The sequence below is a fragment of the Lentzea fradiae genome (assembly GCF_900100955.1).
GTDB classification, from domain to species: Bacteria; Actinomycetota; Actinomycetes; order Mycobacteriales; family Pseudonocardiaceae; genus Lentzea; species Lentzea fradiae.
Map to the genome: position 1 here is coordinate 395,792 of NZ_FNCC01000001.1, position 110,142 is coordinate 505,933.

Annotated in this window: 115 protein-coding genes and 1 pseudogene (2 of these 116 only partly in view); 68 read left to right on the forward strand and 48 right to left on the reverse strand. The window is 72.0% G+C overall.

Annotated features, from left to right (window positions below; all coding sequences use genetic code 11):
* A protein-coding gene (locus tag BLT23_RS01835; RefSeq protein ID WP_090044791.1) for a helix-turn-helix domain-containing protein crosses the window boundary here: on the reverse strand, positions 1-9 show its start. Its footprint begins 576 nt before the window's first position; only the first 9 of its 585 coding nucleotides appear in the window; it begins with the start codon at positions 7-9; the stop codon falls past the left edge of the window.
* A 98-nt stretch (positions 10-107) separates the two neighbouring features.
* Here BLT23_RS01835 and BLT23_RS01840 point away from each other — a divergent pair, with 98 nt between their 5' ends.
* Positions 108-992, forward strand: coding sequence for a helix-turn-helix domain-containing protein (locus BLT23_RS01840; protein WP_090044793.1), 885 nt, complete (start codon positions 108-110; stop codon positions 990-992).
* Here BLT23_RS01840 and BLT23_RS41495 read toward each other — a convergent pair.
* Genes BLT23_RS41495 through BLT23_RS01850 form a run of 3 tightly spaced genes read right to left on the reverse strand, consistent with a single transcriptional unit; the run spans position 964 to position 2,125 of the window.
* The gene (locus BLT23_RS41495; protein WP_245743564.1) at positions 964-1,227 is read right to left on the reverse strand and encodes a MarR family transcriptional regulator; all 264 of its coding nucleotides are present in this window, start codon (positions 1,225-1,227) and stop codon (positions 964-966) included. The genes BLT23_RS01840 and BLT23_RS41495 overlap by 29 nt on opposite strands.
* A complete protein-coding gene (locus BLT23_RS41500) occupies positions 1,146-1,361 on the reverse strand; it encodes a hypothetical protein (RefSeq protein ID WP_245743578.1) in 216 nt (71 codons plus the stop codon). Before BLT23_RS41500 ends, BLT23_RS41495 begins: the two co-directional genes overlap by 82 nt.
* Positions 1,362-1,387: 26 nt before the next feature.
* Positions 1,388-2,125 (reverse strand): zf-HC2 domain-containing protein, encoded by a 738-nt coding sequence (locus tag BLT23_RS01850; protein WP_245743443.1) that lies wholly within the window; start codon positions 2,123-2,125, stop codon positions 1,388-1,390.
* A gap of 64 nt (positions 2,126-2,189) precedes the next feature.
* Between BLT23_RS01850 and sigC the strand changes: the two genes are divergently transcribed.
* On the forward strand, positions 2,190-2,759 hold the full coding sequence (gene sigC / locus BLT23_RS01855) for an RNA polymerase sigma factor SigC (protein WP_245743444.1): 570 nt from the start codon (positions 2,190-2,192) through the stop codon (positions 2,757-2,759).
* A 6-nt stretch (positions 2,760-2,765) separates the two neighbouring features.
* On the opposite strand, the gene BLT23_RS01860 is transcribed toward sigC, so the two are convergent.
* From BLT23_RS01860 to BLT23_RS01875, 5 genes are all read right to left on the reverse strand, one after another.
* Positions 2,766-4,169 carry a PepSY-associated TM helix domain-containing protein gene (locus tag BLT23_RS01860; protein WP_090044799.1) on the reverse strand — a complete coding sequence of 468 codons (1,404 nt, stop codon included), beginning with the start codon at positions 4,167-4,169 and terminating at the stop codon, positions 2,766-2,768.
* Between the two features lie 233 nt (positions 4,170-4,402).
* Entirely contained in the window at positions 4,403-4,750 is a 348-nt protein-coding gene (locus tag BLT23_RS01865) for a hypothetical protein (RefSeq protein ID WP_090044800.1), read from the reverse strand.
* Entirely contained in the window at positions 4,750-5,295 is a 546-nt protein-coding gene (locus BLT23_RS01870; RefSeq protein WP_245743445.1) for a SigE family RNA polymerase sigma factor, read from the reverse strand. The genes BLT23_RS01865 and BLT23_RS01870 overlap by 1 nt, the downstream gene beginning before the upstream one ends.
* Entirely contained in the window at positions 5,259-5,432 is a 174-nt protein-coding gene (locus BLT23_RS40470) for a hypothetical protein (protein WP_176946546.1), read from the reverse strand. The genes BLT23_RS01870 and BLT23_RS40470 overlap by 37 nt, the downstream gene beginning before the upstream one ends.
* Before the next feature lie 135 nt (positions 5,433-5,567).
* Positions 5,568-7,970: a penicillin-binding protein gene (locus BLT23_RS01875; protein ID WP_245743446.1), complete on the reverse strand. Its 2,403-nt coding sequence runs from the start codon at positions 7,968-7,970 to the stop codon at positions 5,568-5,570.
* A gap of 217 nt (positions 7,971-8,187) precedes the next feature.
* Here BLT23_RS01875 and BLT23_RS01880 point away from each other — a divergent pair, with 217 nt between their 5' ends.
* The 7 genes from BLT23_RS01880 to BLT23_RS01910 all read left to right on the forward strand — a co-directional run bounded on the left by BLT23_RS01880 (position 8,188) and on the right by BLT23_RS01910 (position 13,719).
* Positions 8,188-8,991, forward strand: coding sequence for a lysozyme (locus BLT23_RS01880; protein ID WP_090045689.1), 804 nt, complete (start codon positions 8,188-8,190; stop codon positions 8,989-8,991).
* Positions 8,992-8,995: 4 nt separating this feature from the next.
* On the forward strand, positions 8,996-9,385 hold the full coding sequence (locus BLT23_RS01885; RefSeq protein ID WP_090044802.1) for an Ig-like domain-containing protein: 390 nt from the start codon (positions 8,996-8,998) through the stop codon (positions 9,383-9,385).
* A gap of 78 nt (positions 9,386-9,463) precedes the next feature.
* The gene (locus BLT23_RS01890) at positions 9,464-9,994 is read left to right on the forward strand and encodes a hypothetical protein (RefSeq protein WP_090044804.1); all 531 of its coding nucleotides are present in this window, start codon (positions 9,464-9,466) and stop codon (positions 9,992-9,994) included.
* A gap of 201 nt (positions 9,995-10,195) precedes the next feature.
* Positions 10,196-10,852: a hypothetical protein gene (locus BLT23_RS01895; RefSeq protein WP_090044806.1), complete on the forward strand. Its 657-nt coding sequence runs from the start codon at positions 10,196-10,198 to the stop codon at positions 10,850-10,852.
* Positions 10,852-11,547 (forward strand): hypothetical protein, encoded by a 696-nt coding sequence (locus BLT23_RS01900; protein ID WP_090044808.1) that lies wholly within the window; start codon positions 10,852-10,854, stop codon positions 11,545-11,547. Before BLT23_RS01895 ends, BLT23_RS01900 begins: the two co-directional genes overlap by 1 nt.
* Positions 11,548-11,572: 25 nt before the next feature.
* A complete protein-coding gene (locus BLT23_RS01905; protein WP_090044810.1) occupies positions 11,573-12,475 on the forward strand; it encodes a DUF3152 domain-containing protein in 903 nt (300 codons plus the stop codon).
* On the forward strand, positions 12,472-13,719 hold the full coding sequence (locus BLT23_RS01910; RefSeq protein ID WP_090045691.1) for a glycosyltransferase: 1,248 nt from the start codon (positions 12,472-12,474) through the stop codon (positions 13,717-13,719). Before BLT23_RS01905 ends, BLT23_RS01910 begins: the two co-directional genes overlap by 4 nt.
* Positions 13,720-13,828: 109 nt before the next feature.
* On the opposite strand, the gene BLT23_RS01915 is transcribed toward BLT23_RS01910, so the two are convergent.
* Positions 13,829-14,872, reverse strand: a complete 1,044-nt coding sequence (locus BLT23_RS01915) for a glycosyltransferase (protein WP_090044812.1) — start codon at positions 14,870-14,872, stop codon at positions 13,829-13,831.
* A gap of 479 nt (positions 14,873-15,351) precedes the next feature.
* On the opposite strand from BLT23_RS01915, the gene BLT23_RS01920 reads away from it, so the two are divergent.
* The 4 genes from BLT23_RS01920 to BLT23_RS01935 all read left to right on the forward strand — a co-directional run bounded on the left by BLT23_RS01920 (position 15,352) and on the right by BLT23_RS01935 (position 18,301).
* The gene (locus tag BLT23_RS01920) at positions 15,352-15,588 is read left to right on the forward strand and encodes a hypothetical protein (protein WP_090044813.1); all 237 of its coding nucleotides are present in this window, start codon (positions 15,352-15,354) and stop codon (positions 15,586-15,588) included.
* Between the two features lie 123 nt (positions 15,589-15,711).
* Positions 15,712-16,089 carry a hypothetical protein gene (locus BLT23_RS01925; RefSeq protein ID WP_090044815.1) on the forward strand — a complete coding sequence of 126 codons (378 nt, stop codon included), beginning with the start codon at positions 15,712-15,714 and terminating at the stop codon, positions 16,087-16,089.
* 281 nt (positions 16,090-16,370) lie between these two features.
* Positions 16,371-16,760 carry a hypothetical protein gene (locus tag BLT23_RS01930; protein ID WP_090044818.1) on the forward strand — a complete coding sequence of 130 codons (390 nt, stop codon included), beginning with the start codon at positions 16,371-16,373 and terminating at the stop codon, positions 16,758-16,760.
* Positions 16,761-16,801: 41 nt separating this feature from the next.
* Entirely contained in the window at positions 16,802-18,301 is a 1,500-nt protein-coding gene (locus BLT23_RS01935; RefSeq protein WP_090044820.1) for a molybdopterin-dependent oxidoreductase, read from the forward strand.
* 1 nt (position 18,302) lies between these two features.
* On the opposite strand, the gene BLT23_RS01940 is transcribed toward BLT23_RS01935, so the two are convergent.
* A complete protein-coding gene (locus BLT23_RS01940) occupies positions 18,303-19,361 on the reverse strand; it encodes a glycoside hydrolase family 43 protein (RefSeq protein ID WP_090044822.1) in 1,059 nt (352 codons plus the stop codon).
* Positions 19,362-19,617: 256 nt separating this feature from the next.
* On the opposite strand from BLT23_RS01940, the gene BLT23_RS01945 reads away from it, so the two are divergent.
* The 7 genes from BLT23_RS01945 (at position 19,618) to BLT23_RS01975 (ending at position 27,177) form a co-directional block, all read left to right on the forward strand.
* A complete protein-coding gene (locus BLT23_RS01945; protein ID WP_245743447.1) occupies positions 19,618-21,126 on the forward strand; it encodes a sugar ABC transporter ATP-binding protein in 1,509 nt (502 codons plus the stop codon).
* Positions 21,123-22,148, forward strand: a complete 1,026-nt coding sequence (locus BLT23_RS01950; protein ID WP_090044824.1) for an ABC transporter permease — start codon at positions 21,123-21,125, stop codon at positions 22,146-22,148. Before BLT23_RS01945 ends, BLT23_RS01950 begins: the two co-directional genes overlap by 4 nt.
* 43 nt (positions 22,149-22,191) lie before the next feature.
* On the forward strand, positions 22,192-23,226 hold the full coding sequence (locus BLT23_RS01955; RefSeq protein ID WP_090044826.1) for a substrate-binding domain-containing protein: 1,035 nt from the start codon (positions 22,192-22,194) through the stop codon (positions 23,224-23,226).
* Positions 23,227-23,258: 32 nt separating this feature from the next.
* Complete coding sequence (locus BLT23_RS01960) at positions 23,259-24,395, forward strand: Gfo/Idh/MocA family protein (RefSeq protein WP_176946584.1); 1,137 nt, start codon at positions 23,259-23,261, stop codon at positions 24,393-24,395.
* A gap of 14 nt (positions 24,396-24,409) precedes the next feature.
* Positions 24,410-25,417, forward strand: coding sequence for a sugar phosphate isomerase/epimerase family protein (locus tag BLT23_RS01965; protein WP_090044831.1), 1,008 nt, complete (start codon positions 24,410-24,412; stop codon positions 25,415-25,417).
* Between the two features lie 68 nt (positions 25,418-25,485).
* Positions 25,486-26,715 (forward strand): ROK family protein, encoded by a 1,230-nt coding sequence (locus tag BLT23_RS01970; RefSeq protein ID WP_090044833.1) that lies wholly within the window; start codon positions 25,486-25,488, stop codon positions 26,713-26,715.
* Between the two features lie 174 nt (positions 26,716-26,889).
* Positions 26,890-27,177, forward strand: coding sequence for a LuxR C-terminal-related transcriptional regulator (locus tag BLT23_RS01975; RefSeq protein ID WP_090044835.1), 288 nt, complete (start codon positions 26,890-26,892; stop codon positions 27,175-27,177).
* A gap of 69 nt (positions 27,178-27,246) precedes the next feature.
* Here BLT23_RS01975 and BLT23_RS01980 read toward each other — a convergent pair whose 3' ends face one another.
* The 3 genes from BLT23_RS01980 to BLT23_RS01985 form a co-directional block, all read right to left on the reverse strand.
* Positions 27,247-28,338, reverse strand: a complete 1,092-nt coding sequence (locus BLT23_RS01980) for a helix-turn-helix domain-containing protein (RefSeq protein ID WP_245743448.1) — start codon at positions 28,336-28,338, stop codon at positions 27,247-27,249.
* Positions 28,339-28,851: 513 nt separating this feature from the next.
* Positions 28,852-29,013: a hypothetical protein gene (locus BLT23_RS40475; RefSeq protein ID WP_176946547.1), complete on the reverse strand. Its 162-nt coding sequence runs from the start codon at positions 29,011-29,013 to the stop codon at positions 28,852-28,854.
* A gap of 110 nt (positions 29,014-29,123) precedes the next feature.
* Entirely contained in the window at positions 29,124-29,696 is a 573-nt protein-coding gene (locus tag BLT23_RS01985; protein WP_090044839.1) for a TetR/AcrR family transcriptional regulator, read from the reverse strand.
* Between the two features lie 119 nt (positions 29,697-29,815).
* Here BLT23_RS01985 and BLT23_RS01990 point away from each other — a divergent pair, with 119 nt between their 5' ends.
* The 4 genes from BLT23_RS01990 to BLT23_RS02005 all read left to right on the forward strand — a co-directional run bounded on the left by BLT23_RS01990 (position 29,816) and on the right by BLT23_RS02005 (position 33,769).
* On the forward strand, positions 29,816-30,250 hold the full coding sequence (locus BLT23_RS01990) for a DUF6069 family protein (RefSeq protein WP_090044841.1): 435 nt from the start codon (positions 29,816-29,818) through the stop codon (positions 30,248-30,250).
* A gap of 254 nt (positions 30,251-30,504) precedes the next feature.
* Positions 30,505-32,244, forward strand: coding sequence for a serine/threonine-protein kinase (locus BLT23_RS01995; protein ID WP_090044843.1), 1,740 nt, complete (start codon positions 30,505-30,507; stop codon positions 32,242-32,244).
* A 79-nt stretch (positions 32,245-32,323) separates the two neighbouring features.
* Positions 32,324-33,529 carry a hypothetical protein gene (locus BLT23_RS02000; protein WP_090044845.1) on the forward strand — a complete coding sequence of 402 codons (1,206 nt, stop codon included), beginning with the start codon at positions 32,324-32,326 and terminating at the stop codon, positions 33,527-33,529.
* A 39-nt stretch (positions 33,530-33,568) separates the two neighbouring features.
* Positions 33,569-33,769, forward strand: a complete 201-nt coding sequence (locus BLT23_RS02005) for a hypothetical protein (RefSeq protein ID WP_090044847.1) — start codon at positions 33,569-33,571, stop codon at positions 33,767-33,769.
* A 9-nt stretch (positions 33,770-33,778) separates the two neighbouring features.
* Here BLT23_RS02005 and BLT23_RS02010 read toward each other — a convergent pair whose 3' ends face one another.
* Positions 33,779-34,279, reverse strand: coding sequence for a MarR family winged helix-turn-helix transcriptional regulator (locus BLT23_RS02010; RefSeq protein ID WP_090044849.1), 501 nt, complete (start codon positions 34,277-34,279; stop codon positions 33,779-33,781).
* A 119-nt stretch (positions 34,280-34,398) separates the two neighbouring features.
* On the opposite strand from BLT23_RS02010, the gene BLT23_RS02015 reads away from it, so the two are divergent.
* The 6 genes from BLT23_RS02015 (at position 34,399) to BLT23_RS02035 (ending at position 39,440) form a co-directional block, all read left to right on the forward strand.
* Positions 34,399-35,376 (forward strand): NADPH:quinone reductase, encoded by a 978-nt coding sequence (locus tag BLT23_RS02015; protein ID WP_090044852.1) that lies wholly within the window; start codon positions 34,399-34,401, stop codon positions 35,374-35,376.
* 75 nt (positions 35,377-35,451) lie between these two features.
* The gene (locus tag BLT23_RS02020) at positions 35,452-36,999 is read left to right on the forward strand and encodes a PucR family transcriptional regulator (protein ID WP_090044854.1); all 1,548 of its coding nucleotides are present in this window, start codon (positions 35,452-35,454) and stop codon (positions 36,997-36,999) included.
* Positions 37,000-37,084: 85 nt separating this feature from the next.
* The gene (locus tag BLT23_RS02025; protein ID WP_090044856.1) at positions 37,085-38,338 is read left to right on the forward strand and encodes an NAD(P)/FAD-dependent oxidoreductase; all 1,254 of its coding nucleotides are present in this window, start codon (positions 37,085-37,087) and stop codon (positions 38,336-38,338) included.
* Positions 38,339-38,344: 6 nt separating this feature from the next.
* Complete coding sequence (locus BLT23_RS40480) at positions 38,345-38,518, forward strand: hypothetical protein (protein ID WP_176946523.1); 174 nt, start codon at positions 38,345-38,347, stop codon at positions 38,516-38,518.
* Positions 38,519-38,641: 123 nt separating this feature from the next.
* Positions 38,642-39,100 carry a GreA/GreB family elongation factor gene (locus BLT23_RS02030; RefSeq protein WP_090044858.1) on the forward strand — a complete coding sequence of 153 codons (459 nt, stop codon included), beginning with the start codon at positions 38,642-38,644 and terminating at the stop codon, positions 39,098-39,100.
* A 31-nt stretch (positions 39,101-39,131) separates the two neighbouring features.
* Positions 39,132-39,440, forward strand: a complete 309-nt coding sequence (locus tag BLT23_RS02035; protein ID WP_176946548.1) for a DUF3040 domain-containing protein — start codon at positions 39,132-39,134, stop codon at positions 39,438-39,440.
* A gap of 24 nt (positions 39,441-39,464) precedes the next feature.
* Here BLT23_RS02035 and BLT23_RS02040 read toward each other — a convergent pair whose 3' ends face one another.
* From BLT23_RS02040 to BLT23_RS02060, 5 genes are all read right to left on the reverse strand, one after another.
* Positions 39,465-40,067: a DUF3885 domain-containing protein gene (locus BLT23_RS02040; protein ID WP_218133646.1), complete on the reverse strand. Its 603-nt coding sequence runs from the start codon at positions 40,065-40,067 to the stop codon at positions 39,465-39,467.
* Positions 40,064-40,708, reverse strand: a complete 645-nt coding sequence (locus BLT23_RS02045; RefSeq protein WP_090044862.1) for a dihydrofolate reductase family protein — start codon at positions 40,706-40,708, stop codon at positions 40,064-40,066. The genes BLT23_RS02040 and BLT23_RS02045 overlap by 4 nt, the downstream gene beginning before the upstream one ends.
* Before the next feature lie 106 nt (positions 40,709-40,814).
* Complete coding sequence (locus tag BLT23_RS02050) at positions 40,815-41,486, reverse strand: AIM24 family protein (protein WP_090044864.1); 672 nt, start codon at positions 41,484-41,486, stop codon at positions 40,815-40,817.
* 14 nt (positions 41,487-41,500) lie between these two features.
* Complete coding sequence (locus BLT23_RS02055; RefSeq protein WP_176946549.1) at positions 41,501-42,853, reverse strand: DUF2867 domain-containing protein; 1,353 nt, start codon at positions 42,851-42,853, stop codon at positions 41,501-41,503.
* A gap of 11 nt (positions 42,854-42,864) precedes the next feature.
* A complete protein-coding gene (locus tag BLT23_RS02060) occupies positions 42,865-43,482 on the reverse strand; it encodes a hypothetical protein (RefSeq protein WP_143035781.1) in 618 nt (205 codons plus the stop codon).
* 177 nt (positions 43,483-43,659) lie between these two features.
* Here BLT23_RS02060 and BLT23_RS02065 point away from each other — a divergent pair, with 177 nt between their 5' ends.
* Together BLT23_RS02065 and BLT23_RS02070 are read left to right on the forward strand one after the other, a co-directional pair.
* Positions 43,660-44,157 (forward strand): RNA polymerase sigma factor, encoded by a 498-nt coding sequence (locus BLT23_RS02065; protein ID WP_245743449.1) that lies wholly within the window; start codon positions 43,660-43,662, stop codon positions 44,155-44,157.
* 29 nt (positions 44,158-44,186) lie between these two features.
* Positions 44,187-45,233, forward strand: a complete 1,047-nt coding sequence (locus BLT23_RS02070; protein ID WP_245743450.1) for a hypothetical protein — start codon at positions 44,187-44,189, stop codon at positions 45,231-45,233.
* Between the two features lie 42 nt (positions 45,234-45,275).
* Here BLT23_RS02070 and BLT23_RS02075 read toward each other — a convergent pair.
* A pseudogene (locus BLT23_RS02075) lies at positions 45,276-46,040 on the reverse strand (NAD(P)H-dependent oxidoreductase).
* 44 nt (positions 46,041-46,084) lie between these two features.
* Here BLT23_RS02075 and BLT23_RS02080 point away from each other — a divergent pair.
* Complete coding sequence (locus tag BLT23_RS02080; protein ID WP_090044874.1) at positions 46,085-47,095, forward strand: GlxA family transcriptional regulator; 1,011 nt, start codon at positions 46,085-46,087, stop codon at positions 47,093-47,095.
* Positions 47,096-47,098: 3 nt separating this feature from the next.
* Here the strand turns inward: BLT23_RS02080 and BLT23_RS02085 are convergent, their stop codons facing one another.
* On the reverse strand, positions 47,099-47,785 hold the full coding sequence (locus BLT23_RS02085; protein ID WP_245743451.1) for a DJ-1/PfpI family protein: 687 nt from the start codon (positions 47,783-47,785) through the stop codon (positions 47,099-47,101).
* A gap of 65 nt (positions 47,786-47,850) precedes the next feature.
* On the reverse strand, positions 47,851-48,732 hold the full coding sequence (locus BLT23_RS02090; RefSeq protein ID WP_090044876.1) for a helix-turn-helix transcriptional regulator: 882 nt from the start codon (positions 48,730-48,732) through the stop codon (positions 47,851-47,853).
* A 155-nt stretch (positions 48,733-48,887) separates the two neighbouring features.
* On the opposite strand from BLT23_RS02090, the gene BLT23_RS02095 reads away from it, so the two are divergent.
* The 5 genes from BLT23_RS02095 to BLT23_RS02115 all read left to right on the forward strand — a co-directional run bounded on the left by BLT23_RS02095 (position 48,888) and on the right by BLT23_RS02115 (position 54,449).
* Complete coding sequence (locus tag BLT23_RS02095; RefSeq protein WP_090044878.1) at positions 48,888-49,634, forward strand: GntR family transcriptional regulator; 747 nt, start codon at positions 48,888-48,890, stop codon at positions 49,632-49,634.
* A 59-nt stretch (positions 49,635-49,693) separates the two neighbouring features.
* Positions 49,694-51,133 carry an NCS1 family nucleobase:cation symporter-1 gene (locus BLT23_RS02100; RefSeq protein WP_090044880.1) on the forward strand — a complete coding sequence of 480 codons (1,440 nt, stop codon included), beginning with the start codon at positions 49,694-49,696 and terminating at the stop codon, positions 51,131-51,133.
* Complete coding sequence (locus BLT23_RS02105) at positions 51,130-51,849, forward strand: aspartate/glutamate racemase family protein (protein WP_090044882.1); 720 nt, start codon at positions 51,130-51,132, stop codon at positions 51,847-51,849. The genes BLT23_RS02100 and BLT23_RS02105 overlap by 4 nt, the downstream gene beginning before the upstream one ends.
* Before the next feature lie 91 nt (positions 51,850-51,940).
* Complete coding sequence (locus BLT23_RS02110) at positions 51,941-53,269, forward strand: FAD-dependent oxidoreductase (RefSeq protein ID WP_090044884.1); 1,329 nt, start codon at positions 51,941-51,943, stop codon at positions 53,267-53,269.
* Positions 53,259-54,449 carry an MFS transporter gene (locus BLT23_RS02115; RefSeq protein ID WP_090044886.1) on the forward strand — a complete coding sequence of 397 codons (1,191 nt, stop codon included), beginning with the start codon at positions 53,259-53,261 and terminating at the stop codon, positions 54,447-54,449. Before BLT23_RS02110 ends, BLT23_RS02115 begins: the two co-directional genes overlap by 11 nt.
* A 214-nt stretch (positions 54,450-54,663) precedes the next feature.
* Here the strand turns inward: BLT23_RS02115 and BLT23_RS02120 are convergent, their stop codons facing one another.
* Positions 54,664-56,190, reverse strand: coding sequence for a glycoside hydrolase family 76 protein (locus BLT23_RS02120; protein WP_090044888.1), 1,527 nt, complete (start codon positions 56,188-56,190; stop codon positions 54,664-54,666).
* 127 nt (positions 56,191-56,317) lie between these two features.
* Positions 56,318-57,265: an acyltransferase domain-containing protein gene (locus BLT23_RS02125; RefSeq protein ID WP_090044891.1), complete on the reverse strand. Its 948-nt coding sequence runs from the start codon at positions 57,263-57,265 to the stop codon at positions 56,318-56,320.
* 402 nt (positions 57,266-57,667) lie between these two features.
* Here BLT23_RS02125 and BLT23_RS41985 point away from each other — a divergent pair, with 402 nt between their 5' ends.
* Genes BLT23_RS41985 through BLT23_RS02140 form a run of 4 tightly spaced genes read left to right on the forward strand, consistent with a single transcriptional unit; the run spans position 57,668 to position 63,167 of the window.
* Positions 57,668-57,796 (forward strand): hypothetical protein, encoded by a 129-nt coding sequence (locus BLT23_RS41985; protein ID WP_281248812.1) that lies wholly within the window; start codon positions 57,668-57,670, stop codon positions 57,794-57,796.
* Between the two features lie 60 nt (positions 57,797-57,856).
* The gene (locus tag BLT23_RS02130; RefSeq protein WP_090044892.1) at positions 57,857-60,751 is read left to right on the forward strand and encodes a lantibiotic dehydratase; all 2,895 of its coding nucleotides are present in this window, start codon (positions 57,857-57,859) and stop codon (positions 60,749-60,751) included.
* The gene (locus BLT23_RS02135; RefSeq protein ID WP_176946550.1) at positions 60,748-61,977 is read left to right on the forward strand and encodes a lanthionine synthetase C family protein; all 1,230 of its coding nucleotides are present in this window, start codon (positions 60,748-60,750) and stop codon (positions 61,975-61,977) included. The genes BLT23_RS02130 and BLT23_RS02135 overlap by 4 nt, the downstream gene beginning before the upstream one ends.
* On the forward strand, positions 61,974-63,167 hold the full coding sequence (locus tag BLT23_RS02140; RefSeq protein ID WP_176946551.1) for an MFS transporter: 1,194 nt from the start codon (positions 61,974-61,976) through the stop codon (positions 63,165-63,167). The genes BLT23_RS02135 and BLT23_RS02140 overlap by 4 nt, the downstream gene beginning before the upstream one ends.
* On the opposite strand, the gene BLT23_RS02145 is transcribed toward BLT23_RS02140, so the two are convergent.
* A complete protein-coding gene (locus BLT23_RS02145) occupies positions 63,123-64,637 on the reverse strand; it encodes a carboxylesterase/lipase family protein (RefSeq protein ID WP_090045698.1) in 1,515 nt (504 codons plus the stop codon). The genes BLT23_RS02140 and BLT23_RS02145 overlap by 45 nt on opposite strands.
* Before the next feature lie 5 nt (positions 64,638-64,642).
* Complete coding sequence (locus tag BLT23_RS02150) at positions 64,643-65,554, reverse strand: MBL fold metallo-hydrolase (protein ID WP_090044898.1); 912 nt, start codon at positions 65,552-65,554, stop codon at positions 64,643-64,645.
* A gap of 239 nt (positions 65,555-65,793) precedes the next feature.
* Here BLT23_RS02150 and BLT23_RS02155 point away from each other — a divergent pair, with 239 nt between their 5' ends.
* From BLT23_RS02155 to BLT23_RS02165, 3 genes are all read left to right on the forward strand, one after another.
* Entirely contained in the window at positions 65,794-66,078 is a 285-nt protein-coding gene (locus BLT23_RS02155; RefSeq protein WP_090044900.1) for a DUF4342 domain-containing protein, read from the forward strand.
* A gap of 235 nt (positions 66,079-66,313) precedes the next feature.
* On the forward strand, positions 66,314-67,864 hold the full coding sequence (locus BLT23_RS02160) for a substrate-binding and VWA domain-containing protein (protein WP_090044902.1): 1,551 nt from the start codon (positions 66,314-66,316) through the stop codon (positions 67,862-67,864).
* A 39-nt stretch (positions 67,865-67,903) separates the two neighbouring features.
* The gene (locus tag BLT23_RS02165) at positions 67,904-71,995 is read left to right on the forward strand and encodes an alpha-(1->3)-arabinofuranosyltransferase (protein WP_245743453.1); all 4,092 of its coding nucleotides are present in this window, start codon (positions 67,904-67,906) and stop codon (positions 71,993-71,995) included.
* Here BLT23_RS02165 and BLT23_RS02170 read toward each other — a convergent pair.
* Positions 71,985-73,160, reverse strand: a complete 1,176-nt coding sequence (locus BLT23_RS02170; RefSeq protein ID WP_090044904.1) for a lipopolysaccharide biosynthesis protein — start codon at positions 73,158-73,160, stop codon at positions 71,985-71,987. The two genes, BLT23_RS02165 and BLT23_RS02170, sit on opposite strands and share 11 nt — an antisense overlap.
* A gap of 112 nt (positions 73,161-73,272) precedes the next feature.
* Between BLT23_RS02170 and BLT23_RS02175 the strand changes: the two genes are divergently transcribed.
* Genes BLT23_RS02175 through BLT23_RS02180 form a run of 3 tightly spaced genes read left to right on the forward strand, consistent with a single transcriptional unit; the run spans position 73,273 to position 76,074 of the window.
* Positions 73,273-74,877 carry an MmpA family trehalose lipid delivery protein gene (locus tag BLT23_RS02175; protein WP_090044905.1) on the forward strand — a complete coding sequence of 535 codons (1,605 nt, stop codon included), beginning with the start codon at positions 73,273-73,275 and terminating at the stop codon, positions 74,875-74,877.
* 2 nt (positions 74,878-74,879) lie between these two features.
* Positions 74,880-75,047 carry a hypothetical protein gene (locus BLT23_RS40485; protein ID WP_176946552.1) on the forward strand — a complete coding sequence of 56 codons (168 nt, stop codon included), beginning with the start codon at positions 74,880-74,882 and terminating at the stop codon, positions 75,045-75,047.
* Between the two features lie 4 nt (positions 75,048-75,051).
* The gene (locus BLT23_RS02180; protein ID WP_090044907.1) at positions 75,052-76,074 is read left to right on the forward strand and encodes a hypothetical protein; all 1,023 of its coding nucleotides are present in this window, start codon (positions 75,052-75,054) and stop codon (positions 76,072-76,074) included.
* Here the strand turns inward: BLT23_RS02180 and BLT23_RS02185 are convergent.
* Positions 76,049-77,179 carry a glycosyltransferase family 4 protein gene (locus BLT23_RS02185; RefSeq protein ID WP_245743456.1) on the reverse strand — a complete coding sequence of 377 codons (1,131 nt, stop codon included), beginning with the start codon at positions 77,177-77,179 and terminating at the stop codon, positions 76,049-76,051. The two genes, BLT23_RS02180 and BLT23_RS02185, sit on opposite strands and share 26 nt — an antisense overlap.
* Positions 77,180-77,306: 127 nt before the next feature.
* Between BLT23_RS02185 and BLT23_RS02190 the strand changes: the two genes are divergently transcribed.
* A complete protein-coding gene (locus BLT23_RS02190) occupies positions 77,307-78,005 on the forward strand; it encodes a class I SAM-dependent methyltransferase (protein WP_090044909.1) in 699 nt (232 codons plus the stop codon).
* On the opposite strand, the gene pgfA is transcribed toward BLT23_RS02190, so the two are convergent.
* Positions 77,989-78,945 (reverse strand): cell envelope lipid trafficking protein PgfA, encoded by a 957-nt coding sequence (pgfA, locus tag BLT23_RS02195; protein WP_176946553.1) that lies wholly within the window; start codon positions 78,943-78,945, stop codon positions 77,989-77,991. The genes BLT23_RS02190 and pgfA overlap by 17 nt on opposite strands.
* A gap of 421 nt (positions 78,946-79,366) precedes the next feature.
* Between pgfA and BLT23_RS02200 the strand changes: the two genes are divergently transcribed.
* Positions 79,367-80,308, forward strand: a complete 942-nt coding sequence (locus BLT23_RS02200; protein ID WP_143035783.1) for an amidase family protein — start codon at positions 79,367-79,369, stop codon at positions 80,306-80,308.
* A 211-nt stretch (positions 80,309-80,519) separates the two neighbouring features.
* Here BLT23_RS02200 and BLT23_RS02205 read toward each other — a convergent pair whose 3' ends face one another.
* Positions 80,520-80,897: a hypothetical protein gene (locus BLT23_RS02205; RefSeq protein WP_090044916.1), complete on the reverse strand. Its 378-nt coding sequence runs from the start codon at positions 80,895-80,897 to the stop codon at positions 80,520-80,522.
* A 53-nt stretch (positions 80,898-80,950) separates the two neighbouring features.
* On the reverse strand, positions 80,951-82,732 hold the full coding sequence (locus BLT23_RS02210) for an N-acetylglutaminylglutamine amidotransferase (protein ID WP_090045703.1): 1,782 nt from the start codon (positions 82,730-82,732) through the stop codon (positions 80,951-80,953).
* Between the two features lie 161 nt (positions 82,733-82,893).
* Between BLT23_RS02210 and BLT23_RS02215 the strand changes: the two genes are divergently transcribed.
* The gene (locus tag BLT23_RS02215) at positions 82,894-84,318 is read left to right on the forward strand and encodes an amidase family protein (RefSeq protein WP_090045705.1); all 1,425 of its coding nucleotides are present in this window, start codon (positions 82,894-82,896) and stop codon (positions 84,316-84,318) included.
* Here BLT23_RS02215 and BLT23_RS02220 read toward each other — a convergent pair.
* The 3 genes from BLT23_RS02220 to BLT23_RS02230 all read right to left on the reverse strand — a co-directional run bounded on the left by BLT23_RS02220 (position 84,298) and on the right by BLT23_RS02230 (position 85,348).
* Complete coding sequence (locus BLT23_RS02220; protein WP_090044919.1) at positions 84,298-84,570, reverse strand: hypothetical protein; 273 nt, start codon at positions 84,568-84,570, stop codon at positions 84,298-84,300. The two genes, BLT23_RS02215 and BLT23_RS02220, sit on opposite strands and share 21 nt — an antisense overlap.
* A gap of 100 nt (positions 84,571-84,670) precedes the next feature.
* Positions 84,671-85,000, reverse strand: a complete 330-nt coding sequence (locus tag BLT23_RS02225; RefSeq protein ID WP_090044922.1) for a DUF8129 domain-containing protein — start codon at positions 84,998-85,000, stop codon at positions 84,671-84,673.
* 42 nt (positions 85,001-85,042) lie between these two features.
* The gene (locus tag BLT23_RS02230; protein ID WP_176946554.1) at positions 85,043-85,348 is read right to left on the reverse strand and encodes an STAS domain-containing protein; all 306 of its coding nucleotides are present in this window, start codon (positions 85,346-85,348) and stop codon (positions 85,043-85,045) included.
* Between the two features lie 312 nt (positions 85,349-85,660).
* Between BLT23_RS02230 and ligD the strand changes: the two genes are divergently transcribed.
* Complete coding sequence (ligD, locus tag BLT23_RS02235) at positions 85,661-86,611, forward strand: non-homologous end-joining DNA ligase (RefSeq protein ID WP_090045706.1); 951 nt, start codon at positions 85,661-85,663, stop codon at positions 86,609-86,611.
* 42 nt (positions 86,612-86,653) lie between these two features.
* Here the strand turns inward: ligD and BLT23_RS02240 are convergent, their stop codons facing one another.
* On the reverse strand, positions 86,654-87,178 hold the full coding sequence (locus tag BLT23_RS02240) for an AMIN-like domain-containing (lipo)protein (protein ID WP_090044927.1): 525 nt from the start codon (positions 87,176-87,178) through the stop codon (positions 86,654-86,656).
* Between the two features lie 128 nt (positions 87,179-87,306).
* Between BLT23_RS02240 and BLT23_RS02245 the strand changes: the two genes are divergently transcribed.
* Both BLT23_RS02245 and BLT23_RS02250 read left to right on the forward strand, forming a co-directional pair.
* Positions 87,307-88,155, forward strand: coding sequence for a nucleotide exchange factor GrpE (locus tag BLT23_RS02245; RefSeq protein ID WP_090044930.1), 849 nt, complete (start codon positions 87,307-87,309; stop codon positions 88,153-88,155).
* Complete coding sequence (locus BLT23_RS02250; protein WP_090044933.1) at positions 88,152-88,886, forward strand: DUF5984 family protein; 735 nt, start codon at positions 88,152-88,154, stop codon at positions 88,884-88,886. The genes BLT23_RS02245 and BLT23_RS02250 overlap by 4 nt, the downstream gene beginning before the upstream one ends.
* 13 nt (positions 88,887-88,899) lie before the next feature.
* Here the strand turns inward: BLT23_RS02250 and BLT23_RS02255 are convergent, their stop codons facing one another.
* Complete coding sequence (locus BLT23_RS02255; RefSeq protein ID WP_218133603.1) at positions 88,900-89,547, reverse strand: hypothetical protein; 648 nt, start codon at positions 89,545-89,547, stop codon at positions 88,900-88,902.
* A 27-nt stretch (positions 89,548-89,574) separates the two neighbouring features.
* Positions 89,575-90,570 (reverse strand): Acg family FMN-binding oxidoreductase, encoded by a 996-nt coding sequence (locus tag BLT23_RS02260; RefSeq protein WP_090045710.1) that lies wholly within the window; start codon positions 90,568-90,570, stop codon positions 89,575-89,577.
* Between the two features lie 142 nt (positions 90,571-90,712).
* Here BLT23_RS02260 and BLT23_RS02265 point away from each other — a divergent pair, with 142 nt between their 5' ends.
* Positions 90,713-92,386: a sensor histidine kinase gene (locus BLT23_RS02265; RefSeq protein ID WP_090044935.1), complete on the forward strand. Its 1,674-nt coding sequence runs from the start codon at positions 90,713-90,715 to the stop codon at positions 92,384-92,386.
* A gap of 30 nt (positions 92,387-92,416) precedes the next feature.
* On the opposite strand, the gene BLT23_RS02270 is transcribed toward BLT23_RS02265, so the two are convergent.
* Complete coding sequence (locus tag BLT23_RS02270) at positions 92,417-93,073, reverse strand: response regulator (protein WP_090044937.1); 657 nt, start codon at positions 93,071-93,073, stop codon at positions 92,417-92,419.
* A gap of 278 nt (positions 93,074-93,351) precedes the next feature.
* On the opposite strand from BLT23_RS02270, the gene BLT23_RS02275 reads away from it, so the two are divergent.
* The 3 genes from BLT23_RS02275 (at position 93,352) to BLT23_RS02285 (ending at position 96,733) form a co-directional block, all read left to right on the forward strand.
* The gene (locus BLT23_RS02275; RefSeq protein ID WP_090044940.1) at positions 93,352-94,227 is read left to right on the forward strand and encodes a universal stress protein; all 876 of its coding nucleotides are present in this window, start codon (positions 93,352-93,354) and stop codon (positions 94,225-94,227) included.
* A 178-nt stretch (positions 94,228-94,405) separates the two neighbouring features.
* Positions 94,406-94,864, forward strand: a complete 459-nt coding sequence (locus BLT23_RS02280) for a universal stress protein (protein WP_090045712.1) — start codon at positions 94,406-94,408, stop codon at positions 94,862-94,864.
* 270 nt (positions 94,865-95,134) lie between these two features.
* A complete protein-coding gene (locus tag BLT23_RS02285; RefSeq protein WP_090044942.1) occupies positions 95,135-96,733 on the forward strand; it encodes a SulP family inorganic anion transporter in 1,599 nt (532 codons plus the stop codon).
* A 3-nt stretch (positions 96,734-96,736) separates the two neighbouring features.
* Here BLT23_RS02285 and BLT23_RS02290 read toward each other — a convergent pair whose 3' ends face one another.
* The 5 genes from BLT23_RS02290 to BLT23_RS02310 form a co-directional block, all read right to left on the reverse strand.
* On the reverse strand, positions 96,737-97,726 hold the full coding sequence (locus tag BLT23_RS02290) for an inorganic phosphate transporter (RefSeq protein WP_090044944.1): 990 nt from the start codon (positions 97,724-97,726) through the stop codon (positions 96,737-96,739).
* Positions 97,726-98,346: a DUF47 domain-containing protein gene (locus tag BLT23_RS02295; protein WP_090044946.1), complete on the reverse strand. Its 621-nt coding sequence runs from the start codon at positions 98,344-98,346 to the stop codon at positions 97,726-97,728. Before BLT23_RS02295 ends, BLT23_RS02290 begins: the two co-directional genes overlap by 1 nt.
* A 220-nt stretch (positions 98,347-98,566) precedes the next feature.
* Entirely contained in the window at positions 98,567-98,992 is a 426-nt protein-coding gene (locus tag BLT23_RS02300) for an ATP-binding protein (protein ID WP_090044948.1), read from the reverse strand.
* Between the two features lie 93 nt (positions 98,993-99,085).
* Positions 99,086-99,289: a cold-shock protein gene (locus tag BLT23_RS02305; protein ID WP_090044950.1), complete on the reverse strand. Its 204-nt coding sequence runs from the start codon at positions 99,287-99,289 to the stop codon at positions 99,086-99,088.
* Positions 99,286-99,567: a hypothetical protein gene (locus BLT23_RS02310; RefSeq protein WP_090044952.1), complete on the reverse strand. Its 282-nt coding sequence runs from the start codon at positions 99,565-99,567 to the stop codon at positions 99,286-99,288. The genes BLT23_RS02305 and BLT23_RS02310 overlap by 4 nt, the downstream gene beginning before the upstream one ends.
* Before the next feature lie 420 nt (positions 99,568-99,987).
* On the opposite strand from BLT23_RS02310, the gene BLT23_RS02315 reads away from it, so the two are divergent.
* Entirely contained in the window at positions 99,988-100,863 is an 876-nt protein-coding gene (locus tag BLT23_RS02315) for an acyl-CoA desaturase (protein WP_176946588.1), read from the forward strand.
* Between the two features lie 13 nt (positions 100,864-100,876).
* Here the strand turns inward: BLT23_RS02315 and BLT23_RS40490 are convergent, their stop codons facing one another.
* On the reverse strand, positions 100,877-101,026 hold the full coding sequence (locus BLT23_RS40490) for a hypothetical protein (protein ID WP_176946555.1): 150 nt from the start codon (positions 101,024-101,026) through the stop codon (positions 100,877-100,879).
* Positions 101,027-101,121: 95 nt separating this feature from the next.
* The gene (locus BLT23_RS02325; protein WP_090044958.1) at positions 101,122-101,352 is read right to left on the reverse strand and encodes a hypothetical protein; all 231 of its coding nucleotides are present in this window, start codon (positions 101,350-101,352) and stop codon (positions 101,122-101,124) included.
* A gap of 316 nt (positions 101,353-101,668) precedes the next feature.
* Here BLT23_RS02325 and BLT23_RS02330 point away from each other — a divergent pair, with 316 nt between their 5' ends.
* The 4 genes from BLT23_RS02330 (at position 101,669) to BLT23_RS02345 (ending at position 105,693) form a co-directional block, all read left to right on the forward strand.
* Positions 101,669-102,583 (forward strand): ABC transporter ATP-binding protein, encoded by a 915-nt coding sequence (locus tag BLT23_RS02330; protein ID WP_090044960.1) that lies wholly within the window; start codon positions 101,669-101,671, stop codon positions 102,581-102,583.
* Entirely contained in the window at positions 102,580-103,350 is a 771-nt protein-coding gene (locus BLT23_RS02335) for an ABC transporter permease (protein WP_090044962.1), read from the forward strand. The genes BLT23_RS02330 and BLT23_RS02335 overlap by 4 nt, the downstream gene beginning before the upstream one ends.
* 193 nt (positions 103,351-103,543) lie before the next feature.
* A complete protein-coding gene (locus BLT23_RS02340) occupies positions 103,544-104,239 on the forward strand; it encodes a response regulator transcription factor (protein WP_090044964.1) in 696 nt (231 codons plus the stop codon).
* On the forward strand, positions 104,236-105,693 hold the full coding sequence (locus BLT23_RS02345; protein ID WP_090044966.1) for a sensor histidine kinase: 1,458 nt from the start codon (positions 104,236-104,238) through the stop codon (positions 105,691-105,693). The genes BLT23_RS02340 and BLT23_RS02345 overlap by 4 nt, the downstream gene beginning before the upstream one ends.
* A gap of 1 nt (position 105,694) precedes the next feature.
* Here BLT23_RS02345 and BLT23_RS02350 read toward each other — a convergent pair whose 3' ends face one another.
* The gene (locus BLT23_RS02350) at positions 105,695-106,207 is read right to left on the reverse strand and encodes a cupin domain-containing protein (protein ID WP_090044967.1); all 513 of its coding nucleotides are present in this window, start codon (positions 106,205-106,207) and stop codon (positions 105,695-105,697) included.
* Between the two features lie 101 nt (positions 106,208-106,308).
* On the opposite strand from BLT23_RS02350, the gene BLT23_RS02355 reads away from it, so the two are divergent.
* From BLT23_RS02355 to BLT23_RS02365, 3 genes are read left to right on the forward strand one after another with little or no spacing between them, the layout of a single operon-like run.
* The gene (locus BLT23_RS02355) at positions 106,309-106,899 is read left to right on the forward strand and encodes an isochorismatase family protein (protein ID WP_090044970.1); all 591 of its coding nucleotides are present in this window, start codon (positions 106,309-106,311) and stop codon (positions 106,897-106,899) included.
* Complete coding sequence (locus tag BLT23_RS02360) at positions 106,899-107,744, forward strand: alpha/beta fold hydrolase (RefSeq protein ID WP_090044971.1); 846 nt, start codon at positions 106,899-106,901, stop codon at positions 107,742-107,744. Before BLT23_RS02355 ends, BLT23_RS02360 begins: the two co-directional genes overlap by 1 nt.
* Before the next feature lie 22 nt (positions 107,745-107,766).
* Positions 107,767-108,315: a TetR/AcrR family transcriptional regulator gene (locus tag BLT23_RS02365; protein ID WP_090044973.1), complete on the forward strand. Its 549-nt coding sequence runs from the start codon at positions 107,767-107,769 to the stop codon at positions 108,313-108,315.
* A gap of 12 nt (positions 108,316-108,327) precedes the next feature.
* Here the strand turns inward: BLT23_RS02365 and BLT23_RS02370 are convergent, their stop codons facing one another.
* Entirely contained in the window at positions 108,328-108,969 is a 642-nt protein-coding gene (locus BLT23_RS02370; protein ID WP_090044975.1) for an isochorismatase family protein, read from the reverse strand.
* A gap of 72 nt (positions 108,970-109,041) precedes the next feature.
* On the opposite strand from BLT23_RS02370, the gene BLT23_RS02375 reads away from it, so the two are divergent.
* Both BLT23_RS02375 and BLT23_RS02380 read left to right on the forward strand, forming a co-directional pair.
* The gene (locus tag BLT23_RS02375; protein WP_090044977.1) at positions 109,042-109,605 is read left to right on the forward strand and encodes a TetR/AcrR family transcriptional regulator; all 564 of its coding nucleotides are present in this window, start codon (positions 109,042-109,044) and stop codon (positions 109,603-109,605) included.
* Positions 109,606-109,805: 200 nt separating this feature from the next.
* Positions 109,806-110,142 carry the start of a phosphoglycerate dehydrogenase gene (locus BLT23_RS02380; RefSeq protein WP_090044979.1) on the forward strand. The gene runs 635 nt beyond the window's last position, so only the first 337 of its 972 coding nucleotides appear in the window; its start codon is at positions 109,806-109,808; its stop codon lies beyond the right edge, outside the window.

Genomic DNA, 110,142 nt, shown 5'->3' on the forward strand with positions numbered 1-110,142 from the left:
CTGGTCCATCACCCCAGTCTGCCAGCAGGGCAACCGCTCCCCGCCCGGCTCCGGGTATCCCTGTCAGGGACACGCACCGCGCGCGGACCGGGGTCATACTCGGAGACGTGGATGAGATCGCGAGGCTCGGGGAGTTCCTCAGGACCCGGCGCGCGCAGCTGCGTCCTGAGGACGTCGGCGTGCCCACCTACGGCGAGCGGCGGCGCGTGCCGGGGCTGCGCCGCGACGAGCTCGCCCGGCTGGCCGGTGTGAGCAGCTCCTACTACACGAGACTCGAACAGGGGCACTCGACCGGCGCCTCGGCGGAGGTGCTGGACGCGCTCGCCACCGCGTTGCGCCTGGACGACGACGAACGCCGCCACCTGCACACCCTCGCCAGGCCCGTGCGTCCCGCCCGCAGGCGCAGGCCCGCTCCCGAACGCGTGGGCGAGGCGACGGGAGAGCTGCTCGCCGCGCTGGAGGACGTGCCCGCGCTCGCGCTCGGCCGCCGCACCGACGTGCTGGCGTGGAACCGGCTCGGGCACGCGCTGTTCGCCGGTCACCTGGACTTCGGCGCCGTGGACGACCCGGCGCGCCGCCCGAACATGGCCCGCCTGGTGTTCCTCGACCCGCACTCGCGCGACCTGTACCCGGACTGGCCGGTCAAGGCGAGGGCCGCGGTGGGCAACCTGCGCATGATCGCCGCGCAGCACCCCGACGACGCCTCGCTGTACGAGCTGGTCGGCGAGCTCAGCTCCACCAGCGCGGAGTTCGCCTCGATGTGGGCCGACCACCGCGTCCGGCCCTGCGCCACGGCCGTCTACGGGATGCGGCACCCCGTCGTCGGGTCGCTGACCGTCACGCAGCAGACCCTGACCAACGGCACGGGAACGTGCGTCGTGATCGCGACGACGGAACAGGGCTCGCCGTCGCAGGCCGCGTTGTCCCTGCTGGCGCAGGCAGCCGCCGAGTCGTCCGCGCGGGTCAGCCGGACCGGCGGCCGCGTGCGGTGAGCTGCCGCGTCTGCTCGCGCAGCACCTCCGCCGTCCGCGTCACCCAGTCGGCGATCACGGCCTGCTCCTCGGCCGAGTAGCGGGCGGCCAGCTCCGCCATCGCCTTCTCCAGCCCGCCGAACGCGTCCCCGAACGCGCCGGGCACCGCGGTGATCACCAGCCTGCGCCGGTCCTCGGGGTCGGGGGAGCGCCGGGCGAGCCCCGCCCGTTCCAGCCGGTCGACGACGCCGGTGATCGCGCCGGGGGTGAGCCCAGCTCCTTGGCCAGCTGACCGGCGGACACCGACCCGGCGCCGATGAACGCGAGCGCCCGCTGGTCGACCGCGGTCACGCCCAGGCTGGCCCCGACGGCCTCGTGGAACGCGACCACGGCGGTGCTCAGCTCTCGTCTCGAAGTCAGGCGGCGCGGTGGCGGGTGACCGGGCGCAGCCGGACGCGGCGGCGGGTGCGGGGCCGGTCGGCGCGGCCGGACAGGTCACCGGACGTGCTCGTCTCGCCGGACTCGTCGCCCGCGGCCGGGGTGCGCCCGCCGGGGTCGCGTCCGGCGAAGTGCACGAGGGCCAGCAGGGCGAGCCCCGCCAGCAGCAGCGAGTGCGACAGGACGCGGCCGACCGTGGCCGTGCCGCTGAGGAGGTCGCTCGCCGAGTAGGGAACGAGCACCGCGACGAACGCGGCCGTGACGGGCAGCGTGCCCGACGTCGCGGCCGGGCGCAGCGCCGTCCACAGCAGGCCCAGCCCCAGCGCGAGGTTCCAGGCCGTGCTCTCGTTGAACAGGTGGCTGCCGCCGACGCCGGTGGCGTGCCCGCCGTGGCCGCCCGTCCCACCGCCGATGACCTGGGCGAGACCGAGGGTCAGCTGCGCGACCGCGACACCGCCGAGCAGCATGCGCGGCAGCCAGTCCCGCGTCTTGGCCGGTTCGAGCTCCCCGGCCTCCGCCATGATCGCGGCGGTGAGGTCGGGCACCGCGGTGGCGGGACGGACGCGCAGGGAGCGGGTGAGGGTCGCGGCGCTCTCCTCCCACACCCGGCAGGACGCGCACGCCGCCAGGTGCTCGTCGGCCTGCTCGGCGGGCACGCCTTCCGGTTCGCCGTCGAGCCGCGCGGACAGGGCTTCTCGGCAGGTGTCGCACTCCACGCACCTATTGTCGGCCATGAGGCGTAACCGGTTCCCCACACGCGTTGGGTTACTCTCACGAGTCGTGTCGACTTCGAGGAGTGACGACGAGGCGGTCACCGCGTGGGCGCTCGCCGCGGGTGCCGGTGACCGGGTCGCGCTGGAGCGGTTCATCCGCTCGACGCAGCGCGACGTCTGGAGGCTCGTCGCCCACCTCGGCGGGATCGGCGTCGCCGACGACCTCACCCAGGACGTGTACCTGCGCGCGCTGCGCAGCCTGCCCGGCTTCGAGGCGCGCTCGTCCGCGCGCACCTGGCTGCTCTCCATCGCCCGCCGCACGGTCGTCGACCACGTCCGCGCGTCCGTCGCCCGCCCGTCGATCGCCTGGTCGGCCGACTACCAGGTGGCCTCGGACGCCGGCCGGTACGCCGAACACGCGCGGTCGGCGGGCTTCGAGGACGTCGTGGAGCTCACCGTCCTGCTCGCGGGCCTCGCGCCGGAACGACGCGAGGCCCTGCTGCTCACCCAGGTGCTCGGCCTCTCCTACGCCGAAGCCGCCGAGGTCGCCGGATGCCCCGTCGGGACGATCCGGTCCCGCGTCGCGCGCGCCAGGGAGGACCTGGTCGGCGGCCAGGCGCGGGAAGGCGTCGGCTGAGCCGCCTCAGGTGGTGCGCCGAGCCCTGACCGCGCCGACGATCCCGTCGAAGACCAGGAACGCCACCAGACTGATGCCGAGCAACGGCAAGGCCCACCCGATCGCGATGAGCACCAGCGGCGCCGGGATGACGAACCACAACGGCAGTTGTTGCCACGCACCCCGCTTCGGCGCGGACCCGAACGGCGCGCGCCGGTCTTCCCGGGTCGGGCGGCGCTGCCACCACATGCGGTAGCCGAAGAAGATCAGCGCCAGGATCGACCCCGCGACGAGCAGCAGCACGATCTGGTTGGCCAGTCCGAACAACACGCCCATGTGCGCGTGAATGCCCAAAGTGGACAGTTGCGCGAGCACCGGCCGGTCGGCGAAGTCCGCACGAGCGGTGACGGTCGCGGTGGCCGGGTCGACCGCGGCCTTGTCCTGCCGGACCGGCCACGTGTTGTCGATCTGCGTGACGGACCAGGCCGCCCCGGGAGCACCGGGCGCGACCTCCACCGGCCCGTCCAGCCCCGCCGCCGAGGCCGTGGCCAGCACCCGGTCGAACGTGGCCGCGTCCACCGGACCGGCGGCAGCAGTGCCGTTGTGCTCGGAGTGCCGACCGTCACCGGAACCGGCCGGAGCCGAGCCCGGCAACGACGTGTCGAGCACAGGAGCCTTGGCGTTCAACGCGGTCAGGGCAGCGTTGAAGTTCTCCCCGGCGTAGGTCGACCACGTCAGGCCGGTAGCCGACAGGAACAGGGCGCCGGCCAACACCCACGTTCCCAGACTCCCGTGCCAGGACCGCGTCTTCCGCACCCCCTTGGCCCCGCGCTCGGGAACGAGCAACGCCCGCCGCCCCTTGCCCCGGCGGCCGATCCACAACACCAGCCCGACCAGCGCCAGGACCCAGAGCCAGCTGGCCGCCAGCTCCGAGTAGACCGTGCCCGCGGGACCCAGGTTGAGGTCGCGGTGCAGCTGGTCGAGCCACGTGACCGCCGGGGTGGCCCCGGACCAGGTGGTCAGCTCGCCCTGCACCTGCGCGGTGTACGGGTTGACGTAGACGGTCTGCGTGTACTCGTCGGGCAGGTCCGGGACGGTGAAGACGATCCTGGTGGTGGCTTCGGGGTCCTCGAAGACCTGCACCGCAGTCACCGTGCCGTCGGGTCGCGCCGACTGGGCGGCCCGCACCTGCTCCGAGACCGGCTGCGGGGAGCCTGCCGGTTCCACCCACAGCTTGTCGCTGTAGAGGAAGTTGTCCAGCTGCGGGGCGAAGGCGTAGAGCATGCCGGTCGTCGCGGCTATGACGAGGAACGGGCCGATGAAGATCCCGGCGTAGAAGTGCAGTCTGCGCAAGAGGGGGAGGACGGAGATCTGGGGAGTGGTGCGGGGTGGTTCGGTCGCCGGTTTCAGGTCGGCCGGGGGAGCGGACATGGGGGCACCTCGGGGATGTCGGGGGATGAGCGGGTGTTGGTGGACTAGTCGGATGGAGGTGCCGATCGGTTCCCGGAACGACCACGGCGGGAAGCCCGGGCACGCCCAGCCCTGCCTCCGCCGGGTACACCCCAGATCCGGCGATGCGAAGGAGCCGTCCTCCCTCGCGCGGCTGCTGTGCGGTAAAGCCCCGATCGCGATCGCCGCGAAGCGGCGATGAACCTCAGACTCACTCAGCGGGTGCCGGTTGTCGTGGTCGCGGCCGTCTCCCGGTTCGTGGTCCGGGTGGTGGTTGTCTGCGGAGTGGTGAGTGGCACGTCGCTCGTCGTCATGTGCGTTGTCGAATTCGACGGCGCGGCAGGTTCGACGGGGACGGCAGGACCCTTGGGCAGCAACGCGAACGCCAGCGTCGCCACACCGGCCGCGGCGAGCGCACTGCCGATCACGGCGGCGTTGCGGCGGCGCGCTCTCACCGCCCGGCCTCGGGAGATCACTCGGGCCGCCGAGTTGTCGTCGGGTGGTGGCGTCTCGCCGCGTCGCAACACGGTGAAGGTTGTGCGCAGGGTGTCCTCGTGCTCCATCACACCTCCAGCCGTGACTGGCCGAACCCCGGTCCGAGCTTCTCCCGCAGCGTTCGCAGGCCCTTGCTGGTCTGCGACTTGACCGTGCCCGTCGAGCAGTTGAGGGCGGTGGCCACGTCGTCGATGCTCATGTCGTTCCAGTAGCGCAGCACGAGGACGGCGCGTTGGCGTGCGGGCATCTTCGACAGGGCCTCCCACACCACGATGCCGTCCTCGGTGTCCGGTGAGTCGACGAGGCTTTCCGGTGGGGAGTCGGTGAGCTTTTCGCGGCGCCAGCGGACTTTGCGGCGTTCGGCGAGGAAGGTTCGCACGACGATCTGTTGCAGGTAGCCCTCGATGTACGAGTGGCTGGCCAGTTTCGGGCCGGCCAGGTAGAGCTTGAGGAACGCTGCTTGCAGCACGTCCTCCGCCTCGTGCCAGTTGCCGCACATCAGGAACGCCGTGAAGCGCATCTGGTCGTTGCAGCGGTCGTAGAGGCTGGTGAACTCGGTGTCCCAGTCCAGCGCCGTCACCTCTCCACCGAGGACGACGGCGTGCTCCGCCATGTCATGTCGTCGGTCCTGACGACCGTGGGCCGCTGCTCGGGGAGCCGCTCGTCGTCGGCGAGGGTGAGCAGGGGCACGAGGACGATCGCGGTGGCCACCACCAAGGCGGCCACCGCGATCAGCTGTCCTCTGCGCATCGGAAGTCTCCGCAAGGTCGGTGGCACCCGGGAGGTGCCCTCACCCCGATCAATGCGGTTGGAGTCGCGTCAGGTTGCCCTGTGTCGCCGACGTTTCCGTCACGCGTCCTGTGGGGACGTCCGCTGAGGAGCGTCTCAGGTGGTCGGCGGCGAGGAGGATGGTGCGGGGGGTTCCGGAGCGACGGGGCGGGGTGCGGCGGCCGGGGGTGGGCCGTTGCTCACCGAGATCGTCACCGGGGTTCCCTTCACGGCCACGCCCTGAGGCGTCTGGGCGATGACCGAGCCGGCCGGCTTCATCGAGTCGACGCGCACCGTGGTGACCTCGTAGCCCGCGTCGCGCAGCGTCGCCGACGCCTTGGTGTGGTCGGTGCCGATGACGTCAGGCACCTTGAGCTGCCCGTCGCCGTGCCGGAAGCGGTCCTCGACGGGCGGCAGCGGCTTCTCCGGCAGGTCGGCGTGGACCTTCGTCATCGCGTCGAACCAGGTGGCCGCGGGAATCGTGCCGCCGTAGATGTTGCCCTCCTCGCACAGCCTGGGCGGGCCGGCGCCGATGCAGATCCCCTTCGGCGTGGTGCTGTCGTTGAACACCTGCACCGCGGCGGCGTAGTCGGGCGTCGCGCCGAGGTAGGCGGCGGACTTGTACTCCTCCGTCGTCCCGGTCTTGCCCATCATCGGCCGCTTCCACCCGGCCTTCTGCGCCGACTGGGCCGCCGTGCCCTGGCCCTTGCTGTCCTCGCTCAGCCCGGTGGCGAGCGCGTTGGCGAGGGGTTCGGACACAGTCTGCTCGCACGGCGGCTTCTTCAGCTCGACGGGCTTGCCGTCGCGGTCGAGGACCTGCCGCACGGGTGTGGGCTCGCACCACTTGCCGCCGCTGATGATCGTCGCCGCGACATTGGCCAGCTCCAGGGTGCTCGACGGAGCCGGTCCGAGCGTGAACGAGGCGTTGCCGTAAGACTTGTAGTACTCGGCCTGGGAGACGCGGAGCTCCTTCTGCGCCTTCGGGTCCGGCTTCGTGCCCGCGATGTTCGTGGCCATCGTCCTGCGCATGCCGAGCCGCGACGCCATGTCGACCACCGCGTCGAGGCCCACGCGTTCCTCCAGCATCACGAAGGCCGTGTTCGGCGACGTGGCGAGCGCCTGCCGCAGCGGCATCTGCGGCGGGTAGCGGTCGTTGTGGTTCGAGAGGCAGTACCAGTAGGTGTTGGGCTCCCCGGTGGCGGGACAGGACGGGGCGCCGCCCTTGAACACCCTGGAGGTGTAGGTGTTGGGGGAGGGGATCACGGTGTCGATGCCGATGCCCTTCTCCAGGGCGGCGGCCGCGGTGAAGACCTTGTAGACCGACCCGGTGCCGAACTTGTTCTCCACGCCGCTCGGCAGGTCGAACTGCGTCTGGAACTCCTCCTTCTTCAGCCCGTAGTCGCGGTTGGCGACCAGCGCCACGACCTCGTGCCTGTCCTTGCCCGGCCGCACGACCGCCATCGTGTTCGCGACACCGGGGGTGTTCTTCGGCGCCTGCGCCTCGACGGCCTGCTTCGCCTGCTCGGTGATCTTCGGGTCGAGCGTCGTCTCGATCCGGTAGCCGCCGATCTTCAGCTCCTCCAGGTTGAACCCTGCCTCCTCCAGGTACTGCACGAGGAACGAGCAGAAGAACCCGTAGGACGGGCCGGCGCCGACGCATCCGGTCTGCAGTGGACGGACGGGCTCGCTCAGGCCCAGCGGCTCCGCCTTGTAGCGGTCCGCGTCCGCCTGCGTCAGCTTGCCGTCCACGACCATCGCGTCGATCACGAGGTTGCGGCGCTCGATCGCCTTGTCCGGCCGCGCCTCCGGGTCCAGCGCCGTCGGGCTGTTCACCATGCCCGCGAGCGTCGCGGACTGGGTGATGGTCAGCTTGTCCGGTGTCGTCTCGAAGTACGCCTGCGCCGCCGCCGCGACACCGAAGATCGTCGAGCCGAACGGCACGAGGTCGAGGTACCGGCTGAGGATCTCGTCCTTGGTCAGCGCGGTCTCCAGGCCCACGGCGATGCGCGCCTCGCGCAGCTTGCGGGTGATGCTCTGCTCCTGCGCCTCGCGCTGCGCGTTCTTGTCGGTCCTGGCGAGCACGTGCACGAGGTAGTTCTTCACGTACTGCTGGGTGAGGGTGGACGCGCCCTGCTGCACGGTTCCACTGGAGTTGTTGCGCGCCAACGCCCGCATCGTCGCGATCCAGTCGACACCGGAGTGCTCGTGGAAGCGCCGGTCCTCGATCGCGAGCAGCGCGTCCTTCATGTTCTGCGAGATCTTGTCCGGTGGTGTCCGCACCCGGTACTGGTCGTAGAGGTGCGCGATCGGCGCGCCGTCCTTGTCCGTCACCGTCGTCATCAGCGGCGGCTCGGTGTCGAGCATCAGCGCCAGGGTCGACTTCACCTGGTCGCTCAGCTTGTTGGAGAACGCCCCCAGCGTCACGGTGGTGGGCAGGAGGAGCCCGGCGACCAGAAGGCCCGCGAGCAGGCAGAAGCCGGTGAGTTTCGCGGTACTGCGCGAGACCTTCTTGCGATCCACGTTCGGACTCCTCTCATAAAGCGGCGTCCGACGGTTACCCTGCGAAACACACTTCAGCCGCCCGGAACGAATGAACCGGCGGCCGGAATTCGTCACCCGGTGTGCAGGAAGCCGAGTTCGGTCACCCCGTCGTGTCAAGAAATGACTGTCCGGTTTTTCCGATCCTGCTGCGGGTAGCTGGCCACCAGGACCATTCACGCACCGGGGAGGAATTCCAATGCTGTCGCGATCACGTGCTGTCCACCTCGCCATTCGCACCGCTGCGATCGCGTTGGCCGCGAGCATTCTGAGCCCGGTCACCGCCCACGCCCAGGAGGGCTTGGAGGACCACGCGGCGGGCTCGCAGATCGCCAAGCACGAGGGTACCGCCGACATGCCGATGAGCCCACCCGAACTGGCAGCGGGCCGGGTCGACGGCATCGACGTGAGCAGCCACCAGGGCAACGTCGACTGGGGCCACTGGTGGCGGTCGGGCAAGCGGTTCGCCTACGTCAAGGCGACCGAGGGCACGACCTACAAGAACCCGCACTTCACCCAGCAGTACAACGGGTCCGCGTCCGTCGGCATGACGCGGGGCTCGTACCACTTCGCCCTGCCGAACAAGTCCGACGGCGCTACGCAGGCGCGGTTCTTCGTCGCGAACGGCGGCGGCTGGTCGAAGGACGGCCGCACGCTGCCGGGCACGCTCGACATCGAGTACAACCCGTACGGCGAGACCTGCTACAACATGAGTCACAGCGCGATGGTCGGCTGGATCCGCAGCTTCAGCGACACCTACCACGCGCTCACCGGGCGCTGGCCGGTGATCTACACGTCCGCGCAGTGGTGGGACAGGTGCACGGGCCGCACCGGTGACTTCAGCTCCACGAACCCGTTGTGGCTCGCCCGGTACGCGGCCTCGGTCGGCCCGATGCCGTTCAAGTGGCCGTTCCACACGATCTGGCAGTACTCGTCGTCGCCGATCGACCAGAACGCCTTCAACGGCGGCCCCGACCGGCTGGCCGCCCTGGCATCGGGATGACCCCGTGCGCGCCTCGCCCCGCAGGTCGGAGCTCGTCCTGCTCGTCTTCCTCGCCGTGGTGTTCGCGGTGTCCGCGACCGTGGTGATCGGCTCGGTCGTGCACATCCAGCGCGCCGGCCTGACCGTCGAGGGCATCGAGGACGGCGCGGTCGTCACCGCCGAGGCCGTTCCCGGCATCAGCGTGACCGCGGAGGACCCCGGCGTGCTCGACCGCGTCGAGGTGCTCGTCGACGACGCCGTGATCGCCACCCGCCGCGAGTGGGACAGGCTGACCCTCGCGGGCTTCGAGCCGCAAGAGGGCGACCACACGTTGCTCGCCCGCGTCAGGAATGCCACGCCCCTGCTGCTGGACGCGAAAGTCGAACACGCGTTCACCATCACCCGATGTGATTAAAAGCGTCGAGTTCGGTGCGATTCCGGGACAACCGGGTAAGCGGCGGTCGACGACTGTTCCCGGTTCCAGGAGGACGACATGAAAAAGAGGACGACCGCACTGGCCGCGTTGTTCGCGGCGATTCCGCTCGTGCTCGCCCCGACGGCCGCCAATGCGATCGCCTGCCTCGGCAACTTCAGCGACACCGTGGGCACGCTCGCGACGATCACGCGGGACGAGTTCGTCTCCCGCGTCTGCGCCGCGCAGCTGCGACCGGGCACGCAACCCCAGGACGTCCAGGAGCTCAAGGACGTGATCATCCCGGACGCGATCTCCGGGCTCGGTCAGCTGGAACAGGTCTACGAACGTGCCAAGCCCGTGATCGACGCCGCCGTCGAGAAGTGCTACACGCCGGACGACTACTGCAGCCCCGCCGCCGTCGGCCGCACCACCCGGTGCCTGCTGGACGAGCTGCCCGACCTCGCCATGTCCAAGCTGGGACCGGACGTCGTCGCGTCCGGCTGCGAGGCGGTGAAGGCCGCCGCGGCAACGGACCCGGAGGCGTTGCGGGACAGGGCGCGGACCGCCGCGGACACCTACGTCAGCTACTTGCGCAGCCAGCGGGGCTGACGCCTCTTCAGAGCCACTGACACGGGCGCGCCGGACCTGGTCCGGCGCGCCCGTGCGCGTCTGCGCAGGTCCGCGGGTTGATGACGGTCCGTGAGGAATTCACTAGACAGAGTGCATACCTGCCCAAAGGTGACTGACCGCTCGTGTGAGGGGTATTGCCAGTTCGACACCTCCGCCACGGTCAGGAAAGGACACGGGGCAATGGATTTCGACGAACTCCTGGACGAGGGCCCCTCCGCTTTCAGGACCCGCTGGATGGGCTACGACCGCAACCAGGTCGACGAGGAGTACGCGCGGCTCGAACAGCTCCTCGAGTCGGTGACGGCCGACCGGGACGCCGCGATCGCCACGGCGAACGACCTCGCCGCACACCTGGAGCAGGCCCGTTCCGAGCTGGCCGAGTACCGCATGATCCACGCCGGGTACAGCAAGGACAACGCCGTCTCCGGCTGCATCCGCTATCTGATGCACCTCGCGAAGCGCAAGGCGGAGGACATCGAAGCCGAGGCGCGCGCCCGTGCCGAGGAAGCGACCAGCAGGGCCGAGGAGGCGACGGTCAGGGCAGAGGAGGCCGCCGCCCGGCAGGCACGGCTGCTCGACGAGGCGGAGCAGGAGACGCAGCGCCGGCTCGCGGAGGCGAGCCGGCGCGCGCAGGAGATCGTCGGCGAGGCGCTGGAACGGTCCCGCGTCCTGCTCGCCGAGCTGGCCGAACGCCAGCAGCTGCTGGACCAGTGGTACTCCGAGGTCGCCACGACGCGGGACCTGCCCGCGCAACGGCGGGCCGAGATCGCGCCGGCCGCTGACGAGGAACCGGTCTCCGACGGGGAGCCGGTGTCCGGCGCGAAGAGCGTGGCGTGATGACCGCCCTCGCGCCGGAACCCGTCGGCACCGGGGTCACCTTCGTCCTGGTGGACGTGCAGGAGTGCGGCGCCGACGGGGTCCGGTGGGCGGCCGCGTGCGCCGAGGCGCTCGGCACCGGCCTGGTCGTGCTCTCCGCGGAGGAGGACGACGCCGTGCTCACCGCCGCGATGTCCGAGCACCCGGGGCTGTCCGTGCGCGTCGCGCACCGCGGCGACGTGCGGCGCGAGGGTTCGATGGTCGTCGTCTCACGGGCCTCCGCGCTGGCCATGCCGCCGCTCGCGTGCCGCGACCTGAGCGACGTGGTGGTGCTCGGCGGTTCGCGCGCGGCGCTCTCCTGCTGCTTCGGCGTGGTGACCGCGATTCTCGAACCCGTTGGGGGAGAAGGAGTCCTGCGCCGCGCGGTGTCGCTGTGCCGGGCGCGGCAGGCGACCAGGCTGCGGGTGCTCAGCCGGCCGTACTGGGCGTCGTGCGACCTGCCCGACGCCGTCGCCGACGCGCTGCACGCGGCCTGTCCCGGGGTGATCGTCGAGCTGGTGCGGCAGGTGCGGTCCGTGCGGGACGAGGTCCGCCTGTTCCCGAGCGACCTGCTCGTGGTGTCCGGCCGCGAACGCGGCCCCGCGGAGGGCCTGCAGCCGGCGGCGAGAGCGGCGCTGCACCTGGCGGCCTGCCCGGTGCTGTTCAGCTGTTCCTGACGTTTCTCCGACAGGGAGTGAGATCATGACCATCGGCAGAGTCGTCGTGTACGTCCTCGCAGCGATGCTCGCCGGGGTGACGATCGGGCTGCTCAAGAGCTGGCCGGCGCCCGAGCCCGCCGGGCAGGACGTCGCGGGACCGGCCGTGGCGAGCATCTCGGTGAAGCCGCCGGCCACGCCGCAGGCTCCCTCGTCCGGTCCGGCGCCCTCCTCCACGTCCGAGGCCGCCCCGGCGTCCACGCCCGCGTCCGCGGCGCCGTCGTCCGCTCAGCAGGCCGTGCGGCGGCCGGGTCCCGGCCCGGAGCTGCCGCCCGGTGCGCCGGTGCGCGCGTGGGGCGAGGGCTGGTGGCGCACCGTGCCGGGCACGACGGAGCAGGTCGGCACCGGCCGCGTGCACACCTACGCCGTCGAGGTCGAGCAGGGCGCGGTGCTGCCCGCCGCCGACCGCGTCTTCGCGGAGACCGTCGACGCCGCGCTGGCGGACCGGCGCGGGTGGACCGCCGGGGGCGGGGTCGCGTTCCGCCGCGTCGACCTGGAGGAGCCGGACGTCCGCATCCGGCTCACCGCGACCGAGACCGCCCGTGCCGTGTGCGGGTTCGAGCTGCCGTACGACACCTCCTGCTACGTCAAAGGAATCGTCTACGTGAGCACACCGAGGTGGTTCCGCGGTGCCGAGTCGTTCGGCGGCGACCTGGAGGCGTACCGGCGCTACGTCGTGAACCACGAGATCGGCCACCACCTGGGCCACCGCCACGAGTTCTGCCCCGCCGACGGGGCGCAGGCCCCCGTGATGATGCAGCAGACCTTCTCCGTCTCCAACGACCGGCTGGCCGACATCACCGCCGCCACGCCGCAGGGCCCGAAGGTGCCCAGGGACGGCAAGACGTGCAAGGCGAACCCGTGGCCGCACCCGGAGGTGACAAGGTGAAGATCGCGATGATCTCCTTGCAGGACAACCCGTCCACCGCTCTGCACGACCCGGACGCCCGCGGCCGCCGCCGGCACGTCGCGACGCTGTCGCGGGAGCTGCACCGGCTCGGCCACGAGCTGACGATCTACACCCGCCGGACCGACCCCCGCCTGCCGGAGCACGTGCGGGTGGACGACGGCTTCGAGGTGGTGCACCTCCCGGCCGGCCCGGCCCGCCCGGCGCCGCAGGAGGAGGTGGTGCCCCACATCGGCGAGTTCGCGCAGTGCCTGTCGTCCCGGTGGGACACCGCCGCCCCCGACGTCGTCCACGCCCACCACTGGATCTCCGGCCTCGCCGCCGTGCTGAGCGCACGGGGCACCGCGATCCCGATCGTGCAGAGCTTCCACGGCCTGACGGGCGGCGAGTCCGCCGAGATCGAACGCCTGGTCGGCCGCGGCGCGACCGGAGTGGTCGCCACGTCCGGGCAGGAGGCAGCCGAACTGGCGAGGCTCGGCGTGCGCCGGTCGAGGATCTCGACCGTGCCGTGGGGCGTCGACACGCGGCTGTTCGTCCCCACCGGCCCCACCACACCCCGCACCGGACGCCTGCGCGTCGTCGCCACCGGCGACCTCACCCCGCAGGACGGCCTCGACGACCTGATCGTCGCGCTCACCGCCGTCAGCGCCACCGAACTGGTCATCGCCGGTGGCCCCGACCGCCGCCTCCTGGACAGGAACGAGGAGTACCGCCGCCTGCGCGCACTGGCCGCCGCCCACGACGTCGGTGGAGAGGTCAGCTTCCTCGGCCACGTGCCGCACTCCGAGATGCCCGCGCTGCTCCGCTCCGCGGACGTCGTGGCGTGCCCCCAGCGACACGCCTCGTTCGGAGTCGTCGCGCTGGAGGCGATGTCGTGCGGCGTGCCCGTGGTGGCCACGGCCGCGGGCGGCCTCGCCGAGTCGGTCGTGCACCAGGTGACCGGCCTGCTCGTCCCACCGCAGAACCCCACCCTGCTCGCCCGCGCCCTGCGCGCCCTGCTCGGCGACGAGGTGCGGCGCCAGCAGTTCGGCATCGCCGGGCAGGACCGCGTGCGCATCCGGTACGGCTGGGACCGGGTGGCGCTGGAGACCGGCCGCGCCTACCACCGGGCGGCGGGACCCGAGGTGATCACGACGCAGCGCGGAGCGGAGCCGGTGTACGCGCGGATGCGGCGGGCGTTGAGCGGGGACGAGGGGGCACCCGACCCCGGGGTGCCCACCGGCTGACCCCCGGGGTGGGTGCCGGGGGTGAGCCGGGAGCGGGTGTCCGTTGCGCGCCGGATACGGCCCCTGTCCGCCCCGCGGCCCTGTCCGCCCTGCGGTCATCGTCCGGCGGTCATCGTCCGGCGGGCAGTCTCCTGGCCACCCGCTCGTACACCGCCACCGCTTCCCGGGCCAGTCGTCCGCGTGAGTAGCGGCCCAGCACCCGGTCGCGGGCCGCGATGCCGTAGCGCTCGCGCAGCGTCTCGTCGGTGAGCAGCGCCCTCAGCGTCCTGGCCAGGTGTCGTGAGTCGCCGGGTCGCACCAGCACCCCTGTCACGTCCGGCAGGACGATGTCGGCCAGTGCTCCCACCGCCGTGGCCACCACGGGCACGCCGCACGCCATCGCCTCCAGCGCCACGATGCCGTACCGCTCGGAGGTGGGGGCGCACAGCACGACGTCCGCCGACCTCAGCACCTTCGGGCGGTCCTGGCGCGGTACCTCGTGGACCGCCACAAGCTCGATGTTGTCCACAGTGGACAGGAGCGTGTCGGTCGCGGCTGTGGCGTCCTCGGACGGCGGGCCTGCCAGGGCGATCCGGACGCGGCCGTCGTGGAGGTCGACGGGACCCTCCGGGTGGAAGAGCGTGGCGTCCACCCCGCTCGGCACGACGGAGACCCTGCCGCGGGGGACGCCGAGGCGCCAGAGCTCCGCTGCCTCGGCGGTGCTCGTCGCGGTGAGCAAGGCTGCCCTGCGCACGACCAGCGACTCGGCGTCGGGGCACAGTTCCACTGTGGACTCCCGAAGTCCGTGGCACGAGTGGACGACCGGTACTTCCGGGAGGTGCGCGGCGATCACCGACACGAGGCCGGACGTCCAGTGGTGTGCGTGCACGACGTCCGGAGGGCGTTGCCGCCACCGGGTGGCGAGGTGTTCGGCGAAGTCGCCGAGGTGAGGGACGAGCTCGTCCTCGGTGAGGACGCGGGGTGGTCCCGCGCGGACGTGCTCGACGGTGTAGCCCGCTTTGCCCGCAGTGGGCTCCGGGGCGTCGCGCCTGGTGTGCACCACCACCTCGTGACCGGCCGCGCTCAATCCCGCGCACAGTTCGGCGACGTGGGAGCTTTGCCCGGTTCCGTCGGCGAGCGGGCACGCCTGAACCGAGACGATCGCTATTCGCATTGGCGGGCCGCATCCTCGGTCACTGGCGCGATTGCGAGCTGCCGGCTCAACTCGACCATTCCGGGAGTGGTCGGCCGACCGTATTGCCCGCGGAGCGCGCGGACAAGTTCGGGGTGCCGGGAGGAGGCCGCCGCGGCGGGAGTCGCGGGTGCTCCGGGGTGACGTCCTCCACCTGCGGTTTTGTAGTGTAGTCGCAGGTGGTGGGCGGTGTAGGTGCGGCCGTGGGCGTGGTGCTTCACCCCAAAGGAAGATGCCGGGCCGGGGATTCGGTGATCTCTCCTGCTCATGGCCTTGGAAAGGCTCAAACGTCACGAATCAATTACCACTCGAAAGAGTGATCATAGCCCTGGTGGTCACACCATCGCGTGGTAGCGGATTTGGTTTCGATCGGTCATTTGGATACGGTCCCCTCGGACTTGCGGTTGGTGCGAATCGCCGACGTAATCCGTTCTGGAACTATTTCGAACAAGGAGATTTCTGTGCTGAAGAAGGCAGGGGCGGCCGTCGCTATCGCGGGCGCATTCCTCGGTTTTGGTACCTCCGCGCTGGCCGATGCCCCTGAGCTGGACATCTCGGAGCAGGTCGGCGTGCTCGACCTCAACGACTCCGACATCGTCAGCGACGTCAACGCCTGCTTCATCGACGTCAACGTCATCGCGGTGCCGGTGCTGTCGGACAACGACAGCGGCCTCTGCGCCAACTTCGACGAAAGGTGACGTGATGGCGGCGCGCTGCCGCGGCGGCGCGCCGTCATGTCGCTGCGGGAGCGGGGCTTCGGCCTCGCTCCCGATCTCGTCGTTCGTGCAGACCCCAGACTGGTTCGTGAGGAGAACAACGTCATGCTGAAGAAGGCTCTCGCCGCGGTTGCCGTCGGCACCGGTTTCCTGATGGTGGGCTCGCCCGCGTTCGCGACGCAGGGCGGCCCGGTCGACGAACTCGCCGACCTGGCCTCGAAGTACGAGCACAACCACCAGGTCGGTCTGGTGAACATGGAGAACTCCCAGCTGCTCAGCGACATCAACCTCTGCCACCTCGACGTGAACGTCCTCGCGGTTCCGGTCCTCTCCGCCAACGACAGCGGTACGTGCCTGAACCAGGACGTCGAGGTCGACCACCACGAGCACCACCACGCGGACCACGACGGCCACCACGACGGCCACGAGGCCCAGGGCGGCCACGAGGCCCACGAAGGCGACGAGGACCACGAGGACCGCTGAGCCACGTCCCGCACCACGTGCTCCCGCCGGGCGTTCCGGCTCCTACCGGTTCTTCGGGGGCCGGTACGCCGGTAGCGGCCGCACGGTGTGACGAGGTCCGGCCCGGTCGGACGACCGCGTTGCCGACGACGAAGCGCCCCACCCGCCGGTGGGGCGCTTCGTGGTGTCTCGACACTTTCTGTTGTCGTGTAAAGGTTCCGGGTGACACGGGGATCACCTGATTCGGCGGTTTAGGGGCGTTTCGGCTGGAACTGTGATCTCTTCTGGCGACGATGGTTCGCATGATGAGGACGCCGATCTTCGACGAGCTCTACGCCAAGTACGTGGCGGGTACCTCCGCGAGAGACGCCGCGGGAGCGCACGCAGCCGCTCCGGCGCCGAAGGTGACCGTCCCGGCGCCTCAGGAGCCGTGGCAGGAGCAGGCGGCGTCCTGTCAGGCCGCACTGGCCCAGGCCGCTTCCTCCCCCTCCGCCCTGGGCCAGAGCACCTTGGGCCAGACCTCCCTGGCGCACGGTGCCCTCGGCCAGAGCACCCTCACCCAGAGCTCGCCGGCCCAGAGCACCCTCACGCAGAACCCGCTGGCGCAGGCCGCACTGGCCCAGGGCGCGTCCCAGACCGCCCTGACCTACACGGGCAGGCATCAGACACCGGAGTGGCCGTCCGGAGACTGAACGGGCCAATCCGCCGCGGGAGGGGCTCCGAACCACCCGGTGTGAAGGCGACTCGTTCCGTCCTGGCCGGTCTGGTGCCGGTGGCCGCTGCCGTGGCCACCGGCCACCTCGTCGCGGGGCTGGTGGACCCGCAGGCGTCCCCGTTCCTCGCCGTCGGCAACACCGCGATCGACCTGACTCCCCACCCGGTCAAGGACTTCGCGATCCGCGCGTTCGGCGAGAACGACAAGCTCGTCCTGCTCGGCGGCATGGCGGTCGTGCTGGCGGCGCTCGGCGTGGTGGCGGGGCTGCTGTCCCGGCGCGGTCCCGGACCCGGTGTCGTGGTGGCGGCGGTGCTCGGCCTGCTCGGCCTCGCCGCGGTGCTGACGAGGCCGGTGACGACGGGGTGGTCGGTGCTGCCGCCGCTCACGAGCCTCGTGGTGGGGGTCGTGGTGTTCCGGTGGCTGTGGTCCCGGGCGCGTCCGGCGGAGGTGCCGGGACGGCGGAGGTTCCTCGTGTCGGCGGGACTCGTCGCGGCGGGTGCCGCGGTGGCCGGGGCGGGCGGGCAGCTGCTCGCCGGGCGGGTCGACGTGGAGGCGTCCCGGCGGCGCATCACGCTGCGGCCGCGCGACCCGGCACCGGAGATCCCGTTCGGCGCGGACTTCGCGCGGGAGGGCACCCCGTCGTTCCTGACGCCGAACCCGGAGTTCTACCGGGTCGACACCGCGCTGAGCGTGCCGCGCGTGCGGGCGGAGGACTGGCGGCTGCGGGTGCACGGCCTGGTGGACCGGGAGCTCGTGCTGACCTACGACGACCTGCTGCGGCGCCCGCTGGTGGAGAAGACGATCACGCTGGTGTGCGTGTCCAACGAGGTCGGCGGCCGGTACGCGTCCACCGCGAACTTCGTGGGCGTCTCGCTGCCGGAGCTGCTGCGGGAGGCGGGGGTGCGGCCCGGCGCCGACCAGCTCGCCACCCGCAGCACGGACGGGTGGACGTGCGGGACACCGGTCGACGCGATCATGGCGCCGGGGTCGAACGCGCTGCTGGCGCTCGGCATGAACGGCGAGCCGCTGCCGCTCGAACGTGGTTTCCCGGCTCGTCTGGTGGTGCCGGGCCTCTACGGCTACGTCTCGGCGACCAAGTGGCTGGTGGACGCGGAGCTGACCACGTTCACCGCGTTCGACCCGTACTGGGCGCGGCGCGGCTGGGCGAAGCGGGCGCCGGTCAAGGTGATGTCCAGGGTGGACCGGCCGCGGTCGTTCGAACGGCTGCCGGCGGGCAGGGTCGTCGCGGCGGGCACCGCCTGGGCCCCGCACACCGGGATCGACCGGGTGGAGGTCCGCGTCGATGGCGGACCGTGGCAGCGGGCGACGCTCGCCACGCAGGTCAACGCCGACACCTGGCGGATGTGGCGGATCGAGCTGGACCTGCCGCCGGGCAGCCACACCGTCGAGTGCCGGGCCACCGACCGCGCCGGAACCACCCAGACCGGTGACCGCGCCGCCCCGGTGCCGGACGGCGCGACCGGCTGGCACTCGATGGTCTTCACGGCCGAGGGGTGACTCACTCGAAGAACTTCAGGCCCCAGCCCGTGTCGGAGGGGGCGCCGGGGGAGTTGGCCCGGCTGTAGGTGGTGTCGCCCCACCACGCGAACGTGCCCGTGTACCAGTACCGCTCGGCCCACGAGTACTGCGTGCCCTTGGCCACGGCGTGGTAGAGGAAGGGGAACCGCGGCCCGGCGGGCGGGCTCGTCGCGATGTCGCCGTCGAGCAGGGCGAAGGTGTGGTGCCCCGGGCCGTTCACGTGCAGCGTGGGGTGCCAGCCGGACATCATCGTCCCGGCGTTCGAACCGAACAGGCAGCCGTTGGACTTGTACCAGTCCCACACGTGCGTCGGGTCGCCACCGGGGCGCAGGCGGAGGTCGGCGAGGCAGTACTGCTCGCTCCAGCTGCCGTTGGCGGAGTAGACGACGTGCAGCTGCCCGTTGGGGTCCTTGATCGCCTCGGGCGACTCGTTGACGAACGGGTTGCCGACGACCCGCTCCCAGGGCTCGCGCGGCTGGGAGATGACGTACCGGGCGCCGGTCGGCGTGGTCGGGCTGCTCATCCGCGCGATGTAGAGGTTCTGCTCGTGGCCGGTGTCGTCCGCCCAGCCCGACCAGACGAACCAGCGTTGTCCTCCGAACGTGAACAGGGTGCCGTCGATGGCCCACCTGTCGTCGGGCAGGTCGAGCTTCCTCGCGGCGCTGTAGCCGCTCGCGGGCTGCGCGGAGCTGATGACGTACATCCGCCGCGCTTTGCCGCTGCCGGCCGCGAAGTAGACGTGGAACCGGCCGCCGTCGCGGACGATCTCCGGCGCCCACACGTCGGTCACGGTGCCGGTGGCACGCCAGATCTCCTGCTCGGCCGCGGCGGCCACGTCGTCGGGGGTGGAGGCTTGGCGGGCGACGATGCGGTCTCCGGCCGACTGCACGGCCACGTAGGTGGAGCCGACGCGCAGCACGCTCGGGTCCGCGGCTCTCAGGCCGGTCCGGCCGGCGTGCGCGGCGGGGCCGGTGACGACGGTGGTGGCGGCACAAAGCACGAGTGCCGAGGCACAGCGGAAGAACCGCGACAGCAGCATTGTGGCATCGTCGGGGACACCGCCGTGCCGCGCGAGCGGGGTCACCCGGTCGTGGCGTGACGTGCGGTGCTCCGGGTCGAGTCAAGGGAGAAGTTGGCCGATATGTGCCACCCCGGCACTGTTGACCGGTCCGCGCGGCGCTCCTAGTTTCGGTGGTGTCAAGCGCAACTTCCTTCCGGCACAACGGTTGCCGGGATCCGGAGGACTCAATGGTGAGCTCGCGCGCGCTCGTTCGGCCGTGGACGGGAGAGGCCGCGTGACGGCCCCGGCACTGCTGTCGGTGCGAGGGGTGGTGAAGCGCTTTCCCGGTGTGACGGCGCTGGGCGGCGTGGACTTCGACGTCCGCGCGGGAGAGGTGCACTGCCTGCTCGGCCAGAACGGTGCGGGCAAGTCGACGCTGATCAAGGTGCTGTCCGGCGCGCACCGCCCGGACGAGGGCGAGATCCGCTGGCGGGGCGAGGTCGTGTCGTTCAGCGGCCCGACCGCCGCGATGCGCAGCGGGGTCGCCGCGATCTACCAGGAGCTGGACCTCGTGGCGGGGTTGTCCGTGGCGGACAACGTGTTCCTCGGCCACGAGCTGTCCACCGCGGGCTTCACGCACCGGTCGGAGGCGCGGCGCCGCACGCGTGCGCTCCTCGACCGGCTGGGGCACCCGGACATCTCGCCGGACCGCGACGTCGGCCGGTTGTCGGTGGCGCACCAGCAGATCGTCAGCATGGCGCGGGCGCTGTCGCTGGACGGGCAGCTGCTGATCATGGACGAGCCCTCGGCCGTGCTGGACCCGGACGAGGTGCGCGTGCTGTTCGGGATCATCAGGGAGCTGACCGCCCAGGGGGTGGCGGTCGTCTACATCTCGCACCGGCTGGCGGAGATCAGGGAGATCGGCGACCGGGTCACGGTCCTCAAGGACGGCCGCACCGTCGCGACGGGACTCGACGCCCGCGAGGTCCGCACGCCCGAGCTGATCGGGATGATGACCGGCCGGGTGCTGGAGAACGTGTTCCCGCAACGGAAACCGGTCGACCCGGCCGCGCCGGAGGTGCTGTGCGTGCGCGGCCTGACCGACGGCGACCGCTTCGCCGAGGTCGACCTGACCGTCCACGCGGGAGAGGTCGTCGGGCTGGCGGGGCTCGTCGGGTCCGGCCGGTCGGAGATCCTGGAGACGATCTACGGCGCGCGGAAGTCGGCGGGCGGGACCGTCGAGGTGGACGGCAGGAGGCTGCGCAGGGGCAGTGTCGGCGCGGCGGTCCGCGCGGGCATGGGGTTGTGCCCCGAGGAGCGCAAGAGCCAGGGCCTGCTGCTCGACCAGGCCGTGTACCGCAACATCACCGTCTCCTCGCTGTCCGCGTTCGCCAGCTTCGGCTTCCTGGACGACCGCGCCGAACGCGACAGGGCCAGAGGGCTCACCGAGGCGCTGGACGTCCGTCCGGCTGGTGTCGAACGGGTGGTGCGCGGGCTGTCAGGAGGCAACCAGCAGAAGGTCGTGCTCGCGCGGTGGCTGCTGCGCGAGTGCCGGGTGCTGCTGCTGGACGAACCGACGCGCGGTGTGGACGTGGGCGCGCGCAGCGAGATCTACGAGCTGGTCCGCGAGCTGGCGGACTCCGGCGTGGCCGTGGTGATCGTGTCGAGCGAGGTCGAGGAGGTGCTCGGTCTCGCCGACCGGGTGCTGGTGGTGCGCGAGGGCAGGGTCGTCCACGAGGGCCCCGCCGACGAGATCGACGAGTCCCGGGTCCTCGACCTGGTCATGGAAGGACACGCCGCATGAGCGAGGACACCGCCGCCGCGGTGGCGAAGGAGAAGGCACCGGCCGTCAAGGAGTCCGGGCTCTCGGCGCTGCTCGGCTCCGCCGCCGGGCGCAACACGGGCCTGGTCGTCGCGCTCGTCCTGCTGTGCCTGGGCGGGGTCGTCACGGCGGGGGACAGGTTCGCCGACGTCGACAACCTGCTCACCATCCTGCGGCTCGCGGCCGTGATCGGCGTGGTGAGCGTCGGCATGACGTTCGTGATCACCGGCGGCGGCATCGACCTGTCCGTCGGCGCGATCGTCGCGCTGTCCTCGGTGTGGGCGACAACGCTTGCCACGCAAGGACTCGCCAACGACATCCACTGGATCGTCATCGTCCTCACGGCGTTGCTCGTGGGTGGCGCGTGCGGGCTCGTGAACGGCGTGCTCATCGCGTACGGGAAAGTCGTGGCGTTCATCGCGACGCTCGCGAGCCTGGCCGCGGCCCGCGGGCTTGCCGAGATCATCTCCAACCGCAAGACGCAGATCGTGAACGTGCCGGGCTTCACCGCGTTCTTCGACGCATCGGTGCTGGGGGTACCGGTGCTCGTGGTGATCTTCGCGGTGGTGGCGGCGGGAGGCTGGGTGCTGCTCAACCGCACCACGTTCGGCCGCCGCACGTTCGCGGTCGGGGGCAACCCCGAGGCCGCCCGGCTGGCCGGCATCGACGTGCGCCGCCACACCGTGATGCTCTACTCGCTGCTCGGCCTGTGCTGCGGCCTCGCCGCCGTCATGCTCATCGCCCGCACCACCACCGGCAGTGCGACGCACGGCGGTCTGTACGAGCTCGACGCCATCGCCGCGGTCGTCATCGGCGGCACGCTGCTCACCGGCGGCCGCGGCACCATCGCGGGCACCGTCTTCGGCGTCCTGATCTTCACCACGCTGTCGAACGTCTTCACCCTCAACAACCTCTCCATCTCCGCCCAGGCCGTCGCGAAGGGCGCGATCATCGTGGTCGCCGTGCTCCTCCAGCAGCGCCTGGCCAGACGCAGCGGCGCTTGACGCCGCCCCTCCCCACCGCTGCCACCCGAGGAGACCAGAACCCATGCAGCACAAGAGACTCACGCTTCTCGCCACCGCGCTGACCCTCGGCGTCGCGCTCACCGCGTGCACCGGCAACACCCCGCAGGACACCGGCGGCGGCAACCAGGGCGGCGGTGTGCGGGTCGCCAACGACGAGCCGGGCGAGAAGGTCGTCATCGGCTTCTCCGCCCCGGCCGCCGACCACGGCTGGATGGCCGCGATCACCAACGCCGCCAAGGCGGAGGCCGGCAAGTACTCCGACGTGGAGCTGCGCGTCGTCGAGGGCACCAACGACGTCAACCTCCAGATCAGCCAGGTCGAGACGTTCATCAACGACAAGGTGGACGCGATCGTCCTGCTGCCGTTCGACGGCGCGGCGCTCACCCCGGTGGCGCTCAAGGCCATGAAGGCCGGCATCACCGTGATCAACGTCGACCGCGAGTTCGACAGCCCGTTCGCGGCGCGGTCCACGGTGCTGGGCGACAACTACGGCATGGGCGTCTCCGCGGGCACGTACGTCTGCGAGAAGCTCAACGGCAAGTCGGACGCGGTGGTCGCGGAGATCGCGGGCATCGACTCGCTGCCGCTCACGCAGGACCGCAGCAAGGGCTTCGCGGACGCACTGTCGGGCTGCGGGCTGAAGGTCTCCAACCGCGTCGCCGCCGAGTTCACGGTGGAGAGCGGGGAGCGGGCGGCCGCGAACCTGCTCCAGGCAGCGCCGAAGATCGACGCGATCTGGAACCACGACGACGACCAGGGCGTCGGCGTCGCGGCGGCGGTCAAGAACTCCGGCCGCGGCGAGTTCTTCATGGTCGGCGGTGCCGGTTCGGCCAACGTGATGCGGGAGATCCAGGCCGACAACGGACCGCACAAGGCGACCGTCATCTACCCGTCCACCCAGGGTGCCGACGGCATCCGGCTCGCCCGGCTCGCCGTGCAGAACAAGAGCCTCGGCGACCTCGTCGAGGTGGAGGTCCCGCGGCAGGTCCAGCTGTACGCCCCGGTCGTCACCAAGGACAACGTCGACCGCTACCTGCCCACCGCCTTCGAGTCCTAGGAGAACGGCTCGTGACTGAACTCGGCATCGCGATGATCGGCCACGCCTTCATGGGAGCGGCGCACTCCCAGGCGTGGCGGGTCGCGCCGCGCTTCTTCGACCTGCCGCTGCGGCCGGTGATGTCCGTGCTGGCCGGCCGGGACGCCGGCCGGGCAGCGGCCGCCGCCGACCGGCTGGGCTGGGCGGAGGCCGTGACGGACTGGAGGTCCGTGCTGGAACGCGACGACGTGCACGTCGTGGACATCTGCACGCCGGGCGACACGCACGCGGAGATCGCGATCGCCGCCCTCGACGCGGGCAAGCACGTGCTGTGCGAGAAGCCGATGGCCAACACGGTCGCCGAGGCGGTCGCGATGGCCGAGGCCGCAGAACGGGCCGCGGCGCGCGGGGTGCGCGCGATGGTCGGGTTCAGCTACCGGCGGGTCCCCGCCCTCGGCCTGGCCCGCGACCTCGTCGCGCGGGGCAGGCTCGGGCGGATCCACCACGTGCGGGCCCAGTACCTGCAGGACTGGATCGTGGACCCGGCCGCGCCGCTGTCGTGGCGCCTCGACAAGGCCAAGGCCGGTTCCGGCGCGCTCGGTGACATCGGCGCGCACATCGTGGACGCCACCCAGTTCATCCTCGGCGACACGATCCGCGAGGTCGTCGGCACGATGGAGACGTTCGTGACCGAGCGTCCCCTGGCGACCGAGCACTCCGGCCTGTCCGGCACCGCCTCCGACGAGACGGGACCGGTCACGGTCGACGACGCCGCGCTGTTCCTGGCGCGGTTCGCGGGCGGCGCGCTCGGCTCGTTCGAGGCCACCCGGTTCGCCAACGGCCGCAAGAACGCGCTGCGCATCGAGGTGAACGGCTCGGCGGGCAGCCTGGCGTTCGACTTCGAGGACATGAACGTGCTCCAGTTCTTCGACGGCACCGAGGACTCGGCGGTCGCCGGGTTCCGCCGGATCGTCGTCACGGAGCCGGAGCACCCGTACGTCGGCTCCTGGTGGCCCGCCGGGCACGGGCTCGGCTACGAGCACGCGTTCACCCACCAGGTGGTCGACTTCGTGCGGGCCGTCGCCGAGGGCACCGACCCGGCACCGACGTTCGCCGACGGGCTGCGGGTGCAGCGCGTCCTCGCCGCCGTCGAGGACAGCGCCGCCTCCGGCACGTGGCACCAGGTTTGAGGAGGAGAGCGAGAATGGCACGCCCGATCACGTTGTTCACCGGCCAGTGGGCCGACCTGCCGTTCGAGGAGGTCTGCCGGCTCGCCTCCGGCTGGGGCTACGACGGCCTCGAGATCGCCTGCTGGGGCGACCACCTCGACCCGTGGCGGGCCGCGGAGGACGACGACTACGTCGCGGACCGGCTCGCGATCCTCGCCAAGCACGACCTGAAGGTGTGGACGATCTCCAACCACCTCACCGGCCAGGCCGTGTGCGACGACCCGATCGACGAGCGGCACCAGGGCATCCTGTCCGCCCGCAACTGGGGCGACGGCGACCCGGAGGGCGTCCGCCAGCGGGCGGCCGAGGAGATGAAGATGACCGCGCGGGCCGCCGCCCGGCTCGGCGTCAAGACCGTCGTCGGCTTCACCGGCTCGTCGATCTGGAAGACCGTCGCGATGTTCCCGCCCGCGCCGCAGTCGATGATCGACGCGGGCTACCAGGACTTCGCCGACCGCTGGAACCCGATCCTGGACGTGTTCGACGAGGTCGGCGTCCGGTTCGCGCACGAGGTCCACCCGTCCGAGATCGCCTACGACTACTGGACGACCGTGCGCGCGCTGGAGGCCATCGGTCACCGGCCCGCGTTCGGCCTGAACTGGGACCCGTCGCACTTCGTCTGGCAGGACCTCGACCCGGTCGGGTTCCTGTGGGACTTCCGCGACCGGATCTACCACGTCGACTGCAAGGACGCCCGCCGCCAGGTCGGCAACGGCCGCAACGGCCGGATGGGCTCGCACCTGCCGTGGGCGGACCCGCGGCGCGGCTGGGACTTCGTCTCCACCGGGCGCGGCGACGTGCCGTGGGAGCAGTCGTTCCGGATGCTCAACACCATCGGCTACACCGGGCCGATCAGCGTCGAGTGGGAGGACGCGGGCATGGACCGGCTGGTGGGCGCACCGGAGGCGCTCGAGTTCATCCGCCGCAACGCCTTCGACCCGCCGTCGGCGGCGTTCGACGCGGCGTTCAGCTCCGGCGGGTGACCCGGCGTCCGGCGGCCGGCCACCGCCGACCGCCGCGGCACCGGCGCACCCGATGGGACAATTGATCGATGGAGAGCACCTTGGGTGTCGAGACGGGCTCGCCGGCCGCCGTGCTGCGCCTGCTGATGGACGGCGCCCCGCGCACCAGGGCCGAGATCGTGGCGGCGACCGGTCTCGCCCGGTCGACGGTGCGCGCCCGGCTCGACCTGCTCGTGGCCGCCGGGCTGGTGACCGGCAGCGGCACGGGGGAGTCGACGGGCGGGCGCCCGGCGGGACGGTTCGCGTTCCACCCCGGCGCGCACCTCGTGCTGGCGGCCGAGGTGGGCGCCACCCACGCGACCGTCGCCGTCTCCGACCTCGCGTGCACGCTGCTCGCCGTCGAACAGGTGGACCTCGACGTGGCCGACGGCCCGCGGGTGATCCTGCCGCTGCTCGTCGCGACGTGGCGCGAGCTGCTGCGGACCGTGCCCCCCGCCGAGGTGGTCGGCGTGGGCATCGGCCTGCCGGGACCGGTCGAGCACTCCACCGGCAGGCCGAACAACCCGCCGATCATGCCGGGCTGGGACGGCTTCGACGTGCCGGCCGCGATCGGCGCGGAGTTCGGCGTGCCGGTGCTCGTCGACAACGAGGTCAACCTGATGGCCCTGGGCGAGCACACCGCCTCGCACCCGGACGTGTCGCACATGATCGTCGTGAAGGCCGCCACCGGCATCGGCGCGGGCCTGATCAGCAACGGCGTCCTGCACCGCGGCGCCGCGGGCGCGGCGGGCGACCTCGGGCACATTCGGGTGCCGCAGGGCGGCGAGGTGCTGTGCCGGTGCGGCAACACCGAGTGCCTGGAGGCGGTCGCCGCCGGTCCCGCCTTGGCCGCGAGGCTGCGCGAACTCGGCCACCCCGCGCACTCGACGGCCGACGTCGTGAACCTGGTCCGCGCGGGCAACCTGGAGGCGGGCCGCGTCGTGCGGCAGGCGGGCCGCGACATCGGCGAGGTGCTCGCCGGGTGCGTGAGCATGTTCAACCCGTCGCTCGTGGTCATCGGCGGCCTGCTCGCGGAGGCGGGCGAGATGTTGCTGGCGGGCGTCCGCGAGTCGATCTACCGCCGCTCGCTGCCGCTCGCCACCGAGAACCTGCGGATCGTCGCGTCGAGCGCGGGCGAGACAGCCGGTGCGCTGGGCGCGGCGGCGATGGTGGTGCGGCACGTGCTGTCGCCGGAGGTCCTCGACGCCCGGCTGGGCGAGGTGGCCGCCTCCGCCGAGGTGACCGCTGCCGAGGTGCGGCTGCCCTCGCACGCCACCTGAGCCGTTCTTCTCCTGAGTGCTTCTCCTCCTGGGGCCTTCGCTGGTGCGGAGGCCCTTTTGGTGTGCCCGGATGGGCGAGTAATGACGGCCGTCGTACCTAAGGCACGTGGAATCTGGCAACCAAGTGCGGACTTTTGATTGACACCTGCCATAAGTACCGCCTACGGTCACCCCATGACTGTGACCCGCGTAACAGCAGGGGCGACCGCACGCCCCGTTGTGCGGATGGGCGCGCAGGAGCCGACGCCGGCCACCCGGCAGCTGCTGCGGCTCATGTGCACCGGTGCCACCGACCGGGCGATCGCCCGCGAGCTCGACGTCAGCCTGCGCACCCTCAACCGGCGCATCGCGCGCCTGCAGTCGTTGCTGGGCGTGCAGTCGAGGTTCCAGCTGGGAGTGCTCGCCGCGGAGCTCCAGTGGCTCGCCATCAGGGGTGAAGGGGCCGGCGAGCAGCGCATCTGAGAACGCCGGGGGGTCGGTGGGTCGTGGCGCGCCACGACCCACCGGCGTTTCGGGCGCTCTGTCTGATGGCTACATCAGGTTCTCCACCGCCGTGAGGCGACGGCCTGTGCGCGCCGAGGGCATGCGAGCCGCGTACTGCCTGGCGCGGTCGAGCGCTGCCTTGGCGGCGTCCAAGGCTCCCGTGCGTGCGTAGGACTCGGCCAGCCACGACAGGTAGAGCGAGACCTCTCGGGCGTGGTCCTCGGGGTAACCCGCAATCGCTTTGGACAGCAACGGTTCCGCCTTCTCCGGCGCGCCGAGCTCGATCATGCAGCGGCCTGCCATGACGTCGATCTCGGCTCTGTTGAGCCAGTAGACCCATTCCGGCTCTTCGGTTCCGGAGGAGCGCTGTTCGTAGGCGTCGTCCACCGCGTCCAGCGCACGGGCGGTGACATCTCGGTCCTTCGTCTTGGCGCCGGCCCAGGCCACCCGTTCCAGGAGCAGTGCTCGAACGACAGGTGTGGCGCCGCGGGAACCTCGGACCGCCGAGCGTGCCAGGAGCAGTGCGTCATGGGGGTCGGCCACGTTCGCCACCTGGTAGCTCAGCGATGAGAACAGCTGAGCGGCAAGGGCGTCATCAGCCGCTTCCCTGGCCGCGTCCACGCCACTCAGGTACAGCCGTTGCGCGTCCGCGTACTTGCCCGCGTCCGACGCGACCCATCCGGCGAGCTGGGCGAGCTCGCCGGTCGCGGTGAGCAGTCTTCTGCCGACTGGCTCTGTGAAAGAACCGTCACGGACCAATGCCATCGCCTCGGCGAGCTCCCGCCGGACAGCGGGGAGCAGGTCAGTGCTGCCCACCACGTCGTCAAGGTGCCTCAGTTCGACCACGCGAGCGTCAAGTGCGTCGGCCAGGGACTCTCCGACTCTGCGACCGGAACGACGTTGCGCGACCGCAGGGGAATCCGAGACGAGCCACTCGTGGGCACGGCGTACCGGGTTGCTGCCGATCGGCACGCCCAGGGCTTGCTCGTAGGCCGTCACGACCTCGGGGAGCGGGCGGCGCTTTCCGTTCTCGATCAGGCTCAGATACGGCTTGCTGTAGTGGGTGAGCTGGGACATCCGGGACAGGCTGAGTTCGGCGGCCTCACGTGCTGCCCGGAGGGCGTCGCTCAGCTCCGACACGCCTATTCCCCGATCGTGTTGTCAACGTTTGTAAACCCGTTGAACAGCATAAAGGCGACGGCAAGGCGCTACAAATAAGGAGCAGTTCTCGTCCGTGTGAACCAGGCGGGACCTGTGTCTTGCAATTCGCTTGGGAGGTGGTCATGTTCAAGTGGGTCGAGCTGGTACTCGAACCTCGGCGTGATTACCCGTGTCCCCGCCCAGAGCAGTGCACGTGTGTGTGGACCCAACTCACGTGGGGTTGGAAGAAAGGGGCGGATCGCACAGGATGCCCTGTACATCGCAAGGAGGCCGCTGTTGGTGAGCTGGATCGCCGTAGCGGGACCGGCAGGCCGGTGATCACGAAAGGGAGAGCAGGGGTCGGAACGGCCTCAGGCCATGGGGAAGAGCGGAGCGGAGAAGAGTCCGACTGACAAGAAGCCAGGGCCGCTGAACCCACCTCCGAATCCCGACCTGCCCTGGAAGAGCTGAACGTGGAGCGGTCAGGAGCCAATGGCGTTCAGGGGTAGCTCATCAACCGGCTTGCGGGGCTTTCGCGACTGTCAGGATCTCTTGGACGTCCTTCCGCAGTTCGGGGACTTCGTCAGCTAGGCGCTCCAGCATCGCGTCTCGCTCGCCGGACAGTTCGGCAAGTCGGGTCTGCAATCCTTGAACTCGGTTCTCCAGTGTCGTCATGTCGGAATCTTGCGGAGTCACGGCTCGATATGGACACTGGGATGCAACGTCGTCGGCGGTGTCGGACGGAGAATTCGTTCTTCGGATTCGCGAAAAAGACCCGGGATGATTCATGGCGCCTGCTGCGGGCGGTGCCCGTTCAGGAACCGCCGCACGACGGCCTCCGGGTCGGCCGGTGTCTGCGTGGTCAGCCGGTCGACCCGTCGTGCGAAGGCGCGCATCATCAGCGGTCCCACCAGGGCGAAGAACGTGTGCCGTGGCGGTTCGACGACGAGGGCGCCGCGGCGCTGGTGGTGCAGGATGACCTCGTCGACCCGGCCCAGCAGCGACTCGGGTTCGGTGAGGACCGCGGCGACCTCCGGGCTGAACTTCGCCTCTCGCATCAGGGTCAGCACCACGCCGCCGCGGGTGTCGTACAGGCGTGCGTAGTAGTTCACGATCGTGAGCAGATCGGCCGCCACGTCGTCGCCCGGTGTGTCCAGGTCCAGGGCGAAGCCGAGGAAGTTGCTGCGCACGGCCTGGCGGAGCAGGTTCTCCTTCGAGGTGAACCGGCGGAACAGGGTGGCCTCGTTGATCCCGGCTGCCTCGGCTATCGAGCGGGTGGTGGACCGCTCGTAGCCCTGTTCGGCGATCACCTGCAGGACCGCGTCGAACACCACCTGGTCGGGCACTCGGCTCGCCACTCACGCACCTCGCTGTCGGTTCGCTGTAGATGCAAGTAAGCACTTGCATCGCACTGCAATGTCTGGCTACCTTAATTCGCAAGTGACCGCTTGCATTCAGCTATCTTAAGGACAGGGCCATGGCCGACACCGGTGTCCCCGCTCGTTCGTCCGTCCTCGCGCCCAGCGCCGCGGAGATCGTCGTCGGCCTCCTGGGGGCCGTGGTGATCTCGGTCGTGGCCAACTCGCTGATCGCCCTGATCGCGATCAGGTTCATCCCCGAGGGCACCGACCGCGTGGGGCTGGCCGTGGTCGAGTACGGGCCCGCCTCGGTGATCGGCGTGGTGGTCGGCGCGATCGGCTGGTACCTGATCCGGCGGCACACCGCCGACCCGAAGCGCGTGCTGCGCGTCGTGGTGCCGGTGTCCGTCCTGGTGTCGTTCATCCCCGACCTGGGGATTCTCGCGGGCGGCGCCACCTTCGTGAACTCGTTCGCACTGATGCACATGCACGCCGTCGTGGCCGCCGCCACGGTCCTCGTCCTCGTGCGGGTGCTGCCGCTGTCCAAGAAGTGAGGCCAGGCCCCGTGCGGGGCGAGTGACCGTCAGGCGGATCCGGCCGTTGAACTCCAACGGCCGGATCCGCCTGTCCGTCGTTTCCTGATCGCCGTCGTGGCACGCCCTTCGCCCGCTCAGTCGTCCGGCACAACGCCCGAACGGCTGAGAAGGACGCATCCCGCTTTGTAGGCTGCTCTGGCGCGGCTGACGGAACCCGCGGAGGTCGGCGCGCGTCGACTCGGACGGACAAGGCGCTTCGGGACACGAGGACGATGACGGAAGAGACGTTCGGGCCGTACCGGATCGAGCACCTGCTCGGTCGCGGCGGGATGGGTGAGGTCCACCGGGCCTACGACACGGTGCACGACAGGGTCGTGGCGCTGAAGCGGTTGTCGCCCGGCTATCACGACGACGAGGAGTTCCGCGCCCGGTTCCGCCGTGAGGCGCAGATCGTCGCACGGCTGCGCGAGCCGCACGTCATCCCCATCCACGCCTATGGCGAGATCGACGACCGGCTCTACCTCGACATGCGGCTGGTGGAGGGTTCCGACCTGTCGGACCTGATCGCCGCGGGACCTCTCGAACCGGCGCGGGCCGTGCGGATCGTGGAACAGGTCGCGAGCGCGTTGGACGCCGCGCATGCCGACGGTCTTGTGCACCGCGACGTGAAACCGTCCAACGTCCTCGTGACGTCCGGCGACTTCGTGTACCTGGTGGACTTCGGCATCGCCCGCAGCGCCTCACCGGCCGCGACGAGCCTGACGGCGTCCGGTTCGGTCGTGGGCACGCTCGACTACATGGCGCCGGAACGCTTTGAGAGCGGACCGGTCGACGGACGTGCCGATGTGTACGCCTTGGCGTGCGTCCTGTTCGCGTGCGTGTCCGGACGACGTCCGTTCACCGCGGACGGCACGGCGGCGCAGATCTGGGCGCACCTGAACGAGGTCCCGCCCAAGGCGTCCCCGCTGAACTCCGCGGTGCCGTCCGCTCTGGACGACGTCATCGCCAAGGGCATGGCCAAGCGGCCCGCCGACCGCTACGCCACCGCCGGGGACCTCGCCCGCGCGGCCGCCCGGGCGCTGACCGGTCCTGCGCGACCGGTCCCGCCCGTCGCCCCGCCACTCGTCACCCCGCCCCCGAACATTCCGCCCAACACCCCGCCGTCCGGGCAGTCGCCGGTCTCGACCCCTCCCGCCAGCTGGCCCCCGCCGCACGTGCCCCAGCAGAACGTGCCCCAGCAGTACCCGCGCCAGGGGACGCCGCCGCACGGAACACCGGCACCGCACCAGTTCCCACCCGTCACGACCGGCCCGCGGCTCGCGCTGCGCCCGTCCGGGGAGATGACCCCGGCCAAGCGGGCCCTTCTCATCGGCACCGCCGTCGTGGTCGTCGCCGGAGTCGTCGCGGCGCTGCTGTACTTCCCGGACGGCGCGAAGATCAGCGGCTCCGGCACGTCCAGCTCCACACCGTCCAGCACGACGACCACGAGCAGCACGACTACCACCACCACGACCACCACCACTACGACCACGCGGTCGCAGCAGGAGAACGCGTTGCTGTCCGCATTGCCCGCCGTCTACCAGGGCAACGGTTCGTGCGTGGCCTTCACGCCCGACAAGGGTCCGGTCGCCGCGGTCCGGTGCAGCGACGCGGACGGGTCGCGGTCCAGCTTCCCGCCGCCGGAAGAGGCCGAGTTCCGGCTCTTCGCCGACCGCGCCGCCCAGGACGCCCACTTCCAGGAGCTGGTGACCGCCAGGGGCATCCCGCGCAGGGACGACAGGGGAGGCTGCCGGCCGAAGTCCGACCCGGTGCACTACGCGCTCTACTACCGCACGACGGACGGTCCGCTGCCGGGCGAGTTCACGACGTGCTTCCTCGCAGAAGGTGTCGCGGAGGTGTGGTGGGTCGACTCGCAGACGCTCACCACCGGCGTGGTGAAGAGGCGCGGCGACGTCGACACCCTCGACAAGCTCGACCTGTGGTGGAACAACTCGATCCTGACCGCGATGTGACCGGGCGCCGTACGGGCGTCACGTTTTCCGCTCTTCCGACGATCCAGGAGGAGAGTCGCGGAGAGGGAGGTCCTGCTCTATGAGCCTGACGGGTGTGGACGCGCACGACATCGACGAGGGGGCCCCGCCGGTCGTCGGTGAGGTCGAGGAGATCGCGGCACACGCCGACCCGGTCGTCCGGAACCTGCGGATCACCCAGTGCTACCACCGGTTGTCCCGCGTGCTGGCCGCCCGCACGGGCGGTGCCGCGAACTGGTGCACGTTCGCCGTGTGGGCGTCCAAGCAGGTCGGGCGGACGATCCGGCAGGAGGACCTGGCGGACACGGCCGGACGCCTGCTGAAGTCCTCACCGGAGCTGGCCGCCGGGGTGGACCTGGTGGTGCACGGCCTGAAACGCGCCGTGCGGCGGGAAGTTCTCGGCCACGCGCACGAGACGGTGCGCAAGGCCGTGGTGGCGACCGCACGACTCGACGACGTCAGTGCGGCAGCGGCGCGCGGCAACCTCAAGGTCTTCGAGGAGATCGCCCGCGAGTTCGCCCGCTTCCTCGCGGAGTTCGGCCCGGACCAGGTGCACGACGAGGAGAAGATCCGGGAGTTCTGCGCGGCGCTGCGGCCGGGCGAGCCGCCGGAGGGGCAGCGGTACCTCCGCAAGGCGTTCACCCGCTACCACCGCGCGATGACCACTGACGACCCGAAGCAGCGCGCGGAGTTGTTGCTGCTGGCCAACATCGAGGTGGGGCTGCACGAGCAGACGCGCCTGCAACCGGAGATCGCGGCCGCGCTGCAAGCGCCCGTCGTCGACCCCCGCGAGCTGGAACGGCGGCTGTTCGAGCTGGTGCTGCCCGGCAACCGGGTGATGAGGTGGCTGCGGCTGGTGCTGCTGACCGTGCTCGGCAGGCGCACCGCCGTGCGCGCCGCCACCGAGCAGCTCGCGGAGCAGGCGCGGGCCGTGGTCCGCCGCGCGGTCACGAAGCACCTGATGACGTTGTCGCTGCCCGGCGGCGAGACGCTCGACCTGAGCGTGGACCTGCCGGCGACGTTCCCGCCGCTGCTCGCGGAGCTGGCCGAGCCGGAGCTGCTGGCGCTGCTGGAGCTCGTCGACCCGTCGCCGGACAGCCTGGCCGGGACGGCGGCGCGGGACTGGGCCGACCTGCCCGACCGGTTGCACTACATCGCCGACATGTTCCGCTGCCACGCGCTGCGCGAGGACCTGCTCACGCCGCCGTTCACCGCGGAGCAGGTGGAGGCCATGACGGCGGGGCGCAGACCCACCGGCCGCTTGTAGTCCACAGTGGACTGACTTGGGGGCGCTAGGGTGGCCGGTATGAGCCGGAAACTGGCGGTAGGACTCGCGGTCGTGCTGATCCTGGTCGGCGGGATCTGGACGGCGCAGGGGCTGGGCTACCTCAAGGGCAGCTTCATGACCGGCCAGCAGCTGTGGACGACCATCGGCCTGCTGTGCGTCGGGGCCGGTGTCCTGCTGCTCATCCCGTGGCCGGGCAGGAGGACGCCGCCGGAGCGGTGACCGCGCGGCTCAGTTGTCGAACCAGTCCGGCCGTGTCGCCGACGACGGGTCGAGCCGCTCCAGGATGCGTTCGTGGGCGACGCGCAGGTGGTCCAGCTGCGCGTCGTCGAGCGCGTCCACGACCAGGTCGCGGACCGTGGTGACGTGACCGGGCGCGGCCTGCTCGACGGCGGCCAGGCCCAGGCCGGTGAGGACCGCGCGGCTCGCGCGGCGGTCGTCCGGGTCCGGCTCGCGGCGCAGAAGGCCCTGTGCCTCCAAGCGTTTCACGACGTTCGACAGGCGCGACAGCGACGAGCTGGTGAGCTGGGCGAGCCTGCTCAGCCGCAGGGTGTGGTCGGACGTCTCGGACAGCATCGACAGCACGTGGTACTCGAAGAACGACAACCCGGCGTCGCGTTCGAGCTGGGCGTCGAGCGTCGCGGGCAGCCTGGTCAGCACGCGGACCATGTGGAGCCAGGCGACGCGTTGCTCCGCCGTCAGCCAGCGCGGGTCGTTCGAGGCCGAGGTCATCCGGCCAATTTACTTGACGCTTGAACCAAATGCACTTACTCTCCGGTCGCGAGGTTCAAACTTGAACAATTTGTCCCGGGGGATTTCGCCCGGGGACGGCCGCTCAGGGGAGGAGCGCGATGTTCGCGTCCTGGTACGACCGGCAGGGTGCCGCCGGAGACGTCCTGCGGGTGGGGGAGCTGCCCGACCCGGAGCCCGGACCCGGCGAGGTGCGCGTCGCGGTGCGACTGTCCGGCGTGAGCCCCGGCGACACGAAGAAGCGGCGCGGCTGGCTCGGGTCCGGGATGCCGTTCCCGCGGGTGATCCCGCACAGCGACGCCGCCGGGGTGGTGGACGCGGTCGGCGAGGGCGTCGGCCGTGACCGGGTCGGGCAGCGCGTGTGGGTCTACAACGCGCAGTCCTACCGGCCGTCCGGCACGGCCGCGCAGTACACGGTCGTGCCGCAGCACCTGGCCGTGCCGCTGCCGGACCACGTCGGCGACGAGTTGGCGGCGAGCCTCGGCATCCCCGGGATCACCGCCCACCGCACGGTCTTCGCCGATGGCCCCGTGGACGGGCGGATCGTCCTCGTGCACGGCGTTCTCGGTGGCGTCGGCTCGTTCGCCGCCCAGCTCGCCCGATGGGGTGGCGCGACGGTGCTCGGCACGGTCACGAAGGCGCGGGACCTCGAGCTCGTGGACCCCTCGGTCGTCTCGCACGCCGTCGCCCTCGACGACCCCGGCGCACCACGGCAGCTCCGGGCCGCGGCACCGGGCGGCGTGCACCGGATCATCGAGGTTTCCTTGTCCGACAACGCTGATCTGGACGTCGCCGTGATCGCCGACGACGGTGTCATCGCCGCCTACGGCACGCGAGCCGACCGCACGGAGCTGCCGTTCTGGCCGTTGCTCTTCGCGAACGTCACGGTGCGGCTGTTCGGCAGCGACGACTTCCCGGCAGCCGCGAAACGGGCGGCGGCACGCGACCTCACCGCGGCCGCAGCTGTGGGTGCGTTGAGCGTGCGGGTCGGCGCCCGGTTCGGCCTCGCCGAGATCGCCGCCGCCCACGACCGGGTCGACGCCGGGGCGGGCGGCCGCGTGTTCGTCTCCCTCGGCTGAGGGACGCCCGCCGCATGCCCGGCCGCGCCGTGAGGCACCCTACGAGGGCGTCGAACGGTGGGGCAGGAGCTCGTCATGGTGAGGCTGGACCGTCTGGTCAACGTGCTGGGCGGGTACGGGGTGCGGCTGTGCTGCTGTCCCGTGCCGCGCTCGGCCGAGCTGCGCGGCGTCGTGCTGCGCGACGCGACGGACGACCGGCCCGAGGCCGGTGACGTCTACCTCGCCGTCGGTCTGGGGTCCGTGGTCGACGCGGTGCGGGCGGCGGTGGCGGCACGGGCGTTCGCCGTGGTCGTCCGCGGCGGTGAGGAGCTGCTGCCGGACGCCGTCGCGGTGGGCGAGGCCGAGGGGGTCGCGGTGCTGCTGGCTGATCCCGCGTTGTCGTGGAGCCAGCTCGCCGGCGTCGTCTACGGCCTCGTGCTGGAGGGCAGGGAGACCGAGTCCGGGCGCGGGCCGACCGACCTGTTCGCGCTGGCCGACAGTCTCGCCGCCGCGACCGGGGGCGCCGTGACCATCGAGGACCACCTGTCGCGCGTGCTCGCCTACTCCGGTCCGCAGCAGGAGGTGGACGCGGCCAGGCTGGAGACCATCATGGGCCGCCAGGTGCCCGCCTGGGTGCGGGAGCTGTTCGACGCGGCGGGCGTGCGGCGGCACCTGGCCGCGTCCGACGAGCCGTTCTTCGTCGGCGGCGTGCCCGACCGCGGGCTGACCGGGCGGGAGGTCGTCGCGGTCAGGGTCGGCAAGGAGCTGCTCGGCACGATCTGGGTCGCCTGCTCCGCCCCGCTGCGGGGCGCCCGCCGCACCGCGCTGACCGACGGCGCCCGGACCGTGGCGCTGCACCTGCTGCGGCTGCGGGCGAGCGCCGACCTGGAGCGCCAGGTCGAGTCGGAGTGGGTGATCCGGCTGCTGGAGGGCACCGCGGACGCCGCGACCGTGATCAGCCAGCTCGGGCTGCCACCCGGTCCCGCGCGGGTCGTGGCGGTGCGCGCGCACGTCGGCGCCGAACGGCACGCCGCGGTGCTGCTCGCGTTCGAACAGGCGACCACCGGGTTCGGCTGGTCGCGGCCGGGCCGCAGCGCGTTGTCCGGCAACAGCATCTACACGATCCTGCCGGGGGAGCGGGTGGCCGCGGCACGCGACTGGCTCGCGGTGCTGGAGGCGGCGCTGCCCGACACCCTCGTGCTGTCCGCGGGCATCAGCGCCGTCGCCGAGCCCGCCGACCTGCCCGCGGCCCGGCAGGAGGCGGACGAGTGCCTGGCGCTGCACGAGATGAGGACCGAGGACACGGCACCGCCCGCGTACGACGAGTCGTGGGACGCGATCCTGCTGCAACGGCTGCGCACGGCGGCACGGGTCGGCCGGGCCTCCGCCCGCGGCCCGGTGGCGGACCTGCGCCGGTACGACGCCGAGCACGGCACCGAGTACGTGGCGACCCTGCGGGCGTGGCTGGAGGCGCAGGGCGACCTGACGACGGCGGGCGAGCGGCTCGGGGTGCACGGCAACACCGTCCGCAACCGGCTGCGGAAGATGACCGACGTGACGAGCATCGACCTGGACGACCCCACCAAACGGGTCGCGATGATGATCGACCTCGCGGCCACGGTGTCGGAAACCGACAACCACTGACCCGTCGATTGTAGGAATCGGACATCCGGTTCGAGTGACGTCCGCCCCATCCTGGAGTCATCACGAGCGATGACAGGAGGCAGGGATGAGCGGCGTCGAGCGCCTCGACGGCGGTCCGCGCTCAGCGGTCGTTGTCGGTGCGGGGGTCGTGGGGCTGTCCACGGCGTGGTTCCTCCAGGAACGCGGTGTCGACGTGACGGTCGTGGACCGCACGGGTGTCGCGGCCGGCGCGTCCTGGGGCAACGCCGGGTGGATCGCGCCGGGACTGGCGATCCCGTTGAACGAGCCCGCGGTGCTGCGCTACGGGCTGCGGTCGCTGTTCGACCCGGCCGCGCCGCTGCACATCCCGCTGACCGCCGATCCCGGCCTCTGGTCGTTCCTCACCCGGTTCGCCGCCCAGTGCCGGTGGTCGTCGTGGACGCGGGCCGCGAAAGCGAACCTCCCGCTGAACGAGGAAAGCATCGAGGCGTACGACGTGCTCACCGCCAACGGTGTCGGTGCGCCCACGTTCGACGCCCCGATCACCGCGGCCTTCACGACCGCGGAGCAGGCCCGGGGTCTCCTGCGCGAGCTGGAACGGCTCGCGCGGGCCGGGCAGCCGGTCGAGCACGCCGAGCTCTCCGCCGTCGAGCTCGGCGTGCCGCTCGCGTCGTCCGCGCTGACGGCGGGCGTGCGCATCGACGGACAGCGGTTCGTCGACCCCGGCGGGTTCGTGCAGGCGCTGGGCCGCTCGGTGGTCGTCCGCGGCGCCACGATCAGGTCGTTCGAGGTGGCGGACGTCGTCGCCGAACGCGGTGGCGTCTCGGTGCGGACCGCTGAGGGCAGTGCGATCAAGGCGGACGTCGCGGTGCTGGCCACCGGCGCCTGGCTGCCGCGCCTCGCGGGCCGCACGGGCGTCCGCACGCCGGTCCGCGCCGGTCGCGGCTACTCGTTCACGGTGCCCGTAGACCGGCCCGTCCCCGGCCCGGTCTACCTGCCGGAGGTGCGCGTCGCGTGCACGCCGTACCAGGGCAAGCTGCGCGTCGCGGGCACGATGGAGTTCCGCGACCCGGACGCGCCGCTGGACGAGGCGCGGGTGGACGCGATCATCAAGTCCGTCCGGCCGTTGTTCGACGGCGTGGCGTGGGACGAGCGCACCGACGTCTGGGTGGGCCCGCGCCCGGTCACCCCGGACGGCCGCGCGCTGATCGGCGCGACCAGGACGCCCGGCGTCTACGTCGCGGGCGGGCACGGCATGTGGGGCCTCGCCCAGGGGCCGGTGACCGGACGGCTGCTGGCCGAGCAGATCACCACCGGCAAGCAGCCCGGTGCCCTGCGCGAGTTCGACCCGCTGAGGTGAGCGCCCGTGGAAGCCGAACCGCTGGACGACGCGCTGACCGGTGACGAACGGTCCGAACTGGCCTGGCTGCGCAAGGAGAACGAGTTCCTCCGCGCGCAGCGCGACATCCTGCTGAGCGTGGCCTCCGGCTACGCCCACGACTTCGAGGCGATGCTCCGCCGCGGGCAGCGCCACACCTGACCACATTTCCGGTCCGTACGGGTCGCGCGCACACTCCGGCCCGCATGGACACCCCGCCGTCAGGGCGGTTCCCTCCCCCCCCAGACCGTCCTGACGGCAACTACTCCTGCCCTGGGAGGCAACATGACCAGCACGACCCCGCGCGTGTGGCTGTCACCGCAGGCGCACCACCGGCTCCGCAACGAACTGGCGGCCCTGCTGGCCCAGTCGCGCGGCCGCCCGGAGGACTCCGACGACGCGGGCGCCGTGCCGCCCGGCGAGCGCGAGGCCCGCATCCGCCAGATCAACGACCTCCTCACCAACGCGGTCGTCGGCGAGGACCCGCCGGACGACGGCGTCGCCGAGCCCGGCATGGTCCTCACCGTCCGCTTCGACGACACCGGTGAGACCGAGACGTTCCTGCTCGGCGCCCGCGGCGCGGAGCACGGCACGATCGAGGTCTACTCGCCGACGTCCCCGCTGGGCGCGGCCCTGATCGGTGCCCGCCGCGGCGAGCAGCGCTCCTACCGCACCCCCAGCCGCGCCACGGTCCGCGTGACCCTGCTCGACGCGGTGCCCTACGGCCTCGCAGGAGGTGCGTGATGAGCCGGGGACCGGGGAAGGGAGGGTGATCGTGCTCAGCGACCGTGAACGCGAGAAGCTGTGCGAGATCGAACGGGGACTGGCCGAGGACGACCCGCGCCTAGTCGAGAAGCTGCAGACCGCGGACTGGCCCGCGCCGAAGGTCGCCGACCACTGGTTCACGGCCCTGCTGGCCGTGTCCGGTGTGCTGGCCGTCGCCTCTCTGGCGCTGGGCCACACCACCGGAGGGCTGGCCTGTGCGCTGGTCGCCGGGTGGGCGTGGGGAACGCTGCACCGCCGGAAGGCCGCGGCACGCGGAGCGCTGCCCAAGAGCGGTGAGCGGACCTGGCCGCAGGACTGACCTCCGCGTCCACAAAGGACTGGTTCACAGCCCTCCCGGAGAGGAGGAGAGCCACTCGGGGTGGCGGTTCTTCAGGACGTCGCGGTCCGCGCTGGTGGGCAGGAGGACGTCGGCGCCTCCGTCGTAGGGGTGGTGGATCCGGTCGAAGGACAGGCTGGTGATCATCACCTCGGAGGCGCGGTCGTCGGCCACGGCGCGCAGCAGGTCGTCCACGAGACCGGTCCGCCAGGGCGCGGTGCTCACGTGTAGGTGGGCGTACGTGATGAACTCCGGGTCCGTTTCGTTCTCGTCGGTGCGCATGGACATCCAATGACGCGCACCGGGATGCCAGTGCGCGTGCTGTGCCTTCAGCGGTGGAGGCTGCGACTCACCCGACCAGCTCGTCGTCACGATCCGGACTTCCTCCCCGCGGAACAGTTCGTCCAGGACGGTGTTGTAGCGGCCGAGCACGATGTCGTACTCGGCCTCGTCGGTGGGGTAGCGCTTGGAGCCCGGCAGGCTGTGGAACCGCACCCAGCGCTCGGCGTAGACGTGCTTCAGCAGGTGCGGGACCGGGAAACAGCGCTCCCAGTGCCGCTCCCACAGCGACAGGAGGTCGTCCGGCACAGGGGGTTCCGCGATCGTCACCTCCGCCAGAACAGGTGGTGCACCACTCCGCTGGAGCTCGGCACGACGTCGAGGTGGAAGCGGTCCAGCAGCTCGTCCGGCGACTTCCACAGCGCCACCCCGTGACCGAGGGACACCGGCGCGACCGCGACGTGCAGCGTGTCGACGAGGTCGGCGTCGAGGAACGCCCTGATGGTCGTGGCGCCGCCGCCGATGCGGACGTCCTTGCCCCCGGCGGCCTCCTTCGCGAGCCGCAGCACGTCCGCCGGGTCGCCGCCGACGAAGTGGAACGTCGTGTCGGACAGCGTGAACGACGGCCGCTCGTGGTGGGTCAGCACGAAGACCGGGGTGTGGAACGGCGGCTCGTCGCCCCACCAGCCCTGCCAGTCGTGGTCGCGCCACGGGCCGCGGTGCGGGCTGAACTTGTGGGCGCCCATGATCTCCGCGCCGATGTTGTTGGCGAAGTCGCGGGTGAGGTAGTCGTCGAGGCCGCGGCTGCCGCCGGGCTCGGTGCGGTTGGGCCAGCTCGCCGTCGCTCCCGCCCACGCGAACAGGGTGCCGGGGTCGGCGTGGCCGAACGGCCGGTCGAGGGTCTGGTCCTCACCGGCGCCGAACCCGTCCTGGGACACGACGAAGTTCTGGACCTTCACCAGCTGGGTCATGGGTTTCCTCCCGTGTCTCGGCCGGCCTGCCGGTCCGGCTGACAGGCAGACCACCGCCGGCGCGTGAACTCATCGGTCCCCGTTCCGACGAGCTCACGCGCGCACGTCACGCCGTGGTCGGGACGGGGTGGCCCTCCGACGCCTGCACGACCACGATGCCCTGTCCGGTCAGCGCGAGCTGGAACGCCTCGCCGGAGCCGCGGCCGATGACCGCGCCGAGCTTGGCCGTCTTGCGGATCGAGGACTGCAGCGAGGTGGACCACAGGACGGCCGACTGCATGTCGACGAACGTCGGCACGTCCACGTTCAGCACGACCGGCGTGCCGTAGGCGGTGACCGCCAGGGCGCCGGTACCGGTGAAGGTGGTGTTGAACAGGCCGCCGCTGATCATCGACGCGCCCTCGGTGCGGTTGATGTCCCACTTGAGCGAGCTCTCGAACGCGAGCACGCTCTTGCCGTTGACCGTGACGCTCTCGTTCTCCAGGTGGACGACGAAGACCTCGTCCGCGTCCTGGGCGAGGAAGACGTCGCCGCTGCCGGAGACCTTCATGAGGGACATGCCCTCGCCGGTGAACGCCTTCTTGAACAGCTTGCCGATGCCGCCCGCGCCCTCGTAGGCGAAGTCGACCTCGCCCTGGTAGGCGACCATCGAGCCCTGCTTGGCGAAGAAGAACCCACCGCTGCCGGTGAGGTCCACTTTGAGCATCCGCTCGTTCTGCAGCTGGAAGCTGCCCGGCTCGACGGAGCGTTCCTGGTGGTTGAACAGTGAGCTGCGCATGCGCAGATCATGCCTCAGCGCTTGGACGCGCTCCGCACGATCCCATGTGCCATGGTCGCGAACACGATGTCGTGCAATGGTTTCTGAACTGCCCAATACAACTGGCCGAGCAGACCGTCCGCGGTGAACGTGACCTTCTGCCGATAACGGGTGCGGTCACCCTCGCGGTCCACTCGCATGTCGAGCACCGTGCGGCCGGGCATCTTCATGTCCGCCCGCAGGACCAGTCGCCGCCCCTCGTCGTCGCGGTCCACAACGGTCCAGAAGTCGACGACGTCGCCCGCCCCGACCTCCGGCGCCCGGCCCCGGTACAGCCCGATGCCGCCCAGCAGGTGGTCGACGGCGCCCCGGACCGTCCACACGAGAGGGATGGTGTGCCACCCCTCGTCGCCGCCCAGTGAGCTCACCGTGCGCCACACGTCGTCGGGCGACGCGTCGGTCAGCACGGTCTGCTCCTCGGTGAACACCTCGCCGCCGGTCTCCTCGTCCGGCGGGTCGATGGCGGCGCGGATGGCGTTGTCGACGCTCGTCAGCCCACCGGGCGGGGCGGGCAGCACCTCGGTGACGGGGGTTCCGCCGGAGCCGAGGTCGTGGTCCAGCGACACCAGCAGCGGTTCCGCGACCGTCGCGGACACCGGCGTGAGCAGCCCGGCGACCTGCGCGGCGAGCTTGTGCGACCACAACGGCGACGGCACCGGCACGCGGACGGGCAGCCGCAGCACCCGCGCGCACCGCTGCACCAGGTCCAGGTAGGACAGCCGTTCCGGCCCGAGCACGTCGAACGCGCCGTCGACCGGTTCCGGCAGGTGCGCGGAGGCCACCAGGAAGTGCACGACGTCGGCGACCCCGACCGGCCTGCTGGTGTGGTGCATCCACGACGGCACCGGCACCCACGGCGACAGCCGCGCGGACGAGCGCAGCAGCTCGAAGCTCGCCGACCCGGCGCCGATCACCATCGGGGTGCGCAGCACGAGCGCGGGCACCCGGCCCGCCGCCACGACGTCACCGACCTCGGCGCGGGAGCGCAGGTGCGGGGACAGGCCGGGGCCGTCGGGGCGCGGCCCGCCGACGTAGACGACCTGCCGCACCTCCGCCCGTTGCGCCGCCTCCGCCAGCACGGTGGCGGCCGCGCGGTCGACGTCGGCGAAGTCCGGCCGGTCCAGCGAGTGCACGAGGAAGTACACGACCTCGGTGCCCGCCAGGGCTTTCCCGACCGCGCGCCGGTCCGTGGCGTCACCGCTGTGCACCAGCACCGAGGTGGGGAACCGGGTCGCCTGGGCGCGGTCGCGCACCAGCACCGCCACCTCGTGGCCGTGCGCGAGCAGCTCCGGCACGAGGTGCGACCCCAGGTGCCCGGTCGCGCCCATGACGAGGCACCTCATCGCAGGCCGGTCCGGTTCTGCAGCGCCCCGATCTTCGTCCCGTACAGGAAGAACACGGCCATGAACACCTCGATCCGCTGCTGCGACGAGAGTCCGTCGAGGTCCACCGCGATCTCGGTGTCCCGCACGTCCGCGTTCTCCGCGAGCCGCCGGTTGAACACCGCCCTCGCGATGTCCTGGCAGCGTTCGTCGACGTCGGCGTGGAACAGGCGGCGCAGGTCGCAGTCGGGCGGCAGCGGGTGGCGGACGAGCTCGGCGGGGTAGCGGGCGTTCATGACCCGCGCGGCCGTGTTGAGCACGTGCGCGACGAGCTCGGGGCCCCTGTCGAAGTGCTCCACCATCGCGACCAGCTCGTCGAGGGTCGCGACGTCCTCCTCGATGCTCACGGGCGTGCTGATGTCGAGGTCCAGGCGTTCCATCGCCATCGCGACGTTCTCGAGCACCTGGCCGGGGTCGACCACGAACCGGTCGCCGAGGCGTGCGCTCGCGCGGTGGTGGTGCGGGTCGAGCAGCTCCTGCGTCTCGCGGTCCAGACGCAAGGGGAGCAAGTCGTCGTGGTCGGTCGTCACGCGGATGACGTGCCCATTTTGGAGCCCCCGCAACCGTCCAGTCACGAACGGACGATGCCCCGGCCGGACGCCGACCCCTCTGACCTGCGGCGCAGGGCAACCTGAACGGTTCGGGCCCGCGTTGGCAAGAGAGGGGTGGAAGGCGGAGCGAACCCGAGGAGCTTCATGTCGTCAGACGCGGAACTGATCGGCAGATCACTGCGCGGAGACACAAACGCCTTCGTGGAAGTGATCAGCCGCCACGAGACCGCGATCGGGAACTACCTCGCGCGCCGGATCGGGCGCCAGGCGGCCGAGGACGTCCTCGGTGAGGTGTGGGTGGCGGCGTACGAGTCGCGGGCCACCTACGACCGGTCGTACCCGGAGGCCAGGCCCTGGTTGTACGGCGTCGCGCTGAACAGGCTGCGGCGGCACTGGCGGTCGGAACCGGCCGAGGACCCGGCGGCGGACCTGAGCGGGACGGCGACGGGCTGGGACCCGTGGCCCGCCGTGGACGCCCGTGTCGACGCGCAGGCACTGCTGCGCACGGCGCTGGCACGGCTGAGACCGGAGGAACGCGAGGTGCTCGGCCTGGTCGCCTGGGAGGACCTGACCGTCGCGGAGGCGGGCCGGGTGCTCGACCTGCCGGCCGGCACGGCACGCCGTCTGCTGCACCAGGCGCGCAAAGCGTTGCGAGAGGCCCCCGAGGTGGCCGTGCTGCTGCAGGTCCCGACAACGTGAGAAGACGACCCGTGGATGAGATGGATCTGATGAAGAAGCTGCGTGACGTGCATTCCCCGAGCTCCGAAGCCTATGACCGTGCGCGCGGCGCGCTGCACTCGGCGATGGGAGAACAGATGACCACCGTCCCGCCGCCACGGCGCCGGAGGTCGTGGCCCAGGCTGAGCGTCGCGGCGCTCGGCGCGGCGGCGGTCGTGACCGCGGTGGTGATCGGGACGACCGGCGGTGGAGCCCCCGCCACCACCCCGGCGGACTCCGCCGCACCGGAGGCCGGTGCGGCTCCCCAGGTCGTCGAGTCGCCGCTCGTGGAGCTGGCCTCGGCGGTGCAGGCGGCCGGTCAGCTGCCGGGCGACTCCTCGCTGGTCGTCAAGCGATGGGCCGCGCCGGACGGGTCGCCGTCGGTCCACTACACCGTCTACACCGACCAGGGCCAGATGTTCTACGGCGACTCGCCGCAGTCCCTCGCAGAGGGGGCCCGCAGGAACGACGACCAGGCGCAGGAGCACCACCGGAAGGCGATGGACGCCGCCCGCCTGGCCGCGACCGGCGACGTGGAGAAGGCCAGGGACGACATGCTCGCCTCCACCGGGGCCCCGTTCGGCTTCGGGACGACCCCGGAGGAGGCGGACAAGGCGTGGCAGGAGTCGTACGAGCGGCGGGCGGCGGAGTTCCGCAGGCTCGGCAAGGAGGTGCCCCCCTTCAAGCCGCGCCCGACGGGCAAGGAGTTCGAGGACCTGCTCAACAACCAGCTGTGGGCCAGCACGACCTCCGCGCTGTTCTCCGGGGCCTCCAACGCCGACGTCCGGGCCGGTGTGCTGAAGCTGCTCGCGACGATCGGGGACGTGAAGGTCGAGAAGGCCGAGGCCGGCGGACGGCAGGTCCTCACCCTCACCGGGTCCCCCGCCATCCACGGCGGTGACGGGCACGCGGTCCTGACGGTCAGCGCGGAGACCGGCCTGCCGATCAGCAGCGAGATCGTCCCGAACCCGCTGTCGCCGGAGCCCTCGAAGGCCGCGATCGTCCGGTACGAGTCGTCGCGCGTGACGCTCGACGACGTGAAGGCGGGCCGGATCTGACCTGACCGGCGCGGGGGAGCACGGCTCTCCCGCGCCGGTCGGTCATGCCACGTGCACGGCCAGACCGGTGACCCCCGGCGCGACCCCGGGCCGCAGCACGAGGTTCTCGTCGTAGTCACCGCCGCGTCCCGGCCGGTACGCGATCGGCTCGGTGGCCGGGATCGCGAGCAGCCGTTCCCGCAGGTGCGCGGCCGCCCGGTCGCCTTCCTCCGGTGTGTGGCGGTCGGCTCCGGTGACCAGCACCGGCGGCAGCACCTCCGCGCCGCCGTAGAACAGGATCCCGTGCTGCAACGGGAAGAGCAGGGCGTCGGCGGAGCCGTGGATGCCGCGCTCCCCGTACGTCCACGCCGGTCCGCCCGCCGTCACGACCGCCAGCGCGCGTGTGCCGGAGAGGAACCCGTCGCCGTAGCCGAGCCACTCGCCATCGGGGCCCCGGTGGCCGTAGGCGTACCCCTGGTGCCACACCCGGTCGAACCAGCCCTTGAGGATCGCGGGCATCCCGAACCATCACAGCGGGAACTGGACGACGAGCACGTCCGCCCGGTCGATCTTCTCCTGCTCCGCCCGGATGTCCGGCGCCACCTCGCCGTTCGCGTGCGCCCGTCGCGCGGCGGTGGCGACCTGGAAGCGCCCGGCCGGGTCGTGCGCGTAGTCCCCGGTGCCGACGACGGGGTTCCAGCCCATCTCGTAGAGGTCCGACACCACGACCTCGTGGCCCTCCTCGCGCAGCGCCCGCTGTCCCTCGGCGGCGAGGAAACCGTTGAGGGAACGGGGTTCGGGGTGGGCTTGGATCCACAGAACGTTCATGGCACCGATCGTGGCCGCGCCCGTCCGCCGCCACGACTGGCCCGATGGACAACATGTGCGAGGATCGGGCCATGACCGTTTTCGCGCGGGACGGCCGCCACCGCGTGGCCGTGCTGGTCCGCGACGGCGTGCTGCCGTTCGAGCTGAGCCTCGTGCACCGGCTCTTCGGCCAGGCCCGATCGGCCGCGGGCGCGCCCCTCTACGAGGTCGTGACCTGCACCACCGCACCGGGTGAGGTCCGCACGGACGCCGACTTCGCGGTCACCGTCGCGCACGGCCCGGAAGCGCTCGCCGAGGCGGACACGGTGGTGGTGCCGGGAGCCGACACCGACCACGCGCCCGGCGGCGTGCGCGTCGACCCGGCGCTGACCGCCGCGCTGACGCGGATCCGGCCGGGCACGCGGATCGCGTCGATCTGCACGGGCGTGTTCGTGCTGGCCGCCGCGGGACTGCTGGCGGGCAGGCGGGTGGCGACGCACTGGCGTTCACCGGAGGAGGTCCGCGCGCGGTTCCCGGACGTCACCTTCGACCTCGACGTGCTCTACACCGACGACGACGGCGTGCTCACCTCGGCGGGCGCCGCCGCGGGCATCGACCTGTGCCTGCACATGATCCGCACCGACCACGGCGCCGCCGTCGCCAACGAGGTCGCCCGCGGCACGGTCGTCCCGCCGCACCGCGACGGCGGGCAGGCGCAGTACGTCACCCGGCCCGTGCCGGAGCCCGCGATCTCCTCGACCGGCAGAGCCCGCGAGTGGGCGCTCGCGAACCTGCACCGGCCCGTGACGCTGCGGGAGCTCGCGGCCCAGGAGGCCACGAGCACCCGGACGTTCACACGCCGCTTCCGCGACGAGATCGGCACCTCGCCCGGCCGGTGGCTCACCCGGCAGCGGGTGGAACGGGCCTGCGCCCTGCTGGAGCGCACCGACCTCAGCGTCGACGAGGTCGCCGCCGCTGCCGGGTTCGGCACCGCCGGGTCGATGCGCCTGCACCTGCAGGCCGAGCTGGGTGTCTCGCCGACCGCCTACCGTGCGACGTTCCGCGGCCGTGCCTGAGACCTACGGGCGCCAGACGGTTCCGCGTCGTTCGTACTCCATCTGCGTCTCCACCTGGTGCGCCGTCCGCGCGCCGAGGAACCGTTCGACGAGCCACAGCGCGACGTCCAGGCCGGAGGTGATGCCACCGCCGGTGATCAGGTCGCCGTCGTCCACCACCCGCGCGTCGACCACGTTCGCCCCGCGCGCGGCGAGGTCGGCCTTCGCGCGGTGGTGCGTGGTGGCGTTGCGCCCGCGGGTGATCCCGGCCGCGGCCAGCACCATCGTGCCGGTGCAGATGCCCACCGGCAGCGCCTCGACCGCCGCCAGCCGGTCCAGGAACGCCTTGTCGGCCATCAGCCGGCGCACGCCCGTCCCGTTCGGGTCGGAGTAGCGGCCGCCGCCGGGCACCACCAGCACGTCCGCGTCCCGCGGCGACCAGCCCTGCCCGACGACCACCTTCGTCCCGTGCACGCACGTGACCGTCCCGGGCCTGCCCGTGGTGACCTGGGTAGTGCGGATCGCGCCCCCGGTCAGTGCCCCGGCGATGCTCAGCACCTCCACCGGTGCCCCGAAGTCCAGCTCCTCCACACCCTCGAACATCAGCACCTGGATGCGCAGCGGGTTCGCCGCCGACGCCACCGCGGTGCCCGCCGCACCCGAGATGCCCAGGGACAGTGCCGATGCCCGGAGAAAAGTCCTGCGTTCCACCACGTCCTCCTCGACTGGTCGCCGAGGTGCAGGTCGGACGGGAGGACCCGGCGGTTCCCGGCTCGTCAGGACTCGGGTGCGGTCCGAGGCGTGCGGGCGCCCGAGTCCGACGCCGTCCAGCTGGCCAGGAGGTCCATCGCCTGGCGTGAGGGCGAGCCGGGAGGCGTCGTGTAGACGTACAGCATCATGTCCGGGTCACCGGGCAGCGCGAGCGACTCGTACTCGACGGTCAGCTCGCCGACCAGCGGGTGCCGCAGCCGCTTCGACCCGTGCGTCCGCTGGTGCACCCGGTGCTGCTCCCACCACTGGTCGAAGTCGCTGCTGCGTTCCCGCAGCTCGGCCACGAGCGTGCCGGTGGCCGCGTCGGCCGGGTCCTTGCCGACCTCGAACCGCAGGCTCTCCACCGCGGCACGGGCCTGGTCGCGCCAGTCGATGAACAACGCGCGGGCGCTCTCGTCGAGGAAGATCCACCGCGCGTAGTTGCGCTCCTTCGGCGGCATCGCGTCGAAGTCCGCGAACAACGCCTTCGCCATCCGGTTCGCCGCGAGCACGTCGGTCCGGCGCCCCAGCACCAGCGCCGGCTCCCCGTCGAGCGCGTCGATGAGCTGGTGGAGCCCCGGCCGCACCCGCTGCACGGCCCGCGACCGGCGCGGCGCCGGGTTGGCGGGCAGCCCGATCAGGTCCCGCAGGTGGGTGCGTCCGGCGTCGTCCAGCTCCAGCGCACGCCCGATGGCCTCGACCACCGCCTCCGACGGGTTGATCCGCCTGCCCTGTTCGAGCCGCGCGTAGTAGTCGGCCGACACCCCGGCCAGCAGCGCGACCTCCTCGCGGCGCAACCCCTTGACCCGCCGGACCCGCCCGTCGGAGGGCAGCCCGGCACGGGACGGGTCGACCTGGGCACGGGCGCGGCGCAGGAAGTCGGCGAGTTCGCGGTTGAGTCCGGCCATGCGCCCCATTGTCGGGCAGCCGCGGGCGTCGTGCCTGGACCTCCGAGTCCTCGGTTCGCGAGTTCCTCCCCGCGTCCACACCGGACCGGCGCCCGAGGTGCTGACACGTCCCGCATCGGCCGCTACCGTGACCCGATGCCCACCCCGGTCCCGCGATGAGCCGCTCCCCGAGGCGCCGGTCGGTCGTCGTGGCGAAGCTGGAGGCGGGCCGCGGCGGTACCGCGCAGGCGGCGATCCTGGCCGAGCTGCGGCGGTGCCTGCTGGACGGGGTGCCGCCGGGCAGCGCCATCCCGCTCGACGAGGTGGCGGCGGTGTTCGGGGTCAGCCGGATCCCGGTGCGGGAGGCGCTCAAGACGCTGATCGGCGAGGGCCTGGTCGAGCACCGGCCGAACTTCGGCTACACGGTGGCGAAGCTGACGCCGGAGGAGCTGCACGAGCTGTACGTGGTGCGAGGTGTGCTGGAGGCGGCGGCGTTGGGGGCGGCGGTGTCGCGGGCCACTGCGGCGGATGACGAACTGGCCGCCGACGCGCACGGTGCGCTGGCCGACGCGCTGGCGGCCGGGGACGTGCGGGCCTACCACCGGGAGAGCAGGCGGTTCCACCTCGCGCTGGTGCGGCCGAGTGGCATGAGACGGCTGCTGGACATGTTCGAGTCGGCCTGGAACCTCACCGAACCGTTGCAGCCCATGGCACACGTGCCGGCGGAGGAACGGCGCACGCTGCACGCCGACCACGGCGGCATGCTCGCGGCGTTCACCGGGCGGGACGCGGCGGGGCTGGTGGAGGCGGCCAGGGTGCACCACGAGCGGCTGCGGTCGTCGCTCGCGGCGGTGCCGAGGGACACCGGGCTCTTCGCTGCGGGGCCTTCCGCGGCCTCCCGGGAAGATATACGTCTCCCGTAGCAGCCGGGAAACAACTCCTTCCTACGGTGGCGCCACCCCCACCAGGCAGGAGTGCGGCGATGACAGCGACAGCAACCACCGCGGAACGCGGGCTCGCCTACGACCCGAGACTGACGAACGCCGACCTGGCCCCGTTGGAGAAGCAGACCTGGGGCTCCTACAACATCTTCGCGTTCTGGATGTCGGACGTGCACAGCGTCGGCGGGTACGTCACCGCCGGCAGCCTGTTCCTGCTCGGCCTGAGCGGCTGGCAGGTGCTGGTCGCGCTGCTCGCCGGGATCGGCATCGTGTACTTCTTCTGCAACCTGGTCGCGAAGCCCAGCCAGCAGACCGGTGTGCCGTACCCGGTGATCTGCCGCAGCGTGTTCGGCGTGCTCGGGGCCAACGTGCCGGCGGTGATCCGCGGACTGATCGCGGTCGCCTGGTACGGCATCCAGACCTACCTGGCGTCGGCGGCACTGGACGTGGTGCTGCTCAAGCTCTTCCCGTCGCTGCTGCCCTACGCGAGCGTGCAGCAGTACGGGTTCCTGGGGCTGTCGGCTCTCGGCTGGGCGTCGTTCACGGCGCTGTGGCTGTTGCAGGCGGCGGTGTTCTGGACCGGCATGGAGACGATCCGGCGGTTCATCGACTTCTGCGGCCCCGCCGTGTACGTGGTGATGTTCCTGCTCGCGGGCTACCTCATCGCCCGCGCGGGCTGGGGCGCGATCGACTTCACCCTGGGCGAGGTCGAGCACACCGGCTGGGCGTCGCTGCCGGTGATGTTCGGCGCCATCGCGCTCGTCGTCTCCTACTTCTCCGGGCCCATGCTGAACTTCGGCGACTTCTCCCGCTACGGCCGGTCGTTCGCCGCGGTCAAGCGGGGCAACCTGCTCGGGCTGCCGGTGAACTTCCTCGTGTTCGCCGTCCTCGTCGTCGTGACGGCGTCGTTGACGGTGCCGGTGTTCGGCGAGCTGCTCACCGACCCGGTCGCGACGGTCGCGCGGATCGACAGCACGTTCGCGATCGTGCTGGGGGCGTTGACGTTCAGCATCGCGACGATCGGCATCAACATCGTCGCGAACTTCATCTCGCCCGCGTTCGACTTCTCCAACGTGAGCCCGCGCCGCATCAGCTGGCGCGCGGGCGGCATGATCGCCGCGGTCGGCTCGGTGCTGATCACGCCGTGGAACCTCTACCACAACCCGGAGGTCATCCACTACACGCTGGAGACGCTGGGCGCGTTCATCGGCCCGCTGTTCGGCGTCCTGATCGCCGGGCACTACGTGGTGGCGCGCCAGCAGGTCGACGTGGACGACCTGTTCACCATGTCGCCGGCCGGGAAGTACTGGTACCACAAGGGCTACAACCCGCGCGCGATCATCGCGACCACGCTCGCGTCGCTGGTGGCGATGGTGCCCGTGCTGGTGCCCGCGCTGGCGGACGCGGCGCCGTACAGCTGGTTCATCGGCATGGCGCTCGGCTTCGTCCTGTTCACCCTGCTGTCGCGGGGTCGCCGGTGAAGATCAAGGTCGTCAACCCCAACACCAGCAGGGCCATGACCGCGGCGATCGGCCGCGCGGCCTGCGCGGTCGCCGGGCCGGGCGTCGAGGTGCTGGCCACCTGCCCGGCGATGGGGCCCGCGTCGATCGAGAGCCACTACGACGAGGCGCTCAGCGTGCCGGGGCTGCTCGCCGAGATCGCGGCGGACCGGGCGGACGGCTACGTGATCGCCTGCTTCGGCGACCCCGGCCTGGACGCCGCGCGGGAGCTGGCCGACGGCCCGGTGGCGGGCATCGCCGAGGCGGCCATGCGCACGGCGGCCTACCTGGGCGGCGGGTTCAGCGTCGTCACGACGCTGAACCGCACCACGGGCCGGGCCTGGGACCTCGCGCGGCGGTACGGGCTGGCCGGGTTCTGCCGCGGGGTGACGGCCTGCGACGTGCCGGTGCTGGAGGTGGAGGCCGCGGTGGACACCGTGGTCGCCGCCTGCCGCGCGGCGGTGCGGGCGGACCGCTCGGACGTGGTCGTGCTCGGCTGCGCGGGCATGACCGAACAGCGGGAGGAGATCGAACGCCGGGTCGGCGTGCCCGTCGTGGACGGTGTCCAAGCCGCGGTGCTGCAAGTGGAGTCGTTGGTGCGCATGGGTTTGCGCACCTCCGCTGCTGGTGAGTTCGCCGCGCCGCCGCCGAAACCGTACACCGGCCTGCTGGAGCGGTTCGCGGTGGGCGTGAACTGAGCATCGACGGTGATCGATGGTTGAATTCATCGATCGCCGTCGATACAGTGCGCCTCGCTGGTTCGATGCGGCTCGAAGCGAGGAGTACGTGGTGGACGAATTTCCGGTCGTGGTCGTCGGTGCGGGGCCCACGGGTCTGGCCGCGGCGGCACACCTGGCCGAACGGGGCGAGCGGGTGCTCGTGCTGGAGGCGGGCGACCGCGCGGGGGCCGCTGTGGCGCGGTGGCACCACGTCTGGCTGTTCTCCCGCTGGAGCGAGCTGGTCGACCCGGCGGCGGAGCGGCTGCTCGGTGCCACGGGCTGGGTGCGTCCGGACGACGACGGCTACCCGACCGGTGCGGAGTGGGCGGACCGCTACCTCACGCCGCTGGCCGAGGCCCTGGGCGACCGGGTGCGGTTCGGCGCGCGGGTGACCGGCGTGGCACGCCGCGGCCGCGACCGGGTCGTGGACGCGGGACGTGCGGACGAACCGCTGACCGTGCACGTGGGAGACGAACGGATCACCGCCCGCGCGGTGGTCGACGCGTCCGGCACCTACGGCTCACCGAACCCGCTGGGCGGCGACGGCCTGCCGGCGGCGGGGGAGGAAGCGGCAGCCGAGCGGATCACCTACCGCGTGCCGGACGTCGCCGCGGACCCGTCCCGCTACGCGGGCAGGCGGATCGCGGTCGCGGGCAGCGGCCACTCCGCGCTCACCGCGTTGGTCGCGCTGGCGGACCTGGCGGAACGGGAGCCCGGCACGGAGGTCGTGTGGCTGCTGCGCCGGGGTGAGCCCGGCACGGCCTTCGGCGGCGGCGAGGCGGACCAGCTGCCCGCCCGCGGCGCACTCGGCCTGCGGGCGCGCAAGGCCGTGGAGGCAGGGCACGTCGAGACGGTCACCGGGTTCCGCACCGCGGCGGTGGAACGCGGTGACGACGGCAGGCTCACGCTGACGTCGTCCGGCGGCCACCGCGTGACCGGAGTGGACGAGGTGGTGGCGCTGACCGGGTTCCGGCCCGACCTGTCGTGGCTGTCGGAGATCCGCCTCGACCTCGACCCGGTGCTGCAGGCACCGGCGGCGCTCGCGCCGTTGGTCGACCCGAACGTCCATTCGTGCGGCACCGTGTACCCACATGGTGAAAGCGAGCTGCGGCACCCGGAGCCCGGTGTTTACCTGGTGGGCATGAAGAGCTACGGACGTGCGCCGACGTTCCTGGCGCTGACGGGGTACGAGCAGGTCCGGTCCGTCGCGGCCGCGATCGCCGGTGACCACGAGGCGGCGCGGCGCGTCGAGCTGGTGCTGCCGGAAACGGGGGTGTGCGGGGGTTCCGGGGCGTTCGACGCTCCACAAGAGCCGGACGCTCCGCGCGACCAGGACAGCGGTGGTTGTTGTGGTGCACCGTCGAGCGTGCCGATCACCCTCGTGACCGGTGACCGCTGACACCGAGGCGCGGCCCGGCCTCGACGCCGGGCTGCGCCGCGTGCTGGTCGTCCTGTGCACCACCGAGATCATCAGCTGGGGCGTGCTCTACTACGCCTTCCCCGTGCAGCTGCCGGCGATCGGGGCGAGCACGGGGTGGTCGAACGCGGTGGTCACCGCCGGGTTCTCGGCCAGCCAGGTCGTCGCCGGTCTCGTGGGCATCCCGGTCGGCAGGCTGCTCGACCGGCACGGCCCGCGCGTGATCATGACGACCGGGTCGGCCCTCGCCGCGGTCGCGCTGGTGGCCCTCGCGACCGCGGAGTCGCTGGCGTGGTTCGTCGCGGCCTGGGTGCTCACCGGGGTCGCGATGGCCGGTGTCTTCTACGCGCCCGCCTTCGCCGCCGTGACCCGCTGGTTCGGGCCGCGGCGGGTGACGGCGCTGACGGCGCTGACCCTGGTCGGCGGACTGGCCAGCACGGTCTTCGCGCCGTTGACGGCCGTGCTCACCGGCCGCTTGGACTGGCGTGTCACCTACCTGCTGCTCGCCGGGTTCCTGGCCGTCACCACGGTTCCGTTGCACCTGTGGGGCCTGCGGCTGCCGTGGCCGGCGGCTGAGCACGAGACCGCTCGCGCGCCGTCCTCGGTGGCGCGCAGCAGGACGTTCCTCGTGCTCGTCGTCGCGATGAGCCTGGCCGCGTTCAGCGTGTACGCCGTCGTCGTGAACCTCGTGCCGCTGCTGACCGGACGAGGCATGACGACCTCGGCCGCCGCCGTCGCGCTCGGCCTGGGCGGGGTCGGCCAGGTGCTCGGCAGGCTCGGGTACGCCCGGCTGGCCGCGCGCACGTCGGTGCGGGTGCGGACGTCGCTGGTGCTGCTGGTCGGCGCGGCGGCGACGACACTGCTGGGGCTCGTGCCGGGACCGGCGCTGCTGCTGGTCGCCGGGTCGGTCGTCGCGGGCGTCACGCGCGGGATCTTCACGCTGGTGCAGGCCACCGCCATCACCGACCGGTGGGGACCCGTCCACTACGGACGGCTCAACGGCCTGCTGACCGCGCCCCTCATGCTCAGCTCCGCCATCGCGCCGTGGGCGGGCAGCGCGCTGGCGGCGTGGCTGGGCGGCTACCCGGCGGTCTTCGTGGTGCTGGGCGTGACCGGGGTGCTGGCGGCGGCGCTGTCCACCGCCAGCGTGCCGCGCCTCTGAGCCCGCTTCCGCAAGTGCCGTCCGTAACACCCCGCCCACACACGACTCCCTTTCGTGTTTCCCGTCGGGTACGCGGGGGCCCTACGTACTGTCTGCGGGTACGTAGGGCCCCCGCGTTCCCAAGCCGCGTCACGGAGAGGAGTTGGGACCGCTGGATGGATGACGCGCGGGCGGGTGGGAGGGACGGCGGGACGGGACCTCCGAAAGCGACCACTCAGCCCGCCGCGTTCATCAGGTCCACCGCGCTGTGCTGGCGCGCGGCGTCGCTGCGCTGGAACGGGCCGGCCCAGGGCTGGTCGTACGAGTCGGCGCTGGACCGGTCCCGCGCGTGCGCGGTGTCGGCCTGGCGGCGCAGGTACGAGGTGTACGGGCGGTCCGGCAGCGCCCTGTTCAACGCGGCGAGGCCGCGGACGTAGATGCCCTTGAAGGACGGGACGTCGCCGCCACCGCCGTCGTCGAACAGGATGCCGCCGGGGTTGAGGAACGCGGAGGTGGTCGACGCGTCCGCCAGCGCGCGTGCCTTGGTGAGCAGGCTCGGGTCGCCGGTGGCCCGGTGCAGCTCCACCAGCGCGGCGAGCGGCACGCCCTGGTTGTAGCTCCACGGCGTGCGGTTGTTGTTGGCGCACGTGGAGGTCAGGCCGTCGTTGACGAGACCGGAGCTGTTGATCATCCGGCTGTTCAGGAACCAGGTCCAGCCTGCCAGCGCCCGTTGCAGGTAGACGGTGTCGCCGAGGATCCTGTTGTGCAGCGCGGCGTTCAGCTGGACGTACAGCGAGTTCGCGATGGCGTTCTTGTAGTTCTTGGAGGAGCTCCACCAGATCCCGCCGCCGCACACCGAGTCCCAGAACCGGAAGATGTGGTCGGCGCCCGCTTTCGCGGTGGCGAGGTACCTGCTGTCGCCGGTCAGGTCGTAGGCGGCCAGCCAGGTGAGGCCCCACCAGGCGACGTCGTCGTTGTAGTCGTTGATGAAGTCGCCCTGCCAGGCCGAGCGGTTGAGGTCGTAGGTGCGGGCGATGGCGTAGCGGTACCCGGTCATGCCGGTGAGCCGGATGTTGTCGATGACGGCGTTGAGCGCGTTGGCCGAGTTCCACCAGCCGGTCGTGTCGAACAGGCCGGTGCTCAGGTTGTAGCGCTGCATCAGCGCCGTCGCCGCGGCCGTGCGCCGGTCCCAGGCGTTCCAGGTCGTGCGGTACCAGCTGGTGCACGCGATCGTGGACGACCCGGCGGGACGCCCGCACGCGCGCAGCAGCCCGACGCCGAGACCGGCCCAGTCGTCCACGTTGAACATCATCGTGCGCCAGTCGCCGAAGCCCGGCGGGACCGCTGTGTCGCCCAGCCGCGATCCCGCGCCCCAGCTGACCCCGGCGTCGAACGACCGGTCCAGCCACACCTCGTCACCCGGCTGGACCGCACCGGCGATGGCGCCCCACCCCATCGCGTCGGTGTCGTCGAACCGCAGGGAGACCTGCCGCCCGGCGACCACGACGGTCTGGGCGAGGCGGTTCGACGGTGCGAGCGCCGGGTCACGCGCGTCGCAGTACCTGTTGCAGACGACGGCCGCCGGGGCCGGGGGAGTGCTCGTGCCGGGGCGGTGGGGTGAACGCCGGGCGCTGAGCGGCAGGGACGGGTCCCGGTCGTCGCAGTAGTAGTCGCAGTCCACAGCGGAGTCGACTGGTGGCGGCGCCGTCACGGGTACAACGGAGAACACCAGCGTGGACGCCAGAAACGCAGCTCTCAGCATGAGAACCTCCCGGTGCTGGGTGGGCGGCTCGGGGCGTGGGTGAGAGCGCTTTCACCCCTGAGGTTAGGGTTCGCGCGTTTCGGGCGTCAACGTCGCGGACTGGTCAGGTTTTTGTCATGACCGCTGGTCAGGCCATCGGGATGGTGCCGCGGCGCCACTGCCAGTGGCCGCCCGCCTCGAGGTGCTCGACGACGGCGCGCTGCAAGGCCGTGCGGCGGGGCAGTTCGTGCAGCGGGGTGGTCAGGCTGCGGAAGACGAACCGCAGCACCTCGACGTCGGGGTCGATGCCCTCCGGCGCCTCGTAGGGCTCCAGCTCGAACCTGTCCTGGAACCGGATGATGTTCGAGTCGGCGGGCAGGTGCTCCCGCAGCCGCGGGTCGAGCAGCCACGAGCCGCAGGAGAACACGGTGCGGTGCTCGTCGGGGAAGTGCCGGGGGAAGAACGCGCGGGCCTCGTCGAGCGACGCCGTCACGGCCTCCGGGGCGAGCGGCCCGGAGTCGGGGATGTGCAGGGCGATCTCACCGTCGGCGCGCTGGTGCTGCAACCGGCCGAGCTCGTAGAGCCCGCCGCGCACGTGCAGCGTGAGCCAGCTCCGCATGACCGGCCAGCCTTCGCCCCGCATCCGCCGGTCGACCGCGAGGTTGCGGCCCAGGTCCGCGAGGGTCGCCCAGGACACGGCCTCGGGGACGCCGTGGTCGCGGTGGTAAAGCAGGACGACGTCGACCAAGGCCAGGTACACGTGGGCGTACAGGTGCCGCCAGGCGGGGCCGCGGTCGCGCGGCAGCTCCGGTCCCGGCACCAGCCAGCCGGCCCCGCCGAGGTCGGCCCGCACCAGGGCCGTCGACCGGTCGCGCAGCCACCGCAGCTCCGGCGTCCAGTGCGGGGAGTCCTGGTCCGGCCAGCTCGCGAGGATCTCGGCGGCGTCGTCCGGCGGTACCGCCAGCCGGTCGAGCAGCGCGGGCGCGGTCCCCTTGTCCGGCGGGGGAACCGGCGGCACGTCACCGGCGAGCCGGTGCACGTGCTCGGCTTCCTCGACGGGCACTCCGAGTCGTGCGGCGATGTCCTCAAGATCCACAGAGCGACTCTATCCGCACTTCACCGGGGGAGCCCGTCGTTTTTCGGCGGAGTATCGCGGCGGTGAACCTTCTGGGTCCGAAGCGATTGTCCGGAGGGTCTTCCGCGTTTTCGAACGGTTTCGAAAAGACTTTCGAATGTGATGCGTGTCACAACAAGCTCCTCGACATTGGCCCGCGCCTCGTGATCAATCGTTCGCGGTCGGGTCCGCGACGTGTGTCAACGTCGTCGGGGTGCGCCGATCGCGCTGGTTCATTGAAGGAGTTTCGCGTGTCAATTGGCAGGCGGAAGTGTTGTCTTCCGGTTGGAGAAAGGCCCTAGAGTTCTCGGTGGCGCGAAACCCGCGCCAGCTCCGGAATGTCTCTTTCCGGATTTGTTGTGTCGATCGCAAGGAGGAGATCACATGCTTTCTGCGGACATCCAGGACCTGTTCGAGCTCGACGTCGAGGAGCTGGAGCTGGTGGACACGCCGGTCCCGGCGCCCGCCCAGGCGGCGCCGCCCCGCACGATCACCACCTGCGCGATCTGCTGATCACCGGCGGGCCCCGTCGCACGGCGGGGCCCGCCCCACGACTGCCTGGGGGACGGTGACATGGACACCCGCTTCGTCGCTTCGGACCGGTTTCTCCTGCGTGCGCCCGTGCTGCCGAGGGTGCGCCTGCGGCCGTCCGAGGCCGGGGTGCGCGAGCGCGTGGAAGCGCCGATGGTGCGGGAGGCCGTCGCCGTCGCCAGTCCCGCGCTGAGCGAGGCGGTGGGCAAGCTGCTCGCGGGCCACGAGCCGCCGGACGCGGCGGCACGGCGGCTGCGGGGCGCGCTGGCGCGGTACGAGCTGCGCATGGCCGGGCGGCCGACCCCGTTCGGCCTGCTCGCGGGGGTGGCGGTCGGCCGGTTCGCGGCCACCGCGGACGCCGGCCTGGGTACCCACCACCGCAGGCACGTCCACCCCGACCACGGCTGGCTCCACGAGTGGGCGACCGAGCTGGAGGCCGATCCGGGGGTCCTCGCCGGGCTGGAGGTCACCGCGAACACCCTGTGCACGCGGCACGGCGGACGGCTCGTCGTGCCTCGCGGGACACGCCTGGCCGGTGTGCGCCGCACGCCCGCGGTCGCCCGCATGATCGAGATCGCCGCCACCCGGCCGATCGCCGTGCACGAGCTCGTCCGCGTCGTCGGGAAGGAGTTCCCCGGCGTGCGGCGGTCCGGGTTCGCCGCGCTGGTGAGGCAGCTGGTGCGGCTGGGGTTCCTGCAGACGGAGCTGCGGCGGCCGGGGAGGTCGTTCGACGACCTGGTCCGCCTGCTGCCCGCGGAATCGTCGCACGGCGAACGTGCCGAACTGGTCGCCAAGACCGTCGACGTCTACCGGCGCAGTCCGGTGGGGAACGGCGCGGACGATTTGTCCGCTGTGCGGAGAGCGGCCGGTGCGGACAATCCGGTACAGGTCGATCTCGAATTGGACGCACGCGTCCGTCTGCCGTATCGAGTAGCCAGAGAAATAGAACGCGCCGCCGACGCCGTGTGGCGTCTTTCCGCTCACGAAAACATGCGTTCTCGCAACCTCGTCGATTTTCACGCACGCTTCTTGGAAAGATACGGAATCGGCGAGCCGGTGCCGGTGCTCGACCTGCTCGACCCGGACGCGGGCATCGGGCCGCCCGCCGGGTACGAGCAGCCGTGGTCGGCCTCGGAGGCGGAGCAGGACGGCTCCCGGCACGCCGTGCTGACCCGGCTGCTGGCGGAGGCGCTGGCCGACGGAGTCACCGAGGTGGTGCTCGACGACGACCTGATCGCCCGGCTCTGCCCACCCGGTGGCAGCCCGCCCGCCGCGGTGGAGCTGTTCACCACGCTGCACGCCGCCTCCGCAGAAGCGCTGGAGCGCGGCGACTTCGAGCTGGTCGTCAGCCCGCTGGCCGGAACCCAGCAGGGCGGCGCGTCGCTCGCCCGGTTCGGCCACCTCCCCGAGGTGCGCGGCCTGCTCGCCGAACTGGCGGCGGTGGGGGCGGACGACCGGCTGCCGGTGCAACTCGTGCACGCCACGACGAACCCACGTGACGCCAACCTGGCGCGTGCACCGCAGGTGCTGTGCCACACGCTGGCGGTCGGAGTGCCCGGACTGCCGGGTGCTCTCATGCCGGGCGACATCGTGGTCACAGCGGACGAGCGGCGGTTGCGGCTCCACTCGCTGTCGCTCGGCCGTGAGATCGCTCCACGCGTGCTGCACGTGCTGGACATCAGCGCGGCGGCACCCGAGGTCGTCCGGTTCCTCTGGGACGTGTCGCTGATGGGCGTGCGCACCCTGAAACCGTGGGACTGGGCCGGGTTGCGGGACGCCCCGTTCCTGCCCGCGGTCCGGTACGGGCGCACGGTGCTCTCGCCGGCCCGGTGGCGGGCAGGCGAGGCGGAGGTGGGCGCGGACGAGGCGCTCGCCGCGTGGAGGCGGAGGTGGCGGGTACCGGACCGGGTCCGCGTGACGCACCACGACCAGCAGCTGTGCCTGGACCTCACGTCACCCGAGCACCGCGCGCTGCTGCGCGACGAGCTGCGCAAGTCCGGTGGCACGGTGGTCTTGTGCGAGGACCGCGCACCCGCGCTGGACGAGGGCTGGCTGCGCGGACCGGACGGAGCCCACGAGGCGGAGCTGGTCGTCCCACTGGTCGCGGTCGAGCCCAAGAGCCGTCCGGCACGGCCGTCAGCTCCGTTGCGCACCAAGCCCGTGGCGCACCTTCCCGGTGGCGACTGGGTGTCCGCGCACGTCCTGTGCTCGGCGCGGCGGCAGCGCGAGGTCCTGGTGTCCCACCTGGGGCCGTGGCTCGACACGCTGGAGTCCGTTGTGGACAGATGGTTCTTCGTGCGCTACCAGTCGCAGGACGAACCACCGCACATCCGCCTGCGGCTGCACGGCGACGTGCTCCCGCAGGTGCGCGACCAGGTGGCGGCGCTGGTGGACGCGAGGCTGTCCGGCGGCTTCTCGGTCCACCCCTACCGCCCCGAGGTCGAACGGTACGGCGGCGAGCCGCTCCTCGGTTTGGCGGAACGGTTCTTCGCCGCGGACAGCGGACTGGCACTGCGCAAGATGAGCGCCGCACAGGACTCCATCGCCGTCGCCGCCGACGTGACCGCGCTGGTCCGCTGCTTCCACGGCGTCCAGCACAGCGCCGAGTGGCCGTCGTGGCTGCTGTCCGCGATGCCCAAGAACGAGGCGACGCACCAGGCGTTCGCGCACCGGCGCGGTGACGCGCTGGCGGCGATCACCCTGGAGCCCGTGGCGGCGGACCGCGAGTGGGGCGAAGTGCTGTCCCGGTACGGGAAAGAGGCCCGTGCGCTCGCGGAGTCCCACGCATGGGTGTCGCCCGACGAGATCCTCCGCGCTCTCCTGCACCTGCACTGCAACCGCCGGCTCGGTGCGGACTTCCGGGCGGAGGCCGAGGTGTACGCGATGGCGCGTGGCGCGGTGCAGGCACACGTGGACCGCAGGAGACACGCGCGGTGACCGTCCTGGCGTGGCTGGAGGACGCCGTCCGCAGGCTCAGCAGACCTGAGGAGGTGGACCTGGGCAACGGTGACTGGCCGCACCACCCGATGTCGCTCGCGGACGGGCACTGCGGCTTGGCCGTGCTGTTCGCGCGGGCCGGTGACAGGACGCCGGAGCTGCGCGCCGCCGCCCACGACCACCTGGCCACCGCCGCGACCTCCCGAAGGCCACCCGTCGAGAACCTGTTCGACGGCCTGCCGTCGCTGGGGTTCGCCGCCCGCAGCGCCGCGCGGGCGGAGGGCGACTACCGGGGTGTGCTCGCCAAGATCGACCCGCACGTGCTGCGCTTGGCCGGGAACGTGCTCGGCGCCGAGGAGACGCGCCTGCTCGCCCGCGAGCCCGGCGCCAGGATGGCTTGCTACGACGTCACCTCCGGGCTGACCGGGATCGGCAGGTACCTGCTTGCCGCCGGGCCGCCCGCCCGTCCCGTGCTGGAGCGGCTGCTGAGGTACCTGGTGCGGCTCACCGACCCGGTGCGGGTGCGCGGCCACCGCGTGCCGGGCTGGTGGACCCCGGACCCGTCGCTGCTCGCGAACCCGGTCGCGCACCCGGACGGTCACCTCAACCTCGGGATGGCGCACGGGATCTCCGGCCCGCTGGCCCTGCTGGCGCTGTGCCACGCGGACGGGGTCGTGGTCGAGGGGCACGACGAGGCGATCCACCGCGTCACGACCTGGCTGCTGTCCCGCCGCGGCACCGACGAGCACGGCCGGTACTGGCCCGCGCTGGTGCCCCTGGACGACGAGGTGGCGGGCACCGCCGACGCGCTGCCGCCGAGCCGGGTCGCCTGGTGCTACGGAGCACCGGGGGTCGCGCGGGCCGTGCAGCTCGCCGGGATCGCGCTGGACGAACCCGAGTGGGAGGCCGAGGCGAGGTCGACGCTGAGGGCGGCGTTCCGGCGGCCACGGGAGCAGTGGGGCCTGCGCGACGCGTCCCTCTGCCACGGGTCCGCGGGCGTCCTGCACGCCACCAGGCTCGTCCTCGGCGCCGATGCGGACGTGCTGCCCGCCCTCTACGACCACCTGCTGGACCAGCGCGACGGCCACACGGTCGTCACGGTGCCGCCCGACCGGCCGGGGTTCCTCGACGGCGCGGCCGGGACGTTCCTCGCGCTGCACGACCACCTCGCCCCCGTGCTGTCACCGGCGTCCCTGCCGTGGGACGCCGCGCTGGTGCTGAGGTGAGCACCCGCACGCACACCGGCCACGGGATCACCCTGCTGACGACGGCGACCGCCGTCTCCGCCACGGGCAACGGGTTCGGGCGGATCGCCGTGACGTTCGGCGTGCTGCAACTGCCGGGTGGGACCGCGCAGGGCCTGTCCGTCGTGCTGGCGTGCCTTGTGGTGCCGCAAGTCCTGTTCGTCGTGTTCGGCGGGGTGCTGGCCGACCGGGTGAGCCGGTTCCGGCTGCTCGTGCTGTCCGACGTCGTGTCCGCGCTGGCCCACACGGGCTTTGCCGCCGGACTGTGGTGGCACGCCTCGATCCCGGTGCTGGCCGCGTTCGCCGCCGTCGCCGGGACCGCGCAGTCGGTGTCCGGACCGGCCGTCGTCGGGCTGGTGCCCGAACTCGTGCCCGCGGACCGGCTGCAACAGGCGAACAGCCTGGTGATGACCGCCGTGCGCGGCGCGGACCTGGCCGGCACCGCGCTGGGCGGCTTCGTCGTCACGTGGCTGGGGTCGCCCGCGACGGTCCTGTTGAACGCCGCGTCCTTCGCCGTCGGCGCGGCGCTGCTGTCCTTCCTGCGGCTGCCCGCACGGGTGCGCGCCGAGTCCGGGTCCGTGCTCGCGGACCTGCGGCTCGGCTGGCGGGAGCTCACCGGCAGGAGGTGGTTGTGGAGCACGGTGATCGTGCTGTCGGCCACCTCGGGCGTGCTCGCCGCGACGATGGGCGTCCTGGGACCGCTGGTCGCCCTGGACACCTGGGACAGCGTCCGGGCGTGGTCGCTGATCGCCGCGGCGAGCACGGCCGGGATGCTGTGCGGCGCCGCGGTCTCCGCGCGGCTGCGGCCCGGCCGGCCGGTGCGGGCCGGGCTGCTGCTGTTGCCGCTCCTGGCCGTGCCGCTGGTGCTGCTGGCCGGTGGCGCGTCACCGTGGCTGGTGGCCCCGGCGATGTTCGGCGCGGGGCTCGCCACCGACGTGTTCGGGGTGCTGTGGCACACGACCCTGCAACGCCAGGTGCCGCAGGACGTGCTCGCCAGGGTCGCGTCCTACGACTGGCTGGGAACGATGGTGCTCGCCCCGGCAGGCGTGCTGGTCGCGGCGCCGCTCAGCACCGCCTTCGGCACCGGTCCGGTGCTGGTGGGGTGCGCCGTGCTGGTGGCGGCGTCCTCACTCGGGGCCTTGGCGTCCCGCGAGGTGCGGAACCTCCGGTGAGCGCCACGCCCGGCGCTCCTGCCCGCGCGGGTCCTCGGTCGGTCCGCTGTCCACGTCGAACCGCATGGTGGTGCGCCGGTCGGCCGTGTACCGCGTCCAGCCGGGGTCGCCGGTGCGGGCGAAGCGGACCCAGCTGTCGTGCACCAGCGCGGCGAGTGACGACGGCGGTTCTCCGGTGCCCAGCAACCGGTTCGGACCGCGCAGCGACGGAAGCTCCGTCCGCCCGAACACGAACGGGAGCTCGACCGTGTGCGTGGCGCCCAGCTCACCGTCGAGCGCGGGTGACCGCCACGCGAACTCGTAGGCGAACGCCTGGCCGGTCGAACGTTCGGCGTGCGCCTCGGTCAACGCCCACGTGCCCGCACCGAACAGGGCGTCGCCCAGGACGGCCGAACGGATCTCCGCGTCCGCCGCCGCCGGCCTCGCCTCGCGGTAGGTCTTCACGAGCCGGGCCGGGTCGGGGTGCGCCTGCGCGGCCACCTCGTCGACGTCCGCGGCCGTCGAACCGGCGTACTTCCCGAACGGCACCAGGTACAGGTGGCCCTCCTCGGCGTTCGCGCCGATGAGCAGGTCCACGTCCAGGCCGCGCCCGGCCGCGACGGCGTCCGCCGGTTGCGTGCCGAGCACCAGGCTGAACGGGCTGAGCCCGACGAGCGGGTCGGTGTGCGTCTCGGTCCGCAGGCCGATGCCCGCGAGCCGCCCCGCCGTGTCGACGAGGACCTCGTCGGACAGCCCCGCGAACGCCGCGGCGGTCGCCTCCACCCCGAGCAGCTCGGTGGCCGCCCGCGTGACACGTGCCGCCTGCTCCGGGGAGAAGGCGCCCAGCCCGCTTCCACTTTGGACGATCGCCCGCCGGAACAGGCCGCCGGCCCGCGGTGTGGCGAGGACGCCGCCGACGACGGTCGCCCCCGCGGACTGGCCCGCCAGCGTGACGTTGCCGGGGTCGCCGCCGAACGCGGCGATGTTCTCGCTGACCCAGCGCAGCGCGGCGACGACGTCGAGCAGGCCGCGGTTGGCGGGGGCGTCCGGGAGGTCGAGGAACCCCGCGATGCCGAGCCGGTAGTTGACGGTGACGAGGACGACCCCGGACCGGGCGAACGCCGACCCGTCGTACAGCTCGGACCGGCCGGAACCCGCGACGAAACCACCGCCGTGCACGAACACCAGGACCGGCAGGCCGGTGGCGGCCGGGTCGGGCGTCCAGACGTTGACCGTGAGGTAGTCCTCGCCGCGGTGCCAGCCCTCGCCGAAGTAGGGGCGCATGTCCATGCTGCCCAGCACCCGCGCCGCCTGGGGAGCGGTGGGGCCGAACGCCGTCGCGTCCCGCACGTCCTGCCACGGCTCGTGCTCCACGGGAGGGGCGAACCGGCCAGCGCCCGTCGGAGCGGCCGCGTACGGGATGTTCAGGAAAGCGGTTACCCCGTTGCTCCTCACGCCTCGGACCGGTCCCTTGGTGGTGCTGACCTCCATCCCGATCACCTCCCGTACGGGGCGAAAGGCGCCCAGTCCTTGACGGCGAACGCGTCCGCCGTGCGGGAGACCTCCACGGCGCCCCCGCCGGGGAAGTGCGCGGGGAACACGAGCGCGTGGGTGTCCGCGGCCTCGCCGAGGACACGGCGGCGGGTGGCGCGTGCCTGGGCGGGGTCCTCGCAGAAGCAGCTGTTGGCGTGGGGCTCGGCCAGCTGCACCGGGCTGTGCAGCATGTCGCCCACGAACACCGCGCGGTCGGTGCCGGAGGTCAGGGTCAGGAGGCTGGAACCGGGGGTGTGGCCGGGCGCCGGTTCCAGCCGCAGGTTCGCGTCGATCTGGTGGCTGTGCTCCCACAGCACCGCCTGTCCCGCCTGGTGCACGGGCACGACGCTGTCCTCGAAGACGTTCTGGTTGCCGCGGCCGAACACCGTCGGCCGGTTGTTCCCGGGGTTCCAGAAGTCGAAGTCGGCCTTGGGCATCAGGTAGGTGGCGTTGGGGAACGTCGGCACCCACTCGCGGTCGTCCAGGTAGGTGTTCCAGCCGACGTGGTCGATGTGCAGGTGGGTGTTCACGACCAGGTCCACGTCCTCGGGGCGGACGCCGGCCTGTTCCAGGTTGGTGAGGAAGTCGCTGCTGCGGTGGCCCCAGAGAGGCGCGTACGGGCGCTCCTTGTGGTTGCCGGCGCCCGTGTCGACGAGGATGGTCTTGCCTTCGCTGCGCAGAACCCAGGTCTGCAACGCGGTGTGCACGGTGCGGGTGGCGCGGTCGAGGAACTCCGGCGCGAGCGACGGTTCGTCCCACGCCTGCCGCGAGGACTCGGGGAAGAAGACCTCGGGCGTCATGTCCGCCGAACCGTAGTACTCGTGCACGCGGGTGACGGACACCTCGCCCAGCTCGATCGTGTCGCTGTACGTCATGTCCCCGATGCTCGTCCGGAGCGCGTCCCGGCAACCAGACCCGCTCCTGCGTATCCCCGGCGGGGACACCCTCACACGAGGCACCGCCGCCGCTGACCGGTCCCGGCGCAGTGGCGCACGCCTCCGGTCCCTGAGATGCGAATCAGGTGGACGTCAGGGATGAACCCTGATGGCACGGAGCCCCGCCACGGGCAAGCTTGGAGGCGTCAAGGGAGATCCACACCAGCACGAGGAGAGTCATGAGCGAGTCCACGCCGGAGTCCGCCCGCACCACCGTCGACTCGGTGGTCGACGCCGTCCGCGGCCTGGTCAGCGAAGGCGTCAACCGCCGGGTGGTCGTCCGCGACACCCACGACGACGTCCTGCTCGAGGTGCCGGTGGCTCTCGGGGTCGTCGCGGCGCTCGCCGCTCCGGTGGTCACGACCATCGGTGCCGGTGCGGCGCTGGTCGGCAAGTACCAGATCTCGGTGGAGGACCGCCGGAAGCCGGGCACCCAGCCCGCCACGACGGTCGACGCCGAGTAGGGGGAGCGCAGGGGGTTCGTGGTGGTGCCGCTGCCTGGGGAGGCGGGGGTGCGGGGGAGTTCGAGGTGGTGCCGTCGGCCGGGGAGGCGGCGGGGCCACCAGACCACAAGGGGAGTCGAAGAAGAGGCGATGCCGCTGTCCGGGGAGACAGCGGCATCGTCGCGTACGAGGGCCGTGCCAAACCGGAACCGGGGAGTTCTGGTGGTGCCGGGACGGGTTGTCTAGGGTGTCGGCCATGGTGCGACCACGGCGGGTGACGACGCCCGTCGCCGGGCTTTCGGTGTTGCTCGTGCTGTCCGTCGTGGCCTGGGTCGGCGGGGACGCGGTCATCGAGCGGCTCAACGCGGTGCGGTGTACCGACCCGGCGACGGTCCTGGTCACCGCCGCGCCCGCGGTCGCGCCCGCGCTCGGGGCCGCGGCGGAGGGGCTCGGGGCGGGGGACGACTGCTTCCGGGTCGAGGTGAAGGCGGAGGCCGCGCGCGAGACCATGAGCCGCCTGGTCGAGGACCGCGGCGAGTCGCCGTCGGTGTGGGTGCCCGAGTCGACGATGTGGCTGCGGCAGGCGCGCGACTCCGGTGCGTGGCGGGTGCCGGAGTCCGGCACGTCGGTCGCGATGTCGCCGGTCGTGCTGGCCGTCAAGGACCCGGCGAAGGGCGCGAGCTGGCGGGAGCTGATCGGGCCCGGTGCCACGGCGGTCGCCGGGATCGCCGACCCGGCGAAGGACCCGGCCAGCCTGTCGGCGCTGCTGGCGCTGCGCGGGTTCGCGTCGGGGGAGAAGGACCCCGCGACCGCGGCGGTCGCGGCCATCCGGCCCGTGTCGGCCGACTACGCCGAACGCGCCGAGGACCTGTTCACCCGGCCGCTGGACGTGTTCCCCACCTCCGAGCAGGAGCTGGAACGGCACAACTCCACGCCCGGCGCGACCCGGCTGACGGCGGTCGCCGCGGAGAGCCCCGTGCCGCCGCTTGACTTCCCGTACGTGGTGCTCCCCGACGCGGGGGAGGCGCAGCGGGCGGGTGCCGAGAAGTTCCTGGCACACCTGCGGTCGGGGGCGAACCTGGAGAAGTTCGGCCTGCGGGCGCCCGACGACGGCGCTCCCGGCCTGGACCAGAGCTCCGTGGACGAGACGCTGCGGGTGTGGAGCGGGCTGACGCTGACCGCGCGGGTGCTGGGTGTGCTGGACGTGTCCGGCTCGATGAACCAGATCGTGCCCAGGACCGGCACCACCCGGATGGCGCTCGCGGTCGCCGCCGCCGAGCGCGGGCTCGGGCTGTTCAAGCCGGGCACGCAGATCGGCCTGTGGAAGTTCTCCACGAAGCTCGACGGGGACAAGGACCACAAGCAGATCATCCCGTTCGCGTCGGTCCGCGAGCACCTGGCCAACGGCGAGGCCATCGCCGCGGTCAGGGCGACCCGCGCCACCGCCAACGGGGCGACCGGCCTCTACGACACCACGCTGGCCGCCTACCAGGAGGCCAGGAAGAGCTGGGAGCTCGGCCGGATCAACATCGTCATCATCATGACCGACGGCCGCAACGAGGACTCCGACTCGATCACCCAGCGCCAGCTGCTCGACGAGCTGGCCAAGCTGCAGGACAAGCGCAGGCCGCTGCCGGTCATCGCGATCGGGATGGGGCCGGACGTCGACGTCGACGAGCTGACGAGGATCGCGGACGCGACGGGCGGCCGGGCGTTCACGACCGCGGACCCGGCGGGCATCGGCGAGATCTTCGCGCAGGCGCTGAGCAGCATGCTGTGCCAGCCGCCCGCCTGCCGTCCCCAGTAGAACTCCTGCTCGGACACGGTTACCAGTGAGGACTACCCGGTGGTAACTTCTCGCGCCATCGAGAGACTGAAGATCGCGCACCGGAACCCGACGACGTGGGTGCTCCTCGCACTCACGGCGCTGTCGTTCGCCCAGCGGCCCGGCAAGGCCACCTTCGACACCAAGCTCGACCTGGTCGTGAACCCGGTCGGCTTCCTCGGCAGGGCGCTGCACCTGTGGAACCCCGCGGCGACGGCCGGTGAGCTGCAGAACCAGGCGTACGGCTACTTCTTCCCGATGGGGCCGTTCTTCGCGGCGGGCCAGCTCCTGGGCGTTCCCGCGTGGGTCACCCAGCGGCTGTGGTGCGCGCTGCTGCTCTGCCTCGCCTTCTACGGCGTGCTGCGGCTCGCCCGCGCGTTCGGTGTCGGCCGCGAGCCGACGCGGTACGCCGGTGCGCTGGCCTACGCGCTGGCCCCGCGCGTGCTCACCGAGATCGGTCCGCTGTCGGCGGAGATGCTGCCCGCGGTGATGCTGCCGTGGGTGCTGCTGCCGCTGGTGCGGGCCGACCGGATCGGGTCGCCGCGCCGGGCAGCCGCCCTGTCCGCGCTCGCGGTGCTCGGGATGGGCGGCATCAACGGCGCGATGGTCGTGATGGCGCTGGTCCTGCCGGGGATCTGGCTGCTGACCCGCCGGTGGAACGCCGCGCACGTGCGGCTCGTGCTGTGGTGGGCGGCCTGCGTCCTCGCCGTCGCGCTGTGGTGGATCGTGCCGCTGCTGCTGCTCGGGCGGTACAGCCTGCCGTTCCTCGACTACATCGAGTCCGCGGCGAACACGACCGCGCCGATGTCGCTGTTCCAGGTGCTGCGCGGCACGAACCAGTGGGTCGCGTACGTGCTGCAGGGCGAGCCGTGGTGGCCGAACGGGTTCCTGCTCGTCGACAACCCCGTGCTGATGGCCGGCACGGCGCTGGTCGCGTTGATCGGCGTCGTCGGGCTGGCCAGGCTCGGCCTGCCGGAACGCCGGTTCCTGGTGCTGGGCACGCTCGCCGGGGTGACGCTGCTGACCGTCGGGTACGTCGGCTCGCTCGACTCGCCGCTCGCGGAGGTCGTCCGCGGCCTGCTCGACGGGCCGCTCGCACCGCTGCGCAACGTGCACAAGTTCGAACCCGTGCTGCGGTTGTGCCTGGTCCTCGGGTTCATCCACGGCCTGCACCTGACCAGGCCCACCGGCATGAGGGCCGCTCCCGAGCACTGGCGGCGCCGCGTGCGGGCCGGGGTGGCGCTGGCGCTGATCGTCGTCGTGTCGGCGCCCGCGTGGCTGCTCACCCTGCGTCCCGGCCTCGGCTGGTCGGACGTGCCGGGGTACTGGCGCGAGGCCACGGGCTGGCTCGCCGAGCAGGACGGACGGGCCAGGACGCTGCTGCTGCCCGCGACCGGGTTCGGCCAGTACACCTGGGGCCGGACGGCGGACGAGCCGATGCAGTCGCTCGCCAAGTCGCCGTGGGCGGTGCGCAACCAGATCCCGCTCGGCTCCGAGGGCAACACGCGGTTCATGGACGCCGTCTACGACGCCCTCGCCGACGGACGCGGCTCGGCGGGTCTCGCGGACTTCCTCGCCCGCGGCGGCTTCCGCTATCTGCTGCTGCGCAACGACATCGCGCGCGATGCGACCAGCTCGCCGCCGCTGGCCGTGCTGCGGCAGGCGTTGCGGGGCTCACCGGGCATCGAACGGGTCGCCGAGTTCGGGCCCGAGGTGCGGATGAGCGACCAGAAGCTGGTCAGCTCCGTCGACGCGGGCGCGGGCGGCCGGGCGCTGGAAGTCTTCGAGGTGAAACGGGACGTGCCCGTCGTGTCGGCGGTCGACGTCGCGGACGTGCCGACGGTCAGCGGCGGGCCGGAGTCGCTGCTGCCGCTGCTCGCGCAGGGACTCGTGCGGGCCGACCAGCCCACCGTCCTCGCCGGGGACGCCGGGGAGCGGACCGGGGAGCTGCTCGTCACCGACGGCCTGCGGCGCAAGGAGCGCAACGTCGGCAGGGTCGCCGACAACCTCAGCCAGACGATGTCGGAGGACGAGGCGTCCCGGCAGGGCAGGGTCGCGCTGGACGTGTCGCCGTTCCAGGACGTCACGCACCAGACCGCGGCCGAGTACCGGGGCATCCGGGCCGTCCGCGCGTCCACGTCGACCGCCTACGCCGACGCGGCGGGGGCGATCGACCCCGCCAACTCGCCGTTCGCCGCGGTCGACGGCGACGGCGGCACCGCGTGGCACTCGTCGAGCTTCACTGGGCCGGTCGGGCAGTGGCTGGAGATCGAGCTCGACACCCCGCGCTCGGTCGGCGAGGTGACGCTGGACCTCGTCGAGGACCTGCGGGTGGGCTGGCCGGTCACCCGGATCAGGCTCACCACGGACACCGGTTCGATCGAGCACGACGTGCAGCCGGGCGGCGGCCCGCGGACCTACCCGGTCCGCCCCGGCCTCACCAGCACCGTGCGCGTCACGATCGTGCGGCTCGCCGCGGACCGCCAGGACGGCAACGCGGGCGTCAAGGAGCTGACCGTGCCGGGCATGACGGCCCAGCGGGCGCTGCGCGTGCCGGACGACCGCGAGTCGGCGGCGCCCGGCTTCTCGTTCACCCGCGGCAGCCAGGCCCGTCCCGCCTGCTACCGGACGGACGGGGTGGTGCGGTGCGACTCGGCGCTGTCCCGGTTCGGCGAGGAGGTCAACGGCCTCACCCGGCTCTTCCGGACCTCCGAGGCGGGCAGGTTCGCCGTCGCCGCGACGGTCGTGCCCGCGTCGGGCGGCAGGAACCCGGTGACGCCGGACGGCTTCACCGTGGCCGGCTCGACGTCGCTCGCGGGCGACGTGGCGGCGACCGCGCTGTCCGCGGTGGACGGCGACCCCGGCACGTCGTGGGTGCCGGACGTGACCGACCTGCGGCCGACGCTCACGCTGACCTGGCAGGGCAAGCGCACGATCGAGGAGTTCCGCGTCGAGACGCCGGACGGCACCCGGCGGCCGGTCGAGCTGGAGGTCCGCACGGACGCCGGGACCGAGATCGCCCGGCTCGGTGCCGACGGGGCCGTCTCGATCCGGCCGGCGGAGACGGAGAAGCTCGAGCTGGTCGTGCTGGAGTCGGGTGGCGCCGGTCCCGCCGGGATCGGGGAGCTGCGCGTGCCCGCGCTCGACGGCGTCCTGAAGCCGGTGCCCGCGACGACCCCGTTCACCGTGCCATGCGGTCAGGGACCGGTCATCGACGTGGACGGCAAGAAGATCACCAGCTCGGTCTCGGGCGAGCTGGGCGACCTCGTGGCGGGCCGCGCCCTCAAGGCGACCCTGTGCGACGACGACCTGGCGACGGCGCTGGAGCTGGAGGCGGGCGACCACGTGCTGACCACGACCAGGTCGGACTCGTTCGTCGTGCAGGACGTCTCCGTGACGCACCTCGACCTGCCGAAACCGGCCGCCCGGCACCGTGACGTCACCGTCACGACCTGGGACGCCACCGAACGCGAGGTCACCGTCGCCGCGGGCGCGCAGGCGCTGCTCGTGGTGCCGGAGAACGTCAACGACGGCTGGCAGGCCACCCTGAACGGGCAGGTGCTGGAGACCGTCCGGGTCGACGGGTGGCAGCAGGGCTACGTCCTGCCCGAGGGCGACGGCGGCGTGGTGGCGCTGACGTTCACCCCGGACAGCCGGTACCGGACGGGCCTGCTCGCCGGTGTGCTCGGCGCGCTGGCGGTGCTGGTGCTCGCGGCGTTGCCGGTGCGGCGGCGGATCGAGTTCGTCGCGCCTTCGGAGAGCCGCTGGCTGGTGGCCGCGATGCTGGTGCTGCTGGCCGTGCTGGGCGGGATGCTGCCGATCGTGGCCGTGATCGCGTGCCTGCTGGCGCGCGAGTTCTGGGCGGCGGCACCGAAGGTGATCGCGTGGACGGGCGGCGTGCTGGGAACGGCGACCGCCGTGCTGGGCCGGATTCTCGGCCACGGTCAGGAGTGGGCCTACTCCCCGGTGGCGCAGGCCGCGCTGATGGTGGCGCTGTCGGCGGTGGTCGCGTCCGCGTTCCGGCCGTTCACACCGCGTCACCAGGCCGGGAAGGAGCCTCCAGAGGAGGACGAGGCCGAACGGACGGTGCCGGTCGCGCCCGTCACGCCCTGACCTTCCCGCGAGCCTCGATGACGGTGCCCGCGACCACCAGCCCGGCCGTCGCGAGCAACGCCCCCGTGACGACCTGGCCCACGGAGTCGTTCAGCCACAACGTGATCAGCGCGACCTCGGCGGCGACGGCGATCCACACGGCGAGGGTGGAGCGCCGGTCGCCGCTCGCGATCCGGGAGAACAGCAGCAGCTGCACCAGCGCGAGGCACGACCCGACGAGCGCGAACTGCCACAACGGGATCGAGTCGCCCTCGTAGTTCGCGCCGCCGACCAGCGCCACGCCCAGCGGCCCGAACAGCGCGCACCCGGCGACGACGAACGCGTCCAGGCCGGCGCACACCGCCAGCGCTCTCGGCAGCATGCGCCGCCGGTCGTCCGCGACGGCCATGCGCGGCAGCACGAGCACGCCGATCGCCTGGGGCAGCCAGTAGGCGATCTTCGTGACGACCGCGCCGACGGCGTAGCCGCCCGCCTGGTCGGCGAGCTGGTGCCGGGCCAGCACGAGGTCGAGGTTCACCAGCAGCACCAGCGCCAGCATGGCCTGCGACGCGTGCAGCACGTCCGGTCCGCCCGCTGGCCGTGCCGGGCGGGGACGGCCGCACAGCCGCCACCCGGTCAGCACCACCAGGAACGACCCGGCCGCGGTGCCCGCCAGCACCGACGCGGACGTGGGCGAGATCCACAGGCCCAGCACGCCGCCGCCGACCTTGCCCAGCCCTTCCAGCGAGACGAGGAGCGCCAGGGAGCCGAACCGGTGCGTGCCCTGCAACAGCCCGTGCAGGACGCCGAGGACCGTGAGCGGCGCCAACGAGAGCGCGAGCCACACGACCGGCCACGGGCCGTCGAGGTGCAGCAGCCGGGCGAGCAGCGGCACGGCGGCCAGCGTCAGCACGGTCATGCCCGCGCTCACGGCGAGACCCAGCCCGAACAGCGGACGCGGGCCGAGGCTCGTCACCCGCAGGGCCGCGACGGTCTGCAGGCTCATCGCGGGCACCACGCCGATGACGACGAGCGCGAGCAGTGCGCTCAGCTCGCCGAAGACCGCGGGGGCCAGGATACGGGCCGCCGCGATGGTCAGCACGTAGCTGGCCGCGTTCGCGCCGAGCAGCGCGCCCGTGATCAGCAGGGCGTCGAGCCGGGTGGTGGTCGGTGCCGGAGCGGACACGCGGGATCCTTCCGGTGCGGGTCTGCCTGGGTGTGCGACAGGGGCTACCCGTGAGTACTACTGGCCGGTAGCTTCGGCGACTGTAGCCCCGGCACGACCGAAGAGGGAGCAAGTGCGTCCGAACGGACTGAAGCTCTACGCCACCTGCACGGCGCTGGCGCTGCTCGCGCTCGCCCCTGTGCTGTGGCCCGGCTACGTCCTCGTCTACGACATGGTGTTCACGCCGGAGCAACCGCTGAACGCGGCCGCGTTCGGGCTCGGGGACGCGTTGCCGCGCGCGGTGCCGGTCGACGCCGTGGTGGCGCTCGCCACCCAGGTCGTCCCAGGTCAGGTGGTGCAGAAGGCGGCGCTGCTCGCGATCGTCGTGGCCGGGTCGCTCGGCGCGGGGCTGCTCGTGCCGACGGAGAGGACCGGCGTGCGGGTCGTCGCCGCCGTGGCCTACTCGTGGAACGCCTACGTCGCCGAACGCCTCTTCATCGGCCACTGGACGCTCCTGCTGGGCTACGCGGCGCTGCCGTGGGTGGCGATGGCCGGCCTGAGGCTGCGCGACGGCGAGCCGCGGGCGTGGACCCGGCTCGTGCTCGCGAGCCTGCCCGCCGTGCTCTCGGCACCGGGCGGCATCCTCGCGCTCGGCACGGCGCTGGCCACCGCCGGGCGCCGCAAGGTCTGGCAGGTCCTCGGCGTCTCCGTCGTCCTGAACTCGCCGTGGTGGGCGCCGTCGCTGCTGCACGACGGGTTCTCTGACCCGGCGGGGGTCGAGGCGTTCAGCGCGCGCGGGGAGAACTGGGGCGGGCCGGTGCTGAGCGTGCTGGGTCTCGGCGGGATCTGGAACGCCGAGGTCGTGCCCGCGAGCCGCGCCAACCCGGTGCTGCCCGTGCTCACCGTGCTGCTGCTCGGGCTGGCGTTCCTCGGGCTGCGGCGGCTGGCTCCCCGGCTGCCCGTGTGGCCGCTCGCGGGGCTCGGCGTGCTGGGCGCGGTGCTCGCGCTGGTCGCCGTGCTGCCCGGCGGGGTGGCGGTGCTGGAGGCGTTGATCGAGCACGTGCCGGGCGCAGGGCTGCTGCGCGACGGCCAGAAGTGGGTGGCGTGGCTCGCGCTGCCGTTCGCGCTCGGGCTCGCCGCCGCGGTGGAGCGGTTCCGCGCCCGGCTGCTCGTGGCGGTGCTGCTGCTGGGGCTGCTGCCGGACCTCGCCTGGGGCGGGTTCGGGCGCCTCGAACCGGTGCGCTACCCGGCGGACTGGGCCGCCGTCCGGGAGAAGCTCGACGGGCAGCCCGGTGACGTGGCCGTGTACCCGCTGTCGGCGTTCCGCCGGTTCGACTGGAACGACCGGCGCACCCAGCTCGACCCGGCGCCGCGCTACCTGCCGGGGACGACCGTCGTCGACGACTCGCTGTCGGTCGGCGGCCGGGTCGTGGCGGGAGAGGACCCGCGGGCGGCGCGGCTGCGCGCGGGCGACCTGAGCGGCATCGGCTGGGTGCTGGTGGAACGCGGGACGCCCGGCCGCGTGGACGAGGAGCTGCTGGCCCGTTCGGAGCTGGTCCACGACGGGCCGGACCTGGCCCTTTACCGCGTTCCCGGAGCGGTGGAGGTTGCGCCGAACGGTCCAGCGGCGGCGCCCGTTCTGCTGGCATGGGTCGCAACTGGGTTACTGATCGGTACGAGCCTGTTGTGGAGATGGTTACCCGTGGGTAGATTCGCGTCAGCCCGACGTGAGGAGTAGACGTGGAACTGGTTTCGGTGCTGGTCGCGATCGTCGCCGGTGCTGCGCTCGCCGGAGGGGTCGGCGTGCTCGTCGTCGAGCAGAACCACCCCGACAAGGTGATCGAGCAGCGGATCGAGGAAGGCGTCAAGGCCGTCGAGCCCGAGGTGCTCGACTACGGCAAGCGCTGACCCCGTGCCGGTGGCGTTCTCCGGTGACCAGTCGGCGTCCTGGAGCATCCTGCTGGAGGCGCGCCCGCGCGAGATGCCGGACCCGGCGGCGGTGGCCGCACGGATGTCCCGTGCCAGCGCGGAGTTCCCCAACCTCGGTCCGGCCGCGACAGTGCTGCGACCGTCCGATGTGGAGCTGACGCGCGCGGAGTTCGCCGACGAGCATTACCACGAGGGCGATCCGCTGGTGCGGGTCGCCCTCGCCGGTGACACGCTGCTGATCGCTGCGCACCACGGCGCTGTCGACGGGCTCGGCCTGCTCGCGTTGCTGGGCATAGCGCTCGGCGAGCCCGTGCACAGTTCCGCGACGGGCGTGGCGTCGCGCAGCCCCGACCGTCCGTACCTGCTCAGCGCGCTGGGCCGGGTGCACGAGGCGGTGTGGACGCCGCCCACGCGCATCCAGCCTTCGTCGCGCGGCGACGAAACCGGCGACCACCTGGTGTCCCGCACGGTGCCCGCCGTCAAGCTCGACAGCGCCAGGATCACCGCCGCGGCGCTGGAGGCGACGCGGAAGTGGAACTCCGCCAAGGGAGTGCGGCACCACCGCGTGGTCGCCGCGATCGGGGCGTCCTGGCGCAGCGGCGCCGATCCGCGTCCCGAGCTCGCCAGCGCCCTGCTCCGGCTGCGCCTGCCCGACGGCTCCGGCGAGGAGGACGTCCGCGCGCTGCTGGCCGCGTCCGTCCCCGAGGCCGGCTTCCCCAGTGAGCGCAACCCGCTGGCGCGGTGGGGGATGCGGTTGCTGGCGGACCGGCTCGGCAGCACGTTCCTCGTGTCGAACCTGGGAGTCGTCAAGGCGCCCGTGGACGCCCTGTGCTTCTACCCCGCGGCGAGCGGCCGGTCGGGCGTCGCGTTCGGCGTGATGACGGCAGGGGAAGCCACCACGCTCACGGTGCGCGTGCGCCGCCGCGACTTCGACGCGGCCGCCGCCGCGGGGTTGCTGGACCTGGTGTGCGAGGCGGCCCTCAGCGGCCTCGAGGCCCAGCGGTAGCGCGCAGTGCGCCGTTGAGCACGTTCTCGAACGCGCCCAAGCTCTCTTCCCAGCTGAACTGCTGTGCGCGCTGCCGTCCGGCGGCGCCCATCGCCTTGCGCAAGGGCCGGTCGCGCAGCAGCGTGTCCGTGTGCCGCACGAAATCGGCGAAGTCCTCGGCCAGCAGGCCCGTCTCGTGGTCCACGATGGCCTCGGCCACGCCGCCCGCCGAGCGGTAGGCGACCGTCGGCACGCCGTGCGAGGCGGCCTCCATGATGACGATGCCCCAGCCCTCCTTGACCGACGGGCACAGGTGCACCCAGGCCCCGGCGAGGATCTCGTGCTTGGTCTGCTCGTCGACCCAGCCGTGGATCACGACGTTGTCCTGCACACCGCGGTCGATCGCGTGCTGGTGCAGGACTTCCTTCCACGGTCCCTCGCCGACGAGCTCCAGCCGCAGGTCCGGCCACTGCGGACGGAGCTGGGCGACCAGGTCGATCGCGTGCTCCAGCCGCTTGTGCGGGACCAGCCGCGACACCGCGACGAGGACGGGCGACTCGGTGCGCCGCGTGGTGACGGCGGGTGGCGCGTCCAGGCCGTTCGGCACGACCGCGGTGCGGCGCAGCTCGACGCCCAGGTGTGCCAGCTCGTCGCGCGTCACGTTGGACACGGTGATGTAGCGGCACTTCCGGTACAGCCGGGGCGCGAGCCACGACTCGACCCACCAGCCGATCCGGCCGAGGAACGGGCCGAGCGCGCTGTGCCACTGCTCGCGGTGCACGTGGTGCACCAGCACCAGCACGGGACAGCGCGCGACGAGCCGGCTGAAGAACGGCATCCCGTTTTGCACGTCCACGATGACGTCCGCGTCGGAGCGCAGGATCGCCAGCAGCGCGTGCAGGTAGACCGTGAACTTGTTGCCGCGCCGCCGGAAGTGGACGCCCGCGACCCAGTCGCCGGACGGGGCGCGGCCGTGGCCCGCGCACTGGATCGCGACGCGGTAGCCGAGCTGCGCGAGTCCCTCCGCGATGCGCTCGACGTACCGCTCGGAACCTCCGCCCTCGGGGTGCCTGGTGTCGCGCCAATTCACCAGCAGAATGCTCGGCCGGTAATCAGAACGGGACATCTGCCTCTCCCGGGTGCTAGGTTACCGTCAAGTAGCCATCGTAGACGGAATGCGGGAGAGCGCAATGGTCGAGATCGGTTCAGTTTCGGCCCGGGAAAGTTCGCACAGGGCGACTCTCGCGCGCTCGGTGCGACTTTTCCGCGCATTTCTGAAAGAGCAGTCCGACCCCGACCACTTCTACTCGGTCCTCGCGCGGGACTCGGTGGCGCAGGTGTCGTCGTACGTCCCGCTGGACGGCGGGGTGGTCCTCGACGTCGGCGGCGGGCCGGGGTACTTCGCCGAGGCGTTCCGCGCCGCCGGCGCCCGGTACGTGGGGCTGGACCCGGACGTCGGCGAGCTGTCCGCGCGCGGCGAGCCCGACCCCGGCATGATCCGCGCGAGCGGGACGGCGCTGCCGTTCCGTGACGGCGCGGTGGACGTCTGCTACTCCTCGAACGTCCTGGAGCACGTGGACGACCCGTGGCTGATGCTGGCCGAGATGGTGCGGGTGACCAGGCCGGGAGGCACGATCTTCATGTCGTACACGCCGTGGTGGTCGCCCTGGGGCGGGCACGAGACGGCGCCGTGGCACTTCTTCGGCGGTCACTACGCGCGACGGCGGTACGAGCGCCGCAACGGCAAGCCGCCGAAGAACGCGTTCGGCACGTCGCTGTTCCCGGTGGGCGTCGGTGAGGTCCGGCGGTGGGCTCACCGCCAGACCGGCGCCGACGTGGTGGAGACGTTCCCCCGGTACCACCCGGCCTGGGCGAAGTGGATCGTCCGCGTGCCGGGGGTCCGGGAGATCGCCTCCTGGAACTTCGTGGTCGTGCTCAGGCGGCGTGCCTAGCCCGTCGCCCGAGGAACCCGAGAACAATTCCGGCGAGCAGCAGGACGAGCCCGACGGAAAGCAGGACGACCGGTCCGGTGGTGCTGATCAACGTCAATTTGTCGCGGGCCTCGACGGCATTGCGAGTCGATTCTTCGACCGTTTTGTCGTTGAAGGTCAGCGTGGCGTCGAGCAGCACCGTTCCTTCTTTTCCGTCCGGCCCGACGAGCACCTGCCGCTGCTTCTCCTGGCCCTTGACGATGATGCCGCTGACCGGCTCCACCCACATCGTGCGGGTGTTCTGGTAGTGGCGTGCCGCGGTGACCGACGCCTCGTCGCTGCCGATCAGCTGACCGGGCACCTCCTGGTCGCGGAACTTCGTCGACGGGATCTTCTGGACGAACTTGTAGACCTCGACGCCGTTGAGCTCCTCGGTGCCCTCGAAGCGCGCGGTCGAAGCCTTGCGCAGCGTGGCGTCGAAGTACTCGTAGTCCTGCTGCTGGGTGTCGAAGGGGAACTTGTAGTTCAGGCCCTCCTGGTGCACCGCCTTGTCGGCCGGCGTCGGGTCACCCTCGGTGTCGGTCACGTACTGCTGGCTGCACTCCTGCAGGGCCATGTTCGTCCGGCGGTCGAGGCACACCCGGTGCTTCATCGCGGAGACCAGCTGGTTCTTGCTGTCGGTGACGACGAGACCCTGGTCCCAGACCATCACGTCGCCGTCGACCTTCGCCTCCGCCGCGGTCAGGTTGCTCTCGACCTTGCGGGTCGCCGTCAGCCGCGTATCCCTCACGACGAGTTCGTTGGGGTAGAAGACCTTCGCGTCGCCTTCGGCGACGGACTCCGTCTTCTGGTCGAGCGGCACGACGGCGAGCTCGGGGTACGCGTAGAAGCGCAGGACTGCTCCGAGCGCCAGGGAGAAGATGCCCAGTCCTACCAACACGAGGCTCGCAACGCGTCGCACTCGTCCTCCTTCTGGGGGTGAGAGGGACGTCACAGTGGCGTGAAACCTACCCGACAGTAACCTCAGCGCAAAACCAGAACTACCGTGACTCGAATCATCTTGATCGGTCCGCACGAGGAAAGCGGCCACTTGACCGGACGCTTTCGCGGCCGTTCGGCGCAGTCCACTCGTCTTGACGGAGGGCCGCCGGACCAACCAGTTCCTTACTCGTCGGCGACGGTGCCGGAGGAAGAGACACGTGGACGAAACCCCTGTGTGCTATCCCGGAGCAGCTGCTCAGGCCCAGTTGCTCCAAAGCGGTGCGACCACCGCCGCAGCCCTTCTGGCGACCGTTGAGGAGCTGCTCGGCGGCCGACGCGAAGCTTTCTCGGATATCGATCTGGTCACTGCGCGTCGTAAGGCGGAAGAGGCCGATCGGCGGTTGTCATCAGGTGAGAAAGGTCCACTGCTCGGCCTGCCGATGGCCGTGGAGGACTCGCTGCCCAGGTCGGCCGCCGACGCGCTGGAGGCCGCCGGGGCCGTCGTGATCGGACGAACCGCCGCCGCGGAACGGCACCGCAACCCGGCATCGGCCGTCCCGGCGACCGCGCTGGACCCGAAGGTGTCCGGCAGCGCGGTGGCCGTGGCGACCGGTGTCGTGGCGGCCGTTCTCGCGCGCCGCGCGCCGGGAGCCGGGCAGGTGCCGGCGGGCGGTGCCGGGGTCGTGGGCTTCGAGACCACCGGCGGACCCGGCGTGCTGGCGAGGTCCGTGGAGGACGTGGCGCACGTCGTGCGCGGGCTCGGCTGGGCGGCGGAGGGCGCGGACCGTCCATTACGGATCGGCGTCTCGGTGCGCGGCGTCGCGATGACGACTCGCACCCGCCCACCCATGCGCCGCGCCGTCGAGGACGTCGCCGCACTGTTGTCCTTGCACGTGAACCAGGTCGTGGACCACGACCCGCACGTGGCCAACGGGCAACGGTTGCTGCTCGCGCCCCACCTCACCGCGGGACGGCGAGCGCTCGACCTGCTCGACCGGTACGTGCCGCGGTCGTTGCGGGGCCTCTGCCGGCAGCTGCGCGCGGCCGAGCAGGTGATGCTCAAGCAGATGCTCGCGGGCGTCGACGTGCTCGTGACGCCGGGCCACACCGGCCCCGCCGAGACGATGTCACTGCCCGGCGGGGTGCTGGTGCGCACCGGCGCCACGGAGCCGTTCGCGCCGCTGTGGCGGGTCAGCGGTTTCCCGGCGGTGTCCGTGCGCGCGGGCAGCGACGCGGACGGCAACCCGTTGCCGGTGACCCTGGTCGCGCCGCCGGACGCGGAGGCCGCACTGCTGCGCGTCGCCCGGATCATCGAGGAGGGGCAACGGAACCCGCACGCCTGAATCCTCGGTCCTGACAGGACTCGGCTGAGGGATCAGGGCGGTGGCGAGGAAGGCTTGCGGTTGCCGGGAGTGTGGTCCGTCCGGCGGGCTGAGATCCACAGTGGACGGCCTGGCCTCGTGCCGGTCTTGCTCACCGAACACCTTCGACGCGTCGGGCACCGGTGCCCTGCTCTGATCCTGACAGGGCACCGGTGCCCGGTCCGGCCGGCGGTCAGACCGGCTCGTCCGGGGTGCGGACCGTGCCCGCCACCGAACCGCCGGGCTCGTCCGCGAGCTGCCCGCGTCCGGCGGCCTCCTCGCGCGACTCGTCGTCGATCGGGTCGGACGCGACGGGCACGTCCGGCTGCTCCTCGGCGAGCCGGTCGTCCAGCGGCCGGGGGTGCGCCTCCTCGTACGGCGTCATGCCGTACTTGTCCACGCCGCTCCACCGCTCCGGCGGGTCCATGCCCGCTTCGAGCGGGTCGAGCTTGATGCGGTCCTCGTCGAGGTCCTCGGCGCTGTTGAGCGCCGCCGGGTCCGTCTCGACCGAGTCGGGCGCACCGGTGTCCTGCGGCGGCGCGTAAGCCGCCTGGTCCTCGTCGGGGGTCATGTCGTGTGTTGCCATGCCGCTCGTGTACCCCGTGGGAGCCCGGCCAACCGATCTCAGCGGATGCCGTGCTGCTGCAACCACATCTCCAGCACGCCGAGGTGCCACAGCTCGTTCCCGCCCGCCTTGGTGGCGTGGCCGTTCGGGTCGGCCAGCAGCGCGTCCACGTAGTCGCGACGGAACAGCCCGCGGCCGCGCGCGGCGGGGGAGGACATGGCGTCGCGGAGCAGGCCGAGCACCTCGCCGTCGAGCCTGGTGAGCGCCGGCACGGGGAAGTAGCCCTTCTTCCGGTCGACCACCTCCAGCGGCAGCATCTCCCGGCCGATGTCCTTGAGCAGGCCCTTGCCCTCCTGGTCGGCCTTGAGCTCCGGCGGGCACGCCGCCACCAGCTCCACCAGGTCCTGGTCCAGGAACGGCACGCGCGCCTCGACGCCCCACGCCATCGCCATGTTATCCACGCGCTTCACCGGGTCGTCCGGCATCAGCAGGTGGGTGTCCGTGCGCAGGACGGCGTCGAGCGCCGTGTCGGCTTCCGGACCACCCAGGTGCCGTGCGGCCAGCTCGCCGCTGACGTCGTAGTTCGTGAGCCACCGCGGCTCCAGGACGGACGCCAGGTCGTCGTGGTCGACGTCGTGGAACGCCTCCCGCAGCACCGCCGCCGCCTCACGCCTGGCCGCGTCCGCCGCCGGCTGGTGGTAGCGGTACCCGGCGAACACCTCGTCGGCGCCCTGACCGCACTGCACGACCTTGACGTGCTGCGACACCTCGCGGCAGACCAGGTGGAACGCGGTGACGTCGTGGCTGCCCATCGGCTCGCTCATCGACCCCACCGCGTCCCCGACCGCCGCCGCGATCTCCTCGTCGCCGATCCGGATCTGGTGGTGGTCGGTGCCGAACTTCTGCGCGATGGCGTCGGAGTAGACGAACTCGTCGCCCTCCACGTCGCCCCGGCTGGTGAACCCGATGCTGAACGTGCTGGGCCGCTCGCCCTCCTCCGCGAGCAGCGCCACCAGCAGGCTGGAGTCGAGACCGCCGGACAGCAGTACGCCGACCTCCACGTCGGACACCGTGCGGCGGCGCACCGCGACCCGCAACGCCTCGCGCACCGCGTGCCGCCAGTCGCTCGCCGTCCAGTCCGCGTGCTCGGGGCGGCGCGTGTAGGAGGGCTGCCAGTAGACGTGGTCGCGGGGCGGCTTGCCCGGTTCGAGGACGCGGACCGTCGCGGGCGGCAGCTTGGTCACTCCACGCAGGACGGTGCGCGGCGCCGGCACGATCGAATGCCAGGTCAGATAGTGGTGCAGGCCGACGGGGTCGAGCTCGGTGTCCACCCCGCCGCCCGCGAGCAGCGCGGGCAGGGTCGAGGCGAACCGCGTCCGTCCCCGCACGTCGGCCACGTAGAGGGGCTTGATGCCGAGCCGGTCCCGCACCAGCAGCACCCGGTCGCGCCGGCGGTCGGCCAGGGCGATGGCGAACATGCCGACCAGGTGGTCGACGAACGCGTCACCCCAGTGGTGGTACGCCTTGAGGATCACCTCGGTGTCGCTCGTGGACCGGAACTCGTACCGGCCGGACAGCTCCTCGCGCAGCTCCTCGTAGTTGTAGATGCAGCCGTTGAACGCCACGGCGAGCCCCAGCTCGTCGTCGACCATCGGCTGCGCGCCGCCGCTGGACAGGTCGATGATGGACAGTCTTCTGTGGCCGAGCGCCACCCGTCCCTCCGACCAGTGGCCCGCCCCGTCCGGCCCGCGCGAGTACATCGACCGGACCATCCGCTCGACCGCGCCGAGATCCGGCCGCTCCGACTCGTCCGTGACCACCTCACCGGCGATTCCGCACATCACCACTCCTCGGGGCGTTCGTCCGACAGGTGGTCACCAGGTACCCCCGATCGCGAGTGATCATGTTCCGGCTGTGGCCGGGCTCGCGTGTGAGCAAGAGCACCGCCCTGTCGCCCGTCCGCAGGTTGACGCGGGCCGCCCGGGACCCCGGCAATGGAGGCATGGACCTCTCGGCCGCCTCACTCGACCGGGCGACCATCCCGCAGCTGACGCGCCGGATGGCCGCCGGTGAGCTGACCTCGGCCGGCCTCACCCGCGCCTACCTCGGCCGCATCGCCGAGGTCGACCCGGTGCTGCGGTCCGTGCTCGCCGTCGACCCGACCGCACTGCGCCAGGCGCAGGAGAGCGACCTGCGCCGGGCGCACGGCCGGTCGCGGGGGCCGATGGACGGCATCCCCGTGCTGCTCAAGGACAACGTCGACACCGCCGGCCTGGCCACCACCGCCGGGTCACGCGCCCTGGCGGTGCCACCCAGGTCCGACGCCGCGGTCGTGACCCGTCTGCGTGCGGCCGGTGCCGTCGTGCTCGGCAAGACGAACATGACCGAGTGGGGGAACTTCCGCTCCCCGTGGGCGACGTCCGGCTGGTCCGGAGCCGGTGGCCAGACCGTGAACCCGCACGTGCTGGACCGCACCCCGTGCGGCTCGTCGTCCGGCTCGGCCGTCGCGGTGGCGGCGTCCCTCGCCCAGGTCGCCGTCGGCACCGAGACCAGCGGCTCCATCGTCTCGCCCGCCGGGCACGCGGGCGTCGTCGGCTTCAAGCCGACCCCCGGCCGGGTGAGCACCGCGGGCATCGTGCCCATCACCGCCCGCCGTGACACGGCCGGCCCGATGGCGCGGCACGTGGTGGACGCCGCCATCCTCATGGCGGCGATGGAGGGCTCTTCTGCCACCTTCGAACCGGGCACGCTGGCCGGTGCGCGCGTCGGCGTGTGGCGCCGGACCGGTTTCGACCCCGAGGTGGACCGGGTCGTCGAGTCCGTCGTGGACCTGCTGCGTCGCAACGGCTCGACGGTCGTTGACGTCGAACCGCGGCACCAGGACCTGGTCCAGGCGGCCGACCGCCCCGCGATGCTCGCCGAGTTCCGCCACGACCTGGAGCGCTATCTCGGCACCCGCACCGGCGTCCCGCGCACGATGCGCGAGCTGATCGAGTTCAACGAGGCCGACCCGGTCGAGCTGAGCGCGTTCGGGCAGGAGATCTTCCACGAGGCGGAGAAGGCGCGGCTGGTCACCGACCCGGTGCACCGCCACCAGCGCCGCACGGCCACCGAACTGGCCCGCCGCTCGCTCGACGAGCTGCTGTCCGGCGTGGACGTGATCGTGGCGCCCTCGAACGGCCCCGCCTGGCCCGCCCGCGGCGCCGACCCCGCCGGACCGCGCACGGCGCTGCCCGCCGCCATCGCCGGTTACCCGAACATCAGCGTTCCTGCCGGGTTCGCCGGGGCGCTGCCGCTCGGTGTGTCGATCATCGGGGGAGCCGGGGCGGACGACGCGGTGCTGCGGTTCGCGGGTGCGTTCGAGATCGCGTCCCCGGTTCGCCGGGCGCCTCGGTACCTGCCCACGTCACCCCGGGCGTCGGGATGAGGCGTGCAGGCACAGGCCCGCCAGCAGGATCACCGTTCCGCCGAAGGCCAGGGTGAACACTCCTGTGACGGCACCGGCCGCCAGCCCCAGCGCGCCGGTCAGGTCCACCGCGTAGCGGACGGCGGGGCGGTTCGCCTGCGGAGACCTCGCTTGCGGCCGGGCCGTGTTCATCGAGGACTTGACCTGCGGAGACCCGTTCTCCGGTGACCTGGCCTGGTGCGGGACGACCGGAGCGTGCCTGAGCGTGCTCATGATGCCCTTTCGACGCCTGGCGGCGGGGATGCCGCGGTGCGCGAATACCCGCGCACCGCTGGGTCCAGTCTCACTGGATCGGGTGGTTCCTCCGAACGGATCAGTCGCGGCCGCGTGCCGGGGTCTGGTCGTAGACGCCGTGCCGCAGCGGCGTGTTGCCGGTCGGCGAGTGCTCGGGTGACACGGGCGAGCCGCCCGCCGCACCACTGACCTCCGGCGCGTTGCGCTGGTCGCCCGGCGCCGGTTCGGCACCGCGGTCCAGCTCGTCGAGTCGTGCCGCGATGAGCTGCAGCACCGGGACGCGGTTGCCGTGCTCGCGTTCGTGGTCGCGGATGCTCTCGAGCTCGGGCTTGTCGAGCGACCGGATCCGGTGCCTCAGGTCGCCCAACGAGAGCTGGTCGTAGTCGTTCAGCGGAAGTTGTTCAGCCATTTCGCCCGGCTACCCGGCCGATTCGCCGGTAAACGAGCACGCTCAACGCTCCAGCATCCGGGTGAGACCGGCGACGTCCAGCGCCCGCCGCAGCGCGGGACTGGGGGACACCAGCCGCAGCGACCCGGTCATCTCGACAGCCCTGGCCCTGCTCCTGAGCAGGGCGCTGATCCCGCTGGAGTCGCAGAACGTAACACCGGAGGCGTCGATGACGACGTGGTGCCGCCCCTCGTCGATCAGCCGGTCCAGCTTCGCCAGCAGCGCTGTCGAACCGGTCTTGTCCAACGGGCCCGTCAACGTCACCTCGGTGTGCGCCGCTGTGGTGCCGACGACCTGGATGCGCAACACGGTGCATCTCCCTCGATGTTGGAGGCGAGTACCCGGGTGGGGGCGGAATATGGCCGTCTGGGGGAGGGTTCATCGGCGCTTCGCGACGGCCCGCCTCGCATCGCCGGACCGGGGGCGTGACCGGCAGCGCCCGGGGCGCTGCCCGGCTGGCCCAGCTCGCTCGTCCGCGCGGGGTCACACGGGACGGAACGAGGTCGACCGGGTTCGCCGAGCTGCGAAACGGGGCGTTCTCGCTGACGATGGCGGGGCAGAGGAGGTGGTGGGATGGGGAGCGCCGTACCCGCGGGTGAGCCGCTGGGCGTTGTTCGGCCCATGCTCGCCAGTCCGGGGGCACCGCCCGGCAGTGACGGGTGGGCCGTTGAGTTCAAGTGGGACGGTTATCGGGGCGTCGCGCATTGTCAGGGGCGTGACGTGCGGGTCTTCAGTCGCAACGAGATCGACTTCCTGGTTCGTTTTCCCGAGTTGGGGATCTTGCCGGAGTTGCTGCACCATCGCACGGCTGTGCTTGATGGTGAGATTGTTGCCCTTGATGCTGACGGGCGGCCGGATTTTTCGTTGCTGCAACAGGGTCATGGGCCTGGCGTGCGGGAGTTGCGGCGGAACCGGCCGCGCATCGCCTACTTCGTGTTCGACCTGTTGCATCTTGACGGCCGGTCGTTGCTGTCCACTCCGTACTACGTGCGGCGTTCTCTGCTGTCCGAGTTGGCATTGCCCGGCAACCATGCGGTGCAGGTGCCGCCTACGTTCATGGACACCGAGCCTGCGGATGTGTTGCACGTCGCGAGTCAGTACGGGTTCGAGGGGATCGTGTCGAAGCGGGTCAAGTCTGCCTACGAGCCCGGGCGGCGGTCACCTTCCTGGGTGAAGACGCCGTTCCGTCGCACCCAGGAGGTGGTGATCGGCGGGTGGCGGGTGGGGCAGGGCAACCGGGCCGGGCGGATCGGGTCGTTGTTGCTCGGGGCCTACGACGGCGAGGGGCGGTTGGTCTACGTCGGGCACGTCGGGACGGGGTTCAGCCGGGAGGCGCTCGCCGACCTCCAGCGGAGTCTGACCCGCTTGGCGCGGGAGAGCAGTCCGTTCGACGTGGAGGTGCCGCGGGAGCACGCCCGTGACGCGTTGTGGGTGTCGCCCTGGCTGGTGGGTGAGGTGGAGTTCCGGCAGTGGACGCCCGACGGGCGGTTGCGGCATCCGGCTTGGCGAGGGCTGCGGGCTGACCGGGATCCTGACAGCGTGCGCGTGCGCGTGCGCGTGCCGGAGTCGTGAGCCGGTCGGGGCGGGACCGCCGTGGGGCGGTCCCGCCACTGGTCACCACCGGTGGGCGACGTCCACGACGATGCGGTCCGGCAGGGTGAGGACCCGGAACGGCAGGCGGGCGCGGACGCCCAGGCCGAGGTCGGTGGTGCCTTCCCAGGAACCGGCCCAGGCGACCTGGCGGAAGGTCTGGTAGCCGGTCACGTCCACCACCTCGGACGGGTTCGCGGGCTGGTAGGTCGGGACGAAGTCCTGGTCGTAGGACGGCGAGTACGCCATCACGAACAGCTTCGCCCCGCCCCGCAGCGGAACCGGCTCGCCCGAGCCGACGTGGGTCACCTCGTCGGTGTAGCTCACGTAGTAGCTGCCGTCGGCCAGGTGGGTGTCGATCACCAGCCGGTCGAAACACTCGTGCTGCCCGGAGCGGATGTCGGTCACGTAGCCCCCGCCGCCGGTGTAGACGGTCTTCTGCCCCGAGCCCCAGTCGACCGGAGCACAGGCGGTCGCGGCACCGGCGCTCATCGGCACCACGAGCACGGCCGCCAGTGCGGCGGCGACCGCCAACGCGATTTTGCGCATGAGTTTCCCCTTTCCCCCTTGGGCTTCCCCAAGCCCTTGAAGAACCAGACGCGCGGCCAGCTCTCCGGTTGCCCGGTTTTCGCGGAAAGTCGTTGGCGGAGGGGGAGGGGCGGAGCCATGATCGCGCTGTGAAACTGGACTGGGGCTACTTCCGGCAGCTGTACGAAGATGTGCCGGAGGACGTGGAAGGGCTGCGGCGGTACCTGGGCGGTCGGGTGCCGGCGGTCGTCGACCACTTGGCGGAGCTGGCCCCGCTGCGCACGCGGGAGCTGGTTCCCGTCGGCGGGTACACCGGTGATGACGAGCAACTGTGGCGGATCATGAAGCTGTACGCGCTCAGCCGGGTCAGCGACTTCCTGATCGACATGTCCTCAATGGACTTCCCGGTGCACGCGGAGTTCTTCGAGGCGGTGGGCTTGACGCCGTTCGAGCACGCTGACGCGTTTTCGCCGTTCCACCACGAGATCGTCGACGTCGTGCAGGACCCGTCTGCGACGAGCGTGACCGTGGAGGAGGTGCTGCGGCCCGGGTTCTGGTTCGGCGACCTGCTGTTCAACCGTGCGGGTGTGCGGGTGCGCGCGCCGCGGCACCTGGTCGACGCCACCGCGGCCACGACCTCCACGCTGTACTTCACCTTCCGCCGCGGAACCCGCCGGACCGACGACCTGTCGCACGGCTGGGGTTCGAACTCGCAGTGGCGGACGAGCTTCCCCCGGTTCTACGCCGACGCGGACGGGCTGCACCTGAACTGGGACGGCGAGGCCGACATCGGCCACGACCCTCCCGTGCCCCCGGCGGACGGGCTCGGCGACCCTCCGCTCGACGAACGCCGGGAGCTGGTGCTGCACCGGTGCTTCGTCCGCGGCCTGCCTGCCGACGAGGCCGACCGGATGCCGTACGGCGACCGGCTCAGCCTGCTCGACGCCCGGTGGCCCCTGCCGCCGGAGTCGGTCACGCACGTGCGGTGGAACCGATGACGGGGACGTCGGAGGCGGCCGGGGAGATCCGGTTCCACTTCCGGCTACGGCCGTTGGCGGAGGTGGCGCATTGGGACGGCCGGTTGCACTGGTTCGGCCTGACGGACGGCTGGTACCGGATCGAGGTGGACGGCCACAAGCTCTTTCACCACGGCGAAGCGCATTCGCCGGTCGACTACTACGTGGTCCGGTTGTGGGAGGACGTCCAAGAGCTCTTCCCGGCTCTGCTGGAACCGGTGCCCGCCGACCTCGCCGACCGGATGACCAGTGATCAGAAAGCGTGGTACGGGCGGGATCTCGAAGGGGTGGACGAGGCCCTCGACTGGTACAGCGGCCACTTGATGAACACCAGCTACCTCCCCGGCGTGCTCAGCGTCCTGTGGTGGCGGTCGGTCGACGGTGACCGGGACACGATCACCGTCGACTGGCGCCACTCGCGTGCGGGCGCCTGGGTCTGCGCGGAGCCCGGACGAGGCCGGGCGACCGTCTCCACCGAGGCGTTCCTGCGCGCTGTCGAGGAGTTCGACCGGGAGCTGATCGACGCGATGGGCCGGCGCATCGCGGAGGTCGAGGCCGGTGGGGTGGCCGCGGACGTCGAGCTCGACCTGGAGCAGCTCCGCCAGGAGCACCAGCTGCGGGCACGATCCTTGGCCACGGCCATGCGGCGCGTGCCCGCGACGGACTGGACGGCCGTTCGCGAGGGCGTCGCGCGGATCTTCGGCACGCGGTAGCTCGGGGGCGTCGTCAGCCGGTGACCTGGATCTCGACTCGGTGCCGCAGGTAGCTGTCGTCGGACGTGCGGGCGATCCGGACGGCCTCCGCCACCAGGTCGTGCAGCTCGGCGGGATACCAGCCGGGGTGCAGGGGCAGGCGCGGCAGGATGCAGCGGCGGACGTCGAGGTCCTCGTCGGCGACGAAGCGGTGCAAGGCCGCGTGGTGGTACCGCCGGGAGAGGTCGGGAGAGGTCGGGAACGGCGAGCTGCGGAACTGGCGGTTGCTCCAGTACCAGGCGCGTGCGGCTCCCGCGGCGTCGGCGGGGGCGCCGGTCTCCAGGTGGGTCAGGAGGGCGAGCTGGACGCGGTCGCGGCCGAACGCGGCGAGCGCGGGTTCCACGAGCTGCCGGCTGAAGCTGGGATCGGGTTCGAGGATCATGGCACGCACCAGCGGGTCGAACCACTCGTCCTGCACGCCGTCTCCTTCCTCGGCACGGCGTCCGACGGCCTTGCCGGCAGTCCACCGTGCCCGGTGGACCCAGTCCCGCTCCCCGCGCGGCGGAGGTTCCGCGCCGACCAGGTCGAGCAGGTCCCACAGCAGCGCCTCGTAGTCGGCCATCCTGCTGGTGGTGCGTCCTGGCAGCGGCTGGAACGAGCGAGGCTCGTGGGTCGGAGTCATCACCCCACGGTATTGGAGGGAACGTGATCAGCAGGACGCCTTCTCGTCCGAGATGAGCAGCTGGCCCACCTCGCGGCGGGGTGTGGGCGGCACCGGGGTGCTGTATCCCAGCCGCAGCACGGTTTGCGGCACGAGCATCCCTCCCAGCGAGCGCCGCAGGTCCTCCCGCACGCGCCGCACCTCGACCGGCTGCGACAGGAACGACGCCGACAGCCCGCGCGTGGTGGCGGTGAGCAGGACGCGCTGCATCGCCTGGCCTGCCTGGAGGTCGCCGAGCGGGCCGTCGTAGAACGAGCAGAGGACGACGACCAGCGGGTCCGACTCGTAGTCCTTGCCGGGGTGGCGTTCCGGGCCCTGGAAGTCGCGGAACGCCCACTCGTCCTGTGCCGCCGGGCGCACGCCCGCCGACTGGGGCGGGATGCCGTCCGTCGCGCCGGGGCGGTGGCCGGTGAACGCGGCGAGCTCGGCCTGGACGGCCGCGTCGTGCAGCTGGATCTGGTGCGCCTCCTGGACGAACCGCTTGAGCTGCGCGCGTTCCTGCGGGGTCGAGATGACGTGCAGCCACGAGCGTTCCAGCTCGGCGGCGCGGACCAGGGCGTGGCGCTGGCGCGGGTCGACGGCCCTGTCGAGGAACGGCCTGCGGTTCGTGCGGCGGCGAGGGACGGCGCCGAGGAGCGCGCGGTGTTCGTCGTCGATCTGGAGCGTGCCGCCGCGGCGGACGACGGCGAGGGCGCCGGGGGCGTCCTGGCCGGGCAGCATCGACACCAGCGGACGCACGCCCATGCTTTGCAGGGCGAGCCGCAGGTTGAACAGGGCGGCGCCGCACGACAGGCGCAGCTCGCGGTCCTCGGGGTCGGTCGCGCTGAGCTTGCGGCTCGGGTCGGGGTGCAGCTCGATGCGGTCACGCCGGACGCGGAAGCGCCACGGCTGGGTGTTGTGGACCGACGGCGCGAGCGCGGCGGTCGCGAGCGCGGTCTCGATCTCCTCGGGCCCCAGTCCGAGAGCCGCCACCACCTGTGCCATGTCCTTCACCCCATCGTGTTACCTGGTCGAACGTCCTGTGCCCTTCCACTGTGCGTGGCGGTGGAGGGGCGTCCCACTGTCGAAGGTCCCGACCTGGCCGGGACCGCTTGGCCGTGCCGGGACCGCGTGGAAGGCTTGATCCATGAGCGGTCCTGAGGAATCCCGGGTGCGGAGCCTGCTGGGTGGGTTGCGGCTGGACGAGCTGCTCGACGAGATGCGCGACCGGCTCGCCGAGATCGGGTCGACCCGGGACAAGATGCAGAGCCTGCTCGACGCCGTGCTGGCCGTGGGCGCCGGGCTGGAGCTGGACTCGACGTTGCAGCGCATCGTGCAGGCCGCGGTGGAGCTGGTCGGCGCCCGGTACGGGGCGCTGGGCGTGCTCGGGTCGCGGCACAACCTCTCGCAGTTCGTCTACGTCGGCATCGACCCCGAGACCCGCGCGCACATGGGGCACCTGCCGGAGGGCAAGGGGCTGCTCGGGCTGCTGATCAAGGACCCGAGGGCCATCCGCCTGCACGACCTGACCGAGCACGCGGCGTCCGTGGGCTTCCCGCCCAACCATCCGCCGATGCACAGCTTCCTCGGTGTGCCCGTGCGGGTGCGCGACGAGGTCTTCGGCAACCTCTACATGACCGAGAAGAAGGGCGGCGGCGACTTCACCGCCGACGACGAGGTGGTGTTGCAGGCGCTCGCCTCGGCCGCCGGTGTCGCGGTGGAGAACGCGCGGCTGTTCGAACGGTCGCGGATGCGGGAGCGGTGGCTGGAGGCGACCGCGGAGATCAACTCCCAGCTCCTCGCCGGTGCGACCGCCGAGGACGCGCTGCGGCTGATCGTCCAGCGCACCGTCGAGCTCGGGTCGGCGTCGTGGGCGGCCGTGCTGCTGCGCGAGGGCGACGGCCTGCGCCGGGCCGCGGAGGCCGGCATCGACACCGCGGTGGGGGCGTTCGAGGTCGACGCGCCGGTGTTCGCGCAGGTGCTGGAGACGGGTGCGCCGGAGATGCTGGAGGACGTGGAGGGCGTGCTCGGCGGGCTGCCCGACCGGGCGGGGGCCGCGGTGGTCCTGCCGCTGCGGGCGGGCACGGCGGTCACCGGCGTCCTGGTGGCCGTGCGGGACAAGGACGTGGCCCCGTTCGGGGCGGACCTCATCCCGGTGCTGGCGTCGTTCGCCGACCAGGCCGTCGTGGCGATCGAGTTCGCCGAGAACCAGCACGCCCGGCGCATGGTCGACGTGCTGGAGGACCGCGACCGGATCGCCCGCGACCTGCACGACCACGTGATCCAGCGGCTCTTCGCGACCGGCATGAGCCTGCAGGGGGCGCTGACCTGGGTGACGCACCCGGAGGTGCGCAGAAGGGTGACCAAGGCGGTCGGCCAGCTCGACCAGACCGTGCTGGAGATCCGCACGTCGATCTTCGACCTGCAGGCGGACTCCGGTGACACCGGGCTGCGGCGCAGGCTGCTGAACATCGTCGCCGAGACCACCGAGGGCGCGGAGCTGACGCCCGCGGTGCGGATGTCCGGCACCATCGACAGCCTGGTGCCCGGCTACATCGGCGAGCACGCCGAGGCCGTGGTCCGCGAGACGGTCAGCAACGCGCTGCGCCACTCCCGCGCGACGGAGCTGACGCTGACCGTCGAGGCGGGCGACGCGCTGGCCATCACGATGGCCGACAACGGCGTGGGCATGCCCGCCGAGGTCGCCCGCAGCGGTCTGCGCAACCTCGAACAACGGGCGGAGCAGCTGCACGGCACGCTCACCGTCGCCGAGGAGCCGGGTGGCGGCACGCGGGTGACATGGCGGGTTCCCCTGGACTGAGCACTCCGGGCACCGGGTGACGGGGCTGGGTCAGCCGGTCTCGTTGTCGTGGCTGGGCTTGCGCAGCTGCGACGCCAGCACGGCGGCCTGCGTGCGGCGCTCCAGGCCGAGCTTCGCGAGCAGGTGCGAGACGTAGTTCTTCACGGTCTTCTCCGCGAGGAACATCTTCTCGGCGATCTGCCGGTTCGTCAGGCCGTCGCCGATGTACTCGAACACCGTCCGCTCCTGCTCGGTGAGCGTGCGGACGGGGTCGCCCTGCTCGCGTTCGCGGCGGATGCGGTTGAGCAGCGCGGCGGTGGAGCGCGCGTCGAGCAGCGACTGCCCGGCGGCCACCGTCTTGACCGCCGTCGTGAGGTCCGTGCCCAGGATGCGCTTCAGCACGAACCCGGACGCCCCGGCCATGATCGCGTCGAACAGCGCCTCGTCGTCGGTGAACGACGTCAGCATCAGCACCTTCAGCTCCGGCAGGCGGGACCGCAGCTCGCGGCACAGCTCGATGCCGTTGCCGTCCGGCAGCCGCACGTCGAGCACGGCCACGTCCGGGTTCGTCGCCGGGACCATCGTGAGCGCCTCGGCCACCGACCCCGCCTCGCCGACGACCTCCAGGTCGGGGGAGGCGCTCAGCAGCTCCCTGATGCCGACCCGGACGACCTCGTGGTCGTCCACCAGGAAGACACGCGACACCACTTGCGACCACCTCTCCTCGACCGTCTCACGATCACGATCTCCCACCGGGGCCCGCGCGACACAGGGACCAAAGACCCTGTCAGGTGGAATCGCAGGTCCTCCGCTCCCGCGCCGCGGTCCCAGTATGCGGTGCGCGAGGCCGTCCCACCCGGTGCCAAGGGCCCGCCCGGTCAGGGACCAAGGACAGCGTCGCCGGACCTCCGCGCTCCCTAACGTCGGAGGCGACAGGTGCGGCGGTGGTTCCGAGCAGCCGCCCGCGTGCTGACTGGAGGACACCGATGAAAGCCCCATCCGCCCCGATCGTCGCCGGCGTCGACGGCTCCGCCTCGGCACTGACCGCCGTCACCTGGGCGGCGCGCGAGAGCGCCCGCCACCGGGTGCCGTTGCGGCTGGTGCACTCCTACGTGCTGCCCACGCGCGGCTATCCCCAGATCATCATCACCGGCAACGAGATCCGTCAGGCGATGGAGAACATCGGCCGCGAGAAGCTGGCGGAGGCCGCCGCCGCGGCACGGGCGGCGGCCCCCGGCGTCGAGGTCGTGACGGAGATCGTCTGCGGCGGCTCCACCCCCGCGCTGGTCGAGGAGTCGAAGACGGCCCGGCTCGTCGTGGTCGGCTCCCAGGGACTCGGCACGGTGACCGGCATGATCGTCGGCTCCACCGCCCTGGCGCTCGCCGCGCACGGCAAGAGCCCGGTCGTCGTCGTCCGCGGCACGGAGGTGCCCGGCGGCCCGGTGGTGGTCGGCGTCGACGGGTCCCCGACGAGCGAGGCGGCGCTCGCGTTCGCCTTCGAGACGGCGTCACTGCGCGGCGCCCGCCTCACCGCGGTGCTGTGCTGGCAGGATCTCCTGGTCGAGAGCGCCTACGCCGCCGTGCCGTTCGCCGTGGACTGGGCCGCGGTCGAGGCCGACGAACGCAGGCTGCTCGCGCAACGGCTCGCCGGGTGGCAGGACAAGTACCCCGACGTCGAGGTGGAGCAGCTCGTGCTCCGCGACCGCCCGGTGCGGGCGATGATGCGGCTCGGGGCGGAAGCGCAGCTCGTCGTGGTGGGCAGCCGCGGGCACGGCGGGTTCACCGGAATGCTGCTCGGCTCGACCAGCCAGGCGCTCGTCTACAACGCGCCGTGCCCGCTGGCGATCGTGCGTCCCGAGTAGGGACTTGCGGCCGGTTCCCCCCGCGTCTTCGCAGCGCGGGGGGTTCTCGGCGTCGGTCCACGGCCCCGCGACCGGCGGGACCGGCGGAACGGGCGGGGACTGGCGGGGACCAAGGTCCCGGGCGATGGAGGACCGCGGGCACTCACCCGCGGCGGCGCCGGCCGCGAGGCTGAAAGCCATGAGCGAGAACGAGTCCCGGCCCGTGGTGGTCGGAGTGGACGGATCCCCTGCCTCCCTGGCCGCACTGCGGTGGGCCGTCGAGGACGCGGCACGGCGCGGGTGTGCGGTCGAGGCCGTCACGGCCTGGCACGCGGACTACGGCGTCATGATCGGGCCGTTGCCCGCCGAGGTGCTGGCCGACGTGTCGCCGCAGGCGATGAGGGAAGCGGCGCAGCGGGTGCTGGAGCGGTCCGTCGAGGGGATCGAGGGCGTGGAGGTCCGCCGGATCCTGGTCGAAGGTGACGCCCGTGACGTGCTTGCCAAGGCTTCGCGTGATGCGGAGCTGCTGGTTGTCGGCAGTCGCGGGCATGGGCGGCTTCTCGGGGCGATTTTGGGGTCGGTCAGTTCGCACTGCGTGCATCACGCCGGTTGTCCGGTGGTCGTGGTTCACGAGGCGAAGGCCGAACACTCGAGGTGACGTTTCTTGCGAGGGCTTTCTGGTGAGGAGAGGGAGATTTGAGCGGCAAGCCGATCGTGGTGGGGGTCGACGGCACGCCGGCGTTGGATGAGGCCGTTCTTCGTGGGTGTTCGGGCTGCTGCTCGCTTCGCCCACCCCAGCGGTGCGCGTCCAGGTCGCCTCGGCACACCCCGGCGGTGCGCGTCCCGGAGCGCCGGGGGTGGATGGGGAGGCTGAGGCTGTAGAGTGTCGAATTGAAGAATTCTTCAATTCGACAGGTTGTGGTGCCGCTTGAGAGCCTTCCTGCCCGCGAGGGCGGACTGGTCGGCCGCGACGCCGAGGGATGTCGTCGCCGGCATCACCGTCGCTGTGGTCGCGTTGCCGCTCGCCTTGGGGTTCGGTGTCGCTTCCGGGCTTGGAGCCGCGGCCGGGCTGGCCACGGCGATCGTGGCCGGTGCGTTGGCCGCTGTGTTCGGCGGGTCCAGTTTGCAGGTGTCCGGGCCTACCGGGGCCATGACCGTTGTGCTGGTGCCGATCGTCGCCCGGTACGGGCCCGGTGGGGTGCTGACGGTCGGGCTGCTGGCCGGGGTCTTGTTGTTGTGCTTGGCGGTGGCCAAGGCCGGGCGGTACATGCGGTATGTGCCCGCGCCTGTTGTCGAGGGGTTCACCATCGGCATCGCCGCTGTGATCGCGTTGCAGCAGTTGCCCGCCGCGTTGGGGGTGCCCAACCCGGACGGGCACAACGTGGTGGTCAACGCTGTTCGGGCGTTTGGTGCCGGGCCTGTGCTGCCTGCTGTGGCGCTTGCGGGTGGCGTGGTGGTGATCATGCTGCTGGGGGCGCACTGGAAGCCCGCGGTTCCGTTCTCGCTGCTCGCTGTGGTGGTGGGAACCCTGGTGGCCGAGGTGTGGGCGCTTCCGGTTGATCGGATCGGGGAGCTGCCCGCGTTGTTGCCGGCGCCTTCGTTGGCGTTTCTCGACGTGGGGGCGTTGTGGTCGTTGTTGCCGTCGGCGGTGGCGGTGGCGGCGCTGGCCGCGTTGGAGAGTCTGTTGTCGGCGACCGTCGCCGATGGCATGACGGTCAACCAGCGGCACAACCCTGATCGAGAGTTGTTCGGGCAGGGGGTCGCCAACGTCATCACGCCGATGTTCGGTGGTGTGCCTGCCACCGCGGCCATTGCCCGGACGGCCGTCAACGTGCGGTCCGGGGCCGGGTCGCGGCTGGCCGCGTTGGTTCACGCGGTGACGCTGGCTGTGATCATGTTGGCGGCCGCGCCCGTGGTGGGGCGGATTCCGCTGGCCGTGCTGGCCGGTGTGCTGCTCGCCACGGCGGTGCGGATGGTCGAGGTCGGGTCGGTGCGGGTGCTGATGCGGGCCAACCGGTCCGACGCGGTGGTGCTCGTGCTCACGGCCGTCGCGACGCTGGCGGTCGACCTGGTCACGGCGGTGATCGTCGGGCTGGTGGTGGCGGGGGCGCTGGCGTTGCGAGCTGTCGCACGGTCGGTGCGGGTCGACGAGGAGCCGCTCGAACCCGGTGACCACACCGCGGAGGAGCACGACCTCCTCGCCGAGCACATCGTCGCCTACCGGCTGGACGGGCCGCTGTTCTTCGCCGCTGCGCACCGGTTCCTGTTGGAGCTGAGCGAGATCGCCGAGGTTTCGGTGGTGATCCTGCGGCTGTCGCACGTGTCCACGATGGACGGCACGGGTGCGCAGGTGCTGCGCGACGCCGTCGAACGGTTGGAGCACCGCGGGATCACGGTCTTGCTCTCCGGTGTGAGGGAAGAACACCGGCGGCAGCTGGAGATCCACGACGTGCGGATGTTCGCGAGCACGCCCGAGGCCATCGAGTTCGCGCGGAACCACCTGCGCCACAACGGAACGCTGCCCTGACGGTCACAGCAGGCCGACCACCCCGTACGCGGCCGCGGCGACGGCGGCGGAGGCGGGCAGGGTCAGCACCCAGCCCTTGGCGATGTCGGCGGCGACGGACCAGCGCACGGCCGAGCGCCGGGTCGTCGCGCCGACGCCCATGACCGCCGACGTGATCACGTGCGTGGTGGAGATCGGCGCGTGGAAGACGAACGCGGTCAGGTAGAGCACCGACGAGGCGGACAGCTCGGCGGCGAAGCCGTGCGGCGGGGTGAGGTGGAAGATCCGCCTGCCCAGCGTGCGCATGATCCGCAGGCCGCCCGAGTAGGTGCCCGCGGACAGGGCCAGCGCGCAGGCCACGATCACCCAGAACGGGACCGAGTAGCCCTGCTGGTTGTTGGTCACGACGAGCGCGAGCACGATGACGCCCATGCTCTTCTGGGCGTCCTGAAGCCCGTGGCCGAGGGCGAGGCTCGCCGCGGAGAACACCTGCGCGCGGCGCATCAGCCGGCCCGCGCGGTGCGCGTTGGCCCTGCGGAACGCCCACATGATCAGCGTCATCACCAGGTAGCCGAGCAGCAGGCCGACGACGGGGGACACCACCATCGGGATGATCACCTTCGCCACCACGCCCGACCAGTGCACGGTGGTGGCGGACGCGAGCGCCGCCCCGACCAGCCCGCCGACCAGCGCGTGCGAGGACGACGACGGCAGGCCGAAGTACCAGGTGACGAGGTTCCAGGTGATGGCGCCGACCAGCGCGGCCGTGACGACGTGCAGCGCGTCGTCACCGACCGGGGTGTCGATGATGCCCGAGGCGATGGTGACGGCGACGCCCGTGCCCAGCAGCGCGCCGACCAGGTTCATCACCGCCGCGAGGGACAGCGCGGCCCGCAGCGTGAGCGCCCGCGTGGACACCGCGCTGGCGATGGCGTTGGCCGCGTCGTGGAAGCCGTTGGTGAAGTCGAACGCCAGCGCGAGCACCACCACGAGCACCAGGCCCGCGGTCAGCATCACGCTTCCTTGACCGCGATCGAGTGCACGGCGTCCGCGACGTGCTCGAAGGCGTCCGCGGCGGCTTCCAGCTCGTCCACCACGTCCTTGAGCTTCATGACCTCCAGGGCGTCGCGCTCACCGTTGAACAGCTCGGACAGCAGCCGCCGGTACACCTGGTCGGCCTTGTTCTCCAGCTCGTTGACCTCGACCCAGTACGCGGTCAGCTCCTGCGGCTCGGCGAGCCGGGGCATGGCCTCCGCGGTGAGCGCCGCGGCCCGCCGCAGCAGCTCGACCTGCGCCGGGACGCCTGCCGGTGGGTCACCCACCCGGTAGAGGGTGGCGAGGTCGACCGCTGCGTCGATGTGGTCGACGACGTCGTCCAGCCGGGCCGCCAGCCGGTAGATGTCCTCGCGGTCGAACGGCGTGACGAACGACCGGTCGAGGTGCTCGATGATGGCGTGGGTGGCGTCGTCGCCCGCGTTCTCCAGCGCGTGCATCCGCGCCGCCAGCTCCGGCCGCCGGTCGGCGGGTGCCTGCACGAACTCGTCCAGCAGGTCCACGCTGCGGGCGATGTTCGCGCCGATCTCGGTGAACAGCTCGAAGAACTTGGTGCCCGTGGGCTTGCGGCTGATCCGCATGGGGTTCTTCCCTCCTCGACGCGCGGGACCGGACGCCGGGGGAGATCGTCAGGCGCGTCCGCACCCACCTTGGCACGACCGGGTGCGGTCGTCCCGTGAGCACGCGGGGAAGGGGGGAAGATCGGCACCCGGAGGGGTGATTCCCGGGTCGGCGGGCGCCGGACACGCGACGGGTGATCACGTGGCAGGGCTACCCGTGGAGATCAAGTTCAAACGAACGTCACGACGCGGCCGCGCAGGGGAGGACGGCCCACACGGTCTTGCCGGTCACCCGCCTGGCCACGCCCCAGTCCGCGCACAGGCAGTCCACCAGCACCATGCCGCGGTTGCGCACGGAGTCGTGCGTGGGCGGCACCAGGCTGGGGAGGGAGGGGGACGCGTCCTCGGCGGCGATGCTGACCACGCACGGGTCGCAGCTGTGGCGCAGCCGCAGGCGCGCCGGGAGCAGGGCGTGGTCGAAGACGTTGGCCGCGAGCTCGCTGATCACCAGCAGGGCGTCGGTGAGGTCGTCCTCGCCGAGACCGGTGAGGACCGCTTCCGCCCACCTGCGCACCGCCGCGGTGTCGGCGGCCGCGAGGCCCAGTTCGAGCGTGTTCCACCCGGCACCGGGACCGGCCGCGGCGTCGCCTTGGTCTGGCAGGGTCACGAGGGAGGTCCTCCGCTGGGTCGGCCGGTGGCCTGTCCGTCCACAGGAGACGGACAGGCCCGCTCGGCGCTCCCGGAGGCCGGGAGCGTCTCGTCAGAGAACGCGGACGGAGGTCGCCTGCGGGCCCTTGGGGCCCTGGCTGAGCTCGAACTCCACCGGCTGGTCGTCCGGGAGGCCGAGGTGGGCGTACTCCCGGATCTCGGTGTGGTGCACGAAGACGTCGGCGCCGCCACCCTCGGGGGCGATGAAACCGAACCCCTTGGTGCCGTTGAACCACTTGATGGTGCCCTGGGTCATCGACGAGCTCCTTCGGTCGACCGGAACACGTCGAGCGCTTCCGGGAAGGTGAGGGGATGCGGCGCGGTCGCGACGGCGCGACCACCGCTCGGGGAGAGGCCCGACAGGCCGAGCATCGACAGCAGGTCGAGGCAGTCGCCCGCGTCGCGCGAGTGCTCCGCGACCCTGCGTGCGGCTTGGCGCTGCTGGACGGCTTCCGCCTGCTCGGCGGCGACGCGGGCCTCGGCGAAGCCGAGTGCCGGTCGCTGCGGCGGGTCGTGTGGTGCCGATGGCCTCATGAGCTCACCGGTCCCCGGTGGGGAGGGATCTCGTCGGTGACTGCGGGGAAGTGCGGGCGATCCGGCGGCAAGCCGGTGCTCCTTGTCCCCGGCCGGGAGGAAAGCGCCGGACCGGATTGGCCGGGGTCCGCGGCGGCTGGATGCCGGCAGCTGGAAGCCCAACGACCCCGACCCTACCGCACGGCGGCACCGGTTCGGCCGGGAAGACGAAGCCGGGTTCACACGGAGGTGTGCTCCGTGACAGTGTTCCGGCGGCGGTGTTTGCACGACGGGAGCACCGGGTATACGACGAGCTTGAACTGACGCACCGATCGCCCCAGCGCCTGGCGGCGGAGATGCCGTCGGCGTCTGGAGGTGCGCGACGTGACCACATCGGCCGGACCACAACCGGTGCTCGCGGGGGAGAAGACCCCGTTCGAGATGCTGCTGGTGAAGCTGTTCGCGATCATCCCCGGGACGGCCCTCGTCGCCGCGGTCCCGCTGGCGTGGGGCTGGGGGCTCGGCTGGACGGACGTCTGGCTCGCGGTGTTCTTCTACACGTTCACCTGTCTGGGGGTGACGGTCGGTTTCCACCGCTACTTCACCCACGGCGCGTTCAAGGCGAAGCGTCCCCTGCGGATCGCGCTCGCGGTCGCGGGCAGCATGGCGATGCAGGGCAGGGTCATCGGCTGGGTGGCCGACCACCGCCGGCACCACGCCTACGCCGACCGGGAGGGCGACCCGCACTCGCCGTGGCTGTTCGGCACGTCCGTCGGCGCGCTCGCCAAGGGGTTCTGGCACGCCCACATGGGCTGGATGTTCCGCCGCGAGCTGACCAACGCGGCCCGCTTCGCCCCCGACCTGCTGGCCGACCCGGACGTGCGGCGGGTCCACCGCTGGTTCCCGGCGCTGACGGTGGCGACCCTGGTGGCTCCCGCGGTCCTCGGCGGCCTGATCAGCTGGAGCTGGTGGGGCGCGGTGACGGGGTTCTTCTGGGCGGGCCTCGTCCGGGTCGCGGCGCTGCACCACGTGACGTGGTCGGTCAACTCGATCTGTCACATGGTCGGTGATCGCCCGTTCGAGGCACGGGACAGGTCGGCGAACTTCTGGCCGCTGGCGATCCTGTCGATGGGCGAGTCGTGGCACAACTCCCACCACGCGGACCCGACGTGCGCGCGGCACGGTGTCCGGCGGGGTCAGATCGACGTCTCCGCGCGGCTGATCTGGTTCTTCGAGCGGTTCGGCTGGGCGACCGACGTGCGGTGGCCCAGGCAGGAGCGCATGGCGCGCAAGCTCAGGGACACCGCTGCTTCGTGACGCGGGCCGGTGCTCAGCGCTCCGGGCGGGGGCGCTGAGCCGGCACGGGCTCCTGGAACAGGTTCGTCCAGGACGGCTGGTCCTGGTCGGGCGCGCCGGCCGTCGCCTTGGTGGTGTGGGTCTCTGGGTGGCTGAACAGGTCGTTCGCCGAAGGAAGGGTCACAGGGTGCTTTCGGTTCGAGGGCAGGAGGCGCGAGACGCTGCCGTCCTGCACCCGACGGTACACCTCTTCGCGGCCGGGAGAGTGCGAACGGGACGTCAGCGGTTCGACGAGGGGAAGCGCCCGCCCTCGCTGCCGAGCGCGACGAGGTCGGTGTACTGGTCCTGCCAGGAGCGTTCGGTCGCGAGCAGGTCGGCGAGCCGCTGCACCCAGGTCGCGTCGACGGGTGGAGTGGCACCCTCCGCGAGATGACGTGCCGTCTCCTCGCGGGCCTTGAGCCACTCGGACAGCGTCGGCTGGAGGGACGGGCCGCCTTGTGCGTCGGTCATCAGGCGACTTTACTGCGCCGCGCCCGCGCCGACCGGCCATCGCTTCAGCCGCGGACCCTTCAGCGGGGCGAACTCGCGTTCGGCGTCCGCCGCCCAGTCCGGCCGTAAGAGATCAGCCGGTCAACGCGGTGGTGCAGCCGCGCTTCGGCCCCACCGAGGATCGCGCTCGGGCCTGATGACACCAGGCCGGGTGGTCCCAGGTTCTGGGAAGTTCCTGTGAACCGGACGGCCGCGGCCGAGGCCGGTGGGGCCGGTTCCCGGAGATCTCCCAGGAACTCCCAGGGACCGGTCGGAACGGTCGTCCACGCTCCGCACCATGACCAGGATCGAAGTACGGGGCCTCACCAAGCGGTACGGCCACGACACCGCGGTGGACGACCTGTCGTTCACCGTCGAGGCGGGCCAGGTGACCGGCTTCCTCGGCCCGAACGGTGCGGGCAAGTCCACCACGATGAAGATGGTGCTCGGCCTGGCCGCGCCGACCAGCGGGTCCGTCACGATCGGCGGACGCCGCTACCGCGACCTGCCGGTGCCGCTGACCGAGGTGGGCGCGCTGCTCGACGCCGGGGCCGTGCACCCCGGGCGCAGGGCGTGCGACCACCTGCTGGCGCTCGCCGCCGGTGCCGGGCTGCCCCGCCGCCGGGTGGGCGAGGTGCTCGCCAGGACGGGCCTGGAACCGGTGGCGCGCAGGCGGGCCGGGGAGTTCTCGCTCGGCATGCGGCAGCGGCTCGGCATCGCGGGCGCGCTGCTCGGCGACCCGCGGGTGCTGATGTTCGACGAGCCGGTGAACGGGCTCGACCCCGAGGGCATCCGCTGGATCCGCGGCCTGATGCGCTCGCTGGCCGCGGAGGGACGCGCCGTGCTGGTCTCCAGCCACCTCATGAACGAGATGGCGCAGACGGCCGACCACCTGGTGGTGATCGGCAGGGGCAGGCTCATCGCCGACACGAGCGTGACCGAGTTCCTGAACGGCCGCGGTGAGGGCGCGGTGCTCGTGCGGGCGGAGGACCCCGCGGCGTTCGCGCTCCGGCTGACCGCGGCCGGAGCCGTCGTGCGGGAGGGCACCGGCTCGGCGGTGGTGGTCTCGGGCCTCACGGCCGAGGAGATCGGCAGGCTCGCCGCCTGCCACGGCGCGGTGCTGAGCGAGCTCACCCCGCAGCGGCCGTCGCTGGAGGACGCCTTCATGGAGCTGACCGGGGACAGCGTCGAGTTCCAGGGGGTGAGCGCGTGATCGCCCGCACGGTGCGCTCGGAGTGGGTCAAGCTGCGCAGCCTGCGCTCGACCTGGTACACCCTCGCCTGCCTCTTCGGGACCGGCGTGGGCATCACGTCGCTCGCGACCGGACAGGTGGCAGGGCAGTACGGGGACCTGTCGGAAGCCGAACGGCTGGCGTGGGACCCGACCGCCCGCGGCCTGATCGTCTACATCGTCGCGCAACTCGTCTTCGGCGTGCTCGGCACGCTGGTCGTCACCTCGGAGTTCGCGACAGGGCTGGTGCAGAGCTCGCTCGCGGTGACCCCGCACCGGACGCGGCTGCTCGCCGCCAAGGTCGTGGTGGCGGCCGTCGTCGCCGTGGTGGCGGGCCAGGTGCTGATGTTCGTGAGCTTCCTCGTCGGCCAGGCGCTGATCGCCGGTCAGGGCGTGCCGTCCGCGCGGCTGGGCGACCCCGGCGTGCTCTCCGCCGTCATGGGCGGCGGGCTCTACCTCGCGGCGATCGCCCTGCTCGCGATCGGGCTGGGAACGCTGATGCGCGCGACCGCCGGTGCGCTCACCACGCTGGTGGGCATCGTGTTCCTGGTACCGGGGATGGCGGGCCTGTTCCCCGCGTGGTTCCAGGGCCTGCTGGACTTCTGGCCGTCGCAGGGCGGCGCCGCGATCTTCGCGACGGTGCCGGACCCCGCCCACCCGCACCCCTGGCTGAACCTGGGCGGGATGTGCCTGGGGATCGCGGCCGTGCTGGTCGCCGCGTTCGTCGTCTTCGAGCGGCGGGACGTGTGACGAACGTGCCGCGTGAATGCTTGTCGTGTGCTGGTCCATTGTGGACGTTTGTCGGACCGGCTGCGCCGTGCGTGCTCGGGGCGTGGACGTTTGCGGGGCCTGCTGGTGCGGGTGGGGTGCTGGGGTTCGTGGCTGGAACGGCCGCGTTGCGGCTGGGTTCCGTATCGTCGGTCGGGTGGGAGAGCCGGGTGCGATGACGACGCTGCTCGTGGTGGACGACGAGGACACGGTGCGGGAGCTGCTGGCCGCGACACTGCGCTTCGCCGGGTTCCGGGTGACGGCCGCCGCCACCGGAGCCGAGGCGGTCGCGGCGGCCGTCGAGGAGCCTCCGGACCTCGTACTGCTCGACGTGATGCTGCCGGACGTGGACGGGTTCGAGGTGGTGCGGCGGTTGCGCGCGCAGCGGGCGGAGGGACGCCGCGGGCCGGTGCCCGTCCTGTTCCTCACGGCCAGGGACGGCAAGGCGGACAAGGTCACCGGCCTGTCGCTGGGCGCCGACGACTACGTGACCAAGCCGTTCGACCTGGAGGAGCTGATCGCGCGGATCCGGGCGATCCTGCGCCGCACCTCCGGCCACCGCGACGACGACGTGCTGACGGCGGGAGCGCTCTCGCTCGACCCGCAGGGGCACCGGGTGACCAGGGACGGGGAGCCCGTCCGCCTGTCTCCCACGGAGTTCCGGCTGCTGCGTTACCTGATGGAGAACGCGGGCAGGGTGGTGTCGAAGGCGCAGATCCTCGACCGGGTGTGGCGCTACGACTTCGGCGGCGACGCAGGCATCGTCGACACCTACATCTCCTACCTGCGGCGCAAGCTCGACGTGGGCGAACCGAAGCTGATCCACACCGTGCACGGCGTCGGCTACGTGCTGCGGGACCCGGCCCGATGAGCCGGTTGTCGTTGCGCACCAGGCTGTTGCTGCTCACCGCGACCCTGCTGCTCGCCGGGCTCGGCCTGGCCGGCGCGGTCGTGTCCGACCAGCTGGAGCGCTACCAGCTCGGCAGGATCGACGCGCAGCTGCGGTCACTCGGCGAGATCCTCTCCCGGATGCCCGCGAACGGCCCGCTGGCCGTCGGCGACACCGCGCCCCGGCTCGACCTCCTGGACCCGGCGCTGAGCGTGATCGGCGCGCCGTACCTCGCCTACCTGGACACGAACGGCGAACTGGTGCGCGGCCTGCACTCCGGCAGGCAGGACGGCGCGGGCCTGCCCACCGCCACCGACCTGCGCACCGTGCCCGTCGGCGGCGCCTCCGCCGTCCTGCCCGCCGCGGACGGCTCTGGCCGCTGGCGCGCGACAGCGCGGTCCGCCACCGGCTGGGAGGGGACGGTCGTCGTCGCGGCGTCACTGGCCGAGGCCGACGCCACCACCGCCCGGCTGCGGTCGGCGTCGCTGGTGAGCGGTGCCGTGCTGCTCCTGCTGCTGACGGCGGCCGGCTGGTTCGCCCTCGGCAGGGGCCTGCGCCCGTTGCGCCGCATCGAACAGACCGCCGCTGCCATCGCCGACGGCGACCTGACGAGCCGAGTTCCCGTCCTCGCCGCGCCGGCCACCGAGGTCGGACGCCTGGCGGCGTCGCTCAACACCATGCTCGGCCAGCTCGAACAGGCGTTCGCCGACCGCACCGCGTCCGAGACGCGCATGCGCACGTTCCTCTCCGACGTGAGCCACGAGCTGCGCACGCCGTTGTTCGGTATCAAGGGCTCGACCGACCTGTACCGGATGGGCGCGATGCCCGACCGGGCCGACGTGGACGAGGCCATGTTCCGCATCGGTCGCGAGGCCACCCGCCTCACCGGCCTCACCGAGGACCTGCTGCTGCTCGCCAAGCTGGACGAGGCCCCCGCCACCCAGCTCGACCGCGAGCCCACGGACCTGCGCACCCTCGCCAACGACGCCCGGCACGACCTGCTGGCGCTGGACCCGTCCCGCCCGGTGGAGCTGACCGGCCCCGGCGGCAGCGGCCCACCCGGCCCGGCCCCCGTGCACGCCGACGAGGACGCCCTGCGCCAGGTCGTCACCAACCTGATCGGCAACGCCGCCACCTACACCCCGCCGGGCACCCCGGTCCGCGTCGGCGTGGGTACCACCGGCGGCAGGGCCGTGCTGGAGGTGGCCGACCGCGGTCCCGGCCTGGCCGCGCACCAGGCGGCCCGCGTGTTCGACCGCTTCTACCGGGCCGACCACTCCCGCCACCGCTCCGGCGGCACCAACGCGGGGCTGGGACTGGCGATCGCCCGCGCCATCGGCCGTGCGCACGACGGTGACGTGGAGCTGGAGACGGAGCTGGGGAAGGGGGCCTGCTTCCGGCTGGTCCTGCCGGTGCTCGACCGCGGCGCCCCGTGAGTCACAGCATCTCGGTGCGGTAGGCCGGAGCCAGTGCGGACGCCCGTTCCCGCCGCTCCGCCACCTCGTCGTCGGAAAGCCGCGGGGGAGGCGAGTCCTGGCTGTCCACCTCGTCCCCGACGCGGCGGAAGAACTCGTCCTGCCCGGCGGGGGTGCACATGCAGAGCATGCGGGCGGGGGCGCCGGAGACGTTGCGGAACCGGTGCGGGGCGTTGGCGGGGATGTTGACCGTGGTGCCTGCCTTCGCGACGTGCTTCTCGTCGCGGAAGGTGAACTCGATCTCGCCCTCCAGGACGGTGAACATCTCCTCGAAGTCGTGCCGGTGCGGGGGAGGGCCGCCGCCGTCGGGCACGTGCATGTCGATCAGGCAGTAGCGCCCCTCGGTCTGCTCGCCGGTGACGAGCATCGCGTAGGTGTTGCCGGCGACGGAGAGGTAGGTGGTGCCGGGGTCGTCGGGACTGGCGACCGTCAGCGACCGGCTGAGGTCGTCGTCCGGGATGGTGCGGGTCGTCATTCCGGGTTCCTCCTTCGGTTCTCCCGTGGGGTTGCCGACGTGCGGGGTGCTTAAACGGACGATATTCTCCGGTATGTAACCCGCTACCGGAAGGAGTCGTGATGGCGCTCGACCTGTTCACTCCCGAGGACACCGCGGTGCTGCTGATCGACCACCAGGTCGGCACGATGAGCTGGATCCGCTCGGCGCCGGTCGACGAGGTGAAGGCGAACGCCGTGGCGCTGGCCGCGGCCGCCACCGCGCTGGGCCTGCCGCTGGTGCTCACCACGTCGCTGGAGGAGGAGCGGCAGGGGCCGCTGATCACCGAACTGCGTGATGCCGCACCGGATGCGCACGAAGCGCGCGTCCGGCGGTCCGGCATGGTGAACGCGATGGAGGACCCGGACTTCGCCGCCGCGGTGACGGCCACCGGGCGGCCGAACCTGGTGATCGCCGGGGTGACGAACGACGTCTGCACCGTCTACCCCACGTTGAGCGCGTTGCGCGTGGGGTATCGCGTGCAGGTCGTGGCGGATGCCGGCGGGTCGATGAGCAAGGCGGCCGACGACATCGCTGTCGAACGCATGAGGCTCGCGGGCGCCGGTATCGCGTCCACCAACATGGTGTTGACGGAGCTGGCCCGTGACTGGAGCTCCGCGGCCGGGCAGAGCCTGCTCCCGGTCGTCGGCAGCCTGATCCCGCAGGCCGGCTGATGGAGCTGACGCGATCGGCGATCGCCGTCAACGGCACGGAGATCAGTGTTCTGCACGGTGGCCGGGGCGAGCCCTTGGTCTTGCTGCACGGCTGGCCGCAGACGGGTGACTGCTGGCTGCCTGTCCTGCCCGCGCTGGCCGGGTACACGGTGGTCGTCCCCGACCTGCGCGGTGTGGGGCGGTCCGCGGTGAGCGACGGCGGTTTCGAGAAGGACCGGCAGGTCGATGACGTCCGCAAAGTGTTGCGTGCCCTCGGTCTCGGGCCCGCCGCGCACATTGTGGGGCACGACATCGGCGGTATGGTCGCGTTTTCGTGGGCGCGGCTGCACCCCGATGAGGTCCTCGGCTTGGCGTTGCTGGAACTTGCCGTGCCTGGCCTCGGTCTTGAAGGTGCGATGGACGTTGCCCGTGGCGGCCGGTGGCACTTCGGCTTCTTCATGGCACCGGAGGTGCCCGAGTTGCTGATCGACGGCCACGAGGACGAGTTCTTCGCGCTCTGGTTCGCGCAGCTGGCCGGAAAACCTCTGCCAGCAGAGGAAATCAGCCGTTATGCGGAGGCGTATCGCGGAAAACGGCGCCTGCGGTCCAGCTTCGGCCACTACCGCACACTCCTCGACGACGGCCGGGTGAACGCGGCCTGGGCCGCTGCGGGCAACCGGCTCGCCATGCCGGTGTTGGCGGTGGGCGGGGAGATGGCGGTCGGTGAGCGGCTCGCGGAGAGCCTGCGCCCCGTGGCGCCACACGTCGAGAGCGCGGTCATCGCTGGCAGTGGCCACTTCCTGGCGGAAGAACAGCCGGATGCGTTGGCGGAGCGCCTGCTCGCGTTCCTAGAATGCCGATCATGATGGCGTCCACGACAGGTGAACGGTGAGCAGGGCCCCGCGCAAGGACGGCATCGCCAACCGCGAGAAGATCCTCGTGGCGGCCCTGCGCACGCTGCAACGCGACGTGACGGCGCCGATGGCGGACGTCGCGCAGGAAGCCGGTGTGGGGCCGGGGACGCTGTACCGGCACTTCCGCGACCGGAACGCCTTGCTCGACGCGTTGCAGGTGCGGTCCATCAGCATGGTTCTGGTGCTGGTGGAGGAGGTTCTGGCGAGTGAACCGTCCGGTGTGGACGCCGTGCGCGAGTTCCTGGAGCGGACGGTCGCGCACGGCTCCGAGCTCTTCCTGCCCTATCACGGCGCTCCGCGGACGACCGACGCCGAGTACCTGGTTCTCGAACGGAAGGTCTGGGACGGGGTGGGGGAGATGGTCTCGCGCGGTGTCGCGGACGGGACGCTGCGGGCGGACCTGACCGCGCACGATGTGATCATCTTCGGGTCGCTGGTGGCCGTCCCGATTCCCGGGGTGGACGACTGGTCCCTGGTGGCGGGACGGCAGATCGACCTCTTCCTCGCCGCGATCACCCGCTGACCGCCAGGGCCGTCACGCCGTCGCGAGACGGCCCTGGGCCACGCCCGCGAAGAACGTGCGGCCACCCATCGTCATGTCCGGGTGGAACTGCGCCATCAGCTGCTGGCGCACGGGCGAGTCGGCGAAGCGCGGGTCCAGCTGGAACTCGGCCGCCACGGACCACCAGGTCACCGGCACGACGCCGGACAGGACCATGCGCTGCACCGCCACGTCGTGCGCTTCACGGCTGGTGCTGGCGGACGCGTCCACCACGACGTACGTCTCGTAGCCCGCGCGCACCGCGCCGAGTGCGGTCTGGAGCACGCAGCCGTCGGTGGCGATGCCGGCGATCAGCAGCCGGTTGCGGCCGGTGGCCTCGACGGCCGCGCGGAAGTCCGGGTCCAGGAACGAGTCGAACGACGTCGTGCGCTCGATGACCGGCTGGTCGTCGCCGATGGCGGCGAGCACCTCCGGGTAGAGCGGGCCGGAGGGCTTGGACGCCTCGCCGTTGGTCACGACGAGACCGGCGCCGTAGAGCTTGGCGGTGCTGGCGAGCCCGGCCGCGGCGGCGAGGTGCTGACGCAGGTCGTGCGAGCGCAGCAGGGTGGCGAAGCCGACGGCGTAGTCGACGAGCACGACGGTCGAGTCGGCGGGGGACAGGGGCGTGAGGTTCATGTTCTCTCCTGGTTACTGACCACGTGTTCATTAAACGTACGCCTCTTACTGACCACGTGTACAGTAAGAGTCATGTCACAGGCAGCTCGCCGCACGCGCGACCCCGAGGCGAAGCGCGCCGCGATCCTCACGGCCGCGCGCGAGGAGTTCGCGGAACACGGGTTCGCCGGGGCGACGATCCGCGCCATCGCCCGTCGTGCGGGGGTGACGCACGGGCTGGTGATGTTGCACTTCGCGTCGAAGGAGCAGTTGTTCCTCGCGGCGGTTCCCGGGACGCGCGACCTGACCGGCAGTGTCGAGGGCGGCCTGGACGGGTTGCCGGAACGCATCGCGGCGGCCTTCGTGGGGCGCATGGAGTCAGCCGACGGCGCGGAGCCGTTCATCGCGCTCGTGCGCAGCGCCGGCGACCAGGAGACCGCACGCACGTTGTTGCGCGCCATGGCGCAGGAGAGTCTCGCCGCTTACCGCGAGGTCCTGACCGGGCCGGACGTGGAGGAACGGGTCGAGCTGGTCGGCTCGCTGCTGATCGGCATCACCTTCAGCAGGTACGTCACCGGCGACGGCGCGCTCGCGGCGATGCCGGCCGACCGGTTGGTCCCGTACTTGGCGAGAGCGCTCTCGGCGTATCTCTTCTGAGTCCTGTTCTCAGTCTGTCGAGCGGTGGTTCGCGTAGTCCGGGCCGACCGCGTCCTCCGCCTTGACGAACTTGCTATAGCAAAACTACTCTGCTGTTGCATGCGAGGAGGCCACCACCAGGGTTGCGGCTTTGCGGCGCAGGTGTCCTGTCGGGAGCGTGCTGTGAGGACTCCTGACGGCACCACAAGAAGGGGGAAGACGTGCCTCGCGTTCTGATCACGACGGACTACCTGGGTCCCGGCGACGAAGTCGACCGGTACCTGCGGGCGGCGGGGCTGGAGACGGTCCACCTGCCGATGACCGGCAAACGCGACCCCGACGAGCTCGTCAAGGGGCTTCAGGGCATCGACGCCGCGCTGGTCGCCAACGAACCGATGACGGCGGAGGTCCTGGAACAGGCGCCGGAGCTGCGGGTCGTCGTCCGCACGGGCGTCGGGTACGACTCGATCGACGTCGCCGCCGCGGCCCGCCTCGGCATCAGCGTCAGCAACCTGCCTGGCATCAACGCCAACGCCGTCGCCGAGTACACGCTCGGTC

Coding starts and splice junctions, on each gene's coding strand:
- BLT23_RS02355 (WP_090044970.1), top strand. CDS start 106,309: ATGGCGCTCGACCTGTTCACTCCCGAGGACACCGCGGTGCTGCTGATC.
- BLT23_RS02370 (WP_090044975.1), bottom strand. CDS start 108,969: ATGAACCTCACGCCCCTGTCCCCCGCCGACTCGACCGTCGTGCTCGTC.
- BLT23_RS02340 (WP_090044964.1), top strand. CDS start 103,544: ATGACGACGCTGCTCGTGGTGGACGACGAGGACACGGTGCGGGAGCTG.
- BLT23_RS02210 (WP_090045703.1), bottom strand. CDS start 82,732: ATGTGCGGAATCGCCGGTGAGGTGGTCACGGACGAGTCGGAGCGGCCG.
- BLT23_RS41985 (WP_281248812.1), top strand. CDS start 57,668: ATGCTTTCTGCGGACATCCAGGACCTGTTCGAGCTCGACGTCGAGGAG.
- BLT23_RS01915 (WP_090044812.1), bottom strand. CDS start 14,872: ATGCGAATAGCGATCGTCTCGGTTCAGGCGTGCCCGCTCGCCGACGGA.
- BLT23_RS02260 (WP_090045710.1), bottom strand. CDS start 90,570: ATGGCACAGGTGGTGGCGGCTCTCGGACTGGGGCCCGAGGAGATCGAG.
- BLT23_RS01860 (WP_090044799.1), bottom strand. CDS start 4,169: ATGTCCGCTCCCCCGGCCGACCTGAAACCGGCGACCGAACCACCCCGC.
- BLT23_RS02025 (WP_090044856.1), top strand. CDS start 37,085: ATGAGCGGCGTCGAGCGCCTCGACGGCGGTCCGCGCTCAGCGGTCGTT.
- BLT23_RS02045 (WP_090044862.1), bottom strand. CDS start 40,708: ATGACCCAGCTGGTGAAGGTCCAGAACTTCGTCGTGTCCCAGGACGGG.
- BLT23_RS01970 (WP_090044833.1), top strand. CDS start 25,486: ATGGAGAGCACCTTGGGTGTCGAGACGGGCTCGCCGGCCGCCGTGCTG.
- BLT23_RS02015 (WP_090044852.1), top strand. CDS start 34,399: ATGTTCGCGTCCTGGTACGACCGGCAGGGTGCCGCCGGAGACGTCCTG.
- BLT23_RS02350 (WP_090044967.1), bottom strand. CDS start 106,207: ATGACGACCCGCACCATCCCGGACGACGACCTCAGCCGGTCGCTGACG.
- BLT23_RS02280 (WP_090045712.1), top strand. CDS start 94,406: ATGAGCGAGAACGAGTCCCGGCCCGTGGTGGTCGGAGTGGACGGATCC.
- BLT23_RS01940 (WP_090044822.1), bottom strand. CDS start 19,361: ATGCTGCTGTCGCGGTTCTTCCGCTGTGCCTCGGCACTCGTGCTTTGT.
- BLT23_RS01955 (WP_090044826.1), top strand. CDS start 22,192: ATGCAGCACAAGAGACTCACGCTTCTCGCCACCGCGCTGACCCTCGGC.
- BLT23_RS01960 (WP_176946584.1), top strand. CDS start 23,259: ATGATCGGCCACGCCTTCATGGGAGCGGCGCACTCCCAGGCGTGGCGG.
- BLT23_RS02310 (WP_090044952.1), bottom strand. CDS start 99,567: ATGAGGCCATCGGCACCACACGACCCGCCGCAGCGACCGGCACTCGGC.
- BLT23_RS02005 (WP_090044847.1), top strand. CDS start 33,569: ATGAGCCGGAAACTGGCGGTAGGACTCGCGGTCGTGCTGATCCTGGTC.
- BLT23_RS01865 (WP_090044800.1), bottom strand. CDS start 4,750: ATGGAGCACGAGGACACCCTGCGCACAACCTTCACCGTGTTGCGACGC.
- BLT23_RS02205 (WP_090044916.1), bottom strand. CDS start 80,897: ATGACCCCCGACGAGGACCAGGCGGCTTACGCGCCGCCGCAGGACACC.
- BLT23_RS02020 (WP_090044854.1), top strand. CDS start 35,452: ATGGTGAGGCTGGACCGTCTGGTCAACGTGCTGGGCGGGTACGGGGTG.
- BLT23_RS01930 (WP_090044818.1), top strand. CDS start 16,371: ATGATGAGGACGCCGATCTTCGACGAGCTCTACGCCAAGTACGTGGCG.
- BLT23_RS02360 (WP_090044971.1), top strand. CDS start 106,899: ATGGAGCTGACGCGATCGGCGATCGCCGTCAACGGCACGGAGATCAGT.
- BLT23_RS01890 (WP_090044804.1), top strand. CDS start 9,464: ATGAAAAAGAGGACGACCGCACTGGCCGCGTTGTTCGCGGCGATTCCG.
- BLT23_RS02010 (WP_090044849.1), bottom strand. CDS start 34,279: ATGACCTCGGCCTCGAACGACCCGCGCTGGCTGACGGCGGAGCAACGC.
- BLT23_RS02100 (WP_090044880.1), top strand. CDS start 49,694: ATGACAGCGACAGCAACCACCGCGGAACGCGGGCTCGCCTACGACCCG.
- BLT23_RS02120 (WP_090044888.1), bottom strand. CDS start 56,190: ATGCTGAGAGCTGCGTTTCTGGCGTCCACGCTGGTGTTCTCCGTTGTA.
- BLT23_RS02080 (WP_090044874.1), top strand. CDS start 46,085: ATGGACAACATGTGCGAGGATCGGGCCATGACCGTTTTCGCGCGGGAC.
- ligD (WP_090045706.1), top strand. CDS start 85,661: ATGCTCGCCAGTCCGGGGGCACCGCCCGGCAGTGACGGGTGGGCCGTT.
- BLT23_RS02345 (WP_090044966.1), top strand. CDS start 104,236: ATGAGCCGGTTGTCGTTGCGCACCAGGCTGTTGCTGCTCACCGCGACC.
- BLT23_RS02215 (WP_090045705.1), top strand. CDS start 82,894: ATGGACCTCTCGGCCGCCTCACTCGACCGGGCGACCATCCCGCAGCTG.
- BLT23_RS02220 (WP_090044919.1), bottom strand. CDS start 84,570: ATGAGCACGCTCAGGCACGCTCCGGTCGTCCCGCACCAGGCCAGGTCA.
- BLT23_RS02155 (WP_090044900.1), top strand. CDS start 65,794: ATGAGCGAGTCCACGCCGGAGTCCGCCCGCACCACCGTCGACTCGGTG.
- BLT23_RS02305 (WP_090044950.1), bottom strand. CDS start 99,289: ATGACCCAGGGCACCATCAAGTGGTTCAACGGCACCAAGGGGTTCGGT.
- BLT23_RS02330 (WP_090044960.1), top strand. CDS start 101,669: ATGACCAGGATCGAAGTACGGGGCCTCACCAAGCGGTACGGCCACGAC.
- BLT23_RS02290 (WP_090044944.1), bottom strand. CDS start 97,726: ATGCTGACCGCGGGCCTGGTGCTCGTGGTGGTGCTCGCGCTGGCGTTC.
- BLT23_RS02325 (WP_090044958.1), bottom strand. CDS start 101,352: ATGACCGACGCACAAGGCGGCCCGTCCCTCCAGCCGACGCTGTCCGAG.
- BLT23_RS02070 (WP_245743450.1), top strand. CDS start 44,187: ATGAAGAAGCTGCGTGACGTGCATTCCCCGAGCTCCGAAGCCTATGAC.
- BLT23_RS02050 (WP_090044864.1), bottom strand. CDS start 41,486: ATGCGCAGCTCACTGTTCAACCACCAGGAACGCTCCGTCGAGCCGGGC.
- BLT23_RS01990 (WP_090044841.1), top strand. CDS start 29,816: ATGGCCGACACCGGTGTCCCCGCTCGTTCGTCCGTCCTCGCGCCCAGC.
- BLT23_RS40475 (WP_176946547.1), bottom strand. CDS start 29,013: ATGACGACACTGGAGAACCGAGTTCAAGGATTGCAGACCCGACTTGCC.
- BLT23_RS01905 (WP_090044810.1), top strand. CDS start 11,573: ATGACCATCGGCAGAGTCGTCGTGTACGTCCTCGCAGCGATGCTCGCC.
- BLT23_RS02250 (WP_090044933.1), top strand. CDS start 88,152: ATGACGGGGACGTCGGAGGCGGCCGGGGAGATCCGGTTCCACTTCCGG.
- BLT23_RS02090 (WP_090044876.1), bottom strand. CDS start 48,732: ATGGCCGGACTCAACCGCGAACTCGCCGACTTCCTGCGCCGCGCCCGT.
- BLT23_RS02000 (WP_090044845.1), top strand. CDS start 32,324: ATGAGCCTGACGGGTGTGGACGCGCACGACATCGACGAGGGGGCCCCG.
- BLT23_RS02055 (WP_176946549.1), bottom strand. CDS start 42,853: ATGGGCGCGACCGGGCACCTGGGGTCGCACCTCGTGCCGGAGCTGCTC.
- BLT23_RS02160 (WP_090044902.1), top strand. CDS start 66,314: ATGGTGCGACCACGGCGGGTGACGACGCCCGTCGCCGGGCTTTCGGTG.
- BLT23_RS01870 (WP_245743445.1), bottom strand. CDS start 5,295: ATGGCGGAGCACGCCGTCGTCCTCGGTGGAGAGGTGACGGCGCTGGAC.
- BLT23_RS02255 (WP_218133603.1), bottom strand. CDS start 89,547: ATGACTCCGACCCACGAGCCTCGCTCGTTCCAGCCGCTGCCAGGACGC.
- BLT23_RS02095 (WP_090044878.1), top strand. CDS start 48,888: ATGAGCCGCTCCCCGAGGCGCCGGTCGGTCGTCGTGGCGAAGCTGGAG.
- BLT23_RS02315 (WP_176946588.1), top strand. CDS start 99,988: ATGCTGCTGGTGAAGCTGTTCGCGATCATCCCCGGGACGGCCCTCGTC.
- BLT23_RS02030 (WP_090044858.1), top strand. CDS start 38,642: ATGACCAGCACGACCCCGCGCGTGTGGCTGTCACCGCAGGCGCACCAC.
- BLT23_RS40470 (WP_176946546.1), bottom strand. CDS start 5,432: ATGCGCAGAGGACAGCTGATCGCGGTGGCCGCCTTGGTGGTGGCCACC.
- BLT23_RS01965 (WP_090044831.1), top strand. CDS start 24,410: ATGGCACGCCCGATCACGTTGTTCACCGGCCAGTGGGCCGACCTGCCG.
- BLT23_RS01995 (WP_090044843.1), top strand. CDS start 30,505: ATGACGGAAGAGACGTTCGGGCCGTACCGGATCGAGCACCTGCTCGGT.
- BLT23_RS01895 (WP_090044806.1), top strand. CDS start 10,196: ATGGATTTCGACGAACTCCTGGACGAGGGCCCCTCCGCTTTCAGGACC.
- BLT23_RS02150 (WP_090044898.1), bottom strand. CDS start 65,554: ATGACGTACAGCGACACGATCGAGCTGGGCGAGGTGTCCGTCACCCGC.
- BLT23_RS02275 (WP_090044940.1), top strand. CDS start 93,352: ATGAAAGCCCCATCCGCCCCGATCGTCGCCGGCGTCGACGGCTCCGCC.
- BLT23_RS02265 (WP_090044935.1), top strand. CDS start 90,713: ATGAGCGGTCCTGAGGAATCCCGGGTGCGGAGCCTGCTGGGTGGGTTG.
- BLT23_RS02225 (WP_090044922.1), bottom strand. CDS start 85,000: ATGGCTGAACAACTTCCGCTGAACGACTACGACCAGCTCTCGTTGGGC.
- BLT23_RS02130 (WP_090044892.1), top strand. CDS start 57,857: ATGGACACCCGCTTCGTCGCTTCGGACCGGTTTCTCCTGCGTGCGCCC.
- BLT23_RS01880 (WP_090045689.1), top strand. CDS start 8,188: ATGCTGTCGCGATCACGTGCTGTCCACCTCGCCATTCGCACCGCTGCG.
- BLT23_RS02240 (WP_090044927.1), bottom strand. CDS start 87,178: ATGCGCAAAATCGCGTTGGCGGTCGCCGCCGCACTGGCGGCCGTGCTC.
- BLT23_RS01900 (WP_090044808.1), top strand. CDS start 10,852: ATGACCGCCCTCGCGCCGGAACCCGTCGGCACCGGGGTCACCTTCGTC.
- BLT23_RS01950 (WP_090044824.1), top strand. CDS start 21,123: ATGAGCGAGGACACCGCCGCCGCGGTGGCGAAGGAGAAGGCACCGGCC.
- BLT23_RS01975 (WP_090044835.1), top strand. CDS start 26,890: ATGACTGTGACCCGCGTAACAGCAGGGGCGACCGCACGCCCCGTTGTG.
- BLT23_RS02145 (WP_090045698.1), bottom strand. CDS start 64,637: ATGGAGGTCAGCACCACCAAGGGACCGGTCCGAGGCGTGAGGAGCAAC.
- BLT23_RS02295 (WP_090044946.1), bottom strand. CDS start 98,346: ATGCGGATCAGCCGCAAGCCCACGGGCACCAAGTTCTTCGAGCTGTTC.
- BLT23_RS02375 (WP_090044977.1), top strand. CDS start 109,042: ATGTCACAGGCAGCTCGCCGCACGCGCGACCCCGAGGCGAAGCGCGCC.
- BLT23_RS01925 (WP_090044815.1), top strand. CDS start 15,712: ATGCTGAAGAAGGCTCTCGCCGCGGTTGCCGTCGGCACCGGTTTCCTG.
- BLT23_RS02185 (WP_245743456.1), bottom strand. CDS start 77,179: ATGTCCCGTTCTGATTACCGGCCGAGCATTCTGCTGGTGAATTGGCGC.